103 protein-coding genes, 3 tRNA genes and 11 pseudogenes are annotated in these 112,571 nt (G+C 65.4%); 48 read left to right on the forward strand and 69 right to left on the reverse strand.

Annotation, left to right across the window (positions count from 1 at the left end):
• Nucleotides 1-228 precede the first annotated feature (228 nt).
• Complete coding sequence (locus tag OC159_RS08105) at nucleotides 229-3,618, forward strand: DEAD/DEAH box helicase family protein (protein ID WP_265500650.1); 3,390 nt, start codon at nucleotides 229-231, stop codon at nucleotides 3,616-3,618.
• A 531-nt stretch (nucleotides 3,619-4,149) separates the two neighbouring features.
• Nucleotides 4,150-4,440: a hypothetical protein gene (locus OC159_RS20000; RefSeq protein WP_322626719.1), complete on the forward strand. Its 291-nt coding sequence runs from the start codon at nucleotides 4,150-4,152 to the stop codon at nucleotides 4,438-4,440.
• A 302-nt stretch (nucleotides 4,441-4,742) separates the two neighbouring features.
• On the opposite strand, the pseudogene OC159_RS08115 reads toward OC159_RS20000, so the two are convergent.
• A pseudogene (locus OC159_RS08115) lies at nucleotides 4,743-4,907 on the reverse strand (IS66 family transposase zinc-finger binding domain-containing protein); the annotation flags it as partial.
• 146 nt (nucleotides 4,908-5,053) lie between these two features.
• On the opposite strand from OC159_RS08115, the pseudogene OC159_RS08120 reads away from it, so the two are divergent.
• Nucleotides 5,054-5,652, forward strand: a pseudogene (locus tag OC159_RS08120) (transposase); the annotation flags it as partial.
• A 22-nt stretch (nucleotides 5,653-5,674) separates the two neighbouring features.
• Here OC159_RS08120 and OC159_RS08125 read toward each other — a convergent pair.
• The gene (locus OC159_RS08125) at nucleotides 5,675-6,544 is read right to left on the reverse strand and encodes an ABC transporter permease (RefSeq protein WP_265500651.1); all 870 of its coding nucleotides are present in this window, start codon (nucleotides 6,542-6,544) and stop codon (nucleotides 5,675-5,677) included.
• A 202-nt stretch (nucleotides 6,545-6,746) separates the two neighbouring features.
• Between OC159_RS08125 and OC159_RS08130 the strand changes: the two are divergent.
• Nucleotides 6,747-7,878 (forward strand): annotated as a pseudogene (locus OC159_RS08130) (IS3 family transposase).
• A gap of 147 nt (nucleotides 7,879-8,025) precedes the next feature.
• Here the strand turns inward: OC159_RS08130 and OC159_RS08135 are convergent.
• The 4 genes and pseudogenes from OC159_RS08135 to OC159_RS08150 form a co-directional block, all read right to left on the reverse strand.
• Complete coding sequence (locus OC159_RS08135; RefSeq protein ID WP_265500652.1) at nucleotides 8,026-8,205, reverse strand: hypothetical protein; 180 nt, start codon at nucleotides 8,203-8,205, stop codon at nucleotides 8,026-8,028.
• Complete coding sequence (locus OC159_RS08140; protein WP_265500653.1) at nucleotides 8,196-8,474, reverse strand: hypothetical protein; 279 nt, start codon at nucleotides 8,472-8,474, stop codon at nucleotides 8,196-8,198. The genes OC159_RS08135 and OC159_RS08140 overlap by 10 nt, the downstream gene beginning before the upstream one ends.
• 26 nt (nucleotides 8,475-8,500) lie before the next feature.
• On the reverse strand, nucleotides 8,501-8,722 hold the full coding sequence (locus tag OC159_RS08145; RefSeq protein WP_265500654.1) for a hypothetical protein: 222 nt from the start codon (nucleotides 8,720-8,722) through the stop codon (nucleotides 8,501-8,503).
• A 245-nt stretch (nucleotides 8,723-8,967) separates the two neighbouring features.
• Nucleotides 8,968-10,218: pseudogene (locus OC159_RS08150) on the reverse strand (IS3 family transposase).
• A 384-nt stretch (nucleotides 10,219-10,602) separates the two neighbouring features.
• On the opposite strand from OC159_RS08150, the gene OC159_RS08155 reads away from it, so the two are divergent.
• Nucleotides 10,603-11,970, forward strand: coding sequence for an alkaline phosphatase D family protein (locus OC159_RS08155; protein WP_265500749.1), 1,368 nt, complete (start codon nucleotides 10,603-10,605; stop codon nucleotides 11,968-11,970).
• Nucleotides 11,971-12,068: 98 nt separating this feature from the next.
• Here OC159_RS08155 and OC159_RS08160 read toward each other — a convergent pair whose 3' ends face one another.
• The 12 genes from OC159_RS08160 to OC159_RS08215 all read right to left on the reverse strand — a co-directional run bounded on the left by OC159_RS08160 (nucleotide 12,069) and on the right by OC159_RS08215 (nucleotide 20,702).
• Nucleotides 12,069-12,848, reverse strand: coding sequence for a succinate dehydrogenase iron-sulfur subunit (locus OC159_RS08160; protein ID WP_265500655.1), 780 nt, complete (start codon nucleotides 12,846-12,848; stop codon nucleotides 12,069-12,071).
• Between the two features lie 13 nt (nucleotides 12,849-12,861).
• Nucleotides 12,862-13,698, reverse strand: a complete 837-nt coding sequence (locus OC159_RS08165) for a hypothetical protein (RefSeq protein ID WP_265500656.1) — start codon at nucleotides 13,696-13,698, stop codon at nucleotides 12,862-12,864.
• Complete coding sequence (locus OC159_RS08170; RefSeq protein ID WP_265500657.1) at nucleotides 13,695-14,021, reverse strand: hypothetical protein; 327 nt, start codon at nucleotides 14,019-14,021, stop codon at nucleotides 13,695-13,697. Before OC159_RS08170 ends, OC159_RS08165 begins: the two co-directional genes overlap by 4 nt.
• Before the next feature lies 1 nt (nucleotide 14,022).
• The gene (locus tag OC159_RS08175; protein WP_265500658.1) at nucleotides 14,023-14,385 is read right to left on the reverse strand and encodes a hypothetical protein; all 363 of its coding nucleotides are present in this window, start codon (nucleotides 14,383-14,385) and stop codon (nucleotides 14,023-14,025) included.
• Nucleotides 14,385-16,187 (reverse strand): succinate dehydrogenase flavoprotein subunit, encoded by a 1,803-nt coding sequence (gene sdhA, locus OC159_RS08180; protein WP_265500659.1) that lies wholly within the window; start codon nucleotides 16,185-16,187, stop codon nucleotides 14,385-14,387. The genes OC159_RS08175 and sdhA overlap by 1 nt, the downstream gene beginning before the upstream one ends.
• Nucleotides 16,188-16,194: 7 nt before the next feature.
• The gene (gene sdhD, locus OC159_RS08185) at nucleotides 16,195-16,581 is read right to left on the reverse strand and encodes a succinate dehydrogenase, hydrophobic membrane anchor protein (RefSeq protein ID WP_265500660.1); all 387 of its coding nucleotides are present in this window, start codon (nucleotides 16,579-16,581) and stop codon (nucleotides 16,195-16,197) included.
• A gap of 12 nt (nucleotides 16,582-16,593) precedes the next feature.
• Entirely contained in the window at nucleotides 16,594-16,986 is a 393-nt protein-coding gene (gene sdhC / locus OC159_RS08190) for a succinate dehydrogenase, cytochrome b556 subunit (RefSeq protein ID WP_265500661.1), read from the reverse strand.
• 210 nt (nucleotides 16,987-17,196) lie between these two features.
• Nucleotides 17,197-18,231, reverse strand: coding sequence for a MaoC family dehydratase (locus OC159_RS08195; protein WP_265500662.1), 1,035 nt, complete (start codon nucleotides 18,229-18,231; stop codon nucleotides 17,197-17,199).
• Entirely contained in the window at nucleotides 18,228-18,434 is a 207-nt protein-coding gene (locus OC159_RS08200; RefSeq protein ID WP_265500663.1) for a DUF1737 domain-containing protein, read from the reverse strand. The genes OC159_RS08195 and OC159_RS08200 overlap by 4 nt, the downstream gene beginning before the upstream one ends.
• Nucleotides 18,434-18,985 (reverse strand): NnrU family protein, encoded by a 552-nt coding sequence (locus OC159_RS08205; protein ID WP_265500664.1) that lies wholly within the window; start codon nucleotides 18,983-18,985, stop codon nucleotides 18,434-18,436. The genes OC159_RS08200 and OC159_RS08205 overlap by 1 nt, the downstream gene beginning before the upstream one ends.
• A 44-nt stretch (nucleotides 18,986-19,029) precedes the next feature.
• Nucleotides 19,030-19,872, reverse strand: a complete 843-nt coding sequence (locus OC159_RS08210; protein WP_265500665.1) for an HpcH/HpaI aldolase/citrate lyase family protein — start codon at nucleotides 19,870-19,872, stop codon at nucleotides 19,030-19,032.
• An 80-nt stretch (nucleotides 19,873-19,952) separates the two neighbouring features.
• Nucleotides 19,953-20,702 (reverse strand): sulfite exporter TauE/SafE family protein, encoded by a 750-nt coding sequence (locus OC159_RS08215; protein WP_265500666.1) that lies wholly within the window; start codon nucleotides 20,700-20,702, stop codon nucleotides 19,953-19,955.
• Between the two features lie 158 nt (nucleotides 20,703-20,860).
• On the opposite strand from OC159_RS08215, the gene mdh reads away from it, so the two are divergent.
• The 11 genes from mdh to OC159_RS08270 all read left to right on the forward strand — a co-directional run bounded on the left by mdh (nucleotide 20,861) and on the right by OC159_RS08270 (nucleotide 33,128).
• Nucleotides 20,861-21,823, forward strand: coding sequence for a malate dehydrogenase (gene mdh / locus OC159_RS08220; RefSeq protein ID WP_265500667.1), 963 nt, complete (start codon nucleotides 20,861-20,863; stop codon nucleotides 21,821-21,823).
• A gap of 66 nt (nucleotides 21,824-21,889) precedes the next feature.
• A complete protein-coding gene (locus tag OC159_RS08225) occupies nucleotides 21,890-23,059 on the forward strand; it encodes a hypothetical protein (protein WP_265500668.1) in 1,170 nt (389 codons plus the stop codon).
• Nucleotides 23,060-23,242: 183 nt separating this feature from the next.
• The gene (gene sucC, locus OC159_RS08230; RefSeq protein WP_265500669.1) at nucleotides 23,243-24,436 is read left to right on the forward strand and encodes an ADP-forming succinate--CoA ligase subunit beta; all 1,194 of its coding nucleotides are present in this window, start codon (nucleotides 23,243-23,245) and stop codon (nucleotides 24,434-24,436) included.
• 78 nt (nucleotides 24,437-24,514) lie between these two features.
• Nucleotides 24,515-25,399 carry a succinate--CoA ligase subunit alpha gene (sucD, locus tag OC159_RS08235; protein ID WP_265500670.1) on the forward strand — a complete coding sequence of 295 codons (885 nt, stop codon included), beginning with the start codon at nucleotides 24,515-24,517 and terminating at the stop codon, nucleotides 25,397-25,399.
• A gap of 169 nt (nucleotides 25,400-25,568) precedes the next feature.
• Entirely contained in the window at nucleotides 25,569-25,844 is a 276-nt protein-coding gene (locus OC159_RS08240; protein WP_265500671.1) for a hypothetical protein, read from the forward strand.
• A 32-nt stretch (nucleotides 25,845-25,876) separates the two neighbouring features.
• Nucleotides 25,877-28,843 (forward strand): 2-oxoglutarate dehydrogenase E1 component, encoded by a 2,967-nt coding sequence (locus OC159_RS08245; protein ID WP_265500672.1) that lies wholly within the window; start codon nucleotides 25,877-25,879, stop codon nucleotides 28,841-28,843.
• Between the two features lie 4 nt (nucleotides 28,844-28,847).
• Nucleotides 28,848-30,371, forward strand: a complete 1,524-nt coding sequence (gene odhB, locus OC159_RS08250; RefSeq protein ID WP_265500673.1) for a 2-oxoglutarate dehydrogenase complex dihydrolipoyllysine-residue succinyltransferase — start codon at nucleotides 28,848-28,850, stop codon at nucleotides 30,369-30,371.
• Nucleotides 30,372-30,542: 171 nt separating this feature from the next.
• Nucleotides 30,543-30,797 (forward strand): hypothetical protein, encoded by a 255-nt coding sequence (locus tag OC159_RS08255; RefSeq protein ID WP_265500674.1) that lies wholly within the window; start codon nucleotides 30,543-30,545, stop codon nucleotides 30,795-30,797.
• Entirely contained in the window at nucleotides 30,797-31,186 is a 390-nt protein-coding gene (locus OC159_RS08260; protein ID WP_265500750.1) for an MAPEG family protein, read from the forward strand. The genes OC159_RS08255 and OC159_RS08260 overlap by 1 nt, the downstream gene beginning before the upstream one ends.
• Nucleotides 31,187-31,258: 72 nt before the next feature.
• A complete protein-coding gene (gene lpdA, locus OC159_RS08265; protein WP_265500675.1) occupies nucleotides 31,259-32,647 on the forward strand; it encodes a dihydrolipoyl dehydrogenase in 1,389 nt (462 codons plus the stop codon).
• Complete coding sequence (locus OC159_RS08270) at nucleotides 32,640-33,128, forward strand: lytic transglycosylase domain-containing protein (protein WP_265500676.1); 489 nt, start codon at nucleotides 32,640-32,642, stop codon at nucleotides 33,126-33,128. Before lpdA ends, OC159_RS08270 begins: the two co-directional genes overlap by 8 nt.
• 5 nt (nucleotides 33,129-33,133) lie before the next feature.
• On the opposite strand, the gene OC159_RS08275 is transcribed toward OC159_RS08270, so the two are convergent.
• Nucleotides 33,134-33,754 carry a lytic transglycosylase domain-containing protein gene (locus tag OC159_RS08275; RefSeq protein ID WP_407674075.1) on the reverse strand — a complete coding sequence of 207 codons (621 nt, stop codon included), beginning with the start codon at nucleotides 33,752-33,754 and terminating at the stop codon, nucleotides 33,134-33,136.
• A 214-nt stretch (nucleotides 33,755-33,968) separates the two neighbouring features.
• Here OC159_RS08275 and ssb point away from each other — a divergent pair, with 214 nt between their 5' ends.
• Nucleotides 33,969-34,448, forward strand: a complete 480-nt coding sequence (gene ssb, locus OC159_RS08280; RefSeq protein WP_265500678.1) for a single-stranded DNA-binding protein — start codon at nucleotides 33,969-33,971, stop codon at nucleotides 34,446-34,448.
• Nucleotides 34,449-35,018: 570 nt separating this feature from the next.
• Here ssb and OC159_RS20350 read toward each other — a convergent pair.
• Nucleotides 35,019-35,174 (reverse strand): annotated as a pseudogene (locus OC159_RS20350) (transposase domain-containing protein); the annotation flags it as partial.
• Nucleotides 35,175-35,399: 225 nt separating this feature from the next.
• On the opposite strand from OC159_RS20350, the pseudogene OC159_RS08285 reads away from it, so the two are divergent.
• Nucleotides 35,400-35,594 (forward strand): annotated as a pseudogene (locus tag OC159_RS08285) (transposase); the annotation flags it as partial.
• A gap of 95 nt (nucleotides 35,595-35,689) precedes the next feature.
• Entirely contained in the window at nucleotides 35,690-35,914 is a 225-nt protein-coding gene (locus tag OC159_RS20125; RefSeq protein WP_407674077.1) for a glycoside hydrolase family protein, read from the forward strand.
• A gap of 37 nt (nucleotides 35,915-35,951) precedes the next feature.
• On the opposite strand, the gene OC159_RS08290 is transcribed toward OC159_RS20125, so the two are convergent.
• From OC159_RS08290 to tig, 6 genes are all read right to left on the reverse strand, one after another.
• On the reverse strand, nucleotides 35,952-36,020 hold the full coding sequence (locus OC159_RS08290; protein ID WP_265500751.1) for a transposase domain-containing protein: 69 nt from the start codon (nucleotides 36,018-36,020) through the stop codon (nucleotides 35,952-35,954).
• Nucleotides 36,021-36,026: 6 nt separating this feature from the next.
• Nucleotides 36,027-36,176: a transposase gene (locus tag OC159_RS08295; protein ID WP_265500679.1), complete on the reverse strand. Its 150-nt coding sequence runs from the start codon at nucleotides 36,174-36,176 to the stop codon at nucleotides 36,027-36,029.
• Between the two features lie 279 nt (nucleotides 36,177-36,455).
• Nucleotides 36,456-37,370 carry a hypothetical protein gene (locus OC159_RS08300; protein WP_265500680.1) on the reverse strand — a complete coding sequence of 305 codons (915 nt, stop codon included), beginning with the start codon at nucleotides 37,368-37,370 and terminating at the stop codon, nucleotides 36,456-36,458.
• A 660-nt stretch (nucleotides 37,371-38,030) separates the two neighbouring features.
• A tRNA-Gly gene (locus OC159_RS08305) sits at nucleotides 38,031-38,104 on the reverse strand.
• A gap of 40 nt (nucleotides 38,105-38,144) precedes the next feature.
• Nucleotides 38,145-38,567 carry a DUF1489 family protein gene (locus OC159_RS08310; protein ID WP_265500681.1) on the reverse strand — a complete coding sequence of 141 codons (423 nt, stop codon included), beginning with the start codon at nucleotides 38,565-38,567 and terminating at the stop codon, nucleotides 38,145-38,147.
• A 116-nt stretch (nucleotides 38,568-38,683) separates the two neighbouring features.
• Complete coding sequence (gene tig / locus OC159_RS08315) at nucleotides 38,684-40,018, reverse strand: trigger factor (RefSeq protein ID WP_265500682.1); 1,335 nt, start codon at nucleotides 40,016-40,018, stop codon at nucleotides 38,684-38,686.
• A gap of 160 nt (nucleotides 40,019-40,178) precedes the next feature.
• Between tig and selD the strand changes: the two genes are divergently transcribed.
• A complete protein-coding gene (selD, locus tag OC159_RS08320) occupies nucleotides 40,179-41,243 on the forward strand; it encodes a selenide, water dikinase SelD (RefSeq protein WP_265500683.1) in 1,065 nt (354 codons plus the stop codon).
• On the opposite strand, the gene OC159_RS08325 is transcribed toward selD, so the two are convergent.
• The 4 genes from OC159_RS08325 to OC159_RS08340 all read right to left on the reverse strand — a co-directional run bounded on the left by OC159_RS08325 (nucleotide 41,240) and on the right by OC159_RS08340 (nucleotide 44,172).
• Entirely contained in the window at nucleotides 41,240-41,743 is a 504-nt protein-coding gene (locus OC159_RS08325; protein ID WP_265500684.1) for a phosphatase PAP2 family protein, read from the reverse strand. The two genes, selD and OC159_RS08325, sit on opposite strands and share 4 nt — an antisense overlap.
• Nucleotides 41,744-41,746: 3 nt before the next feature.
• Nucleotides 41,747-42,154, reverse strand: a complete 408-nt coding sequence (locus OC159_RS08330; protein WP_265500686.1) for a c-type cytochrome — start codon at nucleotides 42,152-42,154, stop codon at nucleotides 41,747-41,749.
• Nucleotides 42,155-42,215: 61 nt separating this feature from the next.
• Nucleotides 42,216-42,884, reverse strand: a complete 669-nt coding sequence (locus tag OC159_RS08335) for an ABC transporter ATP-binding protein (protein ID WP_265500687.1) — start codon at nucleotides 42,882-42,884, stop codon at nucleotides 42,216-42,218.
• A complete protein-coding gene (locus OC159_RS08340; RefSeq protein WP_265500688.1) occupies nucleotides 42,877-44,172 on the reverse strand; it encodes a lipoprotein-releasing ABC transporter permease subunit in 1,296 nt (431 codons plus the stop codon). The genes OC159_RS08335 and OC159_RS08340 overlap by 8 nt, the downstream gene beginning before the upstream one ends.
• 132 nt (nucleotides 44,173-44,304) lie before the next feature.
• Between OC159_RS08340 and radA the strand changes: the two genes are divergently transcribed.
• The 3 genes from radA to purF all read left to right on the forward strand — a co-directional run bounded on the left by radA (nucleotide 44,305) and on the right by purF (nucleotide 47,920).
• Complete coding sequence (gene radA / locus OC159_RS08345) at nucleotides 44,305-45,669, forward strand: DNA repair protein RadA (RefSeq protein WP_265500689.1); 1,365 nt, start codon at nucleotides 44,305-44,307, stop codon at nucleotides 45,667-45,669.
• A 41-nt stretch (nucleotides 45,670-45,710) separates the two neighbouring features.
• Entirely contained in the window at nucleotides 45,711-46,301 is a 591-nt protein-coding gene (locus tag OC159_RS08350) for a CvpA family protein (RefSeq protein ID WP_265500690.1), read from the forward strand.
• 128 nt (nucleotides 46,302-46,429) lie between these two features.
• Nucleotides 46,430-47,920: an amidophosphoribosyltransferase gene (purF, locus tag OC159_RS08355; RefSeq protein ID WP_265500691.1), complete on the forward strand. Its 1,491-nt coding sequence runs from the start codon at nucleotides 46,430-46,432 to the stop codon at nucleotides 47,918-47,920.
• 64 nt (nucleotides 47,921-47,984) lie between these two features.
• On the opposite strand, the gene OC159_RS08360 is transcribed toward purF, so the two are convergent.
• The 9 genes from OC159_RS08360 to cobU all read right to left on the reverse strand — a co-directional run bounded on the left by OC159_RS08360 (nucleotide 47,985) and on the right by cobU (nucleotide 55,146).
• Nucleotides 47,985-48,434 carry an NUDIX domain-containing protein gene (locus OC159_RS08360; RefSeq protein WP_265500692.1) on the reverse strand — a complete coding sequence of 150 codons (450 nt, stop codon included), beginning with the start codon at nucleotides 48,432-48,434 and terminating at the stop codon, nucleotides 47,985-47,987.
• Nucleotides 48,431-49,465, reverse strand: coding sequence for a 5-(carboxyamino)imidazole ribonucleotide synthase (locus OC159_RS08365; protein WP_265500693.1), 1,035 nt, complete (start codon nucleotides 49,463-49,465; stop codon nucleotides 48,431-48,433). Before OC159_RS08365 ends, OC159_RS08360 begins: the two co-directional genes overlap by 4 nt.
• The gene (purE, locus tag OC159_RS08370; RefSeq protein WP_265500694.1) at nucleotides 49,458-49,943 is read right to left on the reverse strand and encodes a 5-(carboxyamino)imidazole ribonucleotide mutase; all 486 of its coding nucleotides are present in this window, start codon (nucleotides 49,941-49,943) and stop codon (nucleotides 49,458-49,460) included. Before purE ends, OC159_RS08365 begins: the two co-directional genes overlap by 8 nt.
• Before the next feature lie 72 nt (nucleotides 49,944-50,015).
• Nucleotides 50,016-50,216: a YdcH family protein gene (locus OC159_RS08375; RefSeq protein ID WP_265500695.1), complete on the reverse strand. Its 201-nt coding sequence runs from the start codon at nucleotides 50,214-50,216 to the stop codon at nucleotides 50,016-50,018.
• A gap of 178 nt (nucleotides 50,217-50,394) precedes the next feature.
• Nucleotides 50,395-52,209: a TRAP transporter large permease gene (locus tag OC159_RS08380; protein ID WP_265500696.1), complete on the reverse strand. Its 1,815-nt coding sequence runs from the start codon at nucleotides 52,207-52,209 to the stop codon at nucleotides 50,395-50,397.
• Nucleotides 52,206-52,835 carry a TRAP transporter small permease subunit gene (locus OC159_RS08385; protein ID WP_265500697.1) on the reverse strand — a complete coding sequence of 210 codons (630 nt, stop codon included), beginning with the start codon at nucleotides 52,833-52,835 and terminating at the stop codon, nucleotides 52,206-52,208. Before OC159_RS08385 ends, OC159_RS08380 begins: the two co-directional genes overlap by 4 nt.
• Before the next feature lie 128 nt (nucleotides 52,836-52,963).
• Nucleotides 52,964-53,683: an adenosylcobinamide-GDP ribazoletransferase gene (cobS, locus tag OC159_RS08390; protein WP_265500698.1), complete on the reverse strand. Its 720-nt coding sequence runs from the start codon at nucleotides 53,681-53,683 to the stop codon at nucleotides 52,964-52,966.
• Nucleotides 53,676-54,629 carry a nicotinate-nucleotide--dimethylbenzimidazole phosphoribosyltransferase gene (gene cobT, locus OC159_RS08395; RefSeq protein ID WP_265500699.1) on the reverse strand — a complete coding sequence of 318 codons (954 nt, stop codon included), beginning with the start codon at nucleotides 54,627-54,629 and terminating at the stop codon, nucleotides 53,676-53,678. The genes cobS and cobT overlap by 8 nt, the downstream gene beginning before the upstream one ends.
• Entirely contained in the window at nucleotides 54,616-55,146 is a 531-nt protein-coding gene (gene cobU / locus OC159_RS08400) for a bifunctional adenosylcobinamide kinase/adenosylcobinamide-phosphate guanylyltransferase (protein ID WP_265500700.1), read from the reverse strand. Before cobU ends, cobT begins: the two co-directional genes overlap by 14 nt.
• Before the next feature lie 128 nt (nucleotides 55,147-55,274).
• On the opposite strand from cobU, the gene OC159_RS08405 reads away from it, so the two are divergent.
• The 6 genes from OC159_RS08405 to OC159_RS08430 all read left to right on the forward strand — a co-directional run bounded on the left by OC159_RS08405 (nucleotide 55,275) and on the right by OC159_RS08430 (nucleotide 62,779).
• Nucleotides 55,275-56,876 (forward strand): peptide ABC transporter substrate-binding protein, encoded by a 1,602-nt coding sequence (locus OC159_RS08405; RefSeq protein ID WP_265500701.1) that lies wholly within the window; start codon nucleotides 55,275-55,277, stop codon nucleotides 56,874-56,876.
• Nucleotides 56,877-56,958: 82 nt separating this feature from the next.
• Nucleotides 56,959-57,882 carry an oligopeptide ABC transporter permease OppB gene (oppB, locus tag OC159_RS08410; RefSeq protein WP_265500702.1) on the forward strand — a complete coding sequence of 308 codons (924 nt, stop codon included), beginning with the start codon at nucleotides 56,959-56,961 and terminating at the stop codon, nucleotides 57,880-57,882.
• Nucleotides 57,883-57,885: 3 nt separating this feature from the next.
• Nucleotides 57,886-58,806 (forward strand): ABC transporter permease subunit, encoded by a 921-nt coding sequence (locus tag OC159_RS08415; RefSeq protein WP_265500703.1) that lies wholly within the window; start codon nucleotides 57,886-57,888, stop codon nucleotides 58,804-58,806.
• 1 nt (nucleotide 58,807) lies between these two features.
• On the forward strand, nucleotides 58,808-59,911 hold the full coding sequence (locus OC159_RS08420; RefSeq protein WP_265500704.1) for an oligopeptide/dipeptide ABC transporter ATP-binding protein: 1,104 nt from the start codon (nucleotides 58,808-58,810) through the stop codon (nucleotides 59,909-59,911).
• Nucleotides 59,908-60,930 (forward strand): oligopeptide/dipeptide ABC transporter ATP-binding protein, encoded by a 1,023-nt coding sequence (locus tag OC159_RS08425; RefSeq protein ID WP_265500705.1) that lies wholly within the window; start codon nucleotides 59,908-59,910, stop codon nucleotides 60,928-60,930. Before OC159_RS08420 ends, OC159_RS08425 begins: the two co-directional genes overlap by 4 nt.
• A gap of 1 nt (nucleotide 60,931) precedes the next feature.
• Nucleotides 60,932-62,779: an ABC transporter ATP-binding protein gene (locus OC159_RS08430; RefSeq protein WP_265500706.1), complete on the forward strand. Its 1,848-nt coding sequence runs from the start codon at nucleotides 60,932-60,934 to the stop codon at nucleotides 62,777-62,779.
• Nucleotides 62,780-62,789: 10 nt separating this feature from the next.
• Here OC159_RS08430 and OC159_RS08435 read toward each other — a convergent pair.
• Nucleotides 62,790-62,866, reverse strand: a tRNA-His gene (locus OC159_RS08435).
• Between the two features lie 101 nt (nucleotides 62,867-62,967).
• Here OC159_RS08435 and OC159_RS08440 point away from each other — a divergent pair.
• The gene (locus OC159_RS08440; RefSeq protein WP_265500707.1) at nucleotides 62,968-63,183 is read left to right on the forward strand and encodes a DUF6324 family protein; all 216 of its coding nucleotides are present in this window, start codon (nucleotides 62,968-62,970) and stop codon (nucleotides 63,181-63,183) included.
• On the opposite strand, the gene OC159_RS08445 is transcribed toward OC159_RS08440, so the two are convergent.
• Nucleotides 63,164-63,631, reverse strand: coding sequence for an MmcB family DNA repair protein (locus tag OC159_RS08445; protein ID WP_265500708.1), 468 nt, complete (start codon nucleotides 63,629-63,631; stop codon nucleotides 63,164-63,166). The two genes, OC159_RS08440 and OC159_RS08445, sit on opposite strands and share 20 nt — an antisense overlap.
• Nucleotides 63,632-63,728: 97 nt before the next feature.
• On the opposite strand from OC159_RS08445, the gene OC159_RS08450 reads away from it, so the two are divergent.
• Nucleotides 63,729-64,076 (forward strand): RidA family protein, encoded by a 348-nt coding sequence (locus OC159_RS08450; protein ID WP_265500709.1) that lies wholly within the window; start codon nucleotides 63,729-63,731, stop codon nucleotides 64,074-64,076.
• Here the strand turns inward: OC159_RS08450 and lpxB are convergent.
• The 8 genes from lpxB to OC159_RS08490 all read right to left on the reverse strand — a co-directional run bounded on the left by lpxB (nucleotide 64,054) and on the right by OC159_RS08490 (nucleotide 74,127).
• Nucleotides 64,054-65,214, reverse strand: coding sequence for a lipid-A-disaccharide synthase (gene lpxB, locus OC159_RS08455; RefSeq protein ID WP_265500710.1), 1,161 nt, complete (start codon nucleotides 65,212-65,214; stop codon nucleotides 64,054-64,056). The two genes, OC159_RS08450 and lpxB, sit on opposite strands and share 23 nt — an antisense overlap.
• Nucleotides 65,215-65,290: 76 nt before the next feature.
• On the reverse strand, nucleotides 65,291-66,100 hold the full coding sequence (locus OC159_RS08460; RefSeq protein ID WP_265500711.1) for an LpxI family protein: 810 nt from the start codon (nucleotides 66,098-66,100) through the stop codon (nucleotides 65,291-65,293).
• Nucleotides 66,101-66,106: 6 nt separating this feature from the next.
• Entirely contained in the window at nucleotides 66,107-66,895 is a 789-nt protein-coding gene (gene lpxA, locus OC159_RS08465) for an acyl-ACP--UDP-N-acetylglucosamine O-acyltransferase (protein WP_265500712.1), read from the reverse strand.
• Nucleotides 66,888-67,364: a 3-hydroxyacyl-ACP dehydratase FabZ gene (gene fabZ, locus OC159_RS08470; RefSeq protein WP_265500713.1), complete on the reverse strand. Its 477-nt coding sequence runs from the start codon at nucleotides 67,362-67,364 to the stop codon at nucleotides 66,888-66,890. Before fabZ ends, lpxA begins: the two co-directional genes overlap by 8 nt.
• Before the next feature lie 61 nt (nucleotides 67,365-67,425).
• On the reverse strand, nucleotides 67,426-69,513 hold the full coding sequence (locus tag OC159_RS08475; protein ID WP_265500714.1) for a hypothetical protein: 2,088 nt from the start codon (nucleotides 69,511-69,513) through the stop codon (nucleotides 67,426-67,428).
• Nucleotides 69,510-72,263: a DUF4159 domain-containing protein gene (locus tag OC159_RS08480; protein ID WP_265500715.1), complete on the reverse strand. Its 2,754-nt coding sequence runs from the start codon at nucleotides 72,261-72,263 to the stop codon at nucleotides 69,510-69,512. Before OC159_RS08480 ends, OC159_RS08475 begins: the two co-directional genes overlap by 4 nt.
• Nucleotides 72,263-73,123 (reverse strand): DUF58 domain-containing protein, encoded by an 861-nt coding sequence (locus OC159_RS08485; protein WP_265500716.1) that lies wholly within the window; start codon nucleotides 73,121-73,123, stop codon nucleotides 72,263-72,265. The genes OC159_RS08480 and OC159_RS08485 overlap by 1 nt, the downstream gene beginning before the upstream one ends.
• The gene (locus OC159_RS08490; RefSeq protein WP_265500717.1) at nucleotides 73,120-74,127 is read right to left on the reverse strand and encodes an AAA family ATPase; all 1,008 of its coding nucleotides are present in this window, start codon (nucleotides 74,125-74,127) and stop codon (nucleotides 73,120-73,122) included. Before OC159_RS08490 ends, OC159_RS08485 begins: the two co-directional genes overlap by 4 nt.
• Before the next feature lie 63 nt (nucleotides 74,128-74,190).
• On the opposite strand from OC159_RS08490, the gene OC159_RS08495 reads away from it, so the two are divergent.
• Together OC159_RS08495 and OC159_RS08500 are read left to right on the forward strand one after the other, a co-directional pair.
• Nucleotides 74,191-74,736 carry a DUF1285 domain-containing protein gene (locus OC159_RS08495; RefSeq protein WP_265500718.1) on the forward strand — a complete coding sequence of 182 codons (546 nt, stop codon included), beginning with the start codon at nucleotides 74,191-74,193 and terminating at the stop codon, nucleotides 74,734-74,736.
• A 26-nt stretch (nucleotides 74,737-74,762) separates the two neighbouring features.
• The gene (locus tag OC159_RS08500) at nucleotides 74,763-75,509 is read left to right on the forward strand and encodes a hydroxypyruvate isomerase family protein (RefSeq protein ID WP_322626720.1); all 747 of its coding nucleotides are present in this window, start codon (nucleotides 74,763-74,765) and stop codon (nucleotides 75,507-75,509) included.
• A 102-nt stretch (nucleotides 75,510-75,611) separates the two neighbouring features.
• Here OC159_RS08500 and OC159_RS08505 read toward each other — a convergent pair.
• Nucleotides 75,612-76,846, reverse strand: a pseudogene (locus OC159_RS08505) (IS5 family transposase).
• 481 nt (nucleotides 76,847-77,327) lie between these two features.
• On the opposite strand from OC159_RS08505, the gene typA reads away from it, so the two are divergent.
• From typA to metK, 4 genes are all read left to right on the forward strand, one after another.
• Complete coding sequence (gene typA / locus OC159_RS08510; RefSeq protein WP_265500720.1) at nucleotides 77,328-79,148, forward strand: translational GTPase TypA; 1,821 nt, start codon at nucleotides 77,328-77,330, stop codon at nucleotides 79,146-79,148.
• Nucleotides 79,149-79,384: 236 nt separating this feature from the next.
• Nucleotides 79,385-80,029: a TetR/AcrR family transcriptional regulator gene (locus OC159_RS08515; RefSeq protein ID WP_265500721.1), complete on the forward strand. Its 645-nt coding sequence runs from the start codon at nucleotides 79,385-79,387 to the stop codon at nucleotides 80,027-80,029.
• 73 nt (nucleotides 80,030-80,102) lie between these two features.
• Complete coding sequence (gene ahcY / locus OC159_RS08520) at nucleotides 80,103-81,494, forward strand: adenosylhomocysteinase (RefSeq protein WP_265500722.1); 1,392 nt, start codon at nucleotides 80,103-80,105, stop codon at nucleotides 81,492-81,494.
• Between the two features lie 3 nt (nucleotides 81,495-81,497).
• Nucleotides 81,498-82,676, forward strand: coding sequence for a methionine adenosyltransferase (metK, locus tag OC159_RS08525; RefSeq protein ID WP_265500723.1), 1,179 nt, complete (start codon nucleotides 81,498-81,500; stop codon nucleotides 82,674-82,676).
• A 47-nt stretch (nucleotides 82,677-82,723) separates the two neighbouring features.
• On the opposite strand, the gene OC159_RS08530 is transcribed toward metK, so the two are convergent.
• On the reverse strand, nucleotides 82,724-83,203 hold the full coding sequence (locus OC159_RS08530; protein WP_265500725.1) for a type II toxin-antitoxin system RatA family toxin: 480 nt from the start codon (nucleotides 83,201-83,203) through the stop codon (nucleotides 82,724-82,726).
• Between the two features lie 68 nt (nucleotides 83,204-83,271).
• Here OC159_RS08530 and OC159_RS08535 point away from each other — a divergent pair, with 68 nt between their 5' ends.
• Nucleotides 83,272-83,457: a hypothetical protein gene (locus OC159_RS08535; protein WP_265500726.1), complete on the forward strand. Its 186-nt coding sequence runs from the start codon at nucleotides 83,272-83,274 to the stop codon at nucleotides 83,455-83,457.
• A 129-nt stretch (nucleotides 83,458-83,586) separates the two neighbouring features.
• Here the strand turns inward: OC159_RS08535 and ypfJ are convergent, their stop codons facing one another.
• Entirely contained in the window at nucleotides 83,587-84,420 is an 834-nt protein-coding gene (gene ypfJ, locus OC159_RS08540; protein WP_265500727.1) for a KPN_02809 family neutral zinc metallopeptidase, read from the reverse strand.
• A gap of 155 nt (nucleotides 84,421-84,575) precedes the next feature.
• On the opposite strand from ypfJ, the gene OC159_RS08545 reads away from it, so the two are divergent.
• The 4 genes from OC159_RS08545 to OC159_RS08560 all read left to right on the forward strand — a co-directional run bounded on the left by OC159_RS08545 (nucleotide 84,576) and on the right by OC159_RS08560 (nucleotide 89,640).
• On the forward strand, nucleotides 84,576-85,154 hold the full coding sequence (locus OC159_RS08545) for a YqaA family protein (RefSeq protein ID WP_265500728.1): 579 nt from the start codon (nucleotides 84,576-84,578) through the stop codon (nucleotides 85,152-85,154).
• Nucleotides 85,151-85,618 (forward strand): disulfide bond formation protein B, encoded by a 468-nt coding sequence (locus OC159_RS08550; RefSeq protein ID WP_265500730.1) that lies wholly within the window; start codon nucleotides 85,151-85,153, stop codon nucleotides 85,616-85,618. The genes OC159_RS08545 and OC159_RS08550 overlap by 4 nt, the downstream gene beginning before the upstream one ends.
• 180 nt (nucleotides 85,619-85,798) lie before the next feature.
• Complete coding sequence (gyrA, locus tag OC159_RS08555) at nucleotides 85,799-88,492, forward strand: DNA gyrase subunit A (RefSeq protein WP_265500752.1); 2,694 nt, start codon at nucleotides 85,799-85,801, stop codon at nucleotides 88,490-88,492.
• A gap of 59 nt (nucleotides 88,493-88,551) precedes the next feature.
• Nucleotides 88,552-89,640, forward strand: a complete 1,089-nt coding sequence (locus OC159_RS08560; RefSeq protein ID WP_265500731.1) for an AI-2E family transporter — start codon at nucleotides 88,552-88,554, stop codon at nucleotides 89,638-89,640.
• Nucleotides 89,641-89,723: 83 nt separating this feature from the next.
• On the opposite strand, the gene OC159_RS08565 is transcribed toward OC159_RS08560, so the two are convergent.
• From OC159_RS08565 to OC159_RS08580, 4 genes are all read right to left on the reverse strand, one after another.
• Nucleotides 89,724-92,189, reverse strand: coding sequence for a DUF3772 domain-containing protein (locus OC159_RS08565; protein ID WP_265500732.1), 2,466 nt, complete (start codon nucleotides 92,187-92,189; stop codon nucleotides 89,724-89,726).
• An 8-nt stretch (nucleotides 92,190-92,197) separates the two neighbouring features.
• A complete protein-coding gene (locus OC159_RS08570) occupies nucleotides 92,198-93,229 on the reverse strand; it encodes a cysteine synthase A (protein ID WP_265500733.1) in 1,032 nt (343 codons plus the stop codon).
• Between the two features lie 88 nt (nucleotides 93,230-93,317).
• A complete protein-coding gene (locus OC159_RS08575) occupies nucleotides 93,318-94,394 on the reverse strand; it encodes an NUDIX domain-containing protein (protein ID WP_265500734.1) in 1,077 nt (358 codons plus the stop codon).
• On the reverse strand, nucleotides 94,391-95,254 hold the full coding sequence (locus OC159_RS08580; RefSeq protein WP_265500735.1) for a hypothetical protein: 864 nt from the start codon (nucleotides 95,252-95,254) through the stop codon (nucleotides 94,391-94,393). Before OC159_RS08580 ends, OC159_RS08575 begins: the two co-directional genes overlap by 4 nt.
• A 108-nt stretch (nucleotides 95,255-95,362) precedes the next feature.
• Here OC159_RS08580 and OC159_RS08585 point away from each other — a divergent pair.
• Both OC159_RS08585 and OC159_RS08590 read left to right on the forward strand, forming a co-directional pair.
• A tRNA-Ser gene (locus tag OC159_RS08585) sits at nucleotides 95,363-95,452 on the forward strand.
• Between the two features lie 40 nt (nucleotides 95,453-95,492).
• Nucleotides 95,493-96,920, forward strand: coding sequence for a tyrosine-type recombinase/integrase (locus OC159_RS08590; RefSeq protein WP_265500736.1), 1,428 nt, complete (start codon nucleotides 95,493-95,495; stop codon nucleotides 96,918-96,920).
• Here the strand turns inward: OC159_RS08590 and OC159_RS08595 are convergent.
• Nucleotides 96,902-97,141, reverse strand: coding sequence for a hypothetical protein (locus OC159_RS08595; RefSeq protein ID WP_265500737.1), 240 nt, complete (start codon nucleotides 97,139-97,141; stop codon nucleotides 96,902-96,904). The genes OC159_RS08590 and OC159_RS08595 overlap by 19 nt on opposite strands.
• A gap of 119 nt (nucleotides 97,142-97,260) precedes the next feature.
• The gene (locus tag OC159_RS08600; RefSeq protein ID WP_265500738.1) at nucleotides 97,261-97,896 is read right to left on the reverse strand and encodes a recombinase family protein; all 636 of its coding nucleotides are present in this window, start codon (nucleotides 97,894-97,896) and stop codon (nucleotides 97,261-97,263) included.
• A gap of 254 nt (nucleotides 97,897-98,150) precedes the next feature.
• Between OC159_RS08600 and OC159_RS08605 the strand changes: the two genes are divergently transcribed.
• Nucleotides 98,151-98,354, forward strand: coding sequence for a hypothetical protein (locus OC159_RS08605; RefSeq protein ID WP_265500739.1), 204 nt, complete (start codon nucleotides 98,151-98,153; stop codon nucleotides 98,352-98,354).
• A 373-nt stretch (nucleotides 98,355-98,727) separates the two neighbouring features.
• Here OC159_RS08605 and OC159_RS08610 read toward each other — a convergent pair whose 3' ends face one another.
• Nucleotides 98,728-99,591, reverse strand: a complete 864-nt coding sequence (locus tag OC159_RS08610) for a ParB/RepB/Spo0J family partition protein (RefSeq protein ID WP_265500740.1) — start codon at nucleotides 99,589-99,591, stop codon at nucleotides 98,728-98,730.
• Between the two features lie 353 nt (nucleotides 99,592-99,944).
• Between OC159_RS08610 and OC159_RS08615 the strand changes: the two genes are divergently transcribed.
• Nucleotides 99,945-100,538 carry a hypothetical protein gene (locus OC159_RS08615; protein ID WP_265500741.1) on the forward strand — a complete coding sequence of 198 codons (594 nt, stop codon included), beginning with the start codon at nucleotides 99,945-99,947 and terminating at the stop codon, nucleotides 100,536-100,538.
• A gap of 502 nt (nucleotides 100,539-101,040) precedes the next feature.
• Here OC159_RS08615 and OC159_RS08620 read toward each other — a convergent pair.
• The 8 genes and pseudogenes from OC159_RS08620 to OC159_RS08655 form a co-directional block, all read right to left on the reverse strand.
• Nucleotides 101,041-102,372, reverse strand: a complete 1,332-nt coding sequence (locus tag OC159_RS08620) for an HsdM family class I SAM-dependent methyltransferase (RefSeq protein WP_265500742.1) — start codon at nucleotides 102,370-102,372, stop codon at nucleotides 101,041-101,043.
• 18 nt (nucleotides 102,373-102,390) lie between these two features.
• Entirely contained in the window at nucleotides 102,391-102,984 is a 594-nt protein-coding gene (locus tag OC159_RS08625) for a type I restriction-modification system subunit M N-terminal domain-containing protein (protein ID WP_265500753.1), read from the reverse strand.
• Between the two features lie 2 nt (nucleotides 102,985-102,986).
• Complete coding sequence (locus tag OC159_RS08630; protein ID WP_265500743.1) at nucleotides 102,987-103,712, reverse strand: restriction endonuclease subunit S domain-containing protein; 726 nt, start codon at nucleotides 103,710-103,712, stop codon at nucleotides 102,987-102,989.
• A gap of 104 nt (nucleotides 103,713-103,816) precedes the next feature.
• The gene (locus tag OC159_RS20130) at nucleotides 103,817-104,179 is read right to left on the reverse strand and encodes a restriction endonuclease subunit S (RefSeq protein WP_407674078.1); all 363 of its coding nucleotides are present in this window, start codon (nucleotides 104,177-104,179) and stop codon (nucleotides 103,817-103,819) included.
• The gene (locus OC159_RS08640) at nucleotides 104,176-106,584 is read right to left on the reverse strand and encodes a DEAD/DEAH box helicase family protein (protein ID WP_265500745.1); all 2,409 of its coding nucleotides are present in this window, start codon (nucleotides 106,582-106,584) and stop codon (nucleotides 104,176-104,178) included. The genes OC159_RS20130 and OC159_RS08640 overlap by 4 nt, the downstream gene beginning before the upstream one ends.
• A gap of 102 nt (nucleotides 106,585-106,686) precedes the next feature.
• A complete protein-coding gene (locus OC159_RS08645; RefSeq protein ID WP_265500746.1) occupies nucleotides 106,687-108,321 on the reverse strand; it encodes a DUF262 domain-containing protein in 1,635 nt (544 codons plus the stop codon).
• 140 nt (nucleotides 108,322-108,461) lie between these two features.
• Complete coding sequence (locus OC159_RS08650; RefSeq protein ID WP_265500747.1) at nucleotides 108,462-108,857, reverse strand: hypothetical protein; 396 nt, start codon at nucleotides 108,855-108,857, stop codon at nucleotides 108,462-108,464.
• Nucleotides 108,854-109,423, reverse strand: a pseudogene (locus OC159_RS08655) (zinc ribbon domain-containing protein); the annotation flags it as partial. The pseudogene OC159_RS08655 and the gene OC159_RS08650, both read right to left, overlap by 4 nt.
• On the opposite strand from OC159_RS08655, the pseudogene OC159_RS08660 reads away from it, so the two are divergent.
• Nucleotides 109,423-109,773 (forward strand): annotated as a pseudogene (locus OC159_RS08660) (DUF6441 family protein); the annotation flags it as partial. The pseudogenes OC159_RS08655 and OC159_RS08660 overlap by 1 nt on opposite strands.
• Before the next feature lie 176 nt (nucleotides 109,774-109,949).
• Here OC159_RS08660 and OC159_RS08665 read toward each other — a convergent pair.
• A pseudogene (locus OC159_RS08665) lies at nucleotides 109,950-110,618 on the reverse strand (alpha/beta fold hydrolase); the annotation flags it as partial.
• A 356-nt stretch (nucleotides 110,619-110,974) separates the two neighbouring features.
• Here OC159_RS08665 and OC159_RS08670 point away from each other — a divergent pair.
• Nucleotides 110,975-111,790, forward strand: a complete 816-nt coding sequence (locus OC159_RS08670) for an alpha/beta fold hydrolase (RefSeq protein WP_265500748.1) — start codon at nucleotides 110,975-110,977, stop codon at nucleotides 111,788-111,790.
• A 632-nt stretch (nucleotides 111,791-112,422) separates the two neighbouring features.
• Here OC159_RS08670 and OC159_RS08675 read toward each other — a convergent pair.
• Nucleotides 112,423-112,571 (reverse strand): annotated as a pseudogene (locus tag OC159_RS08675) (IS30 family transposase); the annotation flags it as partial.

Below are 112,571 nucleotides of genomic sequence, written 5' to 3' on the forward strand. Positions count from 1 at the left end.
GCGCCTTGAAGCCCGCGTCATGGTTCCTGCGTTTCCGCATTTCTGATCTCCTCGTCCTCGGAGATCAGCAGACGTCAGATCGTAGCTTCCGTCACTGTCCGATTTTCGGGGAGTAGCTCACATCGGCGCGTTTCCGGAACTGGCGGATCATTGATCCAGACATCATTTCGCTTGCTGCGAGACGGCGCTGCCCATTAGCCTGACCGGGTTATTAAGCCTCCGGTTCATATGTATCAATTCGCTTTCCTCGCCGATGAATTTCCTGCGCTGTTCGCTCCGGCGAAAAAGGCGGAACTGGCGGCGCTTTCGGATCCCCGCAGCGCCTGCTTTCACGCCCGCCTGACGCTGGAGATCGCGCTGCTGTGGATGTTCCGCAGCGACAAGACGCTGAGACCGCCCTATCAGGACACGCTGGCGGCGCTGGTGCATGAGCCCTCACTTGCCGCGCTGACGGGGCCGGCCATCGTCGCGAAGGCCAAGATCATCAAGGACCGCGGCAATCAGGCGGCGCATGACACGAAGTCGCCCTCGGTGTCGGATGCCAAGGTGGTGGTCAGCGAGCTGTTCCACGTCTGCTATTGGTTCGCGCGCACCTATGCGAAGAAGGGCAAACCCGATCCGGCGCTTTCGTTTGATGTGGCGAAGCTGGAAAAGACGCTGACGATCACCGCCAGCACCGTGTCGCAGATCAACGCGCTGGCCGAGAAGCAGGCCGCCTCGCTGAAGGCGCAGAGAGAGGCCGAGGAGGCGCGGATGACCTCGGAGGCCGGTCGCGCCGCGCTGGAGGCCGAGATCGCTGCCTTGCGCGCCGAGATCGCCGCCGTGAAGGTCGCGAACCAGGCGCAGGCCGATACGCATGATTATGACGAGGCAACGACCCGCGACGCTTTCATCGACCTGCTGCTGGCGGAGGCAGGCTGGCCTCTGAATCAGCTGCGCGACCGCGAGTTCCGTGTGACGGGAATGCCGAACGCGGCAGGCGAGGGGTTCGTCGATTACGTTCTCTGGGGCGACGACGGCAAGCCGCTTGCGCTGGTGGAGGCGAAACGGACCAAGACGAATGCGCTGGTCGGGCAACAGCAGGCGAAGCTCTATGCCGATTGCCTGGAGGCGACGTTCGGGCGGCGGCCGGTGATCTTCTGTTCCAACGGCTATGAGCATTGGATCTGGGACGACGCGATGTATCCTCCACGGGGGATCGCGGGCTTCCTGAAGAAGGACGAGCTGGTGCTGCTGCATCAGCGGCGCACGACGCGGAAGGTGCTGGAAACGGTCGAGGTCGATGAGACCATCGTCGAGCGCTTCTATCAGCACCGGGCAATCCGCCGGGTGGGCGACGCCTTCGAGAGCAAGCAGCGCCACGCGCTTCTGGTCATGGCGACAGGTTCGGGCAAGACGCGGACGGTGATCGCGCTGATCGACCAGTTGCTCCGCGCGAACTGGGTGAAGCGGGTGCTGTTCCTTGCCGATCGCGTGGCATTGGTGAAGCAGGCACATGGAGCCTTCAAGGCTCATCTTCCCTCGGCGCCGAGCGCGAACCTGCTGCAGAGCCACGACCCGACCCAGAACAACCACGCGTCCGCGCGGGTCTGCCTGTCGACCTATCCGACGATGATGGGCCTGATCGATGAAATGAAGGACGGGGAAAAGCGCTTTGGTCCCGGCCATTTCGACCTGATCGTCATTGATGAGGCACACCGATCCGTCTATCGCAAGTATCGCGCGATCTTCGAGTATTTCGACGGACTTCTGGTCGGGCTGACTGCGACGCCCCGTGACGAGATCGACCGGGATACCTATTCGCTATTCCAACTTGAACGCGGCGTGCCGACCGACTCCTACGATCTGGAGGATGCGGTCGATGACGGTTACCTCGTGCCACCCAAGGGGATCTCGGTCCCGCTCAGGTTCCAGCGAGAGGGCATCACCTATGACCGTCTGTCCGATGAGGAAAAAGAGGCTTGGGATGCGCTGGAGTGGTCAGACGAGGGCGATCCCCCCGATCATGTCGATGCCAACGATCTGAACAAGTGGCTGTTCAACATCGATACCGTTGACAAGGTGCTGAAGCATCTGATGACCAACGGCATCAAGGTCGCCGCCGGTGATCGCCTGGGCAAGACGATCATCTTCGCCAAGAACAGCGCCCATGCCCGTTTCATCGTGGAACGGTTCGACATCAACTATCCCCATCTGAAGGGTAGCTTTGCCTCGCTGATCGACTACAGCGTCAGCTATGCTCAGAGCCTGATCGACGACTTCTCGGAGCCGGAGAAGGCGCCGCATATCGCCGTGTCGGTCGACATGCTGGACACCGGAATTGACGTGCCGGATGTGGTGAACCTCGTATTCTTCAAGATCGTCCGCTCCCGCACGAAGTTCTGGCAGATGGTCGGACGGGGAACGCGGCTGCGGCGCAACTTGTTCGGGCCGGGCGAGGACAAGCATGAATTCTTGATTTTCGACTACTGCCAGAACCTCGAATTCTTCGGGGAGAACCCTGATCGGGCCGAGCCCGGGGGCACGGCGCCCATAGGCGAACGCCTGTTTCGCGCGCGCTTGGAGCTGATAACGGAGCTTGAGCGGGCAGAACATAAGGGGGAACTCGGCCCGCGCCTGCGCGACCGGCTTCACGAGGAAGTCACCGGCATGAATGTCGATAACTTCATTGTTCGGCCTCATCGGCAGAATGTGGAGGCGTTTCAGGCGCGCGCGGCTTGGGATGAATTGGATGCCAATGCGCAGGAGGCACTCTCGACCCGTATCGCCGGTCTGCCCAGCGCCTTCCGGGATGATAACCTCCCGGCAAAGCAGTTCGATCTGCTGGTGCACGGAGCGCAGCTTTCCCTTCTGCGGGGCGAGGCTGCCTTTGCACGTGCGCAGACCCGAATCCGCGACGTAGCCTCATCGCTTGAGGCTCTGGGAAACATCCCCTTAGTGGCGAAGCAGCTGTCGTTGATCCTCGAGATCCAGACCGATGAGTTCTGGACTGACATCACCGTTGATCTTCTGGATGAGGTGCGCCGAAAGCTCCGCCTGCTGGTCGAACTGATCGAGCCAAAGACCCGCAAGCTGGTCATCACCGACTTCGAGGATGAAATCGGCGTTGGGAATGTGGTTACACTTCCGCAACTCGGCGCTGGCGTCGACAAGGCTCAGTTTCGCATGAAGGCCCGCCGCTTTGTCGAAAAGCACCGCGACCACATTGCCCTGATCAAGGTCCGCCGAGCCGATCAACTGACGCAGCAGGACCTCGACGAGCTTGAGAGGATGTTCGTGGAGGAAGACGTCGTGGACGCTGAGGCGTTGAATGACGCCACTGGCGGCGCTGGGCTTGGGGTGTTCCTTCGCTCGCTCACAGGCCTTGATCGCGCTGCCGCCAAGTCGCTCTTCAGCAGTTTTACCACCCAGAACGCGCTGAGCGCCAACCAAACTGAGTTCGTGAACCTGGTCATCGACAGCTTGACCGAAGCGGGCATCGTTGACCCTGCCCTGTTCTATGAGAGTCCTTTCACAGACCTCGACGACATGGGACTTGCTGGCGTCTTCGAGGACAAGCAAGCACAGGAATTGCTGGCAATTGTCCAACGCGCCAACGCCACGGCTGCGGCTGCATAATCTGGAGACCAAGAATGCGAAAGCCTGGCAGCGTCCGCGGCCTCGAAGCACTAGGACGTGAGCGCCTGTCGCGCCACTTCTTTATGCGGGATTTTCTCTACTCGTAGATCGGGAATTTCGTAAGGATCCCGAACATCCCCGATGACCCCGATCTCGCTCTTTTTACCGGCCGGAAGCTCGCGACGGAGCTCTTGGATCCTCTTGTTGAAACATTTGGTCCTATCGCCGTGCGATCGGCCTATCGTTCTCCCGAAGTCAATGGGTATGGCGCTGAACATGGCTTAGGTTGCGCCTCGAATGAATCCAATCGCGCCAGCCACATCTGGGACCAGCGCGACGCCGAGGGCCGGTGCGGAGCCTGCACGAGCGCTGTCATCCCCTGGTTCGCTGACCAATACGACAGCGGGCGTGATTGGCTTGACCTCGCGTGGTGGTTGTTTGATCACCTCGACTTCCACGCCATCACCTTCTTCCCAAACGAGCCGCATTCAATCTGACTTGGCGGGAGCAGCCTGAAAAGCGGATATCGTCGTGGATCGGATCGGCACGCAGGATCTACCGGCCGAGCGATGTGCTTCCGATGCAGGAGGCACGAATACAGAGATACCACAACTTCCCCCCCTTTCGCGCGATCAACTACCCGATGATACCTTCGACATGTCGGTGATCTTATCGGTCGCGTGTGGATTCCGCCTGCCCCACGGCCGCGGCGACGAGTTCCGTTCGTCCACATCCGCGCCCGAAGGGCCGCAGCCGCGCGACATCTACATCCCCGATCTCCACATCGACAGCGTCAAAGTGAAGGCCAAGAACTTCCGGTAAGCGGTTTAGTCGGGTGGCACACGCGTTCGATGCCCCAGGACCTTCCGGTGCATGCCGAGACCGGCATTCCCGCCAACGTTAGATAGCCAAGTCAGCGAAATGTATGCGCTCTTGCGCTGAAAGAGCCCGACAAAGCTGGGCTCCGGACGGCTGTCACACCGCTCCGGCCACCGCCTGCTCGTGGGATCGTCCCACGGCCGAGTTGATTAGCGCATGCTCTCCTCTCCCCAGCCAGCCGCTGATTGCAGCGCCAGACAACCGCCGAAGTTCTCCACCTCGTAGGACAATGACCTATCGCGGGCGCCGCTGCGCATCAGCCGCGGCGGTTCCGGCGCCTGCGTCACACCGTCGGTGCAGGACCGGCACGCATATTTGGGGCGGCGGGTGACGATGACGCGGAACTGTGCCGGCACGATATCCAGCCGCTCCGAGACATCTTCGCCGATGCAGTGCAGGCCGCCGCCGCAGGCACAGGTCGCCAAGGCGCAGCGGACCCGTGAGCGCGAGTACACGACGCCCGAGGCCATCGCGGTTCTGAAAGCCACGACCAACTACAACCCAAAAAATAACCGACAACCCGGCGAACCGGGAAAGCGCGCCGATCACGGCGGCGAAGAGATGGCTGCCGATCCTGTGCGCCTTCTGGGAGCAGATCACGGGCGCATCGAATGAAAGCGGGCTGGTTCCCGACGCCCTTCAGCACCGTGGTCCGCGCCCATCATCAGGCAGCGGGCGCAAAAGGGGGGACTCCGAGACAAGGTTTCGGCCGTTCGAGAGCGTCCGGTGGGAAGACGATCCACCGGATCGTTTTCTGGACCACCTTCCACTTCACAACCAAGATCCACCTCCGGGTCAACGGTGCAGGCCTCCCCCTGAGGTCGGATATTTCGCCGGGCGAGACGTCGGACCATCTGCGCTTCGATCTGGTAATGGACGACAACCTGCCGGAACCTTGCGTCCTGCTGGCCGATCGCGACCATGTCTCTGACAAGGTTCGCAAAACCATGGAGGTGCGCAACGTCGTGCCCGCGATACCCATGCGGAAGTCACGGAAACTGCGCGTGGCTGCCGACCGCAAGCCCTACCGGTTGCGGAACCTTGTCGAGCGGTGCTTCAACAAGCTCGAAAACGCCCGCCGCGTCGCCTACCCGCTACCACAAGACCGCAGAGAGCTTCCCGAGCTTCATCGACATCACCTCGAACCGCCTCTGAATCCGCCATTTGTCAACATGACCTAGCTGTTCTGTAGATCAAGATGATAGCGGATCAGGAGAGCTAGTCCCAAAGCGAAAAGGAACAGGCTCAAGCCGAACACATAGACGTAGCTGACATAATCGCCTGAGTAGCTGTGATAGAACGCTCTTCTCATTTGTCCAACCACGTGAACCAGCGGGTTCCACCAAATCCAGTCTTGATAGGGTTGTGGTATATCATCGAAGACAAAGAACACACATGACACGAGGAAAAGGGGGCGCATCAGTATTCCCCAAATCTGTTGCCATCCAGGAAAGGCAGAAAATAGAAAGCAATTCAAACAACCTATTGCAACAGACAGTCCAATGGCCATTGCCATTCCGATGACTACCATCCCGAATTGAGGATCAGTTCTTGTTTCGAAGAAGCTGAGCAATCCTATGAACACAATCGAGGAAACGATAGTTTGCGTGATTGTGTTGAAGATGATGCGTGCCAGCAAAGCGTCCATGAATGTAACGGCGGGGTACTTCAGCAAGGCGCTCGAATAGCTGATGGACCCGGAAACTTTACCAGAGATATCAAGATAAGCCATGAAAGGAACGACACCTGTGGCATAGAATATCGCAAAGTTGGTGCCCATCGGAGGCGCCCTGAAACCCATCGAGAAGATCAAGGTCAGAACCACGATACCGCCAACCGGCTCAGCGATCGTCCAGATGTATCCGCCAGCCACTCGGCTTTTGCTCGTCTGCATCTCTCTCAGGATCAGAGCGGCAATAGCACGAAAGGTTCCAAAACTGCGATGTTTCCCGACCTCCCTTAGCACCTTCTCTTGATCATTCTCGCGCCGCTGCGGGAGCGGTGCATGTCCCGGCGTTGGGAAGGGTGGTTGGATAAACTCGGTCATGACACCGCGCAGTGTTTCTGAATTCGCTCGCGCCTAGCAAGATATCTTTAAGGCAAAAGCAGCCGCCTTATGAACCAAAGTTCGGGATAGAGCAACTGCGGCCTGGATCTATGTTCGCCAAGCGACAAACGGGTCAACATGGACCTGTCCCGGTTTCGTTCCGGTCTTCTGAGAGCGATGTTCGCCAAGAAGGAGACTGGATATGGCAGCGACACACAGCGACGAGTTCAAGCGAGATGCGGTTCGCATCGCGCTCACCAGCGGTCTGACACGGCGCCAAGTCGCGTCGGATCTTGGAGTGGGACTTTCGACGCTGGGAAAATGGATTCGGGCGATTTCCGAAGAGGCCCGGGTTCCCGAACGGGATGCCGATCTTCTTCGCGAGAATGAACGGCTGCGCAAAGAGAACCGGATACTGCGGGAGGAGAGGGAGGTGCTAAGAAGGGCGGCTCAATTCTTCGCGGCTCGGAAGTCATGAGGTTTCGGTTCATTGCCAGCTATTGCGGCAGCCTCTCGCGCAGTCGGCTGTGCCGCTTGATGGGTGTCACGGATCGTGGGCTGCGGGCCTGGCGGCATCGGCCGCCATCGCAGCGACAGCGGCGCGACATGGTGATCCTGGCCCATATCCGCGACCAGCACCGCCTAAGCCTGGGCAGCTATGGCAGGCCGCGCATGACCGAGGAACTGAACGAGCTGGGCCTGCATGTCGGACAGCGTCGCATTGGTCGCCTGATGCGCCAGAACGGCATCCGGGTCGTCCGCAGCGAGCGGCGTTCAGGCGCACCACGGACAGCGATCACGCCTTCAACATCGCGCCGAACCTCCTGCGAGCCAGGACTTTTCGGCGAGCGGGCCGAACCAGAAGTGGGCCGGCGACATCACCTTCGTCTGGAGGCGTGAGGGCTGGGTTTATCTGGCGGTCATCATCGACCTGTTTTCAAGACGTGTTGTCGGATGGGCCATCAGCAACCGCATGAAGCAGGATCTGGCGATCAGGGCGCTGAACATGGCGATCGCGTTGCGCCGCGGGCCACCGGACTGCATTCACCACTCCGACCGCGGCTCGCAACACTGCGCCCACGACTACCAGAAGATCCTGCACAGTCATGGGTTCAAGGTATCGATGAGCGGCAAGGGCAACTGCTACGACGATTCGGCCGTCGAAAGCTTTTTCAAATCGCTGAAGGCCGAACTGGTCTGGCGCCGCGACTGGCACGCGCGGCGTGACGTCGAAATCGCCATCTTCGAATACATCAACGGCTTCCACAACCCGCCGAAAACACTCGGCCTTGAACTGGAAATCGCCCGTGGTCTTCGAACAGAGGGCCGCTTGACATGAGGACCTGACCGGAACGAAACCGGGACAGGTCCAGATTGAGTCCGGTCGTCGCCGCGTGCGTTTGAGTAGCGACGGCGCATGATCTGCTCCCTCTGCTGCCAGTGCGGGGCTAGGAGGGAGCACGGGCCTTCACATGACTGCATCAATCAGCCTGAACGCTCTCCGCCATTTCAAACGGCTTATCTTCGGCGCAGAGCCTGCCGATCTTCTCGGCCTGCGCCGCCCGCAGAACCTCCCGCTCCGTCTCCGGCACCCTGCCCGGCCAGCTTGGGCAGGGCATCAGCATGGCGGCTGCGAGTAGCTGGCGCAGGCTCAGGGCCAAAGACGCCGGGCTCCTTCAAGGAGATAGCCATCAAGCGGCGCATCGGCCCCTTCTCCTTCTTGCAACTCACGGTCCGGCGCGTCCCTGTCGTCCACGATGATTTGCAGCCGCTTAAGCGACTGTCGCTGGACCTCCGTCGCGGGCATACTCGACCAGCTGCGCCTCTGTCGCGACCAACCGGTCAGCCAGGCGGCAAGCCCGCTGCGTCTGCAACCATCAAAGCCGGCCAGCGACAGAAGCGATGCGCCGGCGCTGAGATAGCGGGTCAAAGGTTCCGCTCCGGCAGATCCACGGCTTAGCCTGCAAGCGTGTGAGTGCAGCCGTTGAGGAGCTGGATGCGTCCGTTGGTTAGAACCGAGTGGCAGGATGGGGCATGATGCGTGTGGTAGGGCATGACGAACATCACCGAGAGGAAGCCGAAGACCGCGCTGATGATCGCGCCGACCATCCGCAAGATCGTTGAATGTCGCCACGCCCGTTGATGTAGAGCCCCGCCATGTTCAAGGCTGCGATCCACGACAGCGGGATCGCGAGTGCGGCCTCGTCAAGCCCAGCCTCGATGAAGGCCCCGAAGCTGGGGGAGGACCCGAGCGTGTTGTCCGATACGGCCAGCGTCATCGCGAAGTCCAGGAGCGCGCAACTGGTAGCCCATTCAAGGCCCCGTCGTCCTGAAAAAGGACGTCCGACATTCGCATCATGTCGGCCTGCTGGAGTTGAATCCTTGCATGCGGCTCACCTGATGCTGATGAACTCAAGCGCGAATCATCTGCCGGTTGCGACCCGCCCCGGTCGGCTCCTCGATGATAACAGAAGGCTGGCGGTTTGCGATTGGTAGCCGGCGGTTGGTTTCGGGGCAAGCGCGTCGGGCGCGTAGCCATCATGTCGCGCAAGCGACCGGCGCGCCTCGAGCGGCGTCAGGTTGCCAAGCGACGATTACGACCTGACGGCGTCGTCGTCGTAGCGCCAGAGGGCGATCTTGCGGCGGGCATCATCCAGGGTGCCGAAGATCCCCTCGTTCAGCGGTTCGTCGCGCGGGCTGCCGTTGAACGGCTCGATGAAGGCTCTCGCCATGGTCCTCGGACCAGGCGGACATGTGGCTCGATGCTGCCACTTGCCGGGATCGATGTAGTGCCAGGCGACGCCGTTCTGTTTGGCCCACTTCAGGATAGCGCGCCGGGCCAACTCGGTCCCGTTGTCGCTGACGATACAGTCGGGCTTGCCGTAGATCCGCACCGGTGCATCCAACGCGCGGGCCACCCTGACGCCCCAGATGCCGGTGTCGGCGATCAGACACGGGTTCTCGCGGCAGCAGTCGTCGATCACCGCCAGGATCCGGAAGTTGCGCGGCGCCCCAAACGTGTCCGCCACGAAGTCCAGCGACCAACGGCTGGTTCGGCATCAGGGCCAGCGGCATCGGCGTGCATGCGCCTCGGGCATGCTTGCGGCCACGTCGGCGCCGGACCGACAGCCCTTCATCGCGATAGAGCCGATACAGCTTCTTCGGGTTCATCAGCATGCCCCTGCGTTCCAGCAGCAGTCCGATCCGCCGATAGCCGAGACCTGTGGCGCAGCGCCGCGATCTTCTGCATGGCCTTGCGGATCTCCGGGTTGCCGGGCGGCCGCTCGCGCCGCACCGTCTTCGGATCGACACCGACCAGGGTCGGCGCATGCCGCCGACGGCCCGGCGTTGCAAGATAGCATGATTCCGCATCGCGTCGAGCACAGCCTCCCGCCGCCTTTTCGATGTCGTCAGGGCTTTCTCAAGAGGTCATTCAGCACGATGTTGTCGAGCATCGCATCCGCCAGCAGACGCTTCAGCCTGCCGTTGTCGTCTTCAAGCGCCTTCAGCCTCCGGGCACCGGACATATCCATGCCGCCATACTTGGCTTTCGGCTTGCAGAAAGTCGCGGAGCTCAGCCCATGACGGCGACAGACCTCCGCCGTCGCCATTCCGGCTTCCTGCTCCTTGATCATGCCAATGATCTGCGCCTCGGCAAAGCGGCTTGTCCTCATGTCGCCTGCTCCTTCATGGCGAAGCGAACTCTACATTGGAGCGAGGGACCGAAGGGGGCAGGTCATCGGTTCTCGACGCGAACCCCTCGCCGATGACCCAGTGGCCGCTGATGGCATCGCCTGCCACTGTGACGCCTGGGAACAGGCGCACCACGGGTTCCGCCGGCCACGTCAGAGCCTTTACCGTCCACCGCGAGCAGATCCGAGGGCCGTGCAGGTTCAGCGGGCCTTTGCTGTCCCAGCCAACCTTGTGATACCGCCAAATCGCGCAGTGGGATTGCGGTGCCGGAGCGGTGCGCTTAGTTGAAATGGATGTAACAGCAGATCGCGAAAATCACCGGCCCCGTCCTGCTTCTCGATGACGTCGCACAGGGTCGGCTTCACCTGTCCGCGTTGTTCATCGGAAGACAGCAGGACGTCCCGCCGCCGATCGAAGCCTCGGGACGGCAGGTGCGGTGTCAGCGTATTGCAGAATTCCGGGATGCCGTCGTCTGGCGGGCGCGGTTCGATCTTCCTGCGGATCGCTCCTCGGCCTACGGCTGGGACGGTCAGGACTTCGAGGTCGCAGGCGACCTGACCGGCGACCTGCGGCTGGCCTACGTCTCGTGCAACGGCGAGGAAGTGGGCGACATGGAGCGCGAGGGTTCGGAGCGGAACGCCATGTGGGCGCGGCTGCGCGATCAGCACCGGCGCCAGCCTTTCGCGCTGATGCTGCATGGCGGCGACCAGGTCTATGCCGACGAGGTGACGCACGGACACGACCTCAGCGACGGCTGGCCCGACCGCGTTCCGGACGCACCCTCGCCCGAGGCGCTGGCCGGGCTGCGCGATCACCTGCGAGAGCGCTTCTTCGCACGCTATGCCGCCCTTTATGCCGCGCCCGAAATGGTTTGGCTGGCGGCGCGGGTGCCGTCGCTGATGCAATGGGACGACCACGATATCTGCGATGGCTGGGGATCCCTGCCCCAGCGACGCGCGAATTCGGCCGTCGGACGGACCCTCTTTGCGGTGGCGCGTGAGAGCTTCCTGATCTTCCAGCACGCCGCTACCGCGGACGATCTGCCGCCGCGCTTCACCGACCGGACCGGCGCGCATCTGGGCTGGAGCATCCGCGCGCCGGGCCTGCGGATCCTGGCGCCTGACTTGAGGTCGGAGCGGCAACGGAAGCGCATCATGGGCCCCGGCGGCTGGTCCATGATGGAGGCAGAGGCGCGACTTGATGCCCCCGGACACACGATGCTGCTCTCCAGCGTACCATTGCTGGGGCCGCGCATGTCGCTCCTCGAAGCGCTGATGCGCGTCATCCCGCGGATGCAGAAATACGAGGACGATCTGCGTGACCAGTGGCAGAGCCGCGCGCATCGTGACGAATGGCGGCGGATGCTGGCGATGGTGCGCGACATGGCGCAGCGGGATGGTCACGACGTGACGGCAATTTCGGGGGAGATCCACCTCGCCACGCGCGCGGTCATGGAGATCGGCCCGGGCCAGCACCTGCACCAGCTCGTGGCGTCGGGGATCGCGCACCGCGCGCCGCCGAAGGGGTGGGCGCGCTTCCTCGGTGCGCTGGCATCGTTGGGGGAACATCCCCTGCCGGGCCACCCGATCCGCATCCAGCCGCTGCCAGGCCAGAAGACGCGCTACACGGCTGAACGCAACTTCCTTGTGCTGGAGCGTTCTGCGGGAAATTGGGCCGCAGCGTGGCACCTGGAAGCCAGCGGCCCGACCGCCGCGCTGGCCTTGTCGAACTGACGTCGGCTGCCAAAGCCTGCTTTGGTGACGGCCCCTTTGCAGGGCCGACACTTGGACCTGATCGGGGAAGCAGGCCCGGCCTGCCCCACCCGACGCGTTCAGCCTGCCCGTTCGACCATCATGTGCTTTATCGAGGCGATGGCCTTGGCAGGATTCAGGCCCTTGGGGCAGGTGTTCGTGCAGTTCATGATGGTGTGGCAACGATAGAGCTTGAACGGGTCTTCCAGGCCGTCCAACCGTTCCCCCGTAGCCTCGTCGCGGCTGTCGATGATCCAGCGATAGGCGTGCAGCAGCGCCGCCGGGCCCAGATAGCGGTCGCCGTTCCACCAATAGCTGGGGCACGCGGTGGAACAAGAGGCGCACAGGATGCACTCGTAGAGCCCGTCCAGCTTCTTGCGGTCCTCGATCGACTGCTTCCACTCCTTGCCGGGCGTCGGCGACTTGGTCTGCAGATAGGGGTTCACCGACGCGTGCTGCGCGTAGAAATGCGTCAGGTCGGGGATCAGGTCCTTGACCACGGGCATGTGCGGCAGCGGATAGATGGCGACGTCGCCCTTGACCTCGTCGATGCCGAAGATGCAGGCCAGCCGGTTGCCGCCGTCGATGACCATCGCGCAGGACCCGCAGATCCCCTCGCGGCAGGACCGGCGGAAGGACAGGGTCGGGTCGATCTCGTTCTTGATCTTGATCAGCGCGTCCAGGACCATCGGGCCGCAGCGGTCGAGGTCGATGAAATACGTGTCGAGACGCGGGTTCTCACCGGTTTCGGGTTCCCACCGATAGATGGTGAACTTCTTGACGTTGGTCGCGCCCTCGGGCTTGGGCCAGGTCTTGCCAACCCGGATCTGGCTGTTCTTGGGCAGGGTGAACTGGACCATTGGGTAGCTCCTTTCAGAGAGTGCCTTCGGACGGCGCGTCGGCCGTGAACAGGTGTTGGGTGCGGGCAACAAGATCGGCGATCCTGCCACGAGCATGAGGATTGAGCGCCAAGGCATTCACCTGACGAAGAAATTCGGTCGACCCGCCGTTCAGCCGCTTCATCGCGGCATCTTCCAGCGGGGCCAGCGCGTCGATGCGCGCGGCCTCGATCCCGGCATGGGCCAGAAGCTGGCGTCCCGGCCGTTCCAGGTCTGTCTCCTCCTCGAGCCGGAGGCGCGTCACGCGGTCGGGCCCGAGGACGGCGCGCACCCGATCGACCAGGTCATCCCATTCGGGCAGGTCGGCGGTCGCCTCCATGAACTCCTCGAACGTGCCGGCATATCCGTCGGTGCGAACCGCCTGCGCCCAGACCGAGGGCCGCCACGACAGCATCTGCCGTGTATATAGGACGACGTCGCAGGAAAATCCGCGGGCCTGCGCGCTTTTGTCCAGGATCTTCAAGATCCGCGGCAGCGCGGGATAAAGCCGGGTCTCGCCACCATTGCCGGGCATCGCGCCCGCAAGGTTCTCGTGGCTGAGGATGACGGGCTGCGGGCCGTCGGGCACCGTGTCAAGAACGTCGTCGAAAGCCGCGCGCAATGCCTCGCGATCGTCCTTCTGACCCGACAGGCTCAGCGCAACAGCGGCGCGGCCCAAGGGGCGCATCGGGGTGCCTTCCTCGGGGGTGCGGACGATCAGGCAGTCGGCAAGCTCGGACGCGCGCAGCTTGAGGAACCGCTGGATCGAGGTGGTGCCGGTCTTCTGCACACCGACATGCAGGATCAGCCTGCGTCCTTCGGACATCATCACCACGCGCTGCTCCGCCAGTCGGGCTGGTCGGCCAGCGGTCGAGTCGGCGCCTGACCGGAACGTGCGACGACGCAGCGGGCGAAGACGTCCGACGGGTCACGCCGCATCAGGTAGTCGCCCCTGACCTCAAGCTCAATCCGGCCAAACCCTCGGGTTCCGCCGGATTCGCCGCCGACGCCCATCACGGCATGACCGCGTGGGCGTTCGGCCAGTCTGGCGTCGCGCAGGCAGCTCCGCTCGGCCTGGTCCACGGGGACCGGGCCGCAGGCTGTCAGCGCCGCAAGCAGCGGCATCAGGCCCAGCAGGGATGCCCGCGCGATCATGTCAGGCCGTGCGAGCCGCGGCGGCGATGCACTGCGTCGTGGCCGGACGCGAGACAATGGTCGCCACGCTGTCGGCCGCGCCCGATGCTCCGGCACGCGACATCTGGGCGATGTCGATCAGTTCCGCAGTGGTCGCGTTGTTGACGACGCAATCGGTATAGGGCGTGACGTTGGCGCCCGGCAGGCGCGACTGCATCTGCGTGTTGATCACGTTGCGGGCCACCTGGCGCGAGGCCGCGTCCAGCACCGTCGGCGTCGCGACCGGCGCGGTGGGAACGGCCGGCCCCGCAACGGGAACCGGGGCCACACAGCCGGCGAGGGTGGCGGCGGAAAGGCCGAAAGCGGCAATGAGGTTGAAGCGCATCAATAAACCCTTTTCTTCGGAGCAATCTTGTTCAGGTCGATTCCGCCTTCCCCTGCCGTCGTCAGCGGCTCGAGGTGGACGGGGCGATAGGCCAGTTTAACCTTGTTGCCCTCGACCCAAGCAAGCGAATGCTTGCGCCAGTTGGCGTCATCCCGCTCAGGATAATCCTCGTGCGCGTGGGCGCCGCGGCTTTCCTTGCGGGCCTCGGCCGCGACGATGGTCGTCAGGGCGTTCGGCATCAGGTTCGTCAGCTCCAACGTCTCCATCAAGTCGGTGTTCCAGATCATGCCGCGATCGGTCACCTTGATGTCGTCCATCTTCGCCGCGACGGCCTCCATCTTCTCAACACCCTCGGCCAGCGTCTTGTCGGTCCGGAAGACGGCCGCGTCGGCCTGCATCGTGCGCTGCATCTGATCGCGCAGTTCCGCCGTCGAGGTGCTGCCCGTTGCATGGCGCAGCCCATCGAAGCGATCCAGCGCCCGGTCAACCTCCGCATGGTTGATCGAAGGCACCGCACCTGCGCGGTCGATGACCGCCCCGGCGCGCAACGCCGCCGCCCGCCCGAAGACCACGAGGTCGATCAGCGAGTTCGACCCGAGGCGGTTCGCCCCATGAACGGATGCGCAGCCGGCCTCGCCCACGGCCATCAGGCCCGGGAAGATGGCGTCGGGATCGGCTTCCGTGGGTGCCAGGACCTCGCCCCAGTAGTTCGTCGGAATGCCGCCCATGTTGTAGTGGACGGTGGGAATGACCGGGATCGGCGCACGCGTCACGTCGACGCCGGCGAAGATCTTGGCACTTTCGCTGATGCCCGGCAGGCGTTCATGCAGCGTTTCCGGCGGCAGGTGCATCAGGTTCAGGAAGATGTGGTCCTTGTCGGGACCGACGCCGCGACCCTCGCGGATCTCCATCGTCATGCAGCGGCTGACGACGTCGCGGCTGGCCAGGTCCTTGTAAGTCGGCGCGTAACGCTCCATGAAGCGCTCGCCCTCGCTGTTGGTCAGGTAGCCGCCTTCGCCCCGTGCGCCTTCGGTGATCAGGCAGCCGGAACCATAGATGCCGGTCGGGTGGAACTGGACGAACTCCATGTCCTGCAGCGGCAGGCCCGCGCGGGCCACCATCCCGCCACCGTCACCGGTGCAGGTATGGGCACTGGTGGCGCTGAAATAGGCACGGCCATAGCCGCCCGTCGCCAGCACCACCATCTTGGCATTGAAGACGTGGATCGTGCCGTCATCCAGCTTCCAGCAGACGACGCCGGTGCAGCGGCCGTCAGTGATGATCAGGTCAAGGGCGAAGTATTCGATGAAAAACTCGGCGTTGTTCTTCAGCGATTGGCCATAGAGCGTGTGCAGGATGGCGTGGCCGGTCCGGTCGGCGGCGGCGCAGGTGCGCTGCACCGGGGGGCCTTCGCCGAACTCGGTCGTGTGGCCGCCGAAGGGGCGCTGGTAGATGCGCCCGTCCTCGGTCCGGCTGAAGGGCACGCCATAATGTTCCAGCTCGTAGACGGCCTTGGGCGCCTCGCGCGCCAGATATTCCATCGCATCCGTGTCGCCCAGCCAGTCCGACCCCTTCACGGTGTCGTACATGTGCCACTGCCAGTTGTCGGGCCCCATGTTGGACAGCGACGCGGCGATGCCTCCCTGTGCGGCGACGGTGTGGGACCGCGTCGGAAACACCTTCGTCACGCAGGCTGTGCGCAGCCCCTGTTCGGCCATGCCGAGCGTGGCGCGCAGTCCGGCGCCGCCGGCACCCACGACGACGACGTCATAATCATGAACTTCGGTTTGATATGCAGCCATGTCGTCCTCAGATCGCGATGATGGTGAAGGCCATCTTGGCCAGCGCAAAGATCGCGGCGGCGATGACGGCCCAGCCAAAGATGGTGGCGGCGATGACCGCCAGCTTGTTGGCCTCGCCGTGGACATAGTCGTCCAGCATGATCCGCGTGCCCTTGATGAAGTGGATCATCCCGACGATCACGAACAGCGCGGTGATGATGCCCGGGACGGGGCGGCCGAAATGGGCGATCACGCCCTCTTGCGGCAGGCCGATGGCCTGGCCCACGGCGATCAGGAACAACGGTGTCAGGATGACCAGCGCATAGCTGCTGACCGTCATGTGCCAGTGATGGCCGGTGCCCGAACGCGAGGAACCGAGGCCCGAGGCCGCCTTGCGGGGGGTGATATAGCGCATGATGCCCTCGCCTCAGCCGATGAAGAAGATGATCAGGCTCAGCAGCGTCAGCGCGACCGAGCCGATGATGATGATCCAGGAATTCCGCTTGGCGTTCTCGATCTCCAGGCCCATGCCGGCATCGTAGAACAGGTGGCGGATGCCCGACAGCGTGTGGAACCACAGGGCCCAGGCCGACCCGGTCAGAATGATGAAGCCCAGCCAGGACCGGACGATCCAGTCGGCGGCGGCAAATGCCTGCGGGCTGGAGACGGCGGCGACCAGCCACCACACCAGCAGCACGATCCCCGCGACCAGCGCATGCCCGGTGATCCGCGTCATGATCGAGGCGACGGCCGGGATCGGCAGGCGGTAGACCTGGAGATGGGGGGAAAGCGGCCGGTTACCCCGGTTCACATCGGCCATGTGCGGCCCTCCTTTGTCGGTTCAAGCAGTCCCGTCGAAGGCGCCCTCGGCTTGCTTGGGCTGGCCCGTCGGGCTGGCGATTGGTGCCGGTATTGGCGACTCTTGTGCCATCTGTCATCTGCAGATGCCACCCCACGAGCACAAATGCCGCGGAAATCCGCCTTTGTGATCACGGCGTCGACGCGTGTGATCACGGCGGTCGCAAGGCCGTCAGGTCGGCATCAGCGCCCAGATGTCCAGATCGAGAAGAACCTCGGGCAGGTACTTTCCGTCGGCGTCGCGCAGAGCGAACGCGCCGCTGTCGCCCGTGGTCGCGACCAGCCGCAGGCGGATCGCGCCGACACCGGGCGCGGTTGTCGAAGCCTTGTCCAGAACCTCTGACCAGGCGCGGACGGTGTCGCCGGCGAAGCAGGGGTTGGCATGGGCGCCGGCGTTCAACGCGACGATCATCTGCGCATTGGCAAGACCGTTGAAGGACAGCGTGCGCGCCAGGCTGATGACATGCCCGCCATAGATCAGCCGCCGCCCGTCAGGTCGCTGCGTCGCGTCGAAATGGACCTTTGCGGTGTTCTGCCACAGGCGGGTGGCCAGCATATGCTCGGCCTCTTCGACCGTGATGCCGTCGACGTGGTCGATCTTCTCGCCGATCTCGTAATCGCCCCAAATATGAGGTTCACCAGCAAGTTGAAGATCATAGCCCCGGAAGTTCAGGTCCTCTGGAACCACCAGGTCGGCCGGATCGACCACGGCGGCCAGATCGGGAACGACAGCTTCGGGCGCGGGGGCGTCGGGGTCGCGCTTGCGCACCATCACCCAGCGGACATAGTCCAGCACAACCTCGTCGACCTGGTTCAGGCCCCGTGTCCGGACCCAGACCACGCCCGACCGGCCGTTCGAGTTCTGCTTCAGCCCGATCACCGTCGATTCCGACCGCAGCGTGTCGCCTGGCCAGACCGGACGGTGCCACCGCCCCTCGGCATAGCCGAGATTGGCGATTGCGTTCAGGCTGATGTCCGGGACCGTCTTGCCGAAGACCGTGTGGAAGGCCAGCAGGTCGTCCATCGGACTGCCGTCCAGGCCGCATGAGATCGCGAATTCATCCGATGAATAGATCGCATGCCGCGCCGGATAGAGCGCGTGATAAAGCGCGCGCTCGCCTTCCGCCACCGTCCGCGGCACAGCGTGGCGAATGGTCTGGCCGACGCTGTAATCCTCGAAGAACCGACCCGGATTGTTCTTGCTCATTGCTGCCCCAGCTTCATGTCGGGATAATACTCCGCCTCGATGGTCTTGGTGACGGCCTGCGCCATGCGCATCACCCCCTTGACCGGGTCGTAGGCCATCGTGGCGCCGCCATGCAGCGACCACCCCTTCGACATCGCCTCGCTGACGCGATGACAGAATTGCGAGGTATCATCCTCGGTAATGCAGCGATAGATCTGGGGCATCAGGCTCCTCCGAAAGGCCAGGGTCCGATCCAGCCGTGGATCAGGCCGACGACGATCATGACGATGACGGCGCCGACGGCGGCCATTGCCTCCTTCCGGGCGGGAAAGGGTCCAGCAGGCCGCACCCAGGCCGAGGAGCGGTTGATCGCGATCATCTCGACAAGAACCCAGGCCAGCAGGCCGCCGAACAGCACGAAGGACGGCACGTCGCCGTTTACCAGCAGGTGCGCCACCGCCCAGAGCGAAAAGCCCCACAGCATGGGGTGCCGGGTGTATCGCGTGACCTTCGTCTTCATCCCGGCTGCAGCGAAAAGATAGAAGGCCACCAGCACCAGCAGGTTGTTGATGCCGACCAGCGCCGGGTTCCGCCCCCAGAAAAATGCGCCCTCCGCGCCCTGATAGCCGATGACCATCAGGATCACCGCCAACACCAGCAGGCCGGTCATCATCGCGCGGCTGCGGTCGCCCATGGCGGCGCGCTGCGCCGGCGCCAGCCGTTTGTAGAGATGCGCGGCCCACCACAGAGCGACACCAAGGATCAGGATCAGCATCTGGCTTTCCTTTGTTGCTGGACGATTTGCGGCGCAGACTGCCCTTATTGCGTCAGGGCCGCAATCGCCTGCGCGCGGTCCAACGTCAGCCGGGCGGTCGCCGCATGCAGGTTTTCGACGATCCTGCCGTCCACCACGGCGACGCCGCGACCCTCGGCCTTGGCCCGGTCGAAGGCGTCCAGCTGCCTGCGGGCCAAATCGACCTCGGCATCGGTGGGCGCGAAGACGGCGTTCGCGGCCTCCAGCTGCGCCGGGTGGATCAGCGTCTTGCCGTCGAAGCCCATGTCGCGGCCCTGCTCGCATTCCGCGCGCAACCCGTCCTCGTCCCTGAAGGCGTTGAAGACGCCGTCCACGATCACCCTGCGATGCGCCCGCGCCGCCAGGATGCACAAGCCAAGCCCTGCCATCATCGGCAACCGGTCGGACCGGGTCCGGCTTCCCAACTCCTTCGCCAGGTCGTTCGTGCCCATCACCATCCCTCGCAGGCGTGGATGGGCCGCGATCGCCGCCGCGTTCAGCATCCCCAGGGGCGTCTCCATCATCGCCCAGAGAGGCGTGTCGGGCAGGATCTCGGCCACCCGGTCCAGGTCCTGCGGCCCGTCTACCTTCGGCACAAGCACCGCGTCGGCGGCCAGCCCGGCGCAGGCCTTTGCGTCGTCGCGGCCCCATTCCGTGGCAAACGCGTTGATCCTGACGATTCGGGCGCGGGCGCCATAGTCTTGCGCCAGCGCCCCGGCCAGCGACTGCCGGGCATGTGCCTTGGCATCGGGCGCAACCGCATCCTCCAGGTCAAAGATGATCGCGTCCGCGGGCAGGTCCCGCGCCTTTTCCATCGCGCGGACATTGGCGGCGGGAATATAGAGAACGGATCGATAGGGGCGGGCCATAACACCTCCGGGTAACAATATTGCGCGAACCTGCCGCGGCGCGGCAGAAATGGCAAGGGCTTTGTTGCCGCACTGCGGCATCACCCGGCCAGCGCCTGCCACACCAGACGCAGCGACACCAGAAGCAGCCCCCAGGTGATAACGGTATAGAACACCTGGGGCCGGATCACCCGGACCAGCCGCAGGCCCACCCAGACCGAGAGCAGCGACACCGGCATCAGCACCGCCGCGGTGATCAGGTTGGCGGCAGACAGCTGGCCCAGCAACGCATAGGGCACCAGCTTGACCCAATTGCCGATGGCAAAGAACCAGGTCGTCGTTCCCGCGAAGATCAGCGGCGACAGGCGCAGGGGTTGCGCATAGACCTGCCACAGCGGCGCCCCCGAATGGCTGACGAAGCTGGTATAGCCCGCAAGCCCGCCCCAGAAGCTGCCGGCGCCTGCGGACGGCGCCCGTGGCGTGGCGTCCAGCCGGGGCCGGATCAGCGCGTTCAGGGCAAAGCCCAACCCGATGACGCCCACGATCCCCGTCACGCCCCGGACCGGCACGATGCTGGCGGTCGCCCACCCGACGCAGATCCCGACCAGCGCCCCCGGCAGCGTCGTCGCCAGCACCTTTCGGTCGAAGTCGCGCCGGAACGCGATCAGCCCCCCGACGTCCGAGATGACATAGACCGGCAGCAGCAGACCGGCCGCCTGCACCGGCGACATGACCAGCGACATCAGCGGAACCGAGATGATGCCAACCATCGACAACCCACCCTTGGCCAATCCGACCGCGACGGCAGCGATGACGGCAAGTGCCCAGCCCGCGGGCGAGAGATCCAGCATGCGGTCCTCCGTTGCATGGCATGCAGAGCAGTGCCCTGCCGCCCGGTTGTTGACAAGTCGTCGCAACCCGGCGGCCGCGGCCCGCGCAGATGCCTTGCGATTTCGTGCGCAAGCGCTTAACCCTCGCGCAACATTCCACCATGTATCGGAGGTTACCCATGGCCCGACCCAAGATCGCACTCATCGGTGCAGGGCAGATCGGCGGCACGCTGGCTCATCTGGCGGCGATGAAGGAACTGGGCGATGTCGTCCTGTTCGACATCTCGGAAGGCACGCCGCAGGGCAAGGCCCTGGACATTGCCGAGTCGGGTCCGTCCGAAGGCTTCGATGCCCGCATGAAGGGCACCAACGACTATGCCGACATCGCCGGCGCCGACGTCTGCATCGTCACCGCCGGCGTGCCGCGCAAGCCGGGCATGAGCCGCGACGACCTCTTGGGCATCAACCTCAAGGTCATGAAAGCCGTGGGCGAGGGAATCGCCGCACACGCGCCGGACGCCTTCGTGATCTGCATCACCAACCCGCTGGACGCGATGGTCTGGGCGCTGCGCGAATTCAGCGGCTTGCCCCACAACAAGGTCTGCGGCATGGCCGGCGTGCTGGACTCGGCCCGCTTCCGTCACTTCCTGTCGCTGGAATTCGACGTGTCCATGAAGGACGTGACCGCCTTCGTCCTGGGCGGCCATGGCGACACGATGGTGCCGCTGACCCGCTATTCGACCGTCGGCGGCATCCCCCTGCCCGACCTGGTCAAGATGGGCTGGACCACCCAGGACAAGCTGGACGCCATCGTGCAGCGCACCCGTGACGGCGGCGCCGAGATCGTCGGCCTGCTGAAGACCGGCTCGGCCTTCTACGCCCCCGCCACCAGCGCCATCGAGATGGCCGAGGCCTATCTGAAGGACCAGAAGCGCGTCCTTCCCTGCGCCGCGCATGTGGATGGACCCTACGGCCTGAAGGGCATGTATGTCGGCGTGCCGACCGTGATCGGCGCCGGCGGGGTCGAGCGGGTCATCGACATCAAGCTGGACCGTGACGAGCAGGCGATGTTCGACAAGTCGGTCGACGCCGTGAAGGGCTTGGTCGAAGCCTGCAAGGGCATCGAGAGCAGCCTGGCCTGATGGGGGCTTGAGACGGATCCGGCGGCGCGCCATCATCGGCGCGCCGTTTCCATGTCGCGAGGGTCCATGCGCCATCTGCTGTTTGCCCTGACGCTGTTGGCCACACCGGCGGCGGCTGAAGATCCCGGCGACCTGATGGCACGGGAAGGCCTTGCAGGCGCCTCGGCCGCCCTGGAGCAGACGCAACAGACGGCGGATCGCGACATGGCGCTTGCGGCGGTGCGGTTCCTGTCGGGGATCGAGGCCGCCTATCAGGCGCGCTGGCTGATCGGCGCCACGGACCCGCTGTTGCCGCTGCCGGTACTGGGTGCCAGCCTGCCGCCGAACCCCCAACCGCAGCCGATGTCGGCCTCGTTCCTGAACAAGATGATGGAGGATCTGGCGGCATCCATGCAGGCCACCCGCGACGCCCTTCCGGATGGCGACGCGTCTCTGGTCCTCGACCTGCGCACGCTATGGCTGGACGTGGACGGCAACCGCCAGCGCGGCCCGGCCGAGGATCTGGCGCAGCTCGGCGGCCTGCCGCTGCCCGAGGGACCGGCGGTCGTCCGCTTCGACAGCGCCGACCTGCACTGGCTGCGCGGCTATACGCATCTTGTCGAAGGGCTGGCGACGCTGACGCTGGCCTTCGATCCTCAGCCGGCACTGGCGCAGCGGATCGAACTGGAAAAGGCGCTGGCGCTGCAGTTTGCGGAACCGCCCGGCCAGATGGCCCGCGCGCCGAACATGGATGCCGAAGCCCGCGCATTTGGTCCGCTTGTCGACAGGGTGGCCGTTCTTGTCCAGACCCTCCGCCAGCAGCCCGACCCGCAGCTGACGCAGGCGGCGGGCCAGCATCTGCGGCAGATGGTGACGGCCAATCGCGACTTCTGGGCCGTCGTGGCGACCGAAACCGACAACGACCGCGAGTGGATCCCCAACGACGCGCAAGAGGCCGCGCTTGGGTTCGACCTGCCGCCCGGCACGGCAGACATGTGGCTGGCCATTCTCGACGAAGTCGACCAGGCGCTGGCGGGCCGGATGCTGATCCCCTTCTGGCGCTTTGCCCCCGGCCACGGCGTCGACCTGTCATTGTGGCTGGAAGATCCGCGGCCGGTCGAGCTGGCGGACTGGGTGCAGGGCACCGCCGCCCTGCCCTATGCCCGTCCGGGGCTGACGGTCGGGCGAGACAACTGGGACCGGTTTCTGTCCAGCTTTGGGGCGCGCGCAGGCCTCTATATGCTGCTTCTGAACTGAGGCAACGCTCGAATCAATTGCCTGCGCTACCGGCGCGATCCTTCGTGATCACGGCGTTTCAGCCTGTGATCACAATCGGCGGCATCCTGCCTGTTTTCGGCATTTTACAGGGATTTCGTTTCAGTGGCCTCCGCTGTCGTGCCACAAGGTCCCAAATCTGTCGAACCGAACGAGGGGGTCGAGATGAACATCCATGAATACCAGGCCAAGGCGCTGCTGCGTCAGTACGGCGCGCCCGTCAGCGAGGGCCGCATCGTGATGAAGGCCGACGAGGCCAAAACCTGCGCCAGCGAGATGGACGGCCCGCTGTGGGTCGTGAAGGCCCAGATCCACGCCGGCGGCCGCGGCAAGGGCAGCTTCAAGGAGGCCGAAGCCGGCGAGAAGGGCGGCGTCCGCCTGGCCAAGTCGGTCGAGGAAGCCGAGGAACTGACCCGCCAGATGCTGGGCCGCACCCTGGTCACGCACCAGACCGGACCCGCCGGCAAGCAGGTCAACCGCATCTATATCGAGGACGGCAGCGACATCGCGCGCGAACTGTATCTGGCGCTGCTGGTCGATCGGCAAACCTCGCGCGTCAGCTTCGTCGCCTCGACCGAGGGCGGCATGGACATCGAGGAAGTGGCCGAGCACACGCCCGAGAAGATCGTCAGCTTCTCGGTCGATCCGGCCTCGGGCCTTTCGGACTTCCACGGCCGCCGCGTGGCCTTTGCCCTGGGGCTGGAAGGTAGCCAGGTCAAGCAGTGCGTCGCCCTGGTGAAGAACCTGTATCGCATGTTCATCGAGAAGGACATGGAGATGCTGGAGATCAACCCGCTGATCGTGACGCCGGAAGGCCAGATCAAGTGCCTGGACGCAAAGATGGGCTTCGACAACAACGCGCTGTACCGTCAGGCCGACATCATGGCGCTTCGTGACGAGACCGAGGAAGACAGCAAGGAGTTGGCCGCCTCGAAGTTCGACCTGAACTACATCGCGCTGGACGGCGAGATCGGCTGCATGGTCAACGGCGCGGGGCTTGCCATGGCGACCATGGACATCATCAAGCTGTTCGGCGCCGAGCCCGCCAACTTCCTGGACGTCGGCGGTGGCGCGACGAAGGAGAAAGTGACCGAGGCGTTCAAGATCATCACCTCGGACCAGAACGTCAAAGGCATCCTGGTCAACATCTTCGGCGGCATCATGCGCTGCGACATCATCGCGGAAGGCATCATCGCCGCCGTGAAGGAGGTCGGCCTGCAGGTTCCGCTGGTCGTGCGCCTGGAAGGCACGAACGTGGAACTGGGCAAGGAGATCATCGCCAAGTCCGGCCTGAACGTGATCGCCGCCGACGACCTGTCGGACGCCGCGCAGAAGATCGTCAAGGCCGTCAAGGGCTGATCCATCCGGGCGCGCGTCTGGCGCGCCCTCCTCTGGAACATCGCGGCGCAAGGGCACCGCTTACGCAAGGAGGCCATGATGGCCGTTCTCGTCGACAAGAATACCAAAGTCATCTGCCAGGGGATCACCGGGTCCCAAGGCACTTTCCACACCGAGCAGGCGATCGCTTACGGCACACAGATGGTCGGCGGCGTGACCCCGGGCAAGGGTGGGTCCGAGCATCTGGGCCTGCCAGTCTACAACTCGGTCCACGAGGCCGTGGCCAAGACCGGTGCGACCGCATCCGCGATCTATGTGCCGCCCCCGTTTGCGGCGGATTCGATCCTGGAAGCCATCGACGCGCAGGTGCCGCTGATCGTCTGCATCACCGAGGGCATTCCGGTTCTGGACATGATGCGCGTCAAGCGCGCCCTGCAGGGCAGCCAGTCGCGCCTGATTGGCCCGAACTGTCCCGGCATCATGACGCCGGACGAGTGCAAGATCGGCATCATGCCGGGCAGTATCTTCCGTCGTGGCTCGGTGGGCGTCGTGTCGCGTTCGGGCACCCTGACCTACGAGGCGGTCAAGCAGACGTCCGACGTGGGCCTGGGCCAATCCAGCGCGGTCGGCATCGGCGGCGATCCGATCAAGGGCATGGAGCATATCGACGTGCTGCAGATGTTCCTGGACGATCCCGAGACCGAATCGATCATCATGATCGGCGAGATCGGCGGATCGGCCGAGGAAGAGGCTGCCGAGTTCCTGGCCGAGCAGAAGCGCAAGGGCATCTGGAAGCCGACCGCCGGCTTCATCGCGGGCCGCACGGCGCCTCCGGGCCGCCGCATGGGCCATGCCGGCGCGATCGTGTCGGGCGGCAAGGGCGACGCGGAATCCAAGATCGAGGCCATGAAGAAGGCCGGGATCGTCGTCGCCGACAGCCCGGCGGGCTTGGGCGAAGCAGTTCTGAAGGCGATCAAGGGCTGATGATTTGACACCCCGCCTCCGGGACACCAAGTATCGGGGGCGGATCGACAAGAAGGGAAGGACCGTGCAATTGCAGGACCATCGCGCCAGGACGGCCGGATCGACACCTCTCGTCGGACGCCTGGTCTCGTTCTGCGCGCTGCTGGGAATGGCCGCCTGCGGCGATCGCATGACCACGGACATTCTTCCCGGCGGCGTTCCGGCACGGACCAACCTGCACGAGGCGAGCAGCCTTCCGCCGGATGCGGTCAGGACCGTCTCCCGCAGGGACTTCGGCTGGCGGGTGATCTACCACCCTTCAGCCGCCCCGCCCCATGCCGAAAGCCGGGCGGCGGTCGCCCTCTGCGGCCTCGAGCGACGCGCGCCGCTGCGTATTCAGCAACAGCCGCGACTTGACCCCACCACCGATCCCGGCGCCCGCATCTTCGACATCTACTGCGCCTAACATTTCCATTTTGCCCTGAACGGGGACCAGCCATGACCGACCAGCCAAAGAACTCAGAATTCCACGATTCCTCGTTCCTGCAGGGCCACAACGCAGCCTATGTGGAACAGCTCTATGGCCAGTGGGCCAAGGACCCGGCTGCGGTCGATCAGGCATGGGGCGCGTTCTTCCGCGACCTGGGCGACGACAACGGCGACGCCGTCCGCGAGGCCGAGGGCGCCAGCTGGAAGCGCGCAGACTGGCCGCCGGTCCCGCAGGACGAAACGACCGCCGCGCTGACCGGCGAATGGCCGGCCTCGTCCAGGGGCGCGGCCGATGCGGCCATCAAGAAGATCGCCGCAAAGGCCGAGGAAAAGGGCGTCACGCTGTCGACCGACCAGATGCGCCAGGCGGTTCTGGACAGCATCCGCGCGCTGATGCTGATCCGCGCCTTCCGCATCCGCGGCCATCTGCATGCGAACCTGGACCCCCTGGGCCTGCGCGACGTTCCAGACCACGGTGAACTGAAGCCCGAGACTTATGGCTTCGGTCCGGGCGACATGGACCGCCCGATCTTCATCGACAACGTGCTGGGCCTGGAGATCGCGTCGATCCGCCAGATCTGCGACCTGATGACCCGCACGTATTGCGGCACGTTTGCACTGCAGTACATGCACATCTCGAACCCCGAGGAAGCCGCCTGGCTGAAGGAGCGGATCGAGGGCTATGGCAAGGAGATCGCGTTTACCCGCGAAGGCCGCCGCGCCATCCTGAACAAGCTGGTCGAGGCCGAGGGCTTCGAGAAGTTCCTGCACGTCAAGTACATGGGCACCAAGCGCTTCGGCCTTGACGGCGGCGAGGCGCTGATCCCCGCGATGGAACAGATCATCAAGCGCGGCGGCGCGCTAGGCGTCAAGGAGATCGTGTTCGGCATGCCCCACCGGGGCCGCCTGTCGGTGCTGGCCAACGTGTTGTCGAAACCCTACCGCGCGATCTTCCACGAATTCCAGGGCGGCAGCTTCAAACCCGAGGACGTGGACGGCTCGGGCGACGTGAAATACCACTTGGGCGCCAGCTCGGACCGCGAGTTCGACGGCAACAAGGTGCACCTGTCGCTGACCGCGAACCCCAGCCACCTTGAGGCCGTGAACCCGGTCGTGCTGGGCAAGGCGCGCGCCAAGGGCGACCAGCTGGGCGACCTGACGGACCGCACCTCGGTCCTGCCGATCCTGCTGCATGGCGACGCGGCCTTTGCGGGTCAGGGCGTCGTGGCGGAATGCCTGCAGCTGTCGGGCATCCGCGGCCATCGCACGGGCGGCTGCATCCATATCGTGGTGAACAACCAGATCGGCTTTACCACCGCGCCGCATTTCAGCCGCACCTCGCCCTACCCGACCGACATCGCGCTGATGGTCGAGGCGCCGATCTTCCACGTGAACGGCGACGACCCCGAGGCCGTGGTGCATGCCGCCCGCGTGGCCATCGAGTTCCGCCAGAAGTTCCGCAAGGACGTGGTTCTGGACATCATCTGCTATCGCCGCTTCGGTCACAACGAAGGCGACGAGCCGATGTTCACGAACCCGGCGATGTACACCAAGATCAAGTCGCAGAAGACCACGCTGCAGCTTTACACCGACCGGCTGGTCCGCGACGGCCTGATCCCCGAGGGCGAGATCGAGGACATGAAGGCTGCCTTCCAGGCGCACCTGAACGAAGAGTTCGAGATCGGCAAGAGCTACAAGCCGAACAAGGCTGACTGGCTGGACGGAAAGTGGTCGGGGCTGGAGCGCGAGGGCACCGACTATGTCGCCGGTGAAACCGGCATCTCGCCGGAGGTGATGACCCAAGTCGGCCGCGCGCTGACGACTGCGCCTGACGGGCTGACCCTGCACAAGACCGTGGGCCGCCTTCTGGAAGCCAAGAAGCAGATGTTCGAGACCGGCGAGGGCTTTGACTGGGCCACGGCCGAGGCGCTGGCTTTCGGCTCGCTGGTGACCGAGGGGCACGGCGTGCGCCTGTCGGGGCAGGACAGCACCCGCGGCACGTTCAGCCAGCGGCATTCGGCCTTCATCGACCAGAAGTCCGAGGACCGGTACTATCCGCTGAACAACATTGCGGAAGGTCAGGCCCGCTACGAGGTCATCGACTCGATGCTGTCGGAATATGCGGTGCTGGGCTTCGAGTACGGCTATTCGCTGGCCGAGCCGAACAACCTGGTGATGTGGGAAGCCCAGTTCGGCGACTTCGCCAACGGCGCGCAGATCATGTTCGACCAGTTCATCTCGTCTGGCGAGAAGAAATGGCTGCGGATGTCCGGCCTCGTGATGCTGCTGCCCCACGGCTTCGAGGGCCAAGGCCCGGAACACAGCTCGGCCCGGCTCGAGCGGTTCCTGCAGGGCTGCGCCGAGGACAACTGGATCGTCGCGAACTGCACCACGCCTGCGAACTATTTCCACATCCTCCGCCGCCAGATCCACCGTGGCTTCCGCAAACCGCTGGTCCTGATGACGCCGAAGTCGCTGCTGCGCCACCCATTGGCCGTCAGCCGCGCCGAGGAGTTCCAGACCGGATCGACCTTCCACCGGGTTCTGTGGGACGACGCACAGCGTGGCACCTCGTCCACTGAACTGGTGGCGGATGACAAGATCAAGCGCGTCGTGATCTGCTCGGGCAAGGTCTATTACGACCTGCTGAAGGCGCGTGATGAGGCGAAGATCAACGACGTCTACCTGCTGCGGCTTGAACAGTTCTATCCGTTCCCCGCGCAGGCGATGGTCAAGGAACTGGGTCGCTTCAAGCAGGCCGAGGTGGTCTGGTGCCAGGAAGAGCCCAAGAACCAGGGCGGCTGGACCTTTGTCGAGCCTTACATGGAGTGGGTGCTGGAGCGGCTTGGCGCCAAGCATCCGCGCGCCCGCTATGCCGGGCGCAACGCTGCGGCGTCGGTCGCGACCGGCTTGGCGTCACGGCACAAGGCCGAACAAGAGGCGCTGGTCGCCGAAGCACTGAACCTTGAAGGATGATCAGATGACCACCGAAGTCCGCGTGCCCACCTTGGGCGAATCCGTCACCGAGGCCACGATCGCCACCTGGTTCAAGAAGCCCGGCGACCGGGTCGAGGTCGACGAGATGCTGTGCGAGCTGGAAACCGACAAGGTCACCGTCGAGGTCCCCAGCCCCGCCGCCGGCACCCTGGCCGAGATCGTCGCCGCCGAGGGCGAGACGGTCGGCCCCGACGCATTGCTGGCGCAAATCAGCGAAGGCGGGGCCGCGGCGGCCCAGCCCAAGGCAGACAAACCCAAGGCCGAAGCCCCGGCCCAAGACACTGAGGGACAACAGAAGATGAGCGGTAAATCCGTGGACGTGATGGTTCCGGCCCTGGGCGAAAGCGTGACCGAGGCCACCGTCGCCACCTGGTTCAAGAAACCGGGCGACCAGGTCGCCGTCGACGAGATGCTGTGCGAGTTGGAAACCGACAAGGTCTCGGTCGAGGTTCCCGCCCCCGTCGCAGGCGTCCTGGCCGAGATTCTGGTCGAGGAAGGCGCCACCGTCGATGCCAAGGCCCGTCTTGCGATCATCACCGAGGGTGCGGCGGGTGCCACGCCCGCAACGCGCAAGGCCCAGGACACCGTTCTGGAGAACGCCGGCCCCGAGGAGCCCAAGCTGCGCGACGTCGAGGACGCGCCCTCGGCCAAGAAAGCGATGGCGGAACAGGGCGTCAGCCGCGACCAGGTCCAGGGATCGGGCCGCGACGGGCGCATCATGAAGGAGGACGTGGCCCGTGCCGCCAGCGCGCCGAGGCCCGCCGCCCCCGCGCAGGCGCCGCGCGCGCCGTCTTCGGCCAGCGATGCCGGCCGCGAGGAGCGGGTCAAGATGACCCGCCTGCGCCAGACCATCGCGCGTCGCCTGAAGGACGCCCAGAACAGCGCCGCGATGCTGACGACCTATAACGAGGCCGACATGTCCGGCGTCATGCAGCTTCGCAGCGAATACAAGGACGCGTTCGAGAAGAAGCACAAGGTCAAGCTGGGCTTCATGTCCTTCTTCGTCAAAGCCTGCTGCCACGCGCTGAAGGAAGTCCCCGAGGTCAACGCCGAGATCGACGGCACCGACGTCGTCTACAAGAACTTCGTCCACATGGGCGTGGCCGTCGGCACGCCCTCGGGTCTGGTGGTCCCGGTCGTGCGCGACGCCGACCAGAAGTCCTTTGCGGCGATCGAAAAGGAGATCGGCGAACTGGGCGCCAAGGGCCGCGACGGCAAGCTGTCGATGGCCGAGATGCAGGGCGGCACCTTCACCATCTCGAACGGCGGGGTCTATGGCTCGCTGATGTCGTCGCCAATCCTGAACCCTCCGCAGTCGGGCATCCTGGGCATGCACAAGATCCAGGAGCGTCCGGTTGTCGTAGGCGGTCAGATCGTCATCCGTCCGATGATGTACCTGGCCCTGTCCTATGACCATCGGATCGTCGACGGCAAGGGCGCGGTCACCTTCCTGGTCCGCGTCAAGGAGGCGCTGGAGGATCCGCGACGCCTGCTGATGGATCTCTGATCAAGAAGCGGGCGCTCGCCGGTGGCGCGCGCCCCGACCCGCGCGCCCGTCTGCCTCAGGCGGATCGGGCGCATCCGGAAAGCAGGATGGATATGATCGGCGCGCCTTGACGGGCACTTGCGAAACCGGCCCCCCAGGCGGCAAGTTGAGCGTATTTGGCAGGAGTGTTCCATGCAGTTGATCGTCCGCTATACCGCCTCCGACCCAGCCCGCTTCCGCGCCGCCTTCGATGCGGATGCCGAGGATCGGGGCCGCAACGGCCTGTCGCTTCTTCAGCTTTGGCGCGAAGGCGACGGCCATGCCTGGGCGCTTTTCCAGGTCAACGACGCAGAGGCTGCGCGAGACTATCTGCAGACGGGGGCCAAGATCTTCGAGTCCCAAGCCGGCGTGACCGCGTCGCAGGCGCATTTCGTGGAGACCGCATGATGACGACCGAGCTGACCGTCCTTGCCCTGGCGGTGATCCTGCAGGGATTGCAGTTCGTGCTGTTCTCGGTCCTGGCGAACCTGCAGGTTGGGCCGAAGGTCGCCATGGGGCCGCGCGACAACGCGCCGACCCTGAAGGGCCAGGCCGGTCGCGCCCAACGTGCGCTGAGCAACCACTTCGAGGGGCTGGTCCTCTTCACCGCTGCTGTCCTGGTGGTGACGCTGGGGGAACAGGCGACCGGTTTCACCGCGACCTGCGCCTGGATCTATCTGATCGCCCGCGTGATATATCTGCCAGCCTATCTGCTGGGCTGGGTGCCGTGGCGGTCGGTCATCTGGGCGATAGGCTTTGCCGCCACCATGCTCATGATCCTGGCGAGCCTGTTATAGGCGGCCGAAACACATATCGCTTGCGGGTTCCTGACACCGGTCTGGCGGCCCGCCTGACAAAAGGAAAGAAACATGTATGACCTCATCGTGATCGGCGCCGGCCCCGGCGGCTATGTCTGCGCCATCCGGGCGGCACAGCTGGGCCTCAAGGTCGCCTGTGTCGAATCGCGCGAGACCCTGGGCGGCACCTGCCTGAACGTCGGCTGCATCCCGTCGAAGGCGCTGCTGCACGGCACGCACATGCTGCACGAGGCGCACGAGAACTTCGAGAAGATGGGCCTGATGGGCGCGCATGTCGAAGTCGACTGGACGAAGATGCAGGGCTACAAGGCCGAAACGGTCGCGGGTAACACCAAGGGCATCGAGTTCCTGTTCAAGAAGAACAAGGTCGAGTGGATCAAGGGCTGGGCGACGATCGAAGCCCCCGGCCGCGTGAAGGTCGGCGACACGGTCCACGAGGCAAAGAACATCGTCATCGCCACGGGCTCGGTCCCCCAGGGCCTGCGCGGGGTCGAGGTCGACAATGCCGGCGGAGTCATCGTGGATTCGACCGGCGCGCTGGCGCTGCCGAAGATCCCCAAGTCGATGGTCGTCATCGGCGCGGGCGTGATCGGACTGGAGCTGGGTTCGGTCTATGCCCGCCTTGGCGCAGACGTGACGGTTCTGGAATACCTGGACGTGATCACCCCCGGCATGGACGGCGAGGTGCAGAAGCAGTTCCAGAAGATGCTGACGAAGCAGGGGCTGAAGTTCACCCTCGGCGCCGCCGTCAAGTCGGCCGAGGTGCAGAATGGCACCGCCAAGATCACCTATGCGCTGAAGAAGGACGACAGCGAACAGGTGGTCGAGGCCGATTGCGTCCTGGTCGCCACCGGCCGCCGCCCACATGTGGACGGTCTGGGCCTCGAAGCGCTTGGCGTCGAGGAGACCGACCGCGGCTTCGTCAAGATCGACGACCACTGGTCCACCAACGTCAAGGGCATCTATGCCATCGGCGACGCGGTGCCTGGCCCGATGCTGGCCCACAAGGCCGAGGATGAGGGCATGGCCGTCGCCGACATCATCGCCGGCAAGCATGGCCACGTGAACTACGGCGTCATCCCCGGCGTCATCTACACGACGCCTGAAGTCGCCAGCGTCGGCCTGACCGAGGAAGCTGCCAAGGAAGGCGGCCGCAAGGTCAAGGTCGGCAAGTTCCCCTTCATGGGCAATGCCCGTGCGAAGGCGCAGTTCCTGGGCGAAGGCTTCGTCAAGCTGATCGTGGATGCGCAGACCGACCGTATCCTGGGCTGCCACATCATCGGCCCGTCGGCCGGCGACCTGATCCACGAGGTCTGCGTCGCGATGGAGTTCGGCGCCGCGGCCGAGGATCTGGCCCTGACGTGCCACGCGCATCCCACCGTTTCGGAAGCCGTGCGCGAAGCGGCACTGGCCTGCGGCACCGGCGCAATCCATGTCTGACCTGCACCCGATGGCGGATTGGGGCCGTCGCGGACTGCTGCTGTCGGTTCTTGCTCTCGCCGCTTGCGGCGGGGGACGATCGCGCGGACGCGACCAGCTGACCGGATCAGGGCTCTACCCGAACGAGACGCCTTATATCCGGCAGCGCATCAACTTCTGGTCACGCCACTACGGCGTGCCCAGTTCTCTGGTGCAACGCGTCGTCCTGCGAGAGTCGAGCCATCGGCCCGAGGCCCGCAACGGCAGCTACCACGGCCTGATGCAGATCGCGCCGCAGACGGCGCGGACGATGGGCTATCGAGGCCCGGATCGCGGTCTTCTGGATGCCGACACGAACCTGCGCTATGGCGTCAAGTATCTGCGCGGCGCTTGGCTTGTCGCAGAAGGCGACGCTGACCGCGCAGTCATGTGGTATTCCCGCGGCTATTACTACGAGGCCAAGCGCAAGGGGCTGCTGAAGAAAACCGGGCTGCGCGGTTAGACCGTTCAGCCCCCCGCGATGATGCGGACATAGTTCCGCGTCTCGCGATAGGGCGGGATGCCGCCATATTTCTGCACCGCGCCCGGACCGGCGTTATAGGCCGCCAAGGCGAGCGTCCAGTTGCCGAACTGGTTGTACATCATCCGGAGATAGCGCGCCCCGCCGTTGAGGTTTTGGACGGGATCGCTTGGGTTGACACCCAGCTTGGCCGCCGTTCCCGGCATCAACTGCGCCAGGCCCATCGCGCCCTTATGGGACCGCGCATTCGGGTTCCAGCCCGACTCCTGCTGCACCAGCCTCAGAAACAGGTCCTCGGGGATGCCGTGGCGCTGTGCGGCCTGGCGGGCATGGGGCAGATATTCGCTGCGCCGACCGGTATAGCGCGGGATGGTCGGCGTCACGTCGAGCGCGACGGCACCCTCGCGGCCACCGGGACGCAGGCGTGCCGACTGCTGGTACTGGGTCGCCAAGCGCGAATCCATCAGGCGGGTCTGGCGTGCAAACTGCTCTGCCCGGGACTTCGACGAGCTGCCCGAGAGGCGAAGCCCCTCTGCCGATGCCGGCAGCGCAACCGCCACCAACGCCATCGCACAGACTGCCGCTTTCAGGGAATGGCCGATCCGCATATTCTCCGCCCTCGTTCTTTGTCAGCTTCGGCTTTGCCGTTTTCCCGAGACTATACATGAAATGGCCCCTGCCGCCAGTCGTTGGATCGGCGTCGATCCCGCAGCCGGTGCCGTGCGCGGCTTTACGCCCGGTGCTCCGGGGCGGGAACGGCTTGCAGCCCTGGCCCGCCCTGCGCTAGACCAGCGTGAAACACATCACTCGAGGATTCCCGTCATGGCAGGCAGCGTCAACAAGGTCATTCTGATCGGCAATCTGGGCCGCGACCCCGAGATCCGCAGCTTCCAGAATGGCGGCAAGGTTGCCAACCTGCGCATCGCGACGTCCGAGACCTGGAAGGACCGCAACACCGGTGAACGCCGCGAACGGACCGAGTGGCACACCGTGTCCATCATGTCCGAAGGGCTCGTGGGTGTGGTGGAGCGTTTCCTCAAGAAGGGCAGCAAGGTCTATATCGAGGGGCAGCTCGAGACCCGCAAGTGGCAGGACCAGTCCGGCCAGGACCGCTATTCGACCGAGGTCGTGCTGCGCGGCCTGAACGGCACGCTGCAGATGCTGGACGGCCGGGGCGAGGGCGGCGGCAACGGTGGCGGCGGGATGAGCGGCGGCTATGACGACTACAACTCACGGGGAGGTTCGGCCGGCGGTGCCACGGCTGGCAGCCGCCCCGACTACGACGATGAGATCCCGTTCTAAAGTCGATCTCTCGATGGTCTGGAACCTTTTCTCCGCGAGGAACCTACTCGAAGGGTTGATCTGAACGGCAAATAGAATTCGGTGTTGCGGCCTGTGGCCACGGCCCGCCTAAACATCGTTCTCGTTGATCGAACAGTCGTCATACCCCGATCCGAGATGGACCGAAGTGCGCCTCCCCCTTGCCGCGTCAAGCGACGTCTTGATCGCGGCGGTGTCGGGTGCGTTGAGGCGGTTCGTGGCGGCAATGCCGGCCTGTATCCGGGTGTCGCAACATGATCATCATCGAAGCTGTTCGGGCCGCAGGTCCGGCTGCAACTTGTCTTGAGAGGCCGCAGACCGGCCGGCATTTCCAGAAATTCCGGCTTGCGTCACCTGTAACGCGCGGACCGCGTCGCAAGCGTCGCTGCATGATAATCCTATCGCCAGGCGCGCTCGATGTGGCGGACAGTCATGCCCGCGTCGGCGCTTGATGATGCCAACCTGTCATAATGCGGTGGGCGCTGGACCCTCTTGGCCTTCCGGAGAACCGTAATCCGTGTTTGCGGCGCACCTTCTTTCAGCTTGATGCTTGAAGTTCCAAGGCAGCAGTTTGTCGATTTCTGCCTGTGGGTGACCGGCGGCCACGGCTTCCAAGGTCGCCTTGAGATAGGCGGAGGGTTCGACGCTGTTTATCTTTGCGGTGGCAATCAGTGAGGCTCTACGCGTCCAGGATCGACCGCCCTCTGCCCGCATAGTCGGGATGGTCGCCGATGGTGAAGGGGCGACCGGAGCCGCCCCGACGTTGGTTACTTCTTGTCGTCAGCCTTGCGGGGATTGGTGACCGCTTCCTTGTCATCAGTCTTCCCAACCACCTCGTAGCGGCCTTCCCAGCCCTTCGGCTCTTCCTTGTGGACCTGTCCCGGTTTCGTTCCGGTCTTCTGAGAGCGATGTTCGCCAAGAAAGAGACTGGATATGGCAGCGACACACAGCGACGAGTTCAAGCGGGATGCGGTTCGCATCGCGCTCACCAGCGGTCTGACACGGCGCCAAGTCGCGTCGGATCGTGGAGTGGGACTTTCGACGCTGGGAAAATGGATTCGGGCGATTTCCGAAGAGGCTTGGGTTCCCGAACGGGATGCCGATCTTCTTCGCGAGAATGAACGGCTGTCCCCCGGCACCTTCGCCGCGGCCTCAGCCATCGCAACGGCTACCGCTCTTGTCGCTCGCTTCTGGGCGCAGCGAACCCTAGAGGGCCGAGACATGTGCAGCAAGCGCACCACCAAGACGGTCGCAGCGGGTGCTGCTGCCGTCATCGCCCCGGCCACTCCGTTCATCGCGGGCTGGGAGGGCAAACGCACTACGCGTACCAGGACATCGTCGGCGTCTGGACGATCCGCTACGGTAGCACGGCCGGAGTGCGCCCTGGCGACTATAAAACCGACGCCGAGTGCGAGGCACTGCTGCGGCAGGAGGTTGGGGAGTTCTGAGGTCGGATAGATGCCTGCGTCGCCGATCGCGTGCCGGTCAGCGTGCAGGCCAGTAGGCGAAGGGCTCGACGCCGTTGATCTTGCAGGTTCCGATCAGTGACCCGATGCGGCCTCACGCGACCCCGTGCCGCCGCGCAACGGTGTTCACGGTCACGCCCGGCATCAGCGTCTCCGCCACGATCCGCGCCTTCACCTCATCCGGCCACTTCCGGTTCCGACGGCCGCGGCCGCCAGCCGGGAGAAGCTCCAATGCAGACTCCATGGAGAAACTCCGTCCCAACAATAAGCACAGTCCAATGAATCGATCAGGATGCCGCGCGGAAGGTGGGGGCAGAGAACGCTTACCTACGTTCGGCAGTCGGTTCCCGATGCTCTGGCGAAGCTGTCGCCTGATCTCCAAGTCCTGACAGATCTTACCGAGCGAAGCTGCAGCAGACCTCAGAGAATCAGTTACGTGAGGCTATGGCAGCAACTCGGGCGATGGCTGCGCAATGAGGTGCCGGAAGCCGCGCTACGTTCGGCCGAGGTGGCGGCGGTAGCATCAAATTAAACGAAGCTGCCGGTGGCCGGGTACCAATTCCAGAACCTCGGCCACCTCGATGTCTTTCGTGAGGCCACCGCCAGACAGCTTCTGGACCTCTACGACTCTGCAACGCAGAGAGTCCGAAGCTGATAGAGCAACATCTCCATTGGCAACCTTCATAGAAAATTCGTCGTCGGTGACGGTTGCTGTGAAGTGTTTCTCGCCCCCATCGCTAAAACGCCAGACGTAGCCATCTCTGAAGAGAGCCGTGACGAGTTTCAGCCAAGCAATCCGCCCTGACCTGATTTCTTCTGGTGCATCATCGATCAGCTCTGGAACGTTCAGGGATGGAAGATCTGCCTTCTTAAGCACCACGTCTCTGTCAGGGCCATCGGTGAAGCGCACTTGATTTAGACCCTCAATCCGCTCGAGCTTCTTCCCAAAATCTTCAACAGAGCGCCGGGTGTCTGTGTCCTGCAGGAGAATCATTGTCCGGTTATCAACGGTGATCGATTGATCACCGAGGACAATGGTTGTCGTATCGTTGAAGTTTTCCTCTAATCGTTCAGGACGCCGCCCCCGCAGCCAGCGCAGGGCAACCAACAGTCCACCACCAAGTGCGCCAACGTTTAGAAGGAGATCAGTCAGGCCTTTAGCGTTAGCGATCCGGTCTTCAGAGGTGACTACATGCTCAATGAGGTCGCTCACCGCAGAGAAGAACGAGACGTCGATATCAAGGATTGCGTCAAAGCTTCCTTCAGCAGTCGCTTTGACCTTCAGCCGAGCGTCCGCGCGCTTGCCGTTCACGGCCTTGTTAGCGCTTCTCACGATGCTGCCCAATGCCAGCAGGGCCGGCGCCAAATCAGCAACATCTATTTCATGCTCGGTGAATGCGGATCCGTCAAAAATGAAACGGAAGGTCTGCTCGCTCATCTGCCATCTGCTTTGATGCTTTGTGCCCTGCTTAGGACATCTTGCGGTGACATGTCTTGGAGAAGAGGCTCCGTGGCACCGCGGATATCCGATCAGGAAGCGAGCCCATTGCCTGAGTGTTCCCGCCCCGTTCTCACGTACAGGAGAAGGCATCGCCATGCCGATCACATATTATCACCTCCGCTGCATCTGCGGCTACGAAGGACACGCTGCGCTTTCGCGGTGGCTGCACTGGGACGAGTTGCGCATGAGGGCAGCCTGCCGGCAGTGCCGATGCCGGCAGGTGAACGACCTCATTATGATGCCAGGACCGGACGGAGAGAAGATGTGGTCGCGGGCGGTGCCGCGTGATCTGACGGTGATTGAGGTCTAACTGGGTTTTACATCGGTCGATGTCAGCCATTGATCTGGTAAACGGGATCATCGGCTGGTTCTACCGCACAGGCCTTCGAAAGCGTTGGAATAAGGCAGCCACTTATCACGCCCCAAGCGCTGAAGGAAAGAAGCGAGAACATCCTTCGGGTTTTTCTTCGGGACTCTTTGGGAGATTGCGGCTGAAAACGGTCTAAGTTGGCCGTATGTTCTCAATTCAGCAAAACCTGCTGGCTGGTACTCGCTGCCGACAAAGCAGTGAGAACTAACGGTTTTTCAGTGATCGGCTGGAGCGGGTGAAGGGAATCGAACCCTCGTCGTAAGCTTGGGAAGCTTCTGCTCTACCATTGAGCTACACCCGCACAGGAATCGCGTAGCGCACGCCGTGGGCAGCGTCAACCCTCAGCGCAGGCCCATATCCGAAAGCGCCGCCGCGATCGCCGGAGGCAGCGGCTCCTCGAGGGCACGGCCCTGCGGAAGGTCATGGGGCGCATCGGCCGGCGCAAGATAGCGCCAGCCTTGGAACGGGCGGCGCGGAACGGCAGCGACACGCACAAGATCACGGTCGAGTAGCAAGCCGCAGCGGCGGATGCCATCGTCGCCCTCGACGGGCTCCAGCGCAAGGATACGCTGTCGCGCCATCATGACGCCTTTGAACACCCAGAAGATCGATCCGCCGGCCAGCAGCTCGCCTTCCCGCTTTGGCCACATGCGCGTGACGTGGCGGGCCGGGTTCACCCCGAACCGCTGCGCCTGCCAGGCAGCCAGATCGGCAGGCTCCTCGGCACCCACGCAGAGCTTCATCATGTGCAATTTCGGCGTCATGCGGCTGACCTAGTATCCCCTTGCCGGCTTCTCAAGATCCCGCTGTGTCGCACGGGCAGCATACAACGCAAAAGGCCGCGTCCGAAGACGCGGCCCCGTTTTCCAGCCCGGCCGGATCAGAGTTCGTCGAGCGCCTCGACGGCCTTTTCCAGCTCTTCCTTGGTCACGGTCTTTTCTTCGACCTTCGCCTGTTCGGCGATCAGGTCGACCACCTTGTCCTCGAAGATCGGCGCGCGCAGCTGCTGCTGTGCGGCCTGGTTCTGCTGGATGAACTCGAAGAACTGGCGCTCCTGGCCCGGATACTGGCGCGCGGCGCGCAGCACGGCTTGGGTCATCTCCTGGTCGGTGACGGTCACTTCGGCCTTCTGGCCGATCTCGGCCAGCAGCAGGCCAAGGCGCACCCGACGCTCGGCCAGGGACTTGTGCTCCTCCGTCGGCTCGATCGAGCCGTGGTTGTGGTCGTGGACCTCGGGGTTTTCCTCGTGCCACAGCTGGTGGGCAATCTGCGATGCCTCGGCCTCGACCAGCGAAGCCGGCAGATCGAACTTGACCTTCTGGTCCAGCTGGTCCAGCAGCGACCGCTTCATCACGGCGCGGGCAGCGCCGGCATATTCGGCCTCCAGACGCTCGGTGATCTGCTTCTTCAAGGCTTCAAGGTCCTCGGCGCCGAACTTCTTGGCCAGCTCGTCGTCGATCTCGGCCTCTTTCGGGGCCTTCACGGCCTTGACCTTGCATTCGAAGGTCGCGTCCTTGCCGGCCAGGTGCGGGGCGCCGTACTCCTCGGGGAACTTGACCTCGACCTTCAGTTCGTCATCGGCCTTGGCACCGACCAGCTGATCCTCGAAGCCGGGGATGAAGCTGTTCGAGCCCAGGACCAGCGGATAGTCCTCGGCCTCGCCGCCCTCGAACGCCTCGCCATCGACGAAGCCCTTGAAGTCGATCACGACCTGGTCGTCGTCCTTGGCCTTGCTGCCCTTGCGGCGATCCTCGAACGACTGCGACGATTTCGCCAGATTCTGCAGCGCCTCGGTGACGGCGGCTTCCTCGGCCGGAACGGTCAGCTTTTCCAGCGACAGGCTGGTCAGGTCGACCTCGGGGATGGCGGGCAGCGTCTCGTAGGAGACGTTGACCACGACGTCGTCGCCTTCCTTCCAGGTCTCGCCGTTCTCCATCTCGACCTTGGGCTGGGTGGCCGGACGATCGCCCGAGGTCTCCAGGTGGTCGCGCAGCGCCGTGTCGATGCTGTCCTGCATGGCTTCGCCCAGGATGCGCTGGCCGAACTGCTTCTTCAGCATGGCCATCGGCACCTTGCCCTTGCGGAAGCCCTTCATCTCGACTTCGGGCTGCGCCTCTTTCAGCTTGGCGTCGACGGCGGCGGCCAGGTCCGCGGCGGGCAGCGTAAACTGATACCCGCGCTTCAGACCGTCGTTCTGCGTTTCCTTGACCTGCATCTTACCCTCGTAGAAAGAAGGGCCACCGATCAGCGGCGGCCTGTAAATTTGCGCCGTTCTAGTCATGTGCAGCCTTGCCTGCAAGCAGATTGCCGCGGCAGCGCTGGAACATCGTCGCCGGCCTGCGCTATGCTGCCGGCCCAAGGATCAGGAGAGATGGATGACCGCGCCGCTGGATGCCCCCGAACCCCGACTGACCTCGCTGGCCCATGGCGGCGGCTGCGGCTGCAAGATCGCGCCCGGCGTCCTGTCGAGCCTGCTGCGCGGCAGCGCCGCCCTGCCAGTCCCGCCCGAACTGCTGGTGGGGATCGAGACATCCGACGATGCGGCCGTCTACAGGCTGAACGACTATCAGGCGCTGGTCGCGACGACCGACTTCTTCATGCCGGTGGTGGATGACCCGTTCGATTTCGGCCGCATTGCGGCGACGAACGCGATCAGCGACGTCTATGCCATGGGCGCCACGCCCATCCTGGCGCTGGCGGTGGTCGGAATGCCGATCAACGCGATCTCGCATGACACCATCGCCCGCATCCTGGACGGCGGCGCCTCGATCTGTGCCGAGGCGGGAATTCCCATCGCGGGCGGCCACACCATCGACTCGGTCGAGCCGATCTATGGCCTGGTCGCGCTTGGGCTGGTGGATCCGGCGCGACTGAAGCGCAACGCGGACGCGCGGCCCGGCGACCTGCTGGTCCTGGGCAAGCCGCTTGGCGTGGGCGTTCTGTCGGCAGCGCTGAAGAAGGGCAAGCTGCCGCCCGAAGGCTATGCCCGCATGATCGACGTCACCACGCGGCTGAACCGTCCCGGTCCCGCCCTTGCCGCGATCGACGGCTTGCACGCGATGACCGACGTCACCGGTTTCGGACTTGGCGGCCATGCACTTGAAATGGCGCGCGGGTCCGGCTGCGACCTGCTGATCGACTGGCAGGCGGTGCCCAAGCTGGCGGGGATCGAGGCGCTGATCGCCGATGGCCATGTCACCGGCGCATCAAGCCGCAACTGGGCCAGCTATGGTGACGGCGTCACCCTGCCCGACGGCTTCGCCGATGGCGCCCGCGCGCTGCTGACCGATCCGCAGACCAGCGGCGGCCTGCTGGTCGCCTGCGCGCCCGAAGCCCTGGCCGACGTCCAGGCCGCCTTTGCCAGCCACGGCTTCGACGGGGCGGCCGTGATCGGAGAAGTCGGCGCCGCAACCGCCGCGCCGCGCGTTGTCCTGCGCTAGAACCTCAGCCCGAAGCTGATTTCGGCCCCTTCGGACCCGATGCCGAAGCTGGCCGCACCGAACCCGATCCCGATCAGCGCGCCGCTGAGCGCCTGATCGGGCGTGTGTTCGCCCGCATGAACGCGGCTGACGGCGGTCAGGCCCGCAGCGCCATAGGCCGCCGCGCCCAATCCCGGATCGTCGCGCCAGCACTTCCCGGCCAAGTCGGCCGCCCCGAAACCCGCGGCGGCGGAATGCCCGGATGGAAAGCCACGCCCTTCTCCGGACGGGCGCTGACCCAAGGGCGTCCCGTCGAAGATCGCCTTCAGCCCCAGCACCACGGCCGCCTGAACAACGCCACGGAGCGCGAAATCCTCGAACCGGTCCTGGTCCGCCGCGCAGACCGCAGCAGCCAGCGGAAGGCCGTATTTCATCGTTGCCCCGAAGCGCTCGAACGTGTCGGCACCGGCAGGCGCGGTCACACCAGCGGACAGCACCGCCGACAGCAGGATGCCGCGCATCGGCTATTGCTGCAGCGTCTGGATGTAATCGGCCAGCGCGACAAGCCGCGCGGGTGTCGCCACCCGCTGCCCAGAACCGTCGTCATACATGACCACCGGCCCTTCGCGCAGCGCCTCGAAGATGGGCATGTGCGATTCGCTTCGACCCATCGTATAGCCGACGAGCTGCCCCATCACGCGGGTCTTGGGAAAAATGCCGCGGTTCTGGGATGCAAGCATCGTCAGATCCGCCGGCGCCGGCTGCATGCCGACCGCTGCCGGCCCGTTGCCCCGCCCGGACGGTCCGTGGCAGGACGCGCAATACGTCGCATAATCCGCCACCGCACCAGTTGGCTGCGGTTCTGGCGCACAGGCCGCCACCAGCCCCGCCAGCCCCAGCCCTGTCATTCCTGCCACGATCACTGCCCGCATTGCTGGCCCCTTGGGTTGCTTGTCGGCGCAGGATGCACCGCGGCACCGACAGGCGCAACGATCAGCCGACGCTTGCCAGCCGCACCACGCGGTCCATCCGATCCGCCAAGGCGTGGTTGTGCGTCGCGATCAGGGCCGAAAGCCCCGTCTCACGCACCAGCGACACCAGCACGTCGAAGACCCGGTCCGATGTCTCGGGGTCCAGGTTTCCCGTCGGTTCGTCCGCCAGCAGCAGCGAGGGGGCGTTGGCAAGCGCCCGGCAGAATGCCACCCGCTGCTGTTCACCGCCCGACATCTGCGCCGGGCGATGATCCGCGCGATGCGACAGCCCGACGCGGCCCAGCAGGTCGGCGGCCCGCGCCTGCGCATCGCGCGCCGCGACACCATCGGCCAGCTGCGGCAGGACGATGTTCTCAGCCGCGCTGAACTCGGGCAGAAGGTGGTGGAACTGGTAGACGAAGCCAAGCTCTCGCCGCCGCGCCTGGGTGCGGGCGCGGTCCGGCAAGCCGGTCATGTCGCGGCCCGACAACCAGACGCGCCCCTCGTCCGGCGCGTCCAGAAGGCCCGCGATGTGCAGAAGCGTCGACTTGCCGGCACCAGACGGTGCGACCAGCGCCACGACCTCTCCGCGCCGCACGTCAAGGTTCAGCCCGGACAGCACCCGCACGGGCGCTGGCCCGGCGCGGTCATAGGTCTTGCCGACGCCCTCCAGCCGCAACACGTCATTCATAGCGAAGGGCCTCCACCGGGTTCATCCGCGCGGCACGGCGCGCGGGGAAGATCGTGACGATGAAAGACAGCGTCAGCGACAGCGCCACCGCGCGAAAGATGTCCCAGGCCCGCAGATCGGCAGGCAGACGATAGATGCCGCGCACCTCGGGCTGCCAGACACCGCCGCCGGTCAGCGCGTTCAGCGCCGCCATGATGCTGTCGACGTTCAGCGCCAGCAGGACGCCCAGGGCCACGCCCGCCAGCGTCCCGATGATGCCGGTGAACGCGCCGCACAGGAAGAACACCCGCAGGACGGAGCCTTCCGTCAGCCCCATCGTCCGCAGGATGCCGATGTCGCGGCCCTTGTTCTTGACCAGCATGATCAATCCGCTGGTGATGTTCATCGATGCGATCAGCACCAGCACCGACAGGATCACGAACATCACGTCGTCCTCCATGTCCAGCGCCGACAGGAACGCGCCGGAACTGTCGCGCCAGGTCCAGACCTGCGCGCCCTCGCCTGCGGCGCGCATCAGGGGCAGCGTCCAGTCGTCGACGCGCTCGGGGTCGTCGACGAAAACCTCGATCTCGTCGACGACGCCCTCGCGGTTGAAATAGCTCTGCGCTTCGGCCAGCGGCATGTAGATCCGCGTCCGGTCAATGTCATAGCGCCCTGCGCTGAAGATATAGGTGACCTCGTAGGCGTTGACGCGCGGGGTTGTCCCGAAGGCCGTGCGCGCCCCTTCCGGTGCGATCAGCCGGATGCGGTCGCCCACGGTCACGCCGAGTTCGCGCGCGATGCCCGACCCGATGGCGATGCCCTGGCCGAACCGCGCCAAGTCCCCCTGCGAGGTCTCGGGGTTCACGATCCGCGGCATCGCCTCCAGGTCCGCCTGCGTCACGCCAAAGACCTCGGCCACGTTCGACGCGTCGTTGGCGCTGGCCATGACCTGGCCCTTGACCACCGCCGCCGTGCCGGTGACGCCCGGAACCTCGGCCAGGCGCGCGGCCATCGCCTCGTGGTCCCGGATGCGGCCGGGCACGACATAGACATCGTCGGTGAACTCGTTCGTGATGCGCTCGGGCGACAGATAGACGGTGGTGTGGGCGTTCGCGCCCAGGATCGTGTCCACGAATTCGGCCCGGAACCCCGCCCGGACCGCCAGCGTGGCGATCAGCGCCATCACGCCCAACGCGATGCCGATCAGGCTGATCCAGGTCATGACGCTGACCCCGCCCTCGGCACGCCGCGCCCGCAGATAGCGCCAGGCGATCATCAGTTCGAAACGCGAAAAGGGTCCGGCCATGGTTCAAGCCCTTGATAATTCCGCGCGGACCCTGACGCCCCGCCCGCCGAAGATCAACCCGACATTGCCGTGACCGCGTTTGCACGACGACCCATCTTGCGGCGTCAGCGCCCGGGTGCCACATAGCGACCCATGCCCAAAGGAACATCCGCCTTCACCTGCACCGCCTGCGGCGCCGCCCATAAGAAGTGGGCTGGGCGCTGCGATGCCTGCGGCGCCTGGAACACCATCATCGAGGAAGCGCCCCTGTCGCAGGGCCCGGGCCGCGGCCTCGGGGCCGCCAAGGGGCGCGCCGTGCCGCTCTCCGGCCTCTCGACCAGCGAACCACCTCCGCCGCGCAGCCTCTCGGGGATGGAGGAACTGGACCGCGTCCTTGGCGGAGGCCTGGTCCCGGGCTCGGCCCTTCTGGTCGGCGGCGATCCGGGGATTGGCAAGTCCACGCTGCTGCTGCAGGCTGCGGCGGCTTTTTCCCGCCGCGACCTGAACGCGATCTATTTCTCGGGCGAGGAAGCCAGTGCCCAGGTCCGGATGCGCGCGCAGCGGCTTGGCCTGGGCGATGCGCCGATGCGGCTGGGGGCCGAGACCAACCTGCGCGACATCCTGACGACGCTGGACGCCGAGCGTCCCGATGTCGCGGTCATCGACTCGATCCAGACGCTGTGGTCCGATACAGTCGAGGCCGCGCCGGGCAGCGTGGCGCAGGTCCGTGCCGCCGCCCATGAACTTGTGACCTTTGCCAAGTCCCGCGGTGTCGCGGTGATCCTGGTCGGCCATGTCACCAAGGAAGGCCAAATCGCCGGCCCCCGCGTGGTCGAACACATGGTCGACACCGTGCTTTACTTCGAGGGCGAGCGCGGTCACCAGTTCCGCATCCTGCGCAGCGTCAAGAACCGCTTCGGTCCGTCCGGAGAGATCGGCGTCTTCGAGATGACCGGCGCGGGCCTGGCCGAGGTGTCGAACCCTTCGGCCCTGTTCCTGTCCGAGCGCGGCCAGCCCATCGCCGGCAGCGCCGTCTTTGCCGGGATCGAGGGGACGCGGCCCGTCCTGACCGAGGTGCAGGCCCTTGTGGCGCCGTCGACGCTGGCCAGCCCCCGCCGGACGGTGGTGGGTTTGGACAGCGGGCGGGTCAGCACCATCCTGGCCGTCCTCGAGGCGCGCTGCGGCATCCCCTTCGCGGGCCTCGACGTGTTCCTGAACGTGGCAGGCGGCATGAAGGTCGCGGAACCCGCCGCCGACCTTGCCATCGCGGGGGCGCTTCTGTCGGCCCGAGAGGACAACCCCCTGCCGCCAGAGGCCGTGCTTTTCGGCGAAATCAGCCTGTCGGGCGCGCTTCGCCCTGTCGCTCAGGCGGAAAACAGGTTGAAAGAGGCGCAGAAACTTGGTTTTTCACAGGCGATATTGCCCGACGCTTCCAAGGTCGAGGGCCAGGCCGGCATGTCTCTGCGGCGCATCACCGACCTGACGGGATTCGTGGGTGAGGTTTTCGGCGCCGGCTGAGCCGCCTGAAATGCAAGAAGAACCGGCGCGAGGGGCGTTTGATGGACGGATTTACGATTATCGATGCGGTGGTGGCGGCGGTCATCATCCTGTCGGCAATACTGGCCTGGTCGCGGGGGTTCGTGCGCGAATCGCTGGCCATCCTGGGCTGGATCGCGGCGGCTATCCTGGCCTTCCTGTTCGCGCCCGCCGTGCGGCCGATGATCGCCCAGTTGCCGGTCCTGGACCGCTTCATGGGCGACAGCTGCGAACTTGCGACCATCGCGGGCTTTGCCGTGGTCTTCGCGCTGGCGCTGGTGGTCTTCTCGATCATCACGCCGCTGTTTTCCTCGGTCGTGCAGCGATCTGCGCTCGGCGGGGTCGACCAGGGGATGGGCTTCATCTTCGGCGTGGCGCGCGGCATCCTTCTGGTCGCGATCGCCTTCATCGTTTATGACCGCGTCATGACGAGCCAGCAGGTTGCGATGGTCGAGAACTCGCGCTCGGCACAGGTGTTCGAACGGATGCGCGTCCAGATGGACGAACAGATCCCCGCCGACGCGCCGGGCTGGATCGTCAGCCGGTACGAGCAGATGGTCCGCGCCTGCACCGCGACCGGCACGGCCGTCACCCCGGACGCGCCCGCCAACTGAGCCGCGCGGAAACCCCGATACGACAGGACCGTGACGAAAAACGCCCCCGCAGCCGCTGCGGGGGCGTGACTTTGCGGGAAGGGCGCACTACATACCCCGCGACAGCCCCCAGCCATCAGGACGTGCCGATGCAACCCTTTCTGGCCCATCCGTTCGATTCGGACCGCCTGCACGAGGAATGCGGGATCTTCGGAGCGATCGGCGTTGCCGATGCCTCGAACTTCGTCGCCCTCGGGCTCCACGCCCTGCAGCATCGCGGCCAGGAAGCGGGCGGGATCGTCACCCACGATCCCGAGCACGGCTTCAACAGCGCCCATCGCTTCGGCTATGTCCGCGACAACTTCACCAAACCGGAACTGATGGCGACCCTGCCGGGACCCCTGGCCATCGGGCATGTCCGCTATTCGACCGCCGGGACCAAGGCCAACACGGCAATCCGCGACGTGCAGCCCTTCTTCGGCGAATTCCACATGGGCGGCTGCGCCATCGCCCATAACGGCAACATCACCAACGCCGCCGCGCTGCGTCGCGAACTGATCGAGCGCGGGTCGATCTTCCAGTCGTCGTCGGACAGCGAATGCATCATCCACCTGATGGCGCGGTCGATCCAGCGCAACATCCCCGAACGGATGAAGGACGCGTTGCGCCGGATCGAGGGCGCGTTCAGCGTCATCGCCATGACCCGCACCAAGCTGATCGGCGTCCGCGACCCCTTGGGCGTGCGTCCGCTGGTGCTGGGCCGCGTGGGTGAGGACGGGTACGTGCTTGCCTCCGAGACCTGCGCGCTGGACATCATCGGCGCCGAATTCCTGCGCGAGGTCGAGCCGGGCGAGATGGTCGTGATCTCGAAGGGCGAGATCGAGAGCTCGCGCCCCTTTGGGCCGTCGACCGGCCGGTTCTGCATTTTTGAACACGTCTATTTCTCGCGTCCCGACTCGATCATCGGCGGTCGCTCGGTCTATGAGACACGCCGTCAGATCGGCGTGGAGCTGGCGCGCGAGGCGCCGATCGAGGCCGATCTGGTTTGCCCGGTTCCAGACAGCGGCACGCCCGCAGCCATCGGTTATGCACAGGAATCGGGTATACCCTACGGCATGGGGATCATCCGCAACCAGTACATGGGCCGGACCTTCATCGAGCCGTCCGAGCAGATCCGCAACATGGGCGTGCGCCTGAAGCTGAACGTGAATCGCGCGCTGATCGCGGGAAAGCGCGTGGTGCTGGTCGATGACAGCGTCGTGCGCGGCACAACCAGCCGCAAGATCAAGGACATGATCCTGGACGCGGGCGCCGCCGAGGTGCATTTCCGCATCGCCTCGCCGCCCACGGCCTGGCCGTGCTTCTACGGCGTGGACACGCCGGACCGCGACAAGCTTCTGGCCGCGAACATGTCCCCCGAGGAAATGCGGGACTGGATCGGCGTCGACAGCCTGTCCTTCGTGTCGCTGGACGGCCTCTATCGCGCGGTGGGCGAGGCCGAGGGCCGCAACGCCAAGTGCCCGCAATATTGCGATGCCTGCTTCTCGGGCGACTATCCGGTCGCACCCTTCGACCAACTGGAACGCGGCTTCCGCATGAAGGCGGGTTCCGAAACGGCGGTCAAGCAAGCCGCCGAGTGATTGCGTCCCGCGGCAGCCGGGGGGCTTCGCACCCCCCGGACCCCCTGCGAACCTGTCGCCCGGATCAGAGAACGATCGTTTCCAGCCTGTCGTAATGCGCGCCACCAGGGGACCAGATCGCGTCGGCCAGCGCGTCCGGCTTGTGCCGCAGCCGCCGCAGGTCATCCTGCGTCACCCAGCGCGCCCGGTTCACGACCCCCTCAGGGTCCTTCAGCGAAAGATCGGTTGGACCGTCCGGCGTTGCGCGGAAGTGAAGCTCGATCTGGTGAAAGCCGCGGGTCGGGTCATGAAATTCGTTCACCAGGAACAGCGCCCCGATCCGGATCGACAGGCCGGTTTCCTCGGCAACCTCTCGGACAAGGTTATCGTGAAGCGATTGCGCAGGCTCGACCCCGCCGCCCGGCAGGCACCACAGGTCGGACATCCGGTCCGGATAGGCATTGACCATCAGGACGCGCGCCTGGTGCAGGATGGCCGCGCGCACCGCTAGGCGAGGATGTGCGGCGACACTCATCCGACGATCCGGTTGACGTGTCCCATCTTGCGGCCCGGCCGAGCGTCGCCCTTGCCGTAAAGGTGCAACTGCACGGCGTGGCTGGTCAGAAGCTGCGGCACGCGCGCCATGTCGTCGCCGATCAGGTTCTCCATCACTACGTCCGCATGCCGCTTGCCGTCGCCGAGCGGCAGGCCAGCCACGGCTCGGATGTGCTGCTCGAACTGGTCGACGACGCAGCCGGCCTGCGTCCAGTGGCCCGAGTTGTGGACCCGGGGGGCGATCTCGTTGACGATCAGCCCGTCCGGCGTCACGAACAGTTCCACGCCCAGCACGCCGACATAGTCCAGCGCATTGGCGATCCGCGCGGCGATCAGCACGGCGTCCGTCGTCAGCTTCCCAGGCAGGCCGCAGGGCACCGTCGTGGTGCGCAGGATGCCGCCCTCGTGCACGTTCAGGCCGGGATCGAAGGCCGCCACCTGCCCGTCCGCGCCCCGCGCGATGATGACGCTGATCTCGGCCGAGAAGTTCACGAAGCCTTCCAGCACGGACGGTGCGCCGGTCCAGTCCGCGGGGCCGTCTTCGATGCGGACCTGGCCCTTGCCGTCATAGCCCATGCGACGGGTCTTGAGGATCGAGGGGCGGCCGATGGCGTCGATGGCGGCGGGAAGCGCGGCCTTGTCCGGGACGTCTGCGAAAGGTGCTGTAGCCAGGCCGATCTCGTTCAGGAAGGTCTTCTCGGTCAGGCGGTCCTGCGAAACGGCAAGCGCGCGGCGGTTGGGCCGGATGGCGCGCAGACTTTCCAGCAGGTCCAGCGCCGAGGTGGGGACGTTCTCGAACTCGTAGGTGATGACGTCGACGCTCTCGGCGAAGGCGCGCAGGGCGGCCTCGTCCTCGTAGAGCGCCGTCGTGACGCGCCAGGCGACGTCGCCCGCGGGTGCGGCGCCGGGTTCATAGATGTGGCAGCGCAGGCCAAGCCGGCTGGCCGCGACGGACAGCATGCGGCCCAGTTGGCCGCCGCCCAGGATGCCGATGGTGCGGATCTCAGTCATCGACAGGCTCCTCGGGGATGGAGGCGGAAAGCGCCGAACGCCAGTCGTCCAGCCGCTGCGCAAGGCCTGTGTCCGACAGCGCCAGGATACCCGCGGCCATCAGGCCCGCATTGGCGGCGCCTGCCGACCCGATGGCCATGGTGGCGACGGGAAACCCCTTCGGCATCTGCAGGATCGAATAGAGCGAATCGACGCCCGACAGCGCCCGCGTCTGCACGGGCACACCGATCACAGGGACCCGCGTCTTTGACGCCATCATGCCGGGAAGGTGCGCGGCCCCACCGGCACCCGCGATGATCACCTTGAGGCCGCGCGACACGGCAGTCTTGCCATAGTCCCACAGGCGGTCGGGCGTGCGATGGGCGCTGACAATCCGTGTCTCGTAGCCGATCCCAAGCTCATCGAGGATACTCGCGGCCTCGCGCATGGTCGGCCAGTCGGACTGGCTGCCCATGATGATCCCTACCGGTCTGTCCATCGCGTTCTTCGTCCCCCGTCGCTGTCCATCCGCGTGCGCGCCCCGCATAGCGCGCCGCGGGTTTGCCCGCAATCAGGCGATGATGTCGGGGGTCAGTTCGTCCTCGAGCCGGGCAATGCGGTCCTTCAGCACCAGCTTTTGCCTTTTCAGCCGCTGCAGCGCCAGCGAGGACGTCAGTTGGTCGCCCTGCAAGGCGGCAATCGCTTCGTCCAGCTGCCGATGCTCGACGCGCAGGGCGTCGAGACGGGTGCGCGAGATGTCGTCGTAGGTCATCGAGTGCTGCATGGTCGTCGGCTTGCTCTGACAAATGGCGGCGTTGCTGAATCTATAGCGTCAGTCAGCCACGGTGTTAACACAATCATGCACCTGTCTGGCAATAGTGCCACGTCGTGGCGCGGATGCCCGCCCACGCAAAGGAAAAAGGGGGCCTTTGCTGCCCCCCTCTCCCGTGTCAGTTGCTGGAGAGGCCCGGCGGCGGACCGCCAAGGCCAAGGCCCAACCCGCCCGAGGGTGCTGCCGCCTCTGGCGCCGCCTCGCCGCCGGCCCCTGGCTGGGGTGCAGGCGCAGGTTGCGGTGCGAAGGGAGAGCCGCCAAGCCCGCCCAGCCCGCCGAAACCGCCGCCCTGGTCGCCGCCCCCAAGACCACCTCCCAGACCACTGCCACCCATGGGGATCTGGATCTGGACGTTCGACGTGTCCACGACCGGGCCCTTGTAGTGCATCACCATGCCCGGGAAGATGATGACCGCCGCGATCATCAGGATTTGCAAGCCGACGAAGGGCGCCGCCCCGCGATAGATCTCCAGAGTGCTGATCGGATCCATGATCAGGCCGGTGACCTTGTCGCGATAGGGCTTCTGCGGCGCGACCGACCGCAGGTAGAACAGCGCGAAACCGACTGGCGGCGTCAGGAACGACGTTTGCATCGTCACCGCCAGGATCACCCCGAACCAGACCAGGTCGATCTCGAGCGCGTTGGCGGCGGGCACCAGCAGAGGCACGATCACGAAAGCAAGCTCGAAGAAGTCGAGGAAGAAGGCCAGGAAGAAGATGATTGCGCAGACGGCGACAAGAAAACCGTACTCGCCCCCCGGCAGCGCGGTCAGCAGGTCGCGCACCCAGATATGGCCGTTGATCGAATAGTAGGTCAGCGAGAAGACCGTCGCCCCGATCAGGATAAACATCACGAAGGCCGACAGCCGCACCGTCGACAGCAGCGCCTGGTTCACCACGTCGAAGCTTAGCCGCCGCTTGATCGCGGCCAGGATCAGCGCACCCATCGCGCCCATCGCCCCGCCCTCGGTCGGGGTGGCGATGCCAAGGAAGATCGTCCCCAGCACCAGGAAGACCAACGCCAGCGGCGGGATCATGACGATGATGACCTCTCGGGTCATCGGCGACATCACGTTCAGCCTCAGCCTGCGGTCGATCATGGCCAGCGCGAGCATGATCAGAACGGTCAGAACAGCCGCCCAGATGGCGCTGTCCTCGCCGATCGTCGCCTGAAGCCACCGCTCGGTCAGCCAGTAGATGCCGCCGGCGGCGATCAGCGCCAGAATGAGCGAGATGCCGCCCGAGCCCAAAGGCCGCGCCTCGATCGGCAGGGCGGGCATCGACCGGGGCCGCAGGATCGACATGACCAGCACATAGGTCATGTAGACGCCGGTCAGCGCCAGAGCCGGGACCATGGCGGCGGTGTACATGTCGCCGACCGACCGGCCCAGCTGGTCGCCCAGCACGATCAGCACCAGCGACGGCGGGATGATCTGCGCAAGCGTCCCCGACGCGGTGATGACCCCCGTCGCCAGCCGCTTGTCATAGCCATAGCGCATCATGATCGGCAGCGAGATCAGCCCCATCGAGATGACCGAGGCCGCCACGACGCCCGTCGTCGCCGCGAGCAATGCGCCGACCAGGATGACCGCGTAGGCAAGGCCCCCACGGACCGGTCCGAACAGCTGGCCGATGGTGTCCAGCAGCTCCTCAGCCATGCGGGACCGTTCAAGAACGATGCCCATGAAGGTGAAGAAGGGAATCGCCAGCAGCGTGTCGTTGCGCATCACGCCGAAGACCCTGTCGCCAAGCGCGCCCAGAAGGTTCCAGCCCAGGTTCACCTGGTCCGACAGCGGGGTCAGAAAGACGCCGAAGAAGAAGAACAGAAGCCCGTTGGCCGCCAGCGCGAAGGCGATCGGATAGCCGAACAGCAGGAACACGACCATCGAGAAGAACATGATGGGCGCAAGGTTGTGGGCAATGAGGTCGATCACGCGCGATTCTCCGGGTCCGAGCGGCGGGCTTCATCCGCCAGATCCTGGTCCAGGCCGGCGGTCATAAGGCCAGCCTCCCTGTGGCCGGCCTCGTGGGGTTCGGCATGGCTGACGGTGTCGGGAATGATCCCGCGCATGATCGCGATCTTCTTGATCAGTTCCGAGATGCCCTGCGCGAAGAGCAGCGCAAAGCCCGCGACCAGGATGCCGCGCGCAGGCCACAGCGCCAGGCCGCCGGCGTTCATCGAAATTTCTCCGTTCGCCCAGGCCCGGGTGAAGGCGGGCCAGGTCAGGTAGAGCATGATCCCCGTGAAGGGCAGCAGGAACAGCAGCGTCCCGATCAGGTCGATCCAGTGCTGCACCCGGCGCGACCAGCGGCCATAGATGATGTCGATGCGGATATGTTCGTTGATCAAGAGCGTATAGGCGGCCGCCAGCATGAAGGCGGCGCCGAACAGGTACCACTGCGCTTCCAGCCAAGCATTGGACGAGACGCTGAAGACCTTGCGCACCACGGCGTTGACCGAACTAACGATGATTGCCAGAAGGATCAGCCAGGCGACGCTGCGGCCGATGACGGTGGTGACGCGGTCGATGCCGCGCGACAGGGCCAGAAGGCCGCCCATGGTATTCCCCTCCCTCAAGGCGCTGCCCGCCCCCTCCGGGTGGGCGCCCGGTTCGCCCGGTCCTTCTGCGCACGCTGGCGGTATGGGCCATTGCGGCCCGCGTGGTCAAGTTTTCCCGACGGGTGACGCTAGGTCAGAAGCGCCAGTGCGGCCAGTGCCGCCGTCTCGGCCAGCAGGGACGCCGCGCCCAGCACGTCGCCGGTTTGCCCGCCCAGCAGCCCGACTGCCCGCCGCGCGACAAGCGCACCCGCCGCACAGGCAGCAGCGGCCGCCGCCAACGCAGGCGCCGGCGCCACCAGAGTTGCCATGGCAAGGGCCGCGATGATCGCCGCACCTGCCACGGCCCCGCGCGACGGACGGCCTGCCGCCTGGCCCAACCCGTCCTGCCGTGCCGGCGGCAGCGCCCGCATCAGGACGACCGGCACAAGCCGCGCGGCCGCGACCGCCGCCACAAGCGCGCCCGGCGACAGAACCGCAAGCGAAAGGATGCGCAGCAGGGTGGTGCAGACCAGCGCCATCGTTCCGTAGCTGCCGATGGTTGAGTCGCGCATGATCCGCAGGCGGTCAGCCCTGTCGCGGCCTCCTCCGGCATCGGCGAAATCGGCCAGGGCATCTTCGTGCAGGGCGCCGGTCAGCCAGACAAGCAGCGTGATCGACAGGGCCGCAGGCAGCAGGCCCGGACCCGCCAGCCACATCGGCAGCGCCGCCAGCGCCCCGACGATCAGACCTGCCAGCGGAAAGGCCCAGGCCGCATCCGCCAGCGGCAGGATGCGCGGCGGCAGGAAGCGCCCCACCGGGAGCCGGGTCAGGAAGACCAGCGCCAACAGGACCTGGTGCAGCCTAGCCAATACCAGCCTCGGCAAAGGTCGCCATGCCGTTGTGACATTCCAGCGCCGCGCGCAGGATCATCAGCGCCACGGCCGCGCCAGATCCCTCCCCCAAGCGCATGTCCAGCGACAGCACGGGCTCCATGTTCAGCGCGGCGGTCAGGCGGCGGTGGCCCCGCTCGGCGCTCTCGTGGCCGATCAGGCAATGGGCCAGCGCCTCGGGATCGTCGCGGGTCAGGACGGCTGCGGCCGCGGTGCAGATGAACCCGTCGAGGATCACCGGGATGCGCAGTTCTCGCGCCCGAAGGATCGCGCCGCAGATCGCGGCCTGCTCGCGCCCGCCGAAGGACGCCAGCGTGTCGCGGGTCCCGACGGGCGCGTGGCGCGCCAGCCCCTCGGCCACGACGCGGATCTTGGCCGCCAGCATCTCGGCCGCGGCGCCGGTGCCCTGCCCGACCCAGTCTTCAGCCGGGCCGCCGAAGATCGCTGCAGCCAGCACTGCGGAAATGGTCGAGTTGCCGATCCCCATTTCTCCCAGAAGCAGGACCTGCGCGCCGGGATCGACTGCCGCCGCGCCCTGCCCCATGGCGTCAGACACCTCTGCCGGCGTCATGGCCGGGCCTTTGGTGAAGTCGGCGGTCGGTCTGTCCAGATCCAGCGGCACCACCGACAGGTCGGCACCTGCCACGCGGCAGAGCTGGTTGATCGCCGCGCCGCCCGCCTGGAAGTTCCGGACCATGCCCGCCGTCACCTCTGGCGGGAACGGCGTGATCCCCTGCGACACGACGCCATGATTGCCCGCGAAGACAAGCGCCTGCGCCCGGTCCAGGCGCGGCCGCCCCGTCCGCTGCCAGCCGGCCATGAAGACGGCCAACTCCTCCAGCCGACCCAGGGAACCCGGGGGCTTCGTCAGCTGTGCTTGCCGGGCGCGCGCGGCATCGGCGGCCACGTCGTCAAAGTCGTTCATCGATCGCCTCGCGAGAGGGTTTCAACCGCAGCGGCTGGCCACTGACCGCCATCCAGACCTCGTCGGCGACTGCGGCGACGGCCTGATTCATCCGCCCGTGGTCGTCGCGGAACCGCCGGGCCAGAGCGTTGTCCGGCACGATGCCCTGCCCAAGTTCGTTGGTCACAAGGACGACAGGGCAGCATTGCCGACGCAACGTCACCGTCAGCGCGTCGATATCGGCCGAGCCGATGCAGTTCGACAGCCACAGCGTCAGGCAATCCACCAGCCGGACGCCCAGCCCGTCCGTGTCACGCAACGCCCGCGCAAGATCGACCGGTTCCTCGACGGTATCCCAGCCCTGGCCGCGATCCCGTTGATGCTGCGATATTCTTTCGCGCATCTCCGTGTCACGTGGCTCGGCCGTGGCGATGTAGATGCGCGGGCCGGGGTGCCGCAGGACCAGCCGTTCGGCCAGCGCGGACTTGCCCGACCGCGCGCCGCCCGTCACAAGAACGATATGTCCGTCAGCTGTCATGACCGCTTCTTTTCCACAGGGCGGTCACCTTGGGAAGCGTCAATCGCGGGTTGCTCAGCGTGCAACTTTGCGTAACGTCGCGCCATTCCGGCGCAACAGGCGCCGTCACACAACCAGGAGGAGCCAGGATGATCAAGCTTTTCGCATCCACCGCCCTTGTCGCCTTGCTGGCCATTCCCGCCCACGCCGTTCAACCGGCCGAGGGCGAAACGCTGGCCGACACCCAGACCTATACCTACTGGCTGCTGGACGCGATCAAGTCGCTGGACCCGGCCAAGAACACCGATGTCGAGGGCTCTGACGCGCTGCGCCAGCTGTTCGAGGGGCTGATGATCGAGGACGCCCAAGGCAACATGATCCCCGGCATGGCCGAAAGCCACGACGTCAGCGACGACGGCCTGACCTATACGTTCCACCTGCGCGACGCGAACTGGTCGAACGGCCGACCGGTCACGGCGGGCGATTTCGTCTATGCCTGGCAGCGCGTGGTGACGCCTGAAACGGCGTCCGAATACGCCTGGTACATGGAGCTGATGAACATCCAGAACGCCAGCGAGATCATCGCAGGCGAGTTGGCACCCGATCAGCTGGGCGTGCGCGCCGTCGACGACAAGACGCTGGAAGTGAAGCTGACGCAGGCGACGCCCTATTTCCTGAACACGCTCTCGCACACGACGGCCTATCCCGTGCCGCAGGCGGTGGTCGAGGAACATGGCGACGGCTGGGTCCAGCCCGGAAACCTGGTCGGCAACGGCGCCTTCACGCTGGCCAGCCACAACCTGGGCGTCGATATCGTCTTCGAGAAGAACCCCGAGTACTGGGACGCCGACAACGTGCTGATGCAGACGGTCCGCGGCGTGACCGTCAACGACAACAACGTCGCCCTCACCCGCTATCAGGCCGGAGAGTTGGACCGGGTGCAGATTCCCGCGGGCCAATATCCGCGGCTGGAGGAGGAGTCCCCCGAAGAAGCGACTTCCGTCCCCTACGGCTGCTCCTACGCCTATGTCTTCAACCTGTCCGAAAAAGGCCCCGAGGTCCTGAAGGACCAGCGCGTGCGCGAGGCTATGGCGCTTTCGCTGAACCGCGACGTGATCGTGGACCAGATCCTGCAGGGGGGTCAGGAACCGGCCTATACCTGGGTGCACTGGGCGATCAACGGATTTGCCGCGCCGGAAGGCAACATGGGCGAGATGACCGCCGAAGAGCGCATGAGCCGTGCCAAGGAACTGCTGGCCGAGGCCGGCTATGGCCCCGACAACCCCGTCCAGCTGGAGCTACAGTACAACACCGACGACAGCCACCGCCTGCTGGCCATTGCCGCCCAGCAGTTCTGGCGCCCCCTGGGCATCGAGATCGAGCTGAACAACGTCGAGTGGAAGGTCCACACCGACCGCATGCAGAACCAGGACTTCGAGGTTGCGCGCTATGCCTGGTGCGCCGACTATAACGAGGCCTCTACCTTCCTCGACTGGTTCCGCACCGATGGATACAACAGCGGCAAGTGGTCGAACGAGGAGTACGACCGACTGCTGGCCGAGGCCGCGACGGCCGAGGACACGGCGCCGCTCTATCAGCAGGCCGAGGCGATCCTGGACGAGGAAAATCCTGCCGTCTTCGTCTATCACTATGCCAAGGTCGACATGATCAACACGGCGATCAAGGGCCTGCCGCGGGAAAACCTGCTGAACACCTGGTACGCCAAGGACCTTTACCGCGTCGCCGAGTAAGGCACCTTCAGCGACATTTCCGGCCGGGGCGGGCATTCCCGCCTCGGCCGTCTGATTTCAACCCGCAGGAAAGGCCCTGGCGATGTTCGCATTCGTCCTGCGACGATTGGCCGTGGCGATCCCCACGCTGCTGTTGCTGATCGTCTTCTCGTTCACCCTCATGCACCTGGCGCCCGGCGGCCCTTTCACCGGAGAACGCGCCCTGCCCCCGCAGGTTCTGGCCAATCTCGAGGCCCGGTACGGCTTGAACGATCCCTTGTGGCTGCAGATCTGGAACTACCTGGTCGGCATCGTCGTGCATTTCGATTTCGGTCCCAGCTTCGTCTACCCTGACCGCACGGTGAACCAGCTGATCGCCGCCGGTTTCCCGGTGACGCTGACCTACGGCGCCCTGTCCTTCGCGGCCGCCGTGATCTTCGGCGTCTCGCTCGGGGTCGTTGCCGCGATCCGACACAACAGCTGGACGGATTACCTGGCCGTGGGCGTGTCGATCGGCGCGCAGGTGCTGCCGAATTTCGTCATGGCGCCGCTGTTGGTGCTGGTCTTCACGCTCTGGTATGGGCTTCTGCCCGGCGGCGGGTGGAGCTTCAACGACCCGTCATTCTGGATCATGCCGGTGATTGCGCTGGCCACCAGCTACATGGCGTCCATCGCGCGCATCACCCGGTCGTCGATGCTGGAGGTCCTGGGCAGCAACCACATCCGCACGGCGCGCGCCAAGGGGATGCCCGAACGTCGCGTCATCCTGCGCCACGCCCTGAAGCCCGCGATGCTGCCGGTCATCAGCTATCTGGGACCGGTCTTCGTGTCGATGATCACGGGCTCGGTGGTGATCGACATCTACTTCTCGACCGGGGGCATCGGGAAGGCCTTCGTCGATAGCGCGCTGAACCGGGATTACGCCGTGATGATGGGGGTGACCATCCTGGTCGGCGCGCTGACCATCCTCTTCAACCTACTCGTCGACGTGCTTTACGCATGGATCGACCCCAAGATCAGGTACTAGGTCATGGTCATCGATCAATCCAAGATGCAGTCGCTGTCCGACCGCATGGCAGAGGTCAAGGGCCGCAGCCCCTGGGCCGATGCGCGCCGCCGCTTTCTGCGCAACAAGGCCGCGATGCTGGGCCTGTCCATCCTGGTGCTGGTCACGCTGTTCGCCATCTTCGGCGGGCTTGCCGCGCAATGGTCCAACGAGGAGCTGGACTTCAGCGTCATGGGCCAGGTCGCCCAGATGGGCCAGCCGTCGCTGGAGAACGGCCACTTCTTCGGCACCGACAATCTGGGCCGCGACCTTTATGCGCGCGTCGTGCAAGGCACGCAGGTCAGCCTGATGGTCGGCATCGTCGGCGCGGGCATCGCGGTCGTGGTCGGCACGCTTTACGGCGCGACGGCGGGCTATGTCGGCGGGCGCACGGACCAGCTGATGATGCGGACGGTCGATATCCTGATGTCGATCCCCTACATGTTCGTGCTTATCCTGCTGCTGGTGATGTTCGGGCGCTCGATGTCGATGCTGTTCCTGGGGATCGGCCTGATCTCTTGGCTGGACATGAGCAGAATCGTTCGTGGCCAGACACTTAGCCTGAAGAACCGAGAATTCATCGAGGCCGCGCGCGCCACCGGCGTGTCGTCGTTCCGCATCATCATCCGCCACATCGTGCCGAACCTGCTGGGCGTGGTCGCCGTCTACGCGACGCTTCTGGTGCCGCTGATGATCCTGACCGAAAGCTTCATCAGCTTCCTGGGCCTTGGTGTGCAGGAACCCCTGACGTCATGGGGGGCGCTGATTTCGGAGGGCGCGGGCACGATGAACTATGGCACGCTGTGGCAGCTGCTGTTCCCGCTGTTCTTCTTCGTCATCACCCTGTTCGGGTTCTTCTTCGTGGGCGACGGCCTGCGCGACGCCCTCGACCCGAAAGAGAGGTAATATGGCCCTTCTTGAACTGCGCGACCTCTCGGTCCGCTTCCAGACCAACGATGCCGAGGTTCTCGCCGTCAACGACGTCAACCTGACGGTCGAGGCGGGCCAAACCCTGGGCATCGTCGGCGAATCCGGCAGCGGCAAATCGCAGCTGTCCTTCGCGATCATGGGCCTTCTGGCGCGGAACGGCCGCGCCTCGGGCAGCGTGATGTTCGACGGGCAGGAGATCCTGAACGCCCCGCCCAAGGTGCTGAACCGCATCCGGGCCGAACAGATCGCGATGATCTTTCAGGACCCGATGACCTCGCTGAACCCCTACATGCGGGTGGCCGACCAGATGGCCGAGGTGCTGGTGCTGCACAAGGGGTTGTCCAAGCGAGACGCCGTCGCCGAGGCGGTCCGCATGCTGGACGCGGTCAGGATCCCGGATGCCAAGGGGCGCATCAGGCTCTACCCGCACGAGTTCAGCGGCGGCATGCGGCAGCGGGTGATGATCGCGATGGCGCTTCTGTGCCGGCCCAGGCTGCTGATCGCGGATGAGCCGACGACCGCCTTGGACGTGACCGTGCAGGCGCAGATCATGCAGCTTTTGTCGGACCTGCAGCGCGACATCGGCATGGCGATGATGCTTATCACCCATGACCTGGGCGTGGTCGCGGGGTCCTGCGAGCGCGTGGCGGTCATGTATGGCGGGCGCATCCGCGAGACGGGACCGGTGGGCCCCATCTTCGCGGAACCCACGCTGCCCTATACGCAGGGGCTGCTGGACGCGATCCCGCGCGTCGATCAGGACGACGAGGAACTGCGCGCAATCCCCGGCCAGCCGCCCAACATGTCGCGCCCGCCTTCGGGATGCGCCTTCCAGCCCCGCTGCCCCTATCGCCGCGACATCTGCGCTCGGATCGACCCGCCGCTGGAGGGCTTTGCCCCCGGCCGCGCCCGCGCCTGTCACGCCCCGGTGGCCGAGGTGCTGGCGCGCCTGACGCAAGCCGCACCCAATCCCGGCCAACCAGCCGCCCATCCTGATGAATTCCCGCCGCAGCCCATTCCCCGTGGCGCCGTCGCCGGTGCGGGCGCTGCCGGAACCCCCAGCACAACGGAGGGACAATGAGCGATCTTCTGAACGTGCGGGACCTGCGCGTGACCTTCCCCATCCGGCGCGAGGGCGCCCTGCCTTGGGCCAAGCCCCAGCCGCTGCAGGCCGTGGCCGGCGTCGACTTCACCCTGCGGCCCGGAGAGACGCTTGGCGTGGTGGGCGAATCGGGTTGCGGGAAATCGACGCTGGCCCGCGCGCTGATCGGGCTGGTGCCAGCCACGGGACAGGCCGAATGGATCGACGGCCGTGACCTGCTGGCGATGACGCCGCGCCAGATGATGGCCTATCGCAGCGACATCCAGATGGTCTTCCAGGACCCACTGGCCAGCCTCAACCCGCGCATGACCGTGGGCCAGATCATCGCCGAACCCCTGACCACCCACCGCCCGGAACTAGGCCGGGTCGAGGTCAAGGAACGGGTGCGCGCGATGATGGACAAGGTCGGCCTGCTGCCCAACCAGATCAACCGCTATCCGCATGAATTCAGCGGCGGGCAATGCCAGCGCATCGGCATCGCCCGCGCCCTCATCGTCCAGCCGAGGCTGATCATCTGCGACGAACCGGTATCGGCGCTGGACGTGTCGATCCAGGCGCAGGTCATCAACCTGCTGATCCGCCTGCAGAACGAGCTGGGCCTGTCGCTGATCTTCATTGCACATGACCTGTCGGTGGTGAAACATATCAGCAACCGCGTGATGGTCCTCTATCTGGGCAGGGTGATGGAGATCGCATCCTCGGAAAAGCTTTACGGCAATCCGCAGCATCCTTATACGCAGGCGCTGCTGTCGGCGGTGCCCGTCCCCGACCCCACGGTGGAAACGGCGAAAACCATCGTGCCGCTGGCTGGCGACCTGCCCTCGCCCATGAACCCGCCATCGGGTTGCGTCTTCCGCACCCGCTGCCCGCGGGCGCAGGCCCGCTGCGCCGCCGAGGTGCCGGAACTGCAGGGCGATGATCACGGCGTCGCCTGCCATTTTCCCGGCCCCCTGACCGAGGCCGAGATCGCCCACGCCCGCCGCCACGAGGCTGCCTGACATGCCGCCCGACGCGCCGTCACCGAACTTCTCGGCGCGTTGGGCGGCGCTGAAGAATATTCCGCCCTTTCTGGCCATGGTCTGGCGGGCCAGTCCCCGCCTGACCGTCGCCATGATCCTGCTGCGTCTGGCGCGGGCGCTGATGCCGGTCGCCATGCTGTGGGTCGGCAAGCTGATCATCGACCGGGTCGTGGCGCTGTCGGCCTCCGGAGGCCCGGACACGCTGGCGGGCTGGTGGGACAGCGGGCTGGGCCATCCGCTGATCGGCCTTGTGCTGCTGGAGCTGGCGCTGGCGGTGGCGCAGGACATCCTGGGGCGGCTGGTCAGCTATACCGATGCGCTGCTGCAGGAAAAGCTGGTCATCGACATCTCCATCCGGCTGATGGATCACGCGGCGGGGCTGGACCTTGCCAGCTTCGAGGACGCCTCGTTCCAGGACCGGCTGGATCGGGCGCGCCGCCAGACCATGGGCCGCATCCCGCTGCTGAACCAGATCATGCAGCAGATGCAGGACGTGATCACCGTTCTCAGCTTTGCGGTCGGCCTGCTGATCTACAACCCGTGGCTGGTCGTGTTGCTGGCGCTGGCGCTGATCCCGTCTCTGTTCGGCGAAATGCACTTCAACGCCCGCACCTATGCCCTGAACCACGCCCGCGCAGCGGACCGTCGCGAACGCGACTATCTGCGGATGATCGCCGCCACCGCGGAAACCGCGAAAGAGGTCAAGATCTTCGGCCTGTCGCCCTGGCTGCGTGACCGCTACCTGACGCTGGCCCGCCGCTTCTATGTCGAGAACCGGGCGATCCAGCGCAGGCAGCTGTCGGTCATGGCGGTTCTGACGACGCTGGGGACACTGGCCTACTACGGCGCCTTCCTATGGATCGTCGCGCGCACGCTGACGGGGCAGCTGTCCATCGGCGATCTGACCTTCCTGTCGGGCAGCTTCCTGCGCCTGCGCGGCCTGCTGGAGGGGCTGCTGTCCAGCTTTTCCAGCATGGCGGGGCAAGCCATGTATCTGGACGACCTGTTCGAGTTCTTCACCGCCGTGCCCGCCATCGCCTCGCCGGCCAACCCCCGTCCGATCCCGCAGCCCATCGCGCAGGGCTTCAGGTTCGAAAATGTGGGCTTTCGCTACCCCGGCCGGAATGACTGGGCCGTCCGCCACATGACACTGGACCTGCGGGCGGGCGAAACCGTCGCGCTGGTGGGCGAGAACGGCGCCGGCAAGACGACGATCGTCAAACTGCTGGCGCGCCTCTACGATCCCGACGAAGGGCGCATCACGCTGGATGGGCACGACCTGCGGGACTATGACCTGGACCAGTTGCGCGCGACGGTCGGCGTGATCTTTCAGGACTTCGTGCGCTATGCCGTCACGGCGGCCGAGAACATCGCCATCGGCAGGATCGAGGCGCGGGACGACCGGCCACGCATCGTGTCCTCGGCCGAACGCGCGCTGGCGGACCAGGTCATCGCCAAGCTGCCGCAGGGATACGACCAGATGGTCGGCAAGCGCTTTGCCCGCGGGTTGGACCTGTCGGGCGGCGAATGGCAGAAACTGGCCATCGCCCGCGCCTATATGCGCGACGCGCAGCTGCTGGTGCTGGACGAACCCACCGCAGCACTGGACGCCCGGGCCGAGTTCGAGGTTTTTCAGCGGTTCCGCGACCTGACGCAGGGGCGGACGGCGCTGCTGATCTCTCACCGCTTTTCCAGCGTGCGCATGGCCGACCGGATCATCGTGCTGGAGGGCGGCCGCGTTCAGGACCAGGGCAGCCATGACGAACTGGTGTCGCGCCCCGGCCGCTATGCCGAGCTGTTCGAGTTGCAGGCGCGGGGATATCGCTGAGGGAGGAAGGTGGTACCGCCTGCCCGTCTCGAACGGGCGACCTCTAGATCCACAATCTAGCGCTCTAACCAACTGAGCTAAGGCGGCACAGGGCGGTTCTTTAGACCTGCCGCGCACCTGTTGCAAGCCCCGCTTGCCGCGAAAATGCACCCGCGCTACAGAAAGTTCTGACGCGAAAGGACAGGCTCATGGGTATCAACAGCGAAAGCGACGTTTCGGCCAACATCCAGATCGGGCCTACCGATCAGGGAATGGTCCGCATCTATGTTCAGGGCGACGGGATCGACCTGCCGATGGATTTCGACCCCGAAGAGGCCGTGGAGATCGCCGAGGAGCTGATGGCCGCAGCCGATGCGGCGCGCGCCACGGACAGCGGCGGCAAGCCTAAAAGGCCCCGGCGCTGATCCCGTCAGGGTCGCAGAGCCCCTGCAGACGCAGGGCGGCGGCGCGGGCGAAGTCACGCTGGACCTTGGTTCGACGCGCGCCCGCCAGCCGCGTCTCGGGACCCATGCGGACCAGTTCAGCGCCAAAGGCGTCGGCCTGGATCAGGCCGGTATCCTCGGGCAGAAGCTCGACCGGGAAGTCGGCGTCGACCGCCCAGAAATAGCGGTCGCACCATTCCAGATACCCCTGCCACTTCCGGTCCGAACGGAAATCGGCGCGCCCGCTCTTGCATTCGACGATCCACAGCTCACCCTTGGGACCAAGGCTGATCAGGTCGACCCGCAGCCCGCGAGCCGGCACGAACTCGGTCAGCACGGCGTGGTTCATGCTGCGAAGAAGCCGCCCGCAGCCGCGCGCAAGGCGCTGGCCGGGCATCGGCGGCAGGATGTCGGTCGGCTGGTGCAACATGACGGCAGGATAGAACACACCGGGAACGACCGCAAGGCGACTTGCCGCTTCGGGACGGCGCGTATAGCGTCCCGCGACACCAACAAAGGAGTTTCAGATGAGCGACATCAAACGGATAGGCACCGGCCCGCGCATGAGCCAGGCGGTCATTGCCAACGGCTTCGTCTTCCTGGCCGGACAGGTCGGAGAGCCCGGCACCCCCGTCGCCGACCAGACCCGCGCGGTCCTGTCGCAGATCGACGACCTGCTCGCGCAGGCCGGCACCGACAAGACGCGCATCGTGTCGGCACAGGTCTGGGTCGCCGACATGGCCGACTTCGCCGAGATGAACGCCGTCTGGGACGCCTGGGTGCCGCAGGGCCACACGCCGGCACGCGCCACCGGCGAATCCGCCCTGGCGACGCCCGACTACAAGGTCGAGATCATCGTGACCGCTGTTCTCTGATCGCCGACAGGACCGAGCGCGCCGCGCGAAGGCCTGGCGCCTCACCCCCCTTGCCCAACCGCTCCATCGTCAGGTCCATCGCCGCAAGCTGCGCGCTGCGTGCCGCGGGATTTTCGAGCGCGTCCTGAAGCGCCTGCGCCATGGGACCGGGCTGGCAGTTGCGGCCCAGGTATTCAGGCACGGCGCGTGTGTCGCTGACCAGGTTGACCAGCGTGACCGTGTCCGTGCGCAGCAGCCAGCCGATCACCAGGCGGCTGAGCGGGGCCATGTCATAGCCGATGACCATCGGGACGCGGTTCGCCGCAAGGTCCAGACTGACGGTGCCGGATGCCGCCAGGGCCAGGTCGGCTGCGGCAAAGGCGGCGCGTTTGCCCTCCGCCTCCTCGATCACGATGGGGGCTGTCGGCCAGCGGCGCGTCATCTCTCGGACGATGCCCGCGACGCCCGGGACCGTAGGCAGGACCACGCGGATCTCGGGGACGCGGTCGCGCAGGCGCATCAGCGCCTCGTCGAAACGCGGCCCCAGGCGCGACACCTCTGACCGGCGCGATCCGGGCAGGCACAGCACCACCGGCGCATCCGGCGCGATCCCGTGACGGTCGCGGAACCCCGCGGCCTCGTCTGGTCCGGCGACGGCAGCGGTGGCGACGGGATGACCGACGAAGTCGCAGGTCATGCCGGCGGCCCGCATCAGGGGCGGCTCGAACGGCAGGATCGCCAGGACGTGGTCGATCACCTCGGCCATCTTTGCGGCGCGACCCGGCCGCCACGCCCAGACCGAGGGCGCAACGTAATGCACCGTCCGCAGATCGGGCCGCCGCGCCCGGACAAGCCGCGCAACGCGCAGGCAGAAATCGGGACTGTCGATGCCGATCAGCACGTCCGGCCTGGCGGCGATGACCGCCTCGGCCGTCTCGGCGATGCGACGCTTGAGGTGGCGATACTTCGGCAGCACCTCCCAGATGCCCATCAGGCTCAGCTCGTCCATCGGAAACAGGCTCTGCAGCCCGTGCGAAACCATCGCAGGGCCGCCGATGCCCGTGATCCGCGCCTCCGGGTCAAGCTGCTTCAGACCGTCCATCAGCGACGCGCCCAGAAGGTCGCCCGATGCCTCGCCAGCGATCAAAAAATAGCGCATGCGGCTCCGCCTGTTCTTGCCGGTCCAAGGGCTAACCTCGGGATCGCCGGAAGGCGAGTCATTTCAGGCCCCTCGCTTAGGCCAACGGCCCGGCAGACCAGAGGAACAGTCCGGCTGCCTCGGCGCGTCGCACCATCTCGGGCTGCTCCAGCAGGATCACGCCGCCTGCTTCCCATGCGATGCCTGCAAGTCCTGCGGCAGACGCCTGGTCGACGCTGTCGGGACCCAGGACGGGCAGGTCGACCCGCCGGTCCTGCCCCGGCTTGGGCGCCTTGTAGAAAACACCCCGCGCGCTTTGCGAATTTGGCCGCAAACCGGCGTGAAGCGCGGCGAATTCCAGCATCGCCGCCGTCCCCGGCAGCGTTTCGAGCGCCAGGCAGAGGCCCTGCGCCACGACCACGCCCTGCCCCAGATCCAGAGTGCCGGTCTGCGCCAGAATCGAGGCGGCCTTGGCCGCATCACGCCTGTCGGCATCACTCGGCGTGCCGCAGACGACACCTTCCGCCGGCATCAAGGGCGCGGCGATTTCATCGACTGCGCATATGGTTACACCGTTTTCCTCGAACACATCCAATACGGTCCGCAGGGCCGCGTCGTCGCCCGACTGCATCGCCATCAGGATGCGCGGCACCAGTTGCGCCGTGCGTGGATCGAAGGCTTCGGGGTCGAGGCGCGGCCTGCGGATCGCACCTGCGAAGACCACGCGATCGATGCCCTGATCTTGCAGTTCGTCCAGGAACGGGACCAGCCGCTCCAACCGAAAGGGCGTGGCGGACAGGCCGTCGGGTTCGAAGCCTTCCAGCGCATAAACGGCGGGATTGTCCAGTTGCGCCGCAACGGCGGGGGCAAGCCGGCCTTGGCCGGCGATGATCGCGATACGGCTCATGCGTCGCTATTCGTCCTTGGGTGCAAGAAAGCTGCGCTCTGACGGGCCGAGGATGAAATCGAGCACGTCGCGTTCCATTCCCGAAACGTCCGTCTCGGCCCGCTGGCGGGCGGCGTCGCGGAAGGACCCCTGCCCCAGTGCGCCCAGAAGTTCGCGAAGGGCGGCGATGTCGCTGCGGCTGGCCCCGCGGCGGCGCAACCCCACAAGGTTCAGCCCGTCCAGATGGCCGCGCGGCCCCTGCACGAGCCCGTAGGGAATGACATCGGCCGTGACCATCGTCACGGCACCGATCATCGCGCCGCGCCCGATGCGCACGAACTGGTGCACGCCCGACAGGCCGCCGACGATCACGTCATCCTCCAGCACGCAATGCCCGGCGATGGCGACGCTGTTGGCGAGGATCACCCGGTCGCCGATCCGGCAGTCGTGCCCCACATGGGAACTGGCCATGAACAGACCGTCATCGCCCACCGTCGTCAGCCCGCCGCCGCCGGCCGTGCCGGGGTTCATCGTGACGTATTCGCGGATGCGGTTCCGGGCGCCGATTTCCAGCCGGACATCTTCGCCCTTGAACTTGAGATCCTGCGGCACCTGGCCGATCGAGGCGAAGGGAAAGATCACCGTCCCCTCGCCGACCGCGGTGTCGCCGGTGACGACGACATGCGATTTCAGCACCACCCCGTCTGCCAGCCGGACGCGGGGTCCGACGACGCAGAACGGGCCGATCTCGACCCCGGCGCCGATCCGGGCCCCGGGCTCGACCACGGCCGAAGGGTGGATGCTGATCTCAGCCATCCTTGCGGGCCATCATCGCCGTATATTCGGCCGAGGCGCAGAGCTGACCGTCGACCATGGCCTTGCCTTCGAACTTCCAGATCTTGCCGCCACCGCGGATTGCGCGGCAGTGCAGTTCCAGCACGTCGCCCGGAACCACCATGCGGCGGAACTTGCAGTTGTCGATGCCCATGAAATAGGTCAGCATTTCCTCGTCCACGACGTTCATGCTGATGCCCACGACGACGGCTGCGGTCTGCGCCATCGCTTCGATGATCGTGACACCCGGCATGACCGGCTGGTTCGGGAAGTGTCCCTGGAAATGCGGCTCGTTCGAGGTCACGTTCTTGATCCCGACGGCGCTTTCGAACGGGACGATGTCGCGCACCTTGTCGATGAAGAGGAAGGGATAGCGGTGGGGAATGATCCGCTTGATCAGCGACAGGTCGGCCTCGGTATAGGGGGCGGGGTTGCGCGTCTCGTCAGCCATGTGGGTTCCTTGGGCGATTTGATCTCGGGTTACCAACGGGGGCGCGGGTTGGCAAGCGCGCTCAGGCGCGTCCCCGCCGACCCTCGGCCAGCCAGCCGGCCAGGATCAGGCCCGCGATCAACGCCAGCCACGCCCATCCCGGCAGCAGCGGGCGGCGTTCAAGGCCGGTGACGGTGGCGGCGTCGCGTGGCGTGATCCCGATCCAGTTGCCGCCAAGGCCCGCGCCGCTGGTGGCACGGCCGACACGAACCTGCCGAAGATCGGGAATGCCATCGGACAGGCGCTGCACGGATCCCCCCGACGCCTCGACCAGCGGCGTCAGCAGGGGGGCGTCGGCCACCGTCTCCTCGAACTCGCGCGGGGCCGAGGGGCCAAGCGCCAGCACCCGCCGCAAATCGCCGTCCTGCAGGCGATAGAGTCCGGGTTCGGGAGCCGTCCAGTCGGCGGTGAAGCGGCCTGGCCCATCCTCTGTCAGCGGAACCTCGGTCGTGCTGCCGTCGGGATGGCTCACGACCAGCGGCCCCGCGGTTTCGGCCATGGTGCGGCGGGTGAAGCGGACCGCCAGCCCGTCCCGCACGTCGGCCAGAAGGGCCTCCTCCTCCAGCTCGGGTTCCTTCATTGACCAGTGGGCGATGCGGCGCAGCAGCTCCAGCTGCGGGCCGCCACCTTCGAAGCCGCGCCCCCACAGCCACACCTGGTCCGAGGTCAGCAGCGCCACCCGGCCCTCACCGACGCGGTCGAGGATCAGCAGGGGGCTGTCCTCGGCCCCTGTCATCGCGACCTGCGCGCCGGGGTCCGGCGTCACTTCGGCCATGCGCAGCCAGCGGCCCCAGTCGGGATCTTCGCCGGCACCTGGCAGGCCGGCGGTTACCGGGTGGCGCTGTCCGTCGTCGGTCAGGCGGGGCAGAAACGGCTCGTCGATGACGCGACCGGTGGGACGCGCGGGCAGGACCTGTCCCAGGGGCGACAGGTTCAGGCTCTCGACCGAGGCCATCTCGGGACCGGCCGAGACAAGGATCGCGCCACCCTCCTGCACATATCGCGCGATGTTGGCGTAATAGTCCGGCGGCAGGATGCCCCGCACACGATAGCGGTCGAAGATGATCAGGTCGAAATCGTCGATCCGGTCCAGGAACAGTTCCTGCGTTGGGAAGGCGATCAGTGACAGCTCGCTGACCGGAACGCCGTCGAACTTGTCGGGCGGGCGCAGGATGGTGAAGTGGATCAGGTCGACGGCAGCGTCGGACTTCAGCAGGTTGCGCCAGGTCCGTTCGCCCGCATGGGGTTCCCCAGACACCAGCAGCACCCGCAGACGGTCGCGCACGCCGTTGATGCTGATCGCAGCGGCATTGTTGCGGTCGGTCAGTTCGGTGGGCTGGGCGTCCAGCGCGATCTGCACGACGTTCTGTCCCGCATGGGTCGGCACGACCGGCAGCGTCAGGCTGGTGTTCATCGGGACCGCGATGGTCTGCTCGTCCTCTCCGTCCAGCGACAGGCGCAGGTTCACGCTGCCGGTGCGGCTGGCGTCGGGGACGGCGCCCTGGTCCTCGACCCGCAGGCGGATCGTCACCTCCTGGTCGATGAGACCGAAGGCAGGGGCCTCCTCGATGACCAGGCGGCGGTCCCAGTCCTGGGGCTGGCCGGTCAGCAGGACGTGCAGCGGCGCGGGCAGATCGGCGGGCAGCATCGCGGGGTCGTGCAGCCGCCCGTCGGTCAGGGCGATCACGCCGGCCAGGCGGGAGTCTGGCTCGGCCGCGGTGGCGCGCGCCAGGGCGGTCGCCAGCAGCGTCCCGTCCGGATCGTCGCCCACCGTCACTCGCCGCAGGTCGGTCGCCGGCAGCGCCGCAAGCTGCGCCGAGAGCGCCTCGACCGCCTGATCGACCTGCCCGGCCCGCTCCGGCAGGTCCTGGCTGGAGGATCGGTCGTCCAGCAGGATCACGATGTCGCTCAGACCCGCGCGGGTGCCCAGTTCAAGCGCCGGACCCGCCAGCGCCAGCGCCGCCGCAAGCCCAGCCAGACCGCGCCACGCCCATCCGCGCAGGCCCCGCCACAGCGCAAAGCCCGCCACCAGCGCCGCCAGGACTGTCAAAACGGCGATCGCCCACCACGGCAGGGCCGGGTCGAAGCGCAATTGGGTCAAGGAGGTCATGGCGCAAGGATCTCCTCGATCCGCAGGCGGTCAAGCAGTGCAGGAACGTGCACCTGGTCGGATTTGTAGTTTCCGGTCAGCACGTACATGATCAGGTTGATGCCGAAGCGATAGGCCATCTCGCGCTGCTGCTCGCCCTCCCATCCGCTGCCGATCGGGAAGACAGAATAGCCGTCGTCGTCGACAGCCCAGGCCTCGGCCCAGCTGTTGCCACCGATCACCACCGGGCTGACGCCGTCGTTCAGCTGCCGGAACGGAGCACCGGCCTCTGTCTCGGCTGTCAGCGGCGGCGCCTCGAGCCAGACGGGGTTGCCCTGCCAACGGCCCGGAAAATCCGACAGCAGGTAGAAGGTCCGTGTCAGGACGTGATCGTCAGGGACCGGCGCCAGCGGCGGGATGTCCAGCGGTGCGGCCAACCGGCGCAGCGCACCCGACATGTCGGGACCGCCCACCCCGGTCACGTCGCCGTCGCGCGTGTCGAAAAGGATCATCCCGCCCGACCGCAGGAAGTCGTTCAGCCGCAGATAGGCCTGCGGGCTTGGCGCGGGCTGCGATTCCGTCACCGGCCAATAAAGGAAGGTCAGCAGCGACAGGTCATCCTGGTCCAGGTCGATGCCGATGGGGCGCCCCGGCTCGACCGAGGTCCGCTGACGCAGGGCCAGCGACAGGCCCCAGAGACCTTGCTCGGACGCCTCGTCCACGCGGCTGTCGCCGGTGATGATGTAGGCCAGCGCGACCTCATCGGCAGCACGGGCCAGGTCGGCGTCGATCTCTTGGGCCGACACGCGCGGCGCCGGCATTAGCGCCAGCAGCAGGACCAGCGCCGCCCCGCCGCCCCGCCTGCCGCCCCGCGCCACCATCACCGACCCCAGCGCATCCAGCGCCAGCATCAGCGCCGCCGCGGCCAGCAGCAGGCCCTTGAGGTCGCGACCGGGCGTGGCGCGGACATCCTCGACCGTGGCGCCGGGCCAGTCGGCCAGCGTGAAGGGACCGCCCGCGTTCAGCGCCTGCCGTCGCTCTCCGGCGACATAGATACCCGCCGGATGCCCGGGACCTGGACCCCTATCCAGATCCTCGGCCGCGACGGGCACCAGGTCGGTAGGGTCCGCGGGGCGGCCGAAACCGTCCAGCACCGTCTGGGGTGTCCAGAACGGCTGGACGCGATCCTCGGCGGCTTCCTCCGAGGGCGATAGGCGCGCGGTCGCGACCAGACGCTCCATCATCCGGACAAAAAGACCCGAGAGCGGCAGGTTGGACCATTCCGCGTTGGCGGTGACATGGACCAGCACCACCTGCCCCTGGCCATTCCTGTCGCGGGTAATCAGAGGCGTGCCGTCCGACAGCGATGCGATGGTCCGTTCCGAGAGATCGGGCGAGGGTTGCGCCATCAGCTGCGCCCTGACCGTCACCTCGTCCGGCAGCGTCAGGCCCGCGAAGGGCCCGTCGGCAGGAAAGGGCGCCAGTCCTCGCGGATCGCCCCAGCTGAGCGCGCCGCCGATGTCGCGGCCGCCCTGACGCGGCGCGACGGGCAACAGCGGCTCCTCCATCAGCCGGTCATAGCCGGCCATGCGTGGACCGGCGAAGCGGATCAGCAGGCCGCCCTGCTGGACCCAGTCCGCCAGTTCGGGCGTTTCCGCCAACTGGACCTGGTCGGCCAGGATGATGACATCCGGCGCCGTGTCCAGCACGTCGCCAAGCGCCCCCTCGACCAGGTCGGTCGTCGGCGCCAGCGCCTGGCGCAGGTAATGGGTCTGGGCCAGCAGGCGCTGACCTTCGGCCTGGTCGGCGGGGTCGCCCACAAGGCCCACCTTGCGCCGCCGCACCCGGTCGTCGGCCAGAACGACGGCACCGGCATGACCCTCGGCCTGGACCTGGAACCGGGTGATGCGGTTGCGCAGCTCGGGCGGCAGGTCGATGGCGACGGGGCGAACGGTCAAGCCCTCGTGCACTGATGGATCACCCGGCGTCAGCGTCGCCAGCGCGCGCTCGATACCCTGCGGATCGGGGCCGATGGCCTCGATCGTGGGCGCGGCATCGTCGATTGCGCGCAGCGTCAGCGACGGCGTCTCGCCCTCGGCCAAGGACAGTGTCCGCAGCGGACGCGACGGCGGAACCACCGTCACCGGGCCGCGATCCGCCAGCGCCTGCAGCCAGGCGGGGCGGTTGGCATAGTCCGTCCCGTCCGCCAGCCACAGCGTCGAAAGCCGACCCTCGGGCGCATCCGCCAGCGCGGCCTGCGCGTCCTCGGGCAGGGTCGAGGGCCACGAGACCGGCTGCGCCCCCCGCAGGCCCGCGCGAAGGCTGTCTGCGGGCTGAAAGGCCAGGACGGCATCCGCCTGCCCGTCGGCCAGAAGCAGGGCGGCGGGACGGCCATCAGCCGCGGCGTCGGCCAGGGCGCGGTCGGCGCGCGTCTGGCGGGCGGACCAGTCGGGCGCGGCGGCATAGCCCGCGTCCATCACGACCAGCAGCGGCCCGTCGGCGGGTGCTTGCCGGACGGGCTTCCACACCGGTCCCGCGAAAGCCAGGATCAGCGCCGCGACCGCGGCAAGGCGCAGCAGCAGCAGCCACCAGGGCGTGCGTTGCGCTACCGGGTTGCAGTCCGCCAGCCCCGCCAGCAGCGCCACGCCGGGAAAGACGATGCGCCGCGGCGCTGGCGGCATCGCGCGCAGGATCACCCACAGGACCGGAAGCGCAACCAGCGCCCCCAGCACCCAGGGCGCGGCGAACCCGAGAGGCCCCAGCAGCAGCATCAGCGGGTCCCCTGCCCCAAGGCCTGCCACAGCCAGCCAAGCGCCTCGACCGGATCGGCGTCGCTCAGATGCGTGCCGAACTGCCAGCCCGCCTGCCGTGCCTGTGCCGCCACCCAGTCCTGCCGGTCGGCCAGCCGCCGAAGATAGGCGTCGCGCAGTCCGCCGGCATCCCGGCTGTCATGGCGCATCCCGCCGGCGGGGGCACGAAACTCCACTGCGCCGTCGTAGGGGAAGGTCGCTTCGTCCGGGTCGAGGACCTGCAGCAGCACCCCCATCGTGCCGAGGCTGGCAGCCTGTGTCAGCAGCGCCTGCACCCAGGAAGGGTCGGACAGGAAGTCCGACAGCACCACCACCCGCATCTGCGGCCGCAGGGCGGCGGCCGGATTGGTGTCGCCCGGGGCCAGCAGCCCCTCGGCCAGCCGTTCGGCCTGAAGCCGCCCGGCGCGGGGCGGCTGGCCCAGCAGGGCGACCTTCTCGCCTCCGCGCAGCATCAGCATGCCCACGGCCAGCGCCAGAAGGCGGCCGCGTTCCGCCTTGGTAGGGCGGTCGGGACCGCCGGCGAAGTCCATGCCCGGGTTGCGCGACAACCAGATGGCGGCAGACTGCGCCGTCTGCGCCTCTCGGTCACGGACGAACTGCGCGTCCGACCGGGCCGAGCGGCGCCAGTCGATGCTGCGCGCCGTGTCGCCCTGTGCCGCGGGACGGTATTGCCAGAAATCCTCGCCCGGTCCGGCGCGGCGCAAGCCATGGGCACCGGGCGCGACCATCGCGGCCAGGCGTTCGGCCGACAGGATCAGGCCCGGCAGGTGGCCGGATGCAGCCTCGGCCCGGGCGCGCAGATCGACCGGAGACAGGCTCATGCGGCGCGGCGATCCGCGGCCCGGTCGTCCAGCAGTCGCGCGATCACGCCGTTCACCGTCTCGCCGCGCGCACGGGCCGCAAAAGACAGCGCCATGCGGTGGCGCAGGACGGGCGCCGCCATCGCGGCCACGTCGTCCAGCGTCGGCGCGAAGCGGCCGTTCAGCACCGCACGCGCCCGCGTCACCAGCATCAGCGCCTGAGCGGCGCGCGGCCCCGGCCCCCAGACCAGAGACTCGGTCACGAACTGCGGTGACTCGGGCGCGCCCGGACGGGCGGCGCGGACAAGGTCCAGGATCGTCTCGACCACGGATTCGCCCACCGGCATCCGGCGGATCAGGCGCTGCGCGGCGATCAGATCCTCGGGCGCGAAGGCGGCATGGGGGGCGCCCTCCTCGATGCCGGTCGTCGCCAGCAGGATCTGGCGTTCGGTGTCACGGTCGGGATAGTCGACGTCGATCTGCAGAAGGAAGCGGTCCAGTTGCGCCTCGGGCAAGGGATAGGTCCCCTCCTGCTCGATCGGGTTCTGGGTCGCAAGGACGTGAAACGGGCGGCCAAGCGGGCGGTGCTGGCCGCTGATCGTGACCTCTCGCTCCTGCATGGCCTGCAGCAGTGCGGACTGGGTGCGTGGGCTGGCGCGGTTGATCTCGTCCGCCATCAGCAGCTGCGTGAAGACGGGACCCTCGATGAAGCGGAAGGCGCGGCTGCCGTCGGGCAGCGCGTCCAGCACCTCGGAGCCCAGGATGTCGGCGGGCATCAGGTCGGGGGTGAACTGGATGCGGCGGCTGTCGAGACCCAGCACCGTCGACAGCGTGTCCACCAGCATCGTCTTGCCAAGGCCCGGCTGGCCGATCAGCAGCGCGTGCCCGCCTGCGAGGATCGCAGCCAGCACCTGTTCCACGACGTCGTGCTGACCGACGAACCGCCGCTCCGTGCTCTGGCGCGCTTCGGCCAGACGCGCGGACAGACCCTGCACCTCTTGCACCAGAATTTCGTCCGACGTCATGACAATGCCCTTCCGCTGCTTTAAGCAGAGCATAGGCAACCGGCACGGAGGCGACCAGATCCAATGGCGGAAAACGGTGACAATAGCGTGAGCGCCGAGGGCTTGGCCGAGGCCGCCAGCAAGGCCGGCAAGGGCGGTCTGCCCCCCGTGCACTTGTGGAACCCGCCCTATTGCGGAGAGATGGACCTGGAGATCCGCGCCGACGGCACCTGGATCCATGAGGGAACGCCCATCGGCCGCCCCGCGATGGTTCGGCTGTTCTCCACCATCCTCAAGCGAGAGGACGACCGCTTCTTCCTGGTCACCCCGGTCGAGAAGGTCGGCATCCGGGTCAAGGATGCGCCCTTTCTGGCAGTCGACGCGGACATCGCCCCTGACAGGATCACCTTCACGACGAATGTCGGCGACCGGGTGACGGCGGGGCCGGACCACCCGGTGGTCATGCGCGGCGATGCCAAGGTGCCCCGCCCCTATGTCCATGTCCGCGCGGGGCTGGAGGCGCTGATCGACCGCAAGACCTTCTATCGGCTGGCCGCCGCTGCGGAAACGGCGCCGGACGGGCGCACCGGCATCCGGTCCGGCGGGCAGTTCTTCGCACTGGAGCCGTGATGCCGCGGTTTGCCGCAAACCTGACGATGCTGTTCACCGAGCTCCCGATGCTGGAGCGATTCACGGCAGCCGCCGAAGCCGGCTTCCAGGGGGCCGAGATCCTGTTCCCCTATGACATCGCCGCGCCCGAACTTTATCGGGCAGCCCTTGCCGCGGGGCTGGAGATCGTGCTGATCAACGCGCCACCGCCGAACTGGGCCGGCGGCCCGCGGGGCTTTGCGGCCGAGCCCGGCCTTGAGGAGCGGTTCCGCCGCGATTTCGAACGGAGCCTGCGCGTGGCCCAGGCCCTGCGCGCCCGCTACATCCATGTCATGGCCGGACGTGCCGAGGGACCTGCCGCGCTCGAGACGTATATCGCGAACCTGGCCTGGGCTTGCGAGCGTGCGCCCCATGCCAGCCTGACGATCGAGCCGCTGAACCCCGCCGACATGCCCGGCTATTTCCTGCAGGACTACGACCTTGCAGTCGAAGTCATCCGGCGCATCGGCACGCCGAACCTGGGCCTGCAGTTTGACACCTATCATGCGCAGGCGCTTACAGGGGACATGCTGGCCTGTTGGCGGAAGGTCGCGCCGCTGGTCCGCCACGTCCAGGTGGGGGGCCATCCCGGCCGGCACGAACCCGACAGCGGCACCCAGGACCACATCACGTTCTTTCGCGAATTGGATGACATCGGGTACCCTGGCTGGGTTTCCGCCGAATACACGCCGCTGCGCCAGACCGCCCGCGGCCTGCAATGGCTGCACGAGGCGCAGGGCCGCTTGCCGCACTAGCAGGGCGCTGAAAAAGCCCGGCGCGCGCGGACAGTTTTCTTGTGGCTTCGGGTTGGGCGCGGGTTTTCTGTTCATGGGAAGCTTTTGGCGCCGACTTCCGGCTCACGCGCCGAGCAGCTTCGGCAGTGTCGCCAGGTTGCAGGCCTTCGTCGTCAGGGTGAAGCGGGCCCTCACGCGCTCAATGCCGCGATAGAGGGTTTGCGCCATGCCTCCGACGGTTTACGCCCACCCTAAGGATTCCTCATTTTTCTTCCGGCGCCGCTGTGACTTGGCATAGCCACCGTGCCGGGTTGTCCGCCCGTCGATGGCGGAATATTGGTATTTCCGCGCGACATGTGGCGTGACCACCATCTGGCGTAGTTCGGCGACGAAATTGGCGCTGTCGTAGCCGCGGTCGGCTGCCAGTGTCAGGCGTCCGGTCGATCCACGCGAGTGACGGTGAAGCATGTCGAGCGCGGCCTGTCGCTCCGCATGGCACCCGCCTGCGTCAGGTCGGCCTGCACGATGAGCCCCGAGCGGTTCTCCATCAGGCTATGCCCCATGAAGCACAGCATGGCCCCGGCGCCAGGCGACTTCTTGAACAGCCGGGCATCCGGATCTGTCACCGAGGCATGCGTCGCGTTGGACCGTCGTTCGCCGCGGAGATCGACTTCGGCATTGCGGTTGCGGCGGGCGGGGCGGATCATGGCTTCGGTCTCGGGGCTGGGCTGGTGGGAAGGCGTATCGGGACCGGAGATGTTCGGCGGGTCGCCGGGGGCCGTCGTCCCGGTCCGGCTTTGCCTCGTCCTTGGGCTGGAAACTCGTCATCGACGCCATGCCTTCACCAGTGTCCCGTCGTCCAAGAAGTGATCGTCCGACAACAACGGCGCCACCTCGCGATGCGTCAGGATGGCGGCCATGATCTTGCCGGACATGTCCGTGGTCAGCAGCCGGTCGCGGCTCCTGGTGGAGACCGTGGGCCTGCGACCCAGGGCTTCGCCCGGTCAGGGCTGAAATCTATCCACTGGACAGACTTTCGGGCGCCCTTCACCCCAGACGGCATCGTCGATCCCGAGGCCGACGAACCAGCGGAACAGCAGGTTGTGATCCATCTGCTCCATGAGCTGCCGTTCGGATCGGATCGAGCAGAGGATCTGAAACAGGCTGCCCGGATCAGCCGCTTCGATGCGATCGAAGGACGGCCTCCGCATAGAGTTGGTCGCACCCGGCATCCAGGGAACGCAGAGCATCCTTGACGACGGTCCGGATCTTGCGCGAGCCGGATGCCGCGCCGGGATGCGATCCTCGAGATCAACGCAGCTGAACAAAAACCCTGTCACCGTGTCCGCTCCGCGCATTGCCGTATCCGTCGCCTTGGTGGCAACGGTGAAGCATGTTCCGCTGCAGGCGTCGAGGGCAGAGTTGTCCAGCGGCCTGCGAGGTGCCGCGGTGTTGGGCGGAACCAGCTTTCGCCGCGATCATACGCCGGAAACAGCCGAAGCTTTTCCTGTTCCTGGCGGGAACCGCCCCCGCCTCCGCACCGTTGCGGTGATGACATGCCGCGGATCGCCAGCCGGAAGGGCTTGGTGCAGGCATCGGAACCTAAAGGGGAATATCATGAACTCGATCATCTATATCGTCGGCCTGGTTGTCGTCGTGCTGTTCATCCTGTCCTTCCTGGGCCTGCGCTGACGCCCCCGCGCGCCCGACCGGCGCGCGACTGGCTTGCGGCCACCGGATACGGGCCTTTGCCATTCTGGCAGGGGCCCGTGCCAATTGCGGGCTGGCTTTCGGGACGCTGATCCGCTAGGGCAGCCGCGAACCCGAAAGAAGGCCGCCATGGATATCCGCAATATCGCCATCATCGCCCACGTCGACCACGGCAAGACCACCTTGGTGGACCAGCTGCTGCGTCAGTCGGGGTCGTTCCGCGAAAACCAGGCCGTCGCGGAGCGCGCGATGGACAGCAACGACATTGAGAGAGAGCGCGGGATCACCATCCTTGCCAAGGCCACCTCGGTCGAATGGAAGGGCACGCGCATCAACATCGTTGACACGCCCGGCCACGCCGATTTCGGCGGCGAGGTCGAACGCATCCTGTCGATGGTGGACGGTGTCTGCCTGCTGGTCGATGCCGCCGAAGGCCCGATGCCGCAGACCAAGTTCGTCACCTCGAAGGCGCTGGCCCTGGGGCTGCGACCCATCGTCGTGCTGAACAAGGTCGACAAGCCTGCGGCCGAGCCCGACGAGGTCCTGAACGACGTGTTCGACCTTTTTGCGAATCTCGGCGCCAGCGACGATCAGCTGGACTTCCCGCATGTCTATGCCTCGGGGATCGGCGGTTGGGCCGACGCGACGCTGGACGGAGACCGCAAGGACATGTCGGCGCTATTCGACCTGATCCTGAAGCATGTCGAGCCGCCCAAGCAGATCGCCCGTCGCGACGAGCCGTTCCAGATGCTGGCCACCACGCTTGGCGCCGACCCCTTCCTGGGCCGCCTGCTGACCGGCCGCGTCGAGGCGGGCACCGCCAAGGCCGGCGACACGCTGAAGGCCCTGGCGCGGGACGGAGAGCGCCTGGAGCAGTTCCGCATCAGCAAGATCTTGGCCTTCCGGGGCCTGACCCAGACCCCGATCGACCTGGCCGAGGCCGGCGACATCGTCACCATCGCAGGCATGGCCAAGGCCACCGTGGCCGACACGCTCTGCGCGCCCGAGGTCGAAACCGCCCTGCCCTCGCAGCCGATCGACCCGCCGACCATCAGCGTGACCTTCGGCATCAACGACAGCCCGCTGGCCGGCCAGGACGGCAAGAAGGTCCAGTCCCGCGTCATCCGCGAGCGCCTGATGCGCGAGGCCGAGGTCAACGTCGCCATCAAGGTCGAGGACACCCCCGGCGGCGAGGCCTTTGTCGTCTCGGGTCGCGGCGAACTGCAGATGGGCGTCCTGATCGAGAACATGCGCCGCGAAGGCTTCGAGCTGTCGATCAGCCGCCCCCGCGTGATCTTCCAGGAGGAAGACGGCCAGCGGATGGAGCCGATCGAGGAAGTCATCATCGATGTCGATGACGACTATACCGGCGTGGTGATCGAAAAGCTGACCGGAGAGCGCAAGGGCGACCTGGTCGAGATGCGTCCCGCCGGTGTCGGCAAGACCCGCATCGTGGCCCATGTGCCCGCGCGGGGCCTGATCGGCTATCAGGGCGAGTTCATGACCGACACGCGCGGCAACGGCGTGCTGAACCGCATCTTCCACGGATGGGCCCCGCACAAGGGTCCGATCCAGGGCCGCCGCCAGGGCGTCCTGATCTCGATGGAGAACGGCGTTTCGGTGTCCTATGCACTTTGGAAGCTGGAAGATCGCGGCAAGTTCTTCATCGGCGCGCAGGAGCAGCTGTATCAGGGCATGATCATCGGCGAGCATTCGCGCGACAACGACCTGGAAGTGAACCCGCTGAAGGGCAAGCAGCTGACCAACGTCCGCGCCTCTGGCACGGACGAGGCGGTGCGCCTGACGCCGCCGGTCCGCATGTCGCTGGAAGAGGCCATCGCCTATATCAACGACGATGAACTGGTCGAGGTCACGCCCAAGAACATCCGCCTGCGCAAGCGGCACCTGGACCCGCACGAACGCAAGCGCCAGGCCCGCGCCGACGGCTGATGCCGACCGATGATGCAACCGAAACGCCGCAGGTGCCAGCCTGCGGCGTTTTTTCATGCGACATCGGAATTATGGCTCACGATCGCGTCATCTCGTGCTAAGATGATCTCGCCGATCGCGCCAAGCCATGTTTTCAGCCACGCGGGTCGCATTGCACCCACACCCTGTTCATGACCCGCAAGGTCAATGTTTCATTGTTTCAGCACCGCCATTTCCGCGTCTGATGGGAATACGAAATGCCTTCGAAGAAAGCTCCTGCCAGTCCCCGGGCGCTGCACGAACGCGCCATCGACATGACCATCATCCTGATCGAGCGACAGCAGGCCTGCAGCCTCAGCCTTGAAGACGTGGCCACCGCGCTGGACGAGCCGGTAGAGAACCTGACGCGGCTCTTTTCCGACAAGGACGCGCTGATGGCCGCGGTCGTGGAACAGGCGCTGGTCATCCTGATCGACACCTGCACCAGGGTTGTCGTACGCGCCGATCCCAACGACCCGGTCGACCAGTTCTGCGCCTTGGGCGACGCCTACTTGGACTGGGCGGACACGCATCAGGCGCAGTTCCGGCTGATCTCGGACCACCGGATGGTGGGCATGCTGGCCCGGTCCGACCTACGCCGCTATGTCGACTCGGTTACCGACCTGATGGCCCGGATGCTGACGCGTGCGCAGGAGAATGGCCAGCTGCACCCCAAGGAGGATATTCCCCTGATGGTGCTGTCCGCCCGCAGCTTCGCATATGGCCTTGCACGGATGATCGTGGACGGCCGCATGGCCGAATGGGTCCCCGACACGCCACCGCTGGAGACGTCGAAGAGGCTGGCCCATGATTTCGTCCTGCGCATGGCCCGAAGCAGTCAGCCGAACCGGGCCGGGGCGTGACCGTTTAGCCCCTTTCGGTCCGCATGGGCTTGCGTTATCCCGGGCACAACCTGGGAATGACAAGAGAGCAGCCGTGACCGATTTCATCATCAAGGACATCGCGCTGGCCGATTACGGTCGCAAGGAACTGGACATCGCGGAGATCGAGATGCCGGGCCTGATGGCGCTGCGGGCCGAATACGGCGACAGCAAGCCGCTGAAGGGCGCGCGCATCGCGGGCAGCCTGCACATGACCGTCCAGACAGCCGTCCTGATCGAGACGCTGACCGCCCTTGGTGCCGATGTCCGTTGGGCATCGTGCAACATCTATTCGACCCAGGACCATGCGGCGGCGGCCATTGCGGCGTCGGGCGTGCCGGTCTTCGCCATCAAGGGCGAGACGCTGCCCGAGTACTGGACCTATACCGACCGCATCTTCCAGTTCACGGAAGGCACCGCGAACATGATCCTGGACGATGGCGGCGACGCGACGCTCTATATCCTGCTGGGCGCGCGGGTCGAGGCGGGCGAGACCGACCTGATCGCCGTGCCCCAGACCGAGGAGGAAGAGGCGCTGTTCGCCCAGATCCGCAAGCGCATCGCGGAAACGCCGGGCTGGTTCGCCCGGCAGCGCGACGCGATCCGCGGCGTGTCCGAGGAAACGACAACCGGTGTCCACCGGCTCTATGACCTGCACAAGAAGGGCCTGTTGCCCTTCCCCGCGATCAACGTGAACGACAGCGTCACCAAGTCGAAATTCGACAACAAGTACGGCTGCAAGGAGTCGCTGGTCGACGGCATCCGCCGCGCCACCGACGTGATGATGGCCGGCAAGGTCGCCGTCGTCTGCGGCTATGGTGACGTCGGCAAGGGCTCGGCCGCCAGCCTTCAGGGTGCGGGTGCGCGGGTGAAGGTGACCGAGGTCGACCCGATCTGCGCGCTGCAGGCCGCCATGGACGGGTTCGAGGTCGTGACGCTGGAAGAGGTTGCCGCGACCGCCGACATCTTCATCACCACCACCGGCAACCGCGACGTGATCCGACTGGAACACATGCGCGAGATGAAGAACATGGCCATCGTCGGCAACATCGGCCATTTCGACAACGAGATCCAGGTCGCCGCGCTTCGCAACCACAAGTGGACGAACATCAAGGACCAGGTGGACATGATCGAGATGCCTTCGGGCAATCGCATCATCCTGCTGAGCCAGGGGCGTCTGCTGAACCTGGGCAACGCGACCGGCCATCCGTCCTTCGTGATGTCGGCCAGCTTCACCAACCAGGTGCTGGCGCAGATCGAGCTGTTCGCCAAGGGCGACGAATACCAGCCGGGCGTCTACATCCTGCCGAAGGCGCTGGACGAGAAGGTGGCCCGCCTGCATCTGGACAAGGTCGGCGCAAAGCTGTCGAAGCTGTCGCCCGAACAGGCCGCCTATATCGGCGTCGCGCCGGAAGGCCCCTTCAAGTCCGACCATTACCGGTATTGATCCATGAGCGAATATTCCCTTTTCACCTCCGAGTCCGTCTCGGAGGGGCATCCCGACAAGATCGCCGACCAGATCAGCGATGCAATCCTCGACGCGATCCTGGCCGAGGATGCACGCGCCCGCGTCGCCTGCGAAACCATGGTCAAGACCGGGGTGGCGATCATCTCGGGCGAGATCACGACCAGCGCCTGGGTGGACCTTGAGTCAATCGTCCGCAGCGTCATCAACGAGATCGGCTATACCTCGTCGAACGTGGGCTTCGACGGCGCGACCTGCTCGGTGATCAACATCATTGGCAAGCAATCCCCCGAAATCAATCAGGGGGTTGACCGCGCGAACCTCGAAGAACAGGGCGCCGGCGACCAAGGCCTGATGTTCGGCTATGCCTCGGACGAAACCGACGTCCTGATGCCCGCGCCGATCACCTATGCCCACCGCTTGGTAGAGCGTCAGTCGAAGGTCCGCCGCAACGGGACGCTGCCCTGGCTGCGCCCCGACGCCAAGTCGCAGGTGACCTTGCGCTATGGCGCGGACGGGCGTCCTGCCGGGATCGACGCCGTGGTGCTGTCCACGCAGCACAACCCGGAAATCTCTCTGGCCGACCTGCGCGAGGCGGTGATCGAGGAGATCATCAAGCCGGTCCTGCCGTCGAACTGGCTGTCGGAGCAGACGAAATTCTTCATCAACCCCACCGGCAAGTTCGTCATCGGCGGCCCCGTCGGCGACTGCGGCCTGACCGGGCGCAAGATCATCGTCGACAGCTATGGCGGCATGGCCCGACACGGCGGGGGCGCATTTTCGGGCAAGGATCCGTCCAAGGTGGACCGCTCGGCCGCCTATGCGGGCCGCTGGGTTGCCAAGAACATCGTCGCAGCGGGACTGGCCAAGCGGTGCGAGATCCAGGTCAGCTATGCCATCGGCGTGGCCGAGCCGACCTCGATCAGCCTCAACTGCTTCGACACCGAGACCGTGCCGGTCGAAAAGATCGTCGCCGCCGTGCGAGAGGTCTTCGACCTGCGGCCCTTCGCGATCATCCGCGAGTTGGACCTGCTGCACCCGATCTATCGGCCGACCGCAAGCTATGGCCATTTCGGCCGCGCGCCCTATGCGCTGAACGGCGCCACCGCGTTCAGCTGGGAGGCCACCGACAAGGCCGAGGCGCTGAAAGCCGCGCTGACCTGACAAAGCAAGGGCCGCCACCGGCGGCCCTTTGCAGCCCGGCGGTTACGTCAGCCGATGTCTTGCACGCCGGAATAGAGCTTGCGCGCGCGTTCCTCGAACGCCCGCACGATCCTCAGCATCGCTTCTTGGAAGACCACCCCGATCAGGCGCTGCAGGATGGCGTTCTTGAACTCGAAGTCCACGAAGAACTCGACATGGCAACCGCCCTCTGGACGGTCCCGGAACGACCACCCGCTGCGCAGGTATTTGAACGGCCCGTCCAGATACTCGGTGTCGATCTTCAGGACCCCGTCCTCATCCTCGGGCCACAGAACGACGCGGCTGCCAAAGCGTTCTCGGAAGACCTTGAAGCTGATCACAAGGTCGGCGGCAATCTCCTCGGCCCCGTCGGCGCGCGTCTCGCGTGATCGGATGCGGGCGGCACTGTTCCAGGGAAGAAACTGCGGATAGCTTTCGATGTCGGCGACAAGGTCGTACATCTGGCGGGCGGAATAGGGAAGGTCGCGGCTGTCCTGGTGATGGGGCACGTGGAGCTCTTGAGTTTCGTCGCGGCGTCTGTTTCGATTCGGACAGGACTTAGCAGGCGAGGCGCGCGATGAACAACCTGATCTGGCTTCTGCGGGCCGCGAGATGGGCACGCCATCCCCCAAGCGCCAAGATGGTGAAGCTGGTCCTGGCCGTGGTCGCGGCAGGCCTCGCGCTGCTGGCGCTGGAGAAGCTGGGCCTTTGGCCGGATTGGGCGACGCTGGACGAGGGCCGGGCGCCGCGGCTGCCGCGCTAGTCGTTGCGGACCTCGACCGGCCGTGCCCGAGGTGCACCAAGGTGCAGCGTGATACCGAAGGCCGTCATGAGGCCCGCGAATGTCAGGATCGTCGCCATCTTGTCCTCCTTTGTCCTGCGGTGGACGTAATCACAGATCGTCCGCGCCGAACGTGTCACATTGTCTCAGGTCGCCCGACTGAAACCCCCGCATCAGCCAGGTCTGGCGCTGCTCTGCGGACCCGTGGGTAAAGCTGTCGGGAATCGGCGTCCGCCCCGCATTGGCCTGGATCACGTCGTCGCCGACGGCCTCTGCCGCGCGCATCGCCTCTTCCAGGTCACCAACGTCCAGCGTGCCGAAACGTTCCTGCGCCTGTCGCGCCCAGATCCCCGCGAAGCAGTCCGCCTGCAGCTCGGTCGCGACCGAGAGGCTGTTCGCCTCGACCTCGGACAGGGCCGGGCGTTGGCGGTTGACCTCTCCCAGGACGCCGATCAGGTTCTGGACGTGGTGGCCAACCTCATGCGCGATGACATAGGCGGCGGCGAAGTCGCCCCCTGCGCCCATGCGCTGCGCCATCATGTCGAAGAAGTCGGTGTCCAGGTAGACCCGCTGGTCACCCGGGCAATAGAACGGCCCCATCGCCGACGACGCCCCCCCGCAGGCCGACTGGACCGCCCCCCGAAACAGGACCAGCGTCGGGTCCTCATACTCCATTACAGCCTGGTCACGCAGGACCGGGCGCCAAACCTCCTCGGTGTCGGCCAGCACGACCGAGACGAACTCGCCCCATTCCTCGTCCTCGCGCGTTAGTTCGACGCTGCCCTGCGACTGGTCCAGCCCCTGCACCAGCGGCGTCACATCGACGCCGAAGAAGTATCCGACCGCAAGGATGATCAGCGTTCCGGCAATGCCGACGCCCCCTGCCCGGCCCATGCCGCGCCGATCCTCGATGTTGCGGCTGCCCCGCCGTCCACGCCACTGCATTGCCAGCCCCCCATTCGCCGATGCCTTGCCGCCGGGCGCCGAATTGCCCATCCGCCCCGATACCATCACAGCACCGAGATACCTGCGCAAGACGCTTGACGTGGCCGCGCCGCCCGGGGGATGCACGGCGGTAAAAGAACGCCGAGGGGACAGCGATGCTGAGACGGCTTTACGACTGGACGATGGGTCTGGCGGCACACCGCCACGCAGGGGCTTCGCTGTTCACGATCAGCTTCATCGAGAGTTCCTTTTTTCCGATCCCGCCGGACGTGCTGATGATCCCGATGGTCTTGGCGCAACGCGCAAGGGCGTGGATCATCGCCGGCATCGCCACGGCCGGGTCCGTTCTGGGCGCGCTGCTGGGCTATTGGATCGGGGCGGTGCTGATGGACACCGTCGGCCAGTGGGTGCTGACCGCCTATGGGAAAGAGGCCGCCTATGACCAGCTGGCCGTCAGCTTCGCCGAATACGGGGGCTGGGCGGTGCTAGTCGCCGCGCTGACGCCCTTTCCATTCAAGGTCATCACGATCTTCTCGGGCGCGGTCGGGCTGTCGCTGCCGCTGTTCGTCCTGACCTCGATCCTGGGGCGCGCGGGGCGGTTCCTTGTCGTGGCGGGCCTTCTGTGGAAATTCGGCCCTCCCATCCGCGACTTCATCGAGCGGCGGCTGGGGCTGGTCTTCACCGTCTTCATGGCCTGCCTGATCGGCGGCTTCGCAGCACTGAGGTTCATGTGAGCGGCAAACAACTTTCCTTCGCAGCCGGCGCCGGTTCGGCATTCCTGCTGATCGCGGCCCTGGGCTTCCAGGCGGCGGGCTATGCGCCTTGCGAGCTGTGCATCCTGCAACGCTGGCCGCATGTGGCGGCGGTGGTCGTTGCCCTTCTGATCTGGCTGACAGGACGAGTACGCGCGCTGGCGATCCTGGGACTTTTGGCGGCGGGCGTCGCGGCGGGGCTGGCCCTCTATCACGTCGGCGTCGAGCTGACCTGGTGGCCGGGCCCCGCCCATTGTTCGGGCGGCGTTGGCGATCTGGCGACCATGTCGACGCAGGACCTGATGAGCCGCCTGCAAGCGGCCCCCGTCGTGCGCTGCGACGAAGTCGCGTGGAGCTTTCTCGGCATCTCGATGGCCGGGTGGAACGCAATCTTTTCGGCGGGGCTGGCCGTCCTCTGGGCAACGGGGGCGAAACGCGGCAACTGAGGGGGCGAAGGCGGCCGTTTTCAGGGGTTACGGACCGGGGCAGATTGCCCCTTGCCGTCTGGTCGGCTATACCGGGCTGCAACAAGATGTTGAGGAATACCCGTGGCTGACACCCCAGAAGACGATCTGCCCGCAACCCCCGAAAATGGCGAGGATGGTGGCACGGAGGCGCGCGTGGTGATGCATCACGACGGCCCCCTGATCGACATCAGCGCCGAGATGCGGACCTCGTATCTCGACTATGCCATGTCGGTGATCGTCAGCCGGGCGATCCCCGACCTTCGCGACGGTCTGAAGCCGGTTCACCGCCGCATCCTGTACGCGATGGACGAAAGCGGCAACACCGCCGACAAGCCCTATCGCAAGTCCGCCCGGTCCGTGGGCGACGTGATGGGCAAGTATCACCCCCACGGCGACAGCGCGATCTATGACGCGCTGGTCCGGATGGCGCAGACGTTCTCGATGTCGCTGCCGCTGCTGGACGGTCAGGGCAACTTTGGTTCGATGGATGGCGATCCGGCCGCGGCCATGCGCTATACCGAAGTGCGGATGGACAAGCCGGCCAACTTCCTGCTGATGGACATCGACAAGGACACCGTCGATTTCCAGGACAACTATGACGGCAAGGACCGCGAGCCCACCGTCCTGCCGGCGCGCTTTCCGAACATGCTGGTCAACGGCGCGGGCGGCATCGCGGTCGGCATGGCCACGAACATCCCGCCCCACAACCTGGGCGAGGTCATCGACGCCACGCTGGAGCTGATTGCCGATCCCGACATGCCGACGGAACGCCTGCTGGAGATCATTCCGGGGCCTGATTTTCCGACGGGCGCCACGATCCTGGGCCGATCCGGGGCGCGCAAGGCCTATCTGGAAGGCCGCGGCAGCGTGATGATCCGTGCCAAGACCCATATCGAGGAACCGCGCAAGGATCGCTTTGCCATCGTCATCGACGAGATCCCTTACCAGGTGAACAAGTCCACCCTGATCGAGCGGATCGCCGAGCTGGCCAAGGAAAAGAAGGTCGAGGGCATCGCCACCGTCCAGGACGAATCCGACCGCCACGGCGTCCGCGTCGTGGTCGAGCTGAAGCGCGACGCGACGCCCGACGTGGTACTGAACCAGCTGTTCCGGTTCACCCAGCTGCAGACCACCTTCGGCTGCAACATGCTCGCGCTCAACGGCGGTCGGCCCGAGCAGCTGGCCCTGCGGGATTTCCTGACGCACTTCATCACCTTCCGCGAAGAAGTGGTCGCCCGCCGCACCGCCTTCGAGCTGCGCAAGGCGCGCGAGCGCAGCCACGTCCTCTGCGGTCTGGCGGTCGCCGTCAGCAACGTCGACGAGATCGTGGCGACGATCCGGTCCTCGGCCGACGCCGCCGAGGCGCGCGAACGGCTGATGGCGCGCCGCTGGCCCGCCCACGACATCGTCGAATACCTGCGTCTGATCGACGACCCGCTGCACCCGGTGAACGAGGACGGGACCTACAACCTCTCGGAAACGCAGGCCCGCGCCATCCTGGACCTGCGCCTGCAGCGCCTGACCCAGATCGGCGTCAAGGAGGTCACGGACGAACTGCAGTCGCTGGCCGACAGCATCCGCGACTATCTGGCGATCCTCGCGTCGCGCGAACGGATCATGGGCATCATTTCGGACGAGCTGCGCGAAGTCCGCAACCTGTTCGCCGTCCCGCGCCGGACCGAGATCGCCGACTGGTCCGGCGACATGATGGACGAGGACCTGATCGAGCGCGAGGACATGGTCGTCACCATCACCTCGGGCGGCTATATCAAGCGCACGGCGCTGGCCGAGTTCCGCGCGCAGCGGCGTGGCGGCAAGGGCCTGTCCAGCATGGCCACCAAGGAAGACGACGTGGTCACCACGCTGTTCGTGGCCAACACCCATACCGAACTGCTGTTCTTCACCACCGACGGGATGGTCTATCGGCTGAAGACCTGGCGGCTGCCGCTTGGCGGCCGCACGTCACGCGGCAAGGCGATGGTCAATATCCTGCCCATCGACTCGGGCGTCAGCATCGCGGCCCTGCTGCCGATGGACGCGCCGGAATCCGAATGGGATCGGTATCACGTCGTCTTTGCGACCGATCAGGGCGACGTGCGCCGCAACGCGTTGTCGGACTTCACCAACATCATGCGGAACGGCAAAATCGCCATGAAGCTCCCCGACGGGGTCAGCCTGATCGGCGTGCGGCTGGCGACCGATGACGACGATATCATGCTGGTGACGGCCAAGGGCCGCGCGATCCGCTTCCCCGCCACCGACCTGCGCGTCTTCCAGAGCCGCAGTTCGACCGGCGTCAGGGGCATCCGCCTTGCGGATGAGGACAGCGTCGTCAGCATGGCGATCATCCGCCACTTCGAGGCCGACCCGTCCGAGCGCGTGGCCTATCTGAAGATGCGCCGTGCCGTCGAAGGCGCGCTGGACGACGGCGCCGAGGCCGACGAGGACGAGGACGCCGCCCCCGAGGGCAGCATCACGCAGGAGCGCTACGCCCAGATGTCGGCGGCCGAAGACCTGATCCTGACGATCACCGCGAAAGGGGCGGGCAAGATCAGCTCCAGCCACGATTACCCGGTGCGCGGGCGCGGCGGCCAAGGCGTCATGGCAATGGACCGCGCAATGCGGGGCGGGCCGCTGGTGGCCAGCTTCCCGGTCGAGATGGACGACCAGATCATGCTGGCGACCTCGACCGGCCAGTCGATCCGCGTCCCGGTGAACGGCATCAGCTTCAGGTCGCGCAGCGCCGGCGGTGTCCGCGTCTTCAACACCGCCGCCGGAGAGGTCGTGGTCTCGGTCGCACGGGTGGCCGAACAGGGCGTCGCCGAAGCCTTGCCGGACGACCAGCAGGACTAGGATCATCCGCCCCGGCCCCGACAAACGGGTTCGGGGTTTTCTTTACCGTGGGGACAGGCGTGGAGCATCAGAACGAAACCGTGCTGCGAGAGCGGCTTCAGACCGGCTTTCTGGGCCTGATCGCCTTTTCGCTGCTGCTGTTCATGCTGGTCCAGGCGCGCTTCATCCTGATCTCGCTGGCCATCGCCATCATCCTGTTCTCGCTGACGTCGGACGCCATCCACGCCATCTCGTCCCGGCTCAAGGTCGCGAAATGGCTGGCGACGACGCTGGCCCTGATCGGCATCGCACTGGGGCTTCTGTGGATCTCGACCACGATCCTGGCGCAGGTGAACGAGATTGTCTTCCTGGCCATCACCTATGCCGAACAGGCGCAGGCCGCCCTGCCCGCCCTGACCGAACGTCTTGGCCCGGAGGCGCAGGAGCGGATCATCACCGCGTTGAGCAACTTCAACATCACCGGCTGGATCCGGTCGCTTGCGGGACAGGCCTCGGGCATCCTGTCGGGCAGCGTGCTGGTGATCCTGTTCGTGGGCTTCATGTTCGCCGAGCAGGTGTGGTTTCCGATCAAGGTCGAGCGGCTGGCCGAGGACCGCGAAAAGGCGCTGCAGATCAGGCGCATCATCTCGTCGATCATGCACCGTGTGAACCGCTATCTGGTGGTCAAGACCGGCGTCAGCGCCGTCACCGCGGGCATCGTCTGGCTGATCTTCCGCGTGATGGGGCTGGAGCTTGCCACCGCCGTGGCCATCCTGACCTTCATCCTGAACTTCATTCCCTCGGTCGGGTCGATCGTCGCCACCGTAATCGCGGCGATCCTGGCCTTCGTGCTGACCGGCGACACGACGCCGACGATGATCGTGGCCCTTCTGTGCACCGCGACGCAGTTCGTGATCGGCAACATCCTGGACCCGATGCTGCTGGGCCAGACGCTGCGGCTGTCCAGCTTCGGGATCATCCTGTCGCTGGCCTTCTGGGGGGCGGTCTGGGGGGTGCCGGGAATGTTCCTGGCCGTGCCGATCATGGTGGCGCTGATGATAATCTGCGCCCACATTCCCTGGCTGAGGGCCGTGGCCGTCATGCTCTCCCGCGAGGGGCTTCCGGATGACGGCAGCGGCGATGCCGACGAGAGACGCCTGGTGGCCTGACGCTTCGGCGGTCTTGCCATGCAATGACTGAAATCGGCAGCGTCCAACAAGGTCGGGACCGTGGCCCTGATCCTGCCGGGTTGTTATCGCCCCTCGGCACCATCGTCGGGCAGGCCCGGCGCGGCCTCGGCACCGCCCCGGACAAGCGCCGCGTCCGGGCTGGATGGCCCGGTGCTGGGCAGTTCGCGCGGCTTGTCGGCAGCCATGCTGCCGGACAGCGCCTCGGGGTTGCGCAGCCAGATGTCGCGCTGTGCAAAGGGGATCTCGATGCCGTCATCCGCAAACCGGCGCACGATCTCGTGGAGCAGGTCAGACGTCACGCCGAGGCCGGTACCGACGTCGCCTAGGATCGCCCGGATCTCGAAGTCGAGCGAATCCGCGCCAAGCCCCCGGAAAAGGACCGCGGGCGCCGGATCGATCGACACCAGGGGGTGATCCCCGGCGATCTCGGTCAGGATACGCTCGACCTTGCGGGTGTCGCTGCCATAGGCGACGCCGACCGGGATGATGATCCGGCCGACCTTGTTGTGACGCGTCCAGTTCGTCACCGATTGGCTGATGAAGTCGCTGTTCGGAACGATGACCTCGGTCTTGTCGAAGGTCTCGACCATCGTCGCGCGAACCGAGATCTTCTTGACGATGCCCTGCTGACCGCCAGCGCTGACCCAGTCGCCCACGCTCACGGGACGCTCGATCAGCAGGATGATCCCGCTGACGAAGTTCGAAACGATGTTCTGAAGGCCGAAGCCGATGCCGACCGACAGCGCACCGGCGACGATGGCAAAGGCCGACAGGTCGATCCCCGCCGAGGTGACCGCCAGGATCGCCGCCAGCAGGATGCCGACGTAACCCAGGCCCGAGATCACGGCGTTCTGGCCGCCGGGATCGAGCTTGGTCTTGGGCAGGATCGAGTTCCGGAACGCCCCTTGCACGCCCCGCGTCAGCAGGAAGCCGATGGCAAAGATGACCAGGAACGTCAGGATGGCGCCCGGCGACAGCGTCACTCCGCCCAGGCTGATGCCGTTGCGGAAGCTGACCCAATATTCGGCCAGCACCTCGGGAGAGGCGCCCCAGATCATCAGGAACAGCGGAATAAACAGCAGCACCAGCGCGAAGCCGCTGAGCAGCGGGGCAAGCCCGTCGCGTGCCCCCTCGGCCCCGCGATAGAACATGTCGAAGACGTCGGCGACGAAATCCTGCAACAGGATCAGCAGGCCGACCAGCGCCAGCGACAGGATCCAAGGCCAGATCAGAAGGTTGCCCAAGTTGACATAGCCGATGGCCATGGCCAGCACGGCCACCGGGCCGATCAGGCGCGTCAGGACGCCAGCCCAGGCGGCGATGCGGTGGCGATAGGACAGGTCCTGCGTCACCGCTTCGTGGGTCAGGCGCCGCAGGATGTTGCCGAGCCGCACCATCGCCAGTGCGGCAAGCACGCCCAGGACCAGGTGCCACAGCCCTGCCGCGCCTTCGCTGAACTCTACCGGGACGCGGCTGACCTGTGCCTCGCCACGCTCATAGAGGCCGGAAAGCGGCAGGACGGCGCGCGACAGGACGTGGTGTACCGCCATCAGCAGCGCCAGCGTAGTGACCATGTGCCCTGCCGAGACCCGGCTGGATTCCGTCATCTGCAACGAGGTATAGGCAATAGCCTGCCGCGGGAACAGCGCCCGCGCCATCCAGATCCCGCCAAAGAGGATCACGGCCGCGCCGGGAAGCGTGCTGAGAAGCGGCGTCGTCCACGGACCCGGAAGCCCCGTTGCCTTGATCGCGCGGATCGCGAGGTAGACGCCGATCATGGGGATCACGATCTGGCCGAGCGACACGACGAAAGCAAGAACCGCGCGCGAATGGCGCGACGCCCTGACCGACAGGCGCGACGGAAGGCTGCCAATCCACGACCGTCCCAGGGTGAGGATGAGGCCTGCGGCGACAAGATAAAGAAACACGACCGGCAGGCGCGGACGCAGGTCAGCCCAGGTTTCGGGCGTGGCATTGGCGCCGGAAACCTCGGACACCACGCCGTCCAGCAGGGTCAACCCGTCACCGACGGCATCGCCTAGGCTGGCGGGCAGCAGCGGTGACGGCGACAGCTTCATCAGCTCCAGCGCCTGACGCTTGCGGATGATCTCGTCGATCTGGGCGATGATCGAGCTGGCGCGGCTTTCGGCCTCAACGGCGGCCAGGCGCGGGGCCTGGGCGGTCGACAGCTGCTGGTTCAACTCGGCGCGACGGGCCGCGACATCGGGGTCCTCGGTCTCGCCCTCGGCCGGAACAGGACCGAGAGACTGGATCTGGTTGCGCAGCGTGTTGATGCGCTCGGCATTGAAGGACTGCCCTTCTTCCAGCCGACCACGCCATTCGACGACCTGATCGCGGGCCCGGGCCAGTTCCTCGTCGGTCGCCCGTGAGTTCGAGGCAAGCTCCTCGCTGTCGTCGGCCACCTGTTCCCAGGTCTCGTAGTTCAGTGGGGTGGCTTGCTGGGCCATAGAAGGCCCGGCGAACATGATCAGCAGCGCCACGAAGATCGCGGCAAGAAGGTGTCGCATGAGTTCTTTCAGCCTTGGAAGACTTCGGGAAGTTCCGGCGCAGGGCGCGTCAGCCAATCCGGGACCGGCAGCCCCTTGGCGCGCAGGAAGTCGGGGTTGAACAGCTTCGTCTGGTAGCGGTTGCCGTAATCGCACAGGATCGTCACGATCGTGTGGCCGGGCCCCATCTCGCGCGCCATGCGGATGGCGCCGGCGACGTTGATGCCCGACGATCCGCCCAGGCACAGCCCCTCGTACTTGAGAAGGTCGAAGACGATCGGCAGCGCCTCGGCATCGGAGATGCGCCAGCTGAAGTCGGGCGTGAACCCTTCGAGATTGGCCGTGATGCGGCCCTGGCCGATGCCTTCGGTGATCGAACTGCCGGGGCTTTCGAATTCGCCGGTGGTATAGAAGGAATGCAGCGCGGCGCCCTCTGGATCGGCAAGGCCGATCCTGACGCCCTTCGGCTGCAACACGTCCGCCACACCGGCCAGCGTCCCACCCGATCCGACCGCGCAGACGAAGCCGTCGACCTTGCCGCCCGTCTGCTCCCAGATCTCGGGGGCCGTCGTCTTGACATGCGCAAGCCGGTTGGCGGTGTTGTCGAACTGGTTGGCCCAGATCGCGCCGTTAGGTTCCGTTTTGGCCAGCGCCTCGGCCAGTCTGCCCGAATAGCGGACGTAGTTGTTGGGGTTCTTGTAGGGGGCGGCGGGCACCTCGACCAGCGTGGCCCCTGCCAGGCGGAGCATGTCCTTCTTTTCCTGGCTCTGCGTCTCGGGGATCACGATCACCGACCGAAAGCCCATCGAGGCGCCGACAAGCGCAAGCCCGATGCCGGTGTTGCCCGCCGTCCCCTCGACGATGGTGCCGCCCGGCCGCAGGGCGCCGCGTGCCACCGCGTCCTTGACTATATAGAGCGCGGCCCGGTCCTTCACCGACTGGCCCGGGTTCATGAACTCGGCCTTGCCCAGGATCTCGCACCCGGTTTCGTCGCTCGCGCGGTTGAGCCGGATCAGCGGCGTGTTGCCGATCGCATCGGCCAGATCAGAACAGATTCGCATGGCGAGCGACCTTCTTTCCGAGGGGGTTCAACGTTCCGAATACCTACACATGCCGGCGGCAGGGGGGCAACCCCGGCACAAAACGGGATCAGAGCGCCCCTAGTTCCGCGCGAAGCCGGTCCGCCCGCGCATCCAGCCACAGCGACAGAAGAACAAGGGGACCGTTGGTGATCTGCCCGTCCTCGACCATGGCCGACAACTGCGCGCGCGGGATCAGGTGCCCGCGGATGTCCTCGGATTCGCTGGCCGCGCCGTGGATGCCGGCGCTGCCGTCGGGCAAGTCCGCGATGCCGACATAGTGATAGATGAACTCGCACACCGCGCCGGGGCTGGGGTAGATGCTGGCGGCCGGGAACAACCGCCCGACGTCTAGCGCCGCCTCCTCGCGCGCCTCGCGACGCAGCGCATCCTCGACCGTCTCGCCGGTATCGACGCGGCCTGCTACCGGTTCCAGCAGCCAAGGCTGCGGATCGCCCCGGACCGCCGGGGCAAAGCGGAACTGCTCGACCAGCAGGACGCGGTCACGATGGGGGTCCCACGGCAGAAGAACCGCCGCATCGCCCATCAGGAAAGCCTCTCGCGTCACGACCGGGCTGTGGCCGCCCTCGTGCAGCGCATGGGTCAGGCGGCGCTCCTCGACCGCAAAGTAGCCCGAGAACCGGGTATGCCGTTCGATCACACGGACCGCATCGGCTTCCGGAGGGGCCACGATGCCGTCGCCAGATGGCTGCATCCGCGCAGCCCGCAGGCGGCTGGACGCCCAGATGCCGATCATCGGCAGGCGCCGGGCCAGGTGATCGGCGCTCAGTTCCGGCGGTGACGCAACGATCTGGCGCGCGATCTCGGCCGCCAGTTCCTGCCGGGACGGCTCCGCCGACCACGGCGGCCCCGCTGGCTGGCCGATGCCCGCGATGCCCAGCACCTGCTGCCCGTCCAGCGCATGGCCGGCCAGCCCCATGACCGCGATATAGCGCATCAGCGCGCCGTTCGGCACGACGCCCATCGCAGCCAGAGGCGCACCGCCCGGCGTCAGGACCGGCCAGTCCCCGCGATCCGCGCCCGCCCCGCGTCCCGACAGCGTCGCGTGCAGGGTCAGCGGCGTTTCCGTGAGTTGCAACGCGTCCATCACGGCGGGTGACGCCAGCGGCCCGGTCAGGGCGATCAAAGCTCCCGCCCCTGCAACCGCAGGGCGGCTGCCAGGCCAAGCTCGAACGAGGTCCGCTGCAGAACCCTGTCGAAGGCGCCGAACAGCACCTGCGCGACCGCCCTTCCCTCTCGCGACGACGCATAGCGGATGAAGGTCTCCATCTCGGCATCGCTCAGCGACGAATAGGACAGCAGCAAGTAGGACCGCAGCCATTCGGCCGTCTCGACCTCGATCTGGCCACGCTGCGCCAAGGTCTCCGCCAGCAGCTGTTCCTCCGAAAGCGGCATGTCGAACCCACCCGCCTCCTCGAAGCCCCGGGAAAAGGCAAGCGAGGCGTTCAGCGCCCCGGTTACATTCGGCGCGACAAGGTCGGCCTCGTCGATCAGCCGCAGGACCTGCTGCGCGCGAAGGTCCCCCCGGGCCAGAGCGCGTGCGAACCCGTCACGCGCCTGCGCCTCGACCTCATCGTCCAGCATGGCACGCCGGGCAGCCAGTTCCAGGTCCAGCAACCGCCGCCCCAAGCCGCTTTCTTGAAACGCCAGCCCCCGGTCGATGGCCGACGGATCAGCCGCCGACAGAGCAGCCGCGATCCCCTCGCGGAACAGACCCTCCAGCCGCGCGACGTCGTGGACATCGGCCACAGCTTCGGCCCAGGGCTTGCCGGCACCGGCGATCAGACCGTCGGCCTCCATGTCCGCGGCTTCGGCAACCGCCTCGTCGCGCAGGATCGGCATGATCATCTGCAGGTCAAGCGCCTGCCACACCCGGTCGGAAGGAGAGACCCTGGCCTCTACAAGCGTGGCCGGGGGCAAGAGCGGTGCCTGGGCAACAGCGCCCGGCACCGCCATCCCTGCGACGATCGCGATGACGTTCAGCATGCGGTTTCCCTTCGGGACAAAATCTTCGCGCTTGGCGTTTTTTGGTCAAATCCCCCTTGCGCTTCAACCCCGCTCCCTCTAATTCCGCCCCACCACACCAGAAAGCGCGGAGAGGTGCCGGAGTGGTCGAACGGGGCGGTCTCGAAAACCGTTGAGCCTGCAAGGGTTCCGTGGGTTCGAATCCCACCCTCTCCGCCACTATCCCCAAGCCCTTGAGATTGTTAAGGTTTTCCCGCTGATGCCCAAGCGTAAGTTGTCCAAAATGGACCACAGGAAGGCTGAAGACGTGCAGTATCTCGTGCAACCTCGCGGCCCCGGCAAAAGCTGGGTGTTCAGAATAATCACGCCCCCCGCTCTGTTGGGGTTGCCCAATCCATGGGATGGCAAGCGGCTGGGCAGGGAGATCAAACGCGGCCTTGCTACCCGTCACCTGTCCGACGCCCGCAAACGCCGTGACATTCTCTTGGGTGACTTGCGCCGACTTGAAGCGCAGCAAGGCGACAGGGGTGCATTCTCGCTGCCGTCAGCCTTTGAATGGCGGGAGGCGATTGCCGCAGACGCAGCCGCGAATGCCGACGATACCCACGGCGGGCTTGAAGTGGTGCTGCATGACAGGCTGGAAGCTGCTGCCACCCGTGGCGTCCTTGTGGATCAACTGCGGCGGTTCTCTCGGGTCGCCACAGGGAAAGGGTATCCGCTGGAACGTGCCCTTGCTGAATACATCGAAGCCCGCCGCCCCGGAAACCCCTCCCATTTCAAGCCGATCAGTCAGTCCACGGTCGACAACCTGAAGACTGCTGCCAAGCATCTGCGGGCATTCCTTCGGGACACCGACAACACGGTCTGCCTTGAAGACCTGACACCCGACGCTGCCCGCCGCTTTCGTGTCGAATACCTGCCCCGCCTGACCGGACACCGCAACCCGCACGGGATGGCGGCGAAGACAGTGGAAAAGAACATCACCCTGCTTACCGGTGTGTGGATTTGGGCTGGCGATGTGGGAAGGACGCCCAAGAGATATGGCAACCCTTGGGTCTTCCGAAGCGGTATCAAGCGCACCGCGAAGGCCGCGCAGTCTCGCGAAGACTTCAAGCCGCAAGAGTCCGCAAAGTTGCTTGGCGCGTCGGGCCGGGGCACACGCCAGGGCGATCTTATCCGCCTCGCCCTCGCCACAGGTTGTCGCATTGACGAAATTGCCACGCTGAAGACGGATCAGGTCCGCGCTGACGGCTCTGGCTTTCGGATCGCCCATGGCAAGAACGCGAATGCCCTCCGCTTTGTCCCGGTTGTGGCCGATGCTCAGACGCTCCTAGCGGCCCGTATGGCGGCACATGGCGCGTCGGGTAGGTTGTTCCCCGAGTGGCCGATCAAGCCCGCCTCTGGCAAAGCTGCGGCAGTCTCGCAGTGGTTCACCCGTTTCCGTCGCGAAACGCTGGGCGCTGACACAGACGGTCGGCTTGTGCTTCACTCGACCCGCCACACATGGCGCACTGCTGCCCGTCGCGCTGGGGTCAGTGACGCGGACATTAACGATCTCGGGGGATGGGAAGGCCAGCGAACATCCAACTCGGTCTATGACCACGGCCTGCTTGAAGAACAGCTAGTTGCCGCCCAGCGCCGCGTGTGGGAACAGCTCGTGGCCTCTGGCTACCTCGAAGGGTTCTGATCCCGCCTGCGCTCGGCGATGCGCTCTCCCCACATCAGCATTAGTAGACCCGGCGCGAGCGTCGCCACGATAGCCACAAAGCCCGCGATGTTGAACGGGTTTACGGTCCGGACCACAGCGCCGACCCCCTCTGTGATTGCTATTCCAGCCAGCCCTAGCAGGACAGCACCGCCACCCGCTGCAAGCAAGACCCACCCAATAACCGTAACAGCTTTTGCCATTGTGCCCCCGTCGCTTTGTCAAGGCACGAAAGCACAAATACAGTGGAACGCACAACCTCAGAACTTCTTAGGTTTCGCCTCAAAGGGTATCCACTAGGTATATCGGATTTACCCCCCGCCTAGCTGTCCCACTTCGCCAGCACCGCAGCTGCCGCCGCAGGGTCTGCCTTGATCCGCAAGACTGCCTGCCGTGAAAGGCTGGTTGCTTTGGCTATCGCGCTTGTCCCCGCCCCCTCTGCATCCATTCTCAAGACCCTGTCCAGCGTGTCACGGTTATAGGCTGGCTTCCTGCCGCGATACTTCTGGGGGCTGCCCTTTGCAGCGGCGATCCCGGCCCGCTGGGCTTCCTTCGTGGCTTCCGCCTGTGCCTGGGCTGTCGCTGCCATGAAGGCAATGAGCGCGTCCCTGACGGCCTGCTGCACTGGCTCTGCCGTTGCTCCGTTGAACTCCATGCGGTTAATCACCGTGCGGATTACCACGCCCCGCCGCATGAACTCTCGGATTGTATCGGTCACGTCCTCATAGTTGCGGCCCAGCCTGTCCACCCACCGCACAACCAGCACGTCACCGCGCCGCAGCTTATCCCACAGGCGTTTGCCTTCGGGACGTTCGGACAGCTTTGTCGTGACGCCCGACTGCCCATGGTCCGCCACCACCTCGTCGATCTTGAAGCCCGCGGCCTCTGCCTGTGTCCGCTGATGGTCAAGGGTTTGGTCGACAGTGCTGACCCGGGCGTAGAGGATGGTCTGCGACATGGTGAAGGCCTTTCCGTTAGGGTTGTGTCCGTTGATATGACTGTCCGTAGATGGAAGTCAACCCTTGTGGACACCCTTCCCGCCGTGTTTCTACATGTCTGCTAGCCTATACCCTTGCGGACAGTCTCACATTAATACTGCGAGACACGTTGACGGATGGTCAGGATGAAGTTATCAACGAAAGCAAGGGTTTGCTATTCGTATGTGCATAGCATTGGACCCCTTGCGCCCCTCTGGTGCAATGAAAGACAGCCATGCCCACGACCAACGCCGCCCGCCTCGCCACTCTCCGCGTCGTCTCCGTCATCTATGAAGATGCGCTGGCGCAGATCGAGACTGCAATCGCCCAGTTCAACGCCGCCGCCGACACCATCGCTGATGCAATGATGCAGGCGCAGATGGAAGCTGTCACCATGACCCACCCCCACGGCCCCGGCAGCAAGAGTGCCCGACACTGAACGAAACGGGCAGGGGATTGCAGGCGTGGTCCCTACCCCCACCCCCCCCTTCCCCCAGTTTTTGAGACAGCTTCAGGCGCTGGGCGGCGCAGCAGGATTAATCCTAAAGCGTCAGTTCTTTCCCAGCCAAGCGCCTGTGGCGGAACGTATGGGGGATTTCCAGCGAAACGCCGAATAGGGTTAAGCATTCAGATATGCGGCCCGAAAATGTCGCCGGGTCCCATCGGCCTCCGCGCCAGGGTAAAGCTCGGGGACACGCCGGTCCCCCCTCTCGGGAACCTGAAGAGATGCGGAAGCGGTGCCCCTGAGAGGCCCGCACATGCCTGCTCTTCTTTGGAGTAAGGAATGGACCGCTGCTTGTCGCCTTGCCCGCTTAGAACGCCGCTGGGCAGCCCTCGTCCCATTGGTCGTCATACGGGTTGCTGTCATCATCGCCGCTAGCAGGGCGATACCCCAGCCAATCCGCAATCTCCGCCAGCTTTCCGCCTGCGCATCGCTGAAGCAACTCTGCCGCTGCCTCTGGGGATCGCTGGCAAAGGTGCGACAGGCTTGCCCCGAACTGTCTGTCTGCGTCGTCAATCATCGCCCGTCGCCATTCATCCCGTGCGTCGTCATTCCACTCGGCGGGATCGTCCCCCCGCAGCATCGCTTGTGCTTCTGCCCAAGACTGCGGAACATCCGCACCCGTCTCGCCCAGTTGCTTCAGTGTCCTGCGCATGTAGGCAACGGATCTTTCCGAGACGCCGCAGGCCGCTGCCGTGTCAGCTTTCGTAAGACCGCCAGCGACAACCAGCCGCCACGCCCAGTTGCCCTTGTCCTCGCGGGAGAGCGGCAGCCGGTCCTTCGCATTGTCCCTGATTGGGATCAGCCGCGCCGTGACCATGTCGCACTTGAAGACTTCCACAGGGACGGGGCCGGTCCATCGCTTGCGTCGGTATGCTGCCAGCCGGTGGTGTCCGTCGGCCACAATCAGCGTCCCGCTGTCCGGGTCTTCCCATACGGCCATGCGGTCCAGCACCCCGCCCCGCTCCAAGGCATCCACCAAGGCTGCAACATGGTTTTCGGCCAGCCCTGATCCGCGCGGCTGAAATTCGCTTTCCCGCGCCTGAAGCTGGCTGATCTGAACGCTTCGCCGCGCTGGGCGTGGAAGCGACAGCTTAGTCTTTGTCATGTAAAGGATTTCCTGTTGTTCGTGGGTCTGCGCAAGGGATGCAAATGCACCCCCCAAGGCTTGCATAGCCAAGCCGCCGCTGAAGTGGCCCCTCAAGCTGCTTGCTTCAGGCGATCCGACAGGGACCACGCCCCCCCGGTATCCTGTCATTCAGTCAACCTGTGGCGCTCTGGTCCGCTGCTGCTTTGCAATGGGGGCGGGTAAATGCTCGGGACACTGTGGCTGCCGCTTCTGCGATGGGGGAACCTAATGCCGCTGGAACCTCCCCTAGCGTTGTCCTGAAGCGTCCTGTGGCGGCTTCTCAGGGGCCGAGCAGGGCATGTGTGCCGTGATGGCTGCGACGCCTCCGCCCAAGGGACTTGCCGCCCCACAACGCGCCTCACATAGTCGCGATGAAACTTCGACCGAGGGGCTTGGGATTGGACAAAGAAACCGTGCTAGACGCTCTTGCCGCAACTGGCGCATGGGCTGCCGCTAACTCTCTGGTGCTGGCCCAAGTGCTTGCAGCCGTTGTTACCGCAGTGGCAACTATCGCGCTCTGGCGAGTTACACGCGTTCTGGCCGTCGAGACTACCACGCTAGCGAAGATGACTGCGCAACCGTTCGTCGTTTGCTGGCTTGAGTCCAGTGCCGCAAATCCGCTTGCGCTCAACCTTACGCTGAGGAACACCGGGAATGCGACAGCATTTGATATCAGTCTGCGGATCACTCCCGCACTCCCTGCCAAGTATGATGACAGGCCCGGCAACGAGGGATCAGAAACGACATTCGCCGTGTCGCTACTTCCGCCCGGACAGGCCCTTAGCATTCGAGGTGTCAAAAGCGAGCTTGTGCATGACACGGTTTTCAACGCCGAACTTGGGTGGGCAGACCGCCCTGGTTCGCCGGTGCGTGAAGCCATTGCGTATAGCTTTGATGCGAATGACGGCTTTCGCTTCGGGTGGGTATCGAAGGGCCTACACGATGTTGCTCAGGAGCTTGAGCGAATTCGCAAACGCTTACCGAAAGCATAACCGAAATGCTGCGCAAAATGACGCGCCCGACCCCGCGTCACACAGTGTCGGCGGACGGACTGCTGTCTTGCTGGTCACTTGCTCTTAGCCTACTGTGTTGTCCATCAATGACAACTAGTGCTTTGGACAACGGGAAGCCACGATAACGAAAGCAGTTTCAGTGACTTATCGGTTGCGACGGCGAAATGGCGTAGTGTCCCACCCTCTCCGCCACTTGCCCCCGCGAAAGCGTTCTCCCGATCCGGCTGCGGCCGGATTTTCTCGTTGTTTACGAGGGTTATGCGGGCGGGGCTGTTAACCGGCCCCGACGACAACGGGCGCGCGCGCGTTCTCTCCGGGCCGGTATTCTCCGGACCTGTTAACCGCCCCCGTTCCGGTTAATCCGCGCAAACCATTGATAACATCCCAGCAATGCTCCGGTATTGTCCGCGCAGGTTTGAGAACCCATGCGGGAAGAGAATGGAACACGTATCGAACACACCCCCTCCAACTTGGGGCGGTGTCACCGCAGCGCGGCTCTCGCACTCGGCACGCTAGCTTCGTCCTCACCGACCAAGGCCGCGAGTCGAGCGAGCGCTTCCGCCACGATGCGGCCCTGATCGTGGATGATCTGAATGATCTCAGCTGGCGACCGGTCATCGAACTTCGTAACAGTGCTTGGATTGACCGCCTTGAGGTCGAAGACAGCAGCGTCAATGGCAGCTGCCTGAGCCTCCAGTTCTCGCGCCGCCTTCTCCTTTTCGTTGATTTCTCCGATCAGCGCAGCCACCTCGGCATCTGAAGTCTTCAGCTTCTTCAGGCGCTTGAGCTTCTCCTTGAAGTCGATCACCTCGGCCTTGGTTTCACCTGCCTGCTCCAGAATGGGCTGCATCTCTTCGCGTGCTTCCGCGCGGCGCGCGGCGAAGTCGACCGTCCAGGAGTACCGACTGTCAGCCTCCGCCTTGCCGCGGAGCGGCAGCAGCCGGGCGTAGGACGGGAACGACTTTCCAGTGTTCACTTCCTGCTCCAGCCAATCGGCTGTCAGATTGGCGGGCAGCGCGCTGTCCGCAAGCAGCTTTCCGTCCTTGTCGAAACCGAAATGCGCCAGCGTGAGCGGAGTCTTCTTGCCGACCTTCACGTGGCTCAGGTCGTAGTACCAGATCCGCTCGGTCTTCTTGCCTTTGGTGAAGAACAGCAAGTTGGTCTTCAAGCCTGCGCCAGCGGTCGAGAAGACCCCTCCCGGCAGGCTCACAATTGCCCAAAGGTCGCATTCATCGACCAGCTTGCGCTTCGTCTCGACGAAGGAGCTTTCGTTGGTCCTGAACAGCATGCCTTCGTCGAGAACGATGGCGCAGGTGCCCTTCGGGGCAAGCTCGGCAAGGATGTCCTGGACGAAGAGCACCTGCGTCGAGCTGGTCTCGAAGGCGAAGTTCTTCTGCGCGTCCTTGCCTTCCTTTCCGCCGAACGGCGGGTTGGTCAGGATGACATCGAACTGCTTCGGCGCCTTGTCGAACAGCGCGCCATAGGTTGCCCGGCGTGTGAGGGAGTTGCCATGCCAGAGATTGGGCTGGTCGATCCCGTGCAGGACGAGGTTGGCCAGCGCGATCGGGATGACGAGGTTCTCCTTTTCGCGGCCGAAGAACGTGTCGTGCTTCAAGGCCTCGAGACCGGTGCTCAGGGGGGACCGGCCCAGCTTCCGCGCGATATGCTCGTATGCAATCGCCAGGAAGCCGCCCGTCCCGCAACAGGGATCATAGACGGTCTTCCCGAGTTGCGGATCGACGGTGTGGACCATCGCCCGGATCACCTCGCGCGGGGTAAAGAACTGGCCGCCATCCGAGTTCTTTTCCCCCATCTTGAGCAGCAGGTCTTCTTACACCTGTGACAGAGTGAAGAAGTGGGTGTCGTCGATGTTGTCGACGCTGATCTCGTCCACGCGGTCGAGGATGTCGCGCAGGTTCGTCTCAGAATCCACACGCACCCGCTCGACCGCCGTCATGATCCGGCCGATGATGCGCTGTTTCGGCGATGCGGCGGGGTTGGGCAGACCTGTCCGCAGATCGGTGTCCAATCCGTGCAGCGCGGGCAGCAGCTCCTTGTTGATAAAGTCGAAGAGCTTGCCGTCACCAGCAGCGAACAGTTCCTGGCGCTTCCAGCCGAACGGCTTCCCCTCGGGCGTCTTCGGATGGCCCGGCTTCCCGGAGTATGGCGCCGCCCAGTCCTGCCAGCGATAGGGCGCGCGCAGGGCGTGCGAGAACCCGACGCCGACGGCATCGGCTTCTTCCTGATCGCGCGCCTCCTGGGCGTCGAGAAGGCGCAGGAACAGGATCCACGTAAGCTCCGGCACATACTGAAGCGCACTGGCGCAGTTGGAGCGGCGCATCACATCGCAGATGCCCTTGACGAAGGCGCCGAGCGACTGCGTCGAGGAAATGGCCTTGGGTTTCTTTTCTTTGGGGCGTGCCATGGTCACATCTCGAAGGCTGCCGCGAGGATCTTCTGCGGCAGGCGGTTGATCTCGGAAAGGCGGGACTCCAGCGCGCGTTTCAGCGGCTTGAGCTCCTTGAGCGCGGCGGATGCGCGTTTCTGCTCCGCATAGCTCGGCAGCGCGATCTCACCTTCGGCGAGGCGATTGAACAGCATGCGCTCTCGCACGGCGCCGCGAGCAAGCGAAAGGATACAATGCGCACCAAGAGGCGAACGCAGCCAGTAGTAGAACCAGCGGCTGTCCACAATGCCGGGCTTCCCCTGGAGCACCACATAATCCGGGCTGGTGATGCCGGGATCGTCGTCATCGTCGACAAAGGCGATGGAGCCGATCAGAATGCGCATCGGATTGTAGAAGACGGTACCGGGCGTTGCCGGCTTGTATTTCGGCGCTTGCTTGCCAGGTGGTTCCTTGGCCGGAGCTAGACCGTCGCGGGTGGCGCCGAGGACAGGATGGCACGCCCAGTCTGCGCCGACACCACGCTTTACCTCGTCCAACACATCGCCCAAACGTCGCTCATGCGCTGAATTTTTCTGGATGCTCTCAAGGACGATTGCGCTGGCAAGGGCGGAGACATCTTCACTCTGCGATCTAGCGGCCGCCGCCGCCTGATGAGCTTCCGAAAGCGCCGCTTTCAGTCGTTTCACTATCGCCTTCTGGACTTCCAGACCCGGCAGGCAAATATGAAATGCCTCAAGGGTGGGCATATAAATCGTCTTGTGAGTAGCCCGGACGAAAGCTCACGCAAGTAGTCGCGAGACAGAATGAGCGAATACATCAAGAAATCGGGATCGAGAGTCTCGCCACAGACTCAGTTAGCGAAATCTTGGCTGGTGGCCATGGGATTTCCCATGATCGCGACAAAGCCAACGGATGCAGTTCTGGATAAGCAAACAGTACCTACTGGAAGAATTCTTGCAGCAGAATTCGCAATACCCGCATGGTTCGTTTTAATTTCGGTGCTGCTGACCCACTTCCCGTCAAAAGCACGAATCCCGGTCAGAGAAAGCCAAGATACGTCACCACCCCACCACTCAGGCCGCAAGCGACTTGGAGTGTGACCGCTTTCGAGCCTGGCAACCTCATTCAATCGTACCCACTTCCAGCCGTCAGGAGCCGACAAAAGATTCGGGTCTACAGATATCGGCATAAACGCAGGGGTGTGTTCAGTCATCTTGCTCCAAAGAGCCTTCCCTTTGCCTCGCGCACAACATCAGCAGGACTTCCGAGCCCACGGAGCGCGGCCAGCCCTCCTGCCATCCGGATTTCCGGTACATCCCACAGCGCCGGTGTCTCCAGCGCGTCGGTGCCGCCTTGCGCAAACTGGGGGGCCAGTTCCTTCAGCACGACGGCAGCTTTCGGGTCCATGCCGTCAAAACACTTTTTGTTCAAGTCGATATACTGATTCCCACGCTCTGGTCGCTTCAGAGCGCGCGCGTGATAGCCGTGGTGGCCAAAGAAATCGTAGAGGTCGAAGTCGCTCATCTTGTCGATTTCGCGGATGACCTCGGGGCTGAAGTTGTCGCCGAGCAGATGGTCGATCAGGTCACGACGCTTGCTCGTCTCGATCCAGAGCTCGCGGAACTCGTCCAGCGTATGCGCCTCTGCGAGCACGCGCGCCATTACCTCGCGCCGGTACTCGTCCACAGGGATTGGGGTGTCGCGGCCCTCGCGGCTGACGAGGATGAAGCGACCCTGCGGGTTGATGACGACCTGCTTTCCGCCGATTTCGGCGACGGACGGGCCGTCGCCTCCTTCCTCGTCATCGCCGCCCTCGCCACCGCCCCCCGTGCCGCCATCGCCTCGCGGGCGCGGGGGCTTGGTTATGAATTCGGTGCCGAAGAGATTGGTGACGCCAGTGTAGTCGTAGAGCCAGAACTTGTACTTGGCCGTCTCTTCGTGGATGCGTGTGCCCCGGCCGACCATCTGGTAGAACTTGATCGGCGACTGGAGGTAGCGAAAGAAGACAACTGCATTCAGCCGTTCGATGTCCACGCCGGCCTCCAGCAGATCGACCGTGCAGGCGATGAAGGCGCGTTCGCCGGACCCGCGCATCGGCTCGATCATGTCGGCACCGTTGTTCGCCCCGCCCATGCATTTGAAAGCGTAGTGGTCCTTCGGCGTCTGACCGTTCTCGCGGCACCAGCGGACGTAGAGGTTGTTCATGTGTTGCGCGACCCGGTCGGCATGGATCTCTCGCGTGCAGAAGATGATGACCTTCTGCTCCGGCCCGCCATTCGCGCAAAGGAGCTGGAACAGGTCCTCGCACATCTTCGGCGTGCGCAATTCGACGAACAGCTCGTCGTCGAAGTCCTTGCCGGTGTACTGCGCCTTGGGCAGGTCGTCCTCGGTCAGCGGCAAGCCCGTCTTGATGTCTCGGACACCCGCGTTGAGGATTTCCTCTCGGGTGAAGACCATGTTGTCGATGCTGGCCTTGCGCTTCACGATCTCGCAGGCCGCAAGATAGCCGTCCTCCTGCGCCTCGATCAGGGTGTACTCGTAGACCGGTTCGCCGAAGTACTTTCTGTTGTTGGCAGTGATCTCCTGGTCCTCGGCGCTGGCCTGCTTCGATTCCTCGAGCTTTCGCGGCGTCGCGGTCAGGCCGATGTGGATAGCGTTCGGGTTGCGGCGAAGCACCTCGGACCACCGGCCCCAGGCAGAGCGGTGGCACTCGTCGATGATGATGACGCTGAACGCGTCCTCACCATAGTGCTCGGACAGGAAGCTGGCGAACCCGTCGTCGTCGTCCAGACCGAGCGTCTGGTAGGTGGCGATATGGATTCGTGCGTTCTGCGCGGCGTTGCCGCCCCGCTCCGACTTCACGATGCGGGCGTTGTCACCGAAGGCGGCCTTGAACTTGTTGTAGGCCTGCTCGCGAAGTTCATCCCGGTCACACAGGAAGAGCGCCGGTTTGGGCAGCTGGCCGGCCTGCGACAGCCGCCAGAGCACGTTCGTGGCGATGATCGTCTTGCCTGCGCCTGTGGCGAGCGTCAGCAACACCCGGGGTGCCGTGCCAGCCTGGCGGTCCAGAATGATCTTCTCGAAGGCGGCGCGGATCGCCGCATCCTGATAGTAGCGGCTGTGCGCCCATGCCGGGCTGTCCGCCTGGAACAGCATGGCTGCGTCAGGGGCGTGGAGGTCTATCCCACTGTCCTTGGCATACCGTGTCGTCAGGTCTGGGTGCGTGGGGAAATCGGGAAACTGGAAAGGCCCACCCTGCAGGCTTGTGAAGCAGTCGTACTCCCCGTAGCGGTGGCCATTGGTCGAGAAGACGTACTTGACCTCGTATCGTTCGCAGTCGGCATACGCCTTGGCTTGCTGCATGCCCTTGAGCGGATCGTCCCCCTCCTTCTTTGCCTCGAGCACAGCGATGGGCATCGACTTTGGCATATCCACGATCTGGACGCACAGGAGATAGTCCGTGCGCCCCGGACCTTTCCGCCTGCGCCCCTTTGGCCCTGTGGGCTCCACCGGCGGCGGCGTCAGAACGGTTTCGAGCGTAACCTGGTCCCGGCTGACATAGCCTTTTGCTCGGAGAACTAGGTCGATGAGGTGATACCGCGTGTCGGCTTCATTCATGCTCATGGCCGCTCTCCCGCCCCGTTGGAAAATACTGTCGAAGACCGGAAGCAGGGATCGGGTCGGCATCCAGTGCCGAGAGTGCCCCGAAGCGACGGACTATTATACATTGACCGACCAAATCCGCCGCGCCCTCTCGACCAGATCAGCCTGCCGCGCGGTCAGCAGGTCCTTCGTCCAATGATCAGCCAAGAGGATCGGCTTTGTGGTATCGAAGGAAACCCGGTTGTTTCGCTCGGCGTAGATCTTCTTCTTGCGGTCGAATGGGAAGTACTGCGCCTTGTAATTCTTGATGCCAGTAAGCAGCGCAAGATTGCCAAGGCGGTGCAGCCAGAGGCGGTGGTCGTCATCGGTGAAACGCTCACGCCAGTAGGCGTCCTTGAGCGCCTGAGGCAGAACATGCTCGATGGTGATCTTTCCGCCGAAGTCCTTGGTGACCGACTCGTCCTGATCGGCCTCTTCAAGGCGCAGCAGGACGGCCTGCGCAAAAGGCCGTCCATAGACCTCGCCGTCGAGCAGAGAACGGAATTCATCGTCGTTGGCATTGGCGCGGAAGATCGCGCGGATGTCGTCCGCGTTTTTCCCGGCGCGGATCGCGGTGATGAGCTGAAAGTATGCTGTCAAACGAGCAGTGAACGCGAGGCGCCGGATCCAGTTCTGATAGGTGATCCGCTCGAGTAGATCGATGAATTTGCCCTCGGGCATGTCCGCTACAGGCCTGTTCAGGAAGGCAAGCAACGGCGGAATCCACTCCTCGAACGCTACCCGCTTGAGCGATCTGACCGCGCGACGAGCTGCGGGCGCCTCGAACTCGTTCCTGAGAACGCGCAGATAATTGCGAGCGGAAGTGTTCACCTCGTCGAGAAAAGTGAACGGCGTCGCCGCAGTCTCAATAAGGGGCTCGAACTCTTCGTGCAGCGCCTTGCGCGCTTTAGTTGCTACAATCGAGCTGCGATGATGCGCCATGAACTGATCAAGACGCTCGATGCCAATCTGCTCCTCCAGTTCGAGCCATGCTTCGTCCAGATCACTGCTTCGGGCTGCGTTGCCGCCGAGACGCGCAAACAGCATGCTCTTGATCAGGTCGGCATTTGACAGCGCCATGCCGCGGGCATTCAGAACATTGAACAACCGGTAAGCCGACTGCCAGGACGCAGTAGTGACGAACACTACATAGACCCTGCTAAGCAGATAGTTCGCGAACAGCTTCAGCGTCTTCTGGTCATGCTGAGCCATAAAGCTGTCGATGGCCTCCAGGTTCTCGATGATGCGCTGCTTTGGGGCATCCTGCTCCTTCGCGACCTCCTTGCGCAGCGCCTCGGGGACCACTTCCCCCGACAGCACGTGACGTCGGAAGAAGTTCTGATCGCGCTGGCGTAGGGTCAGTCGTGGCGTCTCCTCCTCACCAGTAAGCGCATTGCGTGGCAACACACGCCGACCCAGTTCAGATTTCGCCGGTTCATCGACGGCATCGCGCAGGCGTGAGAAGATCAGGTTGAGCGTCGTCAGCCGCTGCTGCCCGTCCACGACATCATACAGGCGACCCTTTTCGCGTTCGATGGTGATGAGCGACCCGATGAAGTACTCCTCGTCGTTAGCCACATATGCTTCCCAGACATCGTCGAGAAGTTGTTCAACGTTACCCTTTTCCCAAGAATACGGCCGCTGATACGCGGGTATTTCGTATCTAATCTGTTCGGTCAGAATCTGACTGATCGTGCGCTCGCCCGCTTCCATTGTCGCTCTCAACTATCGGACGGCGACTGGATTGCCGGACGCCCGATTTTGAGCTGACATTACCGCCGTTTGCGGCGCGAGACTAAGCTGCGGCCCTAGGATGATGCAAGCCTCAAGCCGGCGGCGTACCGCACGCATCTTCAATCTAGGGCAGTGTTCAGGACGGCGCGTTGCTCGGACCAGGCCCTTGGCAATGTCCCGCGCAGCGCCTCCAGCTTGAGGCTTGGCGGCTGACTGCCGTCAAGGATGCCCTCCACCAAGTCGGGGACAAGTTGCGTGAGCCGCATGGTCCTTGTCAAGAAAGGCGCGGCCATCCGTTCGCTTCGGGCCAACTCCGCGATGGTACCGAACTCACCCGACTCTAGCACCTTCTTCCACCGAAACGCCCGAGCCAGCGCCTTGATCAAAGCGTCGTCGCAATGACTGCGAGCGCGAATGTCAGTGGGCACCTCCATCTCCTTCCGCCCGCCGCGCTTCACGACGCGGAACGGGACGTGCACCGTTATCGTATCGGCGGTCGCGGCCCGGCGCGTCACGCCGCTTCTCCAACCCCGCCGGCCAGCATCTCGTGTGCGAGGCCGCCGAGGCCGTCGACGCGAAGCCGGACGTTGAGCCCGTCCGTGCCTATGTCGACACGCTCGACAAGCAGCGCTACGATGCGCGTCTGCTCGGCAGGGAATAGTTCGTCCCACAGCGGGTCCAGCTGCTGCAGGGCGCCACGGGCGTCGGATTCGGTGATGTTGTCGGCGAGGACGCGCGCTGACTTCCACGTCCCCGCCACGATCTCGGGCTGGCGGAACACGGCGCGGAGCTGATTGATGACGGCGGCTTCAATCTCGCCCGCCGGAAGACGGCCGACCGAACACGCCCCCGCGCCATGCTTCAGCACCGTCTGGCTGACATAGTAGCGGTAGAGCCTGTCGCCCTTGCGGGTATGCGTCGGCGAGAAGGCGGCACCATCGGGACCGAAAAGCAGCCCCTTCAGCAGCGCAGGCGTCTCGGCGCGGGTGCGCGCGGCGCGCTTGCGCGGGCTTTCCTGCAGGATGGCGTGGACGCGATCCCACATTTCGCCGTCGATGATCGTGTCGTGCTCGCCGGGATGAACGCGCCGTGACGGCCGCCATGCGCGAGGCTGGGACCGGGCTGAAGACGGCCTGGCGGTTGCAGATCACTGGCGCGGGGCTGGGCACTCGGCTCGCCAATTCGATCCGGAGCCAGAACTTCCCGAGGTCGGGCGAGAGCCTGCACGCCGCGGCGCTCGTCTGGTCGAAGGGCCCGGTCATCGTGGGCGCGCACGACACCGGCCCTCTGATCCGCTCGAAAGACGGATTCTGGCTGGCGATCCCGCTGCCAGCGGCGGGCAAGTCCCTGCGTGGCGGCCGGATCACGCCCGGCGAATGGGAGCGCCGACGCGGCCTGCGCCTGCGCTTCGTCTATCGCCGTACGGGTCCACCCGCATGCCCTTCGCCAGCACTTCGCTCGGCGCGGAGCAGCCGCTGCTGAGCTCGGAGCTGCTGGGCTACGGCCGCGATCCGCTGGCGCCGATCAAGGACGAGCGCGTTGATCACCTCGGCTATGACCTCCGGGAAGTCCTCCGGCGTGAAATGCTTACCCTCCTCGATCCGGCGAAGCGGCGCGCCGAGGTCGCGGGCGAGGCGTTCTCCGTACTCGATCTTCTGGAACTGGTCGGCCTCGCCCCAGGCGATCCGCGCGGGAAGGCGGAGCCGGGGCAGGTCGTCCGCGACTGCACGGGTGTCGGCATTGTCGAGGGACTGGACCTGACGCACGAGCGCGGCGGCGCCATCGTGGGCCTCGTAGTGGGGCACATGCGCCTTGAAGGCTTCCTCAGCCTGCTCCGCCGAAACATGGCCACGGCGATAGAACATCCGTAGGAACTCGCGGAAGGGCGCGGTCGGCATGTGCCGCACGACTGCGCCCGTGGCGGCCGTCGGGTTGACACTCGGGATCGGCCAAGAATCATAGCAGATGGCATTGGTGAAAAAGAGCCCGCGGCAGAGTTCGCGATTGCGGACGGCGGCGATCTGGATCACCCCGCCGCCGACATCGTGGCCGGCGAGGATCGCGGGCTCCAGCCCGAGATGCTCCATCCAGCGAGCGAGGTAACCGGCCTGCGCGCCGACCGAGATATCGCGGTCCCGTCCTGCGGGAATAGAGGCGCCGTAACCGACCATCTCCCAAGCGAGGCAGCGACAGCCCTCGAGGCGCGGGATGACGGCGCCAGAGCGCGGGCGAGGTCGGAATGCCGTGCACGAGAACGACCGGAGCACCCTCGCCATGCTCCTCCCACCGAATGGTGATGCCGTCGATCCTGGCGGTTTGCGATGTCATCCGGTGCTCCCGATCTCATCCAGGCGATGTCGCTTCGGCACCTCATCGGCCCAGGAACCTTTTTGTTCCAGAGGCCACAACGGGTGCGGATTTCTCGGCCACAAACTGATCTGGTGGCAGGATAAAGTATTCCGCGATGCCATCGCCGCCACGGCCCTCTCCACTTCGTCCACGCGTTCCCGGAGCTGGGCCGCGAACGCCAGACAGTTCGCCGTCCTCGCTTCGCTGAAGACCGCCGCAGCCTCAACTGATCCGGCGCGCTGATCGTGCCGACTCCAAGCCGGTCGAGCCGCTCCGGATGCCTGTGCCCGAAACCGCAGGCAAGTGTGCCGCGTTGACCTGCACGATGTTGAACGCGGAAAGACATGGCGCCGGTCGGCCGCTGCTGATGGTTCACGGGCTGGGTGGTAGCATCCGGTCCTGGGATCCGCTGGTTTCGGCGCTCGGCAAGTCGCGGCTGCTCGTCATTCCCGATTTGCCCGGGCACGGAGCATCGCCGGCATTCGAGGGAAGGCAGGCTTTTGCCGCCTTCGTCGATGCGCTCCAAACGTTCATCGAACGGGAAGGTCTGCACGGCGCGGACATGGTCGGCAGTTCCGTCGGCGGCAGGATCGTTCTCGAGCTGTCGCGCCGCGGCATCGGCGGGCATTGCGTCGCACTCGACCCCGGCGGGTTCTGGCGCGGCTGGGAGACCCGCTATGTCCACCTCACGCTCGCAGGGTCAGCGCGGCTGGTCCGGACGCTGCGACCTCTGATCCCGACGCTGTCGCGCCATGCCCTGTCCCGGATGATGCTGCTGGCGCAGCTTTCGGCGCAACCGGCGCGGCTCGACCCGTCGCTCGTCCGGGCCGAGTTGCAGAGCATCGCCTCGACGCCGATCTTCGACGCGATGCTGCGCGAACTGGTGCAAGGGCCGTTGCAGGAAGGAACAGCCTCGCCGCCAGGCCGGATGACGATCGGATGGGGGCGTCGCGACCGGCTTCTCCTGCCGCGTCAGGCCGCGCGGGCGGCGGCGGCCTTTCCTTCAGCCCGGCTGCACTGGTTCGAGAACTGCGGCCACTTCCCCCAATGGGATCGACCCGAAGAAGCGGCACGAGTGATCATGGAAACGGTAGCCTGACCATTTGTGGCGGCAGCTAGTTCCGCGGCCGGCTAGAATGCCAGGACCTGAGAATTCTATGCCAATATAAACAATGGCTTGGGTGGAGAAGGTTCGACCCCGGTCCCATCCCCTCCGCCACTTGCCCCCGCGAAAGCGTTCTCCCGATCCGGCTGCTGCCGGATTTTCTCGTTATTTTCGAGGGTTATGCGGGTGGGGCTGAGCACCGGCCCCTGCGCCAGGAGGCCCGAAAGCGGTCTCTCAGGGCCGATATTCTCCGGACCTCATGACTGCTCCGATTTGGTGAATTTCTTGTAAGCAACTGCAATACAGGGATTTTTCAGAGCCTGCAACTGAGCATTTCGATGTCAGTGGCGTTCGTCAGAAGGCACTGAAATCGAACTCGCTCATGGTCATGGTGTAGCCGCCGTGGGCGCTCCAAGTCTTCGCACGGGTGCCGCGGCGCGAGCCGTTGCCGTCAGGCCAGCTCTCGTCTTGTCAGCCCACTCGGCCGCCTCAACACGAGCCAAATGCCCGGTTGAATGAACGGACTCTTAGGCGATGCGGCTTTCGAGATAGCGCCGGTTGAACGGCGGCGGCTCGCTGTCGAACAGGTCGCGCCACTGCTTCTTCAGGTCGGGCGTCGGCGTGGTCTTGACGCGGCCAGGCGCGCGAGGATGGGAGCGGAGACAGGCTGAGAGTTCTCGCCTCAGTGCCCCACGCCCTTGAATGTATAGCGCCTGATAGATGGCTTCATGGCTGATGCGCATGGTCGGATCCCCAGGGAAGTCCACCTTCAGGC

The sequence above is a fragment of the Paracoccus beibuensis genome (genome assembly GCF_026162625.1).
In the GTDB taxonomy this organism is placed as follows: domain Bacteria; phylum Pseudomonadota; class Alphaproteobacteria; order Rhodobacterales; family Rhodobacteraceae; genus Paracoccus; species Paracoccus beibuensis.

Coding starts and splice junctions, on each gene's coding strand:
- OC159_RS08105 (WP_265500650.1), top strand. CDS start 229: ATGTATCAATTCGCTTTCCTCGCCGATGAATTTCCTGCGCTGTTCGCT.
- OC159_RS08125 (WP_265500651.1), bottom strand. CDS start 6,544: ATGACCGAGTTTATCCAACCACCCTTCCCAACGCCGGGACATGCACCG.
- OC159_RS08160 (WP_265500655.1), bottom strand. CDS start 12,848: ATGGTCCAGTTCACCCTGCCCAAGAACAGCCAGATCCGGGTTGGCAAG.
- OC159_RS08170 (WP_265500657.1), bottom strand. CDS start 14,021: ATGATCGCGCGGGCATCCCTGCTGGGCCTGATGCCGCTGCTTGCGGCG.
- OC159_RS08175 (WP_265500658.1), bottom strand. CDS start 14,385: ATGCGCTTCAACCTCATTGCCGCTTTCGGCCTTTCCGCCGCCACCCTC.
- sdhA (WP_265500659.1), bottom strand. CDS start 16,187: ATGGCTGCATATCAAACCGAAGTTCATGATTATGACGTCGTCGTCGTG.
- sdhD (WP_265500660.1), bottom strand. CDS start 16,581: ATGCGCTATATCACCCCCCGCAAGGCGGCCTCGGGCCTCGGTTCCTCG.
- sdhC (WP_265500661.1), bottom strand. CDS start 16,986: ATGGCCGATGTGAACCGGGGTAACCGGCCGCTTTCCCCCCATCTCCAG.
- OC159_RS08195 (WP_265500662.1), bottom strand. CDS start 18,231: ATGAGCAAGAACAATCCGGGTCGGTTCTTCGAGGATTACAGCGTCGGC.
- OC159_RS08200 (WP_265500663.1), bottom strand. CDS start 18,434: ATGCCCCAGATCTATCGCTGCATTACCGAGGATGATACCTCGCAATTC.
- OC159_RS08205 (WP_265500664.1), bottom strand. CDS start 18,985: ATGCTGATCCTGATCCTTGGTGTCGCTCTGTGGTGGGCCGCGCATCTC.
- OC159_RS08210 (WP_265500665.1), bottom strand. CDS start 19,872: ATGGCCCGCCCCTATCGATCCGTTCTCTATATTCCCGCCGCCAATGTC.
- OC159_RS08215 (WP_265500666.1), bottom strand. CDS start 20,702: ATGCTGGATCTCTCGCCCGCGGGCTGGGCACTTGCCGTCATCGCTGCC.
- mdh (WP_265500667.1), top strand. CDS start 20,861: ATGGCCCGACCCAAGATCGCACTCATCGGTGCAGGGCAGATCGGCGGC.
- OC159_RS08225 (WP_265500668.1), top strand. CDS start 21,890: ATGCGCCATCTGCTGTTTGCCCTGACGCTGTTGGCCACACCGGCGGCG.
- sucC (WP_265500669.1), top strand. CDS start 23,243: ATGAACATCCATGAATACCAGGCCAAGGCGCTGCTGCGTCAGTACGGC.
- sucD (WP_265500670.1), top strand. CDS start 24,515: ATGGCCGTTCTCGTCGACAAGAATACCAAAGTCATCTGCCAGGGGATC.
- OC159_RS08240 (WP_265500671.1), top strand. CDS start 25,569: ATGACCACGGACATTCTTCCCGGCGGCGTTCCGGCACGGACCAACCTG.
- OC159_RS08245 (WP_265500672.1), top strand. CDS start 25,877: ATGACCGACCAGCCAAAGAACTCAGAATTCCACGATTCCTCGTTCCTG.
- odhB (WP_265500673.1), top strand. CDS start 28,848: ATGACCACCGAAGTCCGCGTGCCCACCTTGGGCGAATCCGTCACCGAG.
- OC159_RS08255 (WP_265500674.1), top strand. CDS start 30,543: ATGCAGTTGATCGTCCGCTATACCGCCTCCGACCCAGCCCGCTTCCGC.
- OC159_RS08260 (WP_265500750.1), top strand. CDS start 30,797: ATGACGACCGAGCTGACCGTCCTTGCCCTGGCGGTGATCCTGCAGGGA.
- lpdA (WP_265500675.1), top strand. CDS start 31,259: ATGTATGACCTCATCGTGATCGGCGCCGGCCCCGGCGGCTATGTCTGC.
- OC159_RS08270 (WP_265500676.1), top strand. CDS start 32,640: ATGTCTGACCTGCACCCGATGGCGGATTGGGGCCGTCGCGGACTGCTG.
- OC159_RS08275 (WP_407674075.1), bottom strand. CDS start 33,754: ATGCGGATCGGCCATTCCCTGAAAGCGGCAGTCTGTGCGATGGCGTTG.
- ssb (WP_265500678.1), top strand. CDS start 33,969: ATGGCAGGCAGCGTCAACAAGGTCATTCTGATCGGCAATCTGGGCCGC.
- OC159_RS08295 (WP_265500679.1), bottom strand. CDS start 36,176: ATGGAGTCTGCATTGGAGCTTCTCCCGGCTGGCGGCCGCGGCCGTCGG.
- OC159_RS08300 (WP_265500680.1), bottom strand. CDS start 37,370: ATGAGCGAGCAGACCTTCCGTTTCATTTTTGACGGATCCGCATTCACC.
- OC159_RS08310 (WP_265500681.1), bottom strand. CDS start 38,567: ATGACGCCGAAATTGCACATGATGAAGCTCTGCGTGGGTGCCGAGGAG.
- tig (WP_265500682.1), bottom strand. CDS start 40,018: ATGCAGGTCAAGGAAACGCAGAACGACGGTCTGAAGCGCGGGTATCAG.
- selD (WP_265500683.1), top strand. CDS start 40,179: ATGACCGCGCCGCTGGATGCCCCCGAACCCCGACTGACCTCGCTGGCC.
- OC159_RS08325 (WP_265500684.1), bottom strand. CDS start 41,743: ATGCGCGGCATCCTGCTGTCGGCGGTGCTGTCCGCTGGTGTGACCGCG.
- OC159_RS08330 (WP_265500686.1), bottom strand. CDS start 42,154: ATGCGGGCAGTGATCGTGGCAGGAATGACAGGGCTGGGGCTGGCGGGG.
- OC159_RS08335 (WP_265500687.1), bottom strand. CDS start 42,884: ATGAATGACGTGTTGCGGCTGGAGGGCGTCGGCAAGACCTATGACCGC.
- OC159_RS08340 (WP_265500688.1), bottom strand. CDS start 44,172: ATGGCCGGACCCTTTTCGCGTTTCGAACTGATGATCGCCTGGCGCTAT.
- radA (WP_265500689.1), top strand. CDS start 44,305: ATGCCCAAAGGAACATCCGCCTTCACCTGCACCGCCTGCGGCGCCGCC.
- OC159_RS08350 (WP_265500690.1), top strand. CDS start 45,711: ATGGACGGATTTACGATTATCGATGCGGTGGTGGCGGCGGTCATCATC.
- purF (WP_265500691.1), top strand. CDS start 46,430: ATGCAACCCTTTCTGGCCCATCCGTTCGATTCGGACCGCCTGCACGAG.
- OC159_RS08360 (WP_265500692.1), bottom strand. CDS start 48,434: ATGAGTGTCGCCGCACATCCTCGCCTAGCGGTGCGCGCGGCCATCCTG.
- OC159_RS08365 (WP_265500693.1), bottom strand. CDS start 49,465: ATGACTGAGATCCGCACCATCGGCATCCTGGGCGGCGGCCAACTGGGC.
- purE (WP_265500694.1), bottom strand. CDS start 49,943: ATGGACAGACCGGTAGGGATCATCATGGGCAGCCAGTCCGACTGGCCG.
- OC159_RS08375 (WP_265500695.1), bottom strand. CDS start 50,216: ATGACCTACGACGACATCTCGCGCACCCGTCTCGACGCCCTGCGCGTC.
- OC159_RS08385 (WP_265500697.1), bottom strand. CDS start 52,835: ATGGGCGGCCTTCTGGCCCTGTCGCGCGGCATCGACCGCGTCACCACC.
- cobT (WP_265500699.1), bottom strand. CDS start 54,629: ATGAACGACTTTGACGACGTGGCCGCCGATGCCGCGCGCGCCCGGCAA.
- cobU (WP_265500700.1), bottom strand. CDS start 55,146: ATGACAGCTGACGGACATATCGTTCTTGTGACGGGCGGCGCGCGGTCG.
- OC159_RS08405 (WP_265500701.1), top strand. CDS start 55,275: ATGATCAAGCTTTTCGCATCCACCGCCCTTGTCGCCTTGCTGGCCATT.
- oppB (WP_265500702.1), top strand. CDS start 56,959: ATGTTCGCATTCGTCCTGCGACGATTGGCCGTGGCGATCCCCACGCTG.
- OC159_RS08415 (WP_265500703.1), top strand. CDS start 57,886: ATGGTCATCGATCAATCCAAGATGCAGTCGCTGTCCGACCGCATGGCA.
- OC159_RS08420 (WP_265500704.1), top strand. CDS start 58,808: ATGGCCCTTCTTGAACTGCGCGACCTCTCGGTCCGCTTCCAGACCAAC.
- OC159_RS08425 (WP_265500705.1), top strand. CDS start 59,908: ATGAGCGATCTTCTGAACGTGCGGGACCTGCGCGTGACCTTCCCCATC.
- OC159_RS08430 (WP_265500706.1), top strand. CDS start 60,932: ATGCCGCCCGACGCGCCGTCACCGAACTTCTCGGCGCGTTGGGCGGCG.
- OC159_RS08440 (WP_265500707.1), top strand. CDS start 62,968: ATGGGTATCAACAGCGAAAGCGACGTTTCGGCCAACATCCAGATCGGG.
- OC159_RS08445 (WP_265500708.1), bottom strand. CDS start 63,631: ATGTTGCACCAGCCGACCGACATCCTGCCGCCGATGCCCGGCCAGCGC.
- OC159_RS08450 (WP_265500709.1), top strand. CDS start 63,729: ATGAGCGACATCAAACGGATAGGCACCGGCCCGCGCATGAGCCAGGCG.
- lpxB (WP_265500710.1), bottom strand. CDS start 65,214: ATGCGCTATTTTTTGATCGCTGGCGAGGCATCGGGCGACCTTCTGGGC.
- OC159_RS08460 (WP_265500711.1), bottom strand. CDS start 66,100: ATGAGCCGTATCGCGATCATCGCCGGCCAAGGCCGGCTTGCCCCCGCC.
- lpxA (WP_265500712.1), bottom strand. CDS start 66,895: ATGGCTGAGATCAGCATCCACCCTTCGGCCGTGGTCGAGCCCGGGGCC.
- fabZ (WP_265500713.1), bottom strand. CDS start 67,364: ATGGCTGACGAGACGCGCAACCCCGCCCCCTATACCGAGGCCGACCTG.
- OC159_RS08475 (WP_265500714.1), bottom strand. CDS start 69,513: ATGACCTCCTTGACCCAATTGCGCTTCGACCCGGCCCTGCCGTGGTGG.
- OC159_RS08480 (WP_265500715.1), bottom strand. CDS start 72,263: ATGCTGCTGCTGGGGCCTCTCGGGTTCGCCGCGCCCTGGGTGCTGGGG.
- OC159_RS08485 (WP_265500716.1), bottom strand. CDS start 73,123: ATGAGCCTGTCTCCGGTCGATCTGCGCGCCCGGGCCGAGGCTGCATCC.
- OC159_RS08490 (WP_265500717.1), bottom strand. CDS start 74,127: ATGACGTCGGACGAAATTCTGGTGCAAGAGGTGCAGGGTCTGTCCGCG.
- OC159_RS08495 (WP_265500718.1), top strand. CDS start 74,191: ATGGCGGAAAACGGTGACAATAGCGTGAGCGCCGAGGGCTTGGCCGAG.
- OC159_RS08500 (WP_322626720.1), top strand. CDS start 74,763: ATGCTGTTCACCGAGCTCCCGATGCTGGAGCGATTCACGGCAGCCGCC.
- typA (WP_265500720.1), top strand. CDS start 77,328: ATGGATATCCGCAATATCGCCATCATCGCCCACGTCGACCACGGCAAG.
- OC159_RS08515 (WP_265500721.1), top strand. CDS start 79,385: ATGCCTTCGAAGAAAGCTCCTGCCAGTCCCCGGGCGCTGCACGAACGC.
- metK (WP_265500723.1), top strand. CDS start 81,498: ATGAGCGAATATTCCCTTTTCACCTCCGAGTCCGTCTCGGAGGGGCAT.
- OC159_RS08535 (WP_265500726.1), top strand. CDS start 83,272: ATGAACAACCTGATCTGGCTTCTGCGGGCCGCGAGATGGGCACGCCAT.
- ypfJ (WP_265500727.1), bottom strand. CDS start 84,420: ATGCAGTGGCGTGGACGGCGGGGCAGCCGCAACATCGAGGATCGGCGC.
- OC159_RS08545 (WP_265500728.1), top strand. CDS start 84,576: ATGCTGAGACGGCTTTACGACTGGACGATGGGTCTGGCGGCACACCGC.
- gyrA (WP_265500752.1), top strand. CDS start 85,799: ATGCATCACGACGGCCCCCTGATCGACATCAGCGCCGAGATGCGGACC.
- OC159_RS08565 (WP_265500732.1), bottom strand. CDS start 92,189: ATGCGACACCTTCTTGCCGCGATCTTCGTGGCGCTGCTGATCATGTTC.
- OC159_RS08570 (WP_265500733.1), bottom strand. CDS start 93,229: ATGCGAATCTGTTCTGATCTGGCCGATGCGATCGGCAACACGCCGCTG.
- OC159_RS08580 (WP_265500735.1), bottom strand. CDS start 95,254: ATGCTGAACGTCATCGCGATCGTCGCAGGGATGGCGGTGCCGGGCGCT.
- OC159_RS08590 (WP_265500736.1), top strand. CDS start 95,493: ATGCCCAAGCGTAAGTTGTCCAAAATGGACCACAGGAAGGCTGAAGAC.
- OC159_RS08595 (WP_265500737.1), bottom strand. CDS start 97,141: ATGGCAAAAGCTGTTACGGTTATTGGGTGGGTCTTGCTTGCAGCGGGT.
- OC159_RS08600 (WP_265500738.1), bottom strand. CDS start 97,896: ATGTCGCAGACCATCCTCTACGCCCGGGTCAGCACTGTCGACCAAACC.
- OC159_RS08605 (WP_265500739.1), top strand. CDS start 98,151: ATGCCCACGACCAACGCCGCCCGCCTCGCCACTCTCCGCGTCGTCTCC.
- OC159_RS08610 (WP_265500740.1), bottom strand. CDS start 99,591: ATGCAAGCCTTGGGGGGTGCATTTGCATCCCTTGCGCAGACCCACGAA.
- OC159_RS08620 (WP_265500742.1), bottom strand. CDS start 102,372: ATGGGGGAAAAGAACTCGGATGGCGGCCAGTTCTTTACCCCGCGCGAG.
- OC159_RS08625 (WP_265500753.1), bottom strand. CDS start 102,984: ATGGCACGCCCCAAAGAAAAGAAACCCAAGGCCATTTCCTCGACGCAG.
- OC159_RS08630 (WP_265500743.1), bottom strand. CDS start 103,712: ATGCCCACCCTTGAGGCATTTCATATTTGCCTGCCGGGTCTGGAAGTC.
- OC159_RS20130 (WP_407674078.1), bottom strand. CDS start 104,179: ATGACTGAACACACCCCTGCGTTTATGCCGATATCTGTAGACCCGAAT.
- OC159_RS08640 (WP_265500745.1), bottom strand. CDS start 106,584: ATGAATGAAGCCGACACGCGGTATCACCTCATCGACCTAGTTCTCCGA.
- OC159_RS08645 (WP_265500746.1), bottom strand. CDS start 108,321: ATGGAAGCGGGCGAGCGCACGATCAGTCAGATTCTGACCGAACAGATT.